115 protein-coding genes, 3 tRNA genes and 1 pseudogene (2 of these 119 cut by a window edge) are annotated in these 111,105 nt (G+C 64.7%); 35 read left to right on the forward strand and 84 right to left on the reverse strand.

Annotated elements, in window-relative coordinates:
* On the reverse strand, positions 1–1,156 hold the beginning of the coding sequence (locus CH283_RS16255) for an FAD-binding and (Fe-S)-binding domain-containing protein (protein WP_094640423.1). It extends 1,700 nt beyond the left edge of the window; only the first 1,156 of its 2,856 coding nucleotides appear in the window; the start codon lies at positions 1,154–1,156; its stop codon lies beyond the left edge, outside the window.
* A gap of 53 nt (positions 1,157–1,209) precedes the next feature.
* Entirely contained in the window at positions 1,210–2,475 is a 1,266-nt protein-coding gene (locus tag CH283_RS16260) for an aspartate aminotransferase family protein (RefSeq protein ID WP_068052448.1), read from the reverse strand.
* Between the two features lie 139 nt (positions 2,476–2,614).
* On the opposite strand from CH283_RS16260, the gene CH283_RS16265 reads away from it, so the two are divergent.
* From CH283_RS16265 to CH283_RS16275, 3 genes are read left to right on the forward strand one after another with little or no spacing between them, the layout of a single operon-like run.
* A complete protein-coding gene (locus CH283_RS16265) occupies positions 2,615–3,442 on the forward strand; it encodes a ribokinase (protein ID WP_373455150.1) in 828 nt (275 codons plus the stop codon).
* Complete coding sequence (locus CH283_RS16270; RefSeq protein ID WP_094640214.1) at positions 3,439–3,897, forward strand: helix-turn-helix transcriptional regulator; 459 nt, start codon at positions 3,439–3,441, stop codon at positions 3,895–3,897. Before CH283_RS16265 ends, CH283_RS16270 begins: the two co-directional genes overlap by 4 nt.
* A 9-nt stretch (positions 3,898–3,906) precedes the next feature.
* Positions 3,907–4,311: a VOC family protein gene (locus CH283_RS16275; RefSeq protein WP_068052456.1), complete on the forward strand. Its 405-nt coding sequence runs from the start codon at positions 3,907–3,909 to the stop codon at positions 4,309–4,311.
* 22 nt (positions 4,312–4,333) lie between these two features.
* Here CH283_RS16275 and crcB (CH283_RS16280) read toward each other — a convergent pair whose 3' ends face one another.
* Together crcB (CH283_RS16280) and crcB (CH283_RS16285) are read right to left on the reverse strand one after the other, a co-directional pair.
* Positions 4,334–4,708: a fluoride efflux transporter CrcB gene (gene crcB, locus CH283_RS16280; RefSeq protein ID WP_094640215.1), complete on the reverse strand. Its 375-nt coding sequence runs from the start codon at positions 4,706–4,708 to the stop codon at positions 4,334–4,336.
* Positions 4,705–5,124 carry a fluoride efflux transporter CrcB gene (gene crcB / locus CH283_RS16285; protein WP_082898928.1) on the reverse strand — a complete coding sequence of 140 codons (420 nt, stop codon included), beginning with the start codon at positions 5,122–5,124 and terminating at the stop codon, positions 4,705–4,707. The genes crcB (CH283_RS16280) and crcB (CH283_RS16285) overlap by 4 nt, the downstream gene beginning before the upstream one ends.
* Positions 5,125–5,231: 107 nt before the next feature.
* Here crcB (CH283_RS16285) and CH283_RS16290 point away from each other — a divergent pair, with 107 nt between their 5' ends.
* From CH283_RS16290 to CH283_RS16305, 5 genes and pseudogenes are all read left to right on the forward strand, one after another.
* Positions 5,232–7,349, forward strand: a complete 2,118-nt coding sequence (locus tag CH283_RS16290; protein ID WP_094640216.1) for a RecQ family ATP-dependent DNA helicase — start codon at positions 5,232–5,234, stop codon at positions 7,347–7,349.
* 176 nt (positions 7,350–7,525) lie between these two features.
* A pseudogene (gene ectA, locus CH283_RS28775) lies at positions 7,526–8,026 on the forward strand (diaminobutyrate acetyltransferase); the annotation flags it as partial.
* Positions 8,027–8,074: 48 nt separating this feature from the next.
* Positions 8,075–9,352: a diaminobutyrate--2-oxoglutarate transaminase gene (gene ectB / locus CH283_RS16295; protein ID WP_255183251.1), complete on the forward strand. Its 1,278-nt coding sequence runs from the start codon at positions 8,075–8,077 to the stop codon at positions 9,350–9,352.
* Positions 9,353–9,393: 41 nt separating this feature from the next.
* Positions 9,394–9,792: an ectoine synthase gene (locus CH283_RS16300; RefSeq protein ID WP_032379201.1), complete on the forward strand. Its 399-nt coding sequence runs from the start codon at positions 9,394–9,396 to the stop codon at positions 9,790–9,792.
* Positions 9,793–9,910: 118 nt separating this feature from the next.
* Positions 9,911–10,762: a Sir2 family NAD-dependent protein deacetylase gene (locus CH283_RS16305; RefSeq protein WP_094640217.1), complete on the forward strand. Its 852-nt coding sequence runs from the start codon at positions 9,911–9,913 to the stop codon at positions 10,760–10,762.
* Here the strand turns inward: CH283_RS16305 and proB are convergent.
* The 12 genes from proB to CH283_RS16365 form a co-directional block, all read right to left on the reverse strand.
* Positions 10,735–11,874 (reverse strand): glutamate 5-kinase, encoded by a 1,140-nt coding sequence (proB, locus tag CH283_RS16310; protein ID WP_176460583.1) that lies wholly within the window; start codon positions 11,872–11,874, stop codon positions 10,735–10,737. The two genes, CH283_RS16305 and proB, sit on opposite strands and share 28 nt — an antisense overlap.
* A gap of 2 nt (positions 11,875–11,876) precedes the next feature.
* A complete protein-coding gene (gene obgE / locus CH283_RS16315; protein WP_037193128.1) occupies positions 11,877–13,328 on the reverse strand; it encodes a GTPase ObgE in 1,452 nt (483 codons plus the stop codon).
* Between the two features lie 174 nt (positions 13,329–13,502).
* Complete coding sequence (rpmA, locus tag CH283_RS16320; protein ID WP_032379202.1) at positions 13,503–13,766, reverse strand: 50S ribosomal protein L27; 264 nt, start codon at positions 13,764–13,766, stop codon at positions 13,503–13,505.
* A 60-nt stretch (positions 13,767–13,826) separates the two neighbouring features.
* On the reverse strand, positions 13,827–14,138 hold the full coding sequence (rplU, locus tag CH283_RS16325) for a 50S ribosomal protein L21 (protein WP_032394581.1): 312 nt from the start codon (positions 14,136–14,138) through the stop codon (positions 13,827–13,829).
* A gap of 235 nt (positions 14,139–14,373) precedes the next feature.
* Positions 14,374–17,802, reverse strand: a complete 3,429-nt coding sequence (locus CH283_RS16330) for a translation initiation factor IF-2 N-terminal domain-containing protein (protein ID WP_094640426.1) — start codon at positions 17,800–17,802, stop codon at positions 14,374–14,376.
* Positions 17,803–18,307: 505 nt separating this feature from the next.
* A complete protein-coding gene (ndk, locus tag CH283_RS16335) occupies positions 18,308–18,721 on the reverse strand; it encodes a nucleoside-diphosphate kinase (protein ID WP_094640218.1) in 414 nt (137 codons plus the stop codon).
* 69 nt (positions 18,722–18,790) lie between these two features.
* Positions 18,791–19,180: a DUF4233 domain-containing protein gene (locus CH283_RS16340; protein WP_094640219.1), complete on the reverse strand. Its 390-nt coding sequence runs from the start codon at positions 19,178–19,180 to the stop codon at positions 18,791–18,793.
* The gene (gene folC / locus CH283_RS16345; protein WP_094640220.1) at positions 19,177–20,607 is read right to left on the reverse strand and encodes a bifunctional tetrahydrofolate synthase/dihydrofolate synthase; all 1,431 of its coding nucleotides are present in this window, start codon (positions 20,605–20,607) and stop codon (positions 19,177–19,179) included. Before folC ends, CH283_RS16340 begins: the two co-directional genes overlap by 4 nt.
* On the reverse strand, positions 20,608–23,283 hold the full coding sequence (locus CH283_RS16350) for a valine--tRNA ligase (RefSeq protein WP_068052481.1): 2,676 nt from the start codon (positions 23,281–23,283) through the stop codon (positions 20,608–20,610). It lies immediately after the preceding gene.
* A 9-nt stretch (positions 23,284–23,292) separates the two neighbouring features.
* A complete protein-coding gene (locus CH283_RS16355; RefSeq protein WP_094640221.1) occupies positions 23,293–25,284 on the reverse strand; it encodes a S9 family peptidase in 1,992 nt (663 codons plus the stop codon).
* A gap of 28 nt (positions 25,285–25,312) precedes the next feature.
* Positions 25,313–26,098: a SigB/SigF/SigG family RNA polymerase sigma factor gene (locus tag CH283_RS16360; protein WP_037193137.1), complete on the reverse strand. Its 786-nt coding sequence runs from the start codon at positions 26,096–26,098 to the stop codon at positions 25,313–25,315.
* The gene (locus CH283_RS16365) at positions 26,098–26,529 is read right to left on the reverse strand and encodes an ATP-binding protein (protein WP_068052491.1); all 432 of its coding nucleotides are present in this window, start codon (positions 26,527–26,529) and stop codon (positions 26,098–26,100) included. Before CH283_RS16365 ends, CH283_RS16360 begins: the two co-directional genes overlap by 1 nt.
* A 149-nt stretch (positions 26,530–26,678) precedes the next feature.
* Between CH283_RS16365 and malQ the strand changes: the two genes are divergently transcribed.
* Together malQ and fdhD are read left to right on the forward strand one after the other, a co-directional pair.
* Positions 26,679–28,886, forward strand: a complete 2,208-nt coding sequence (gene malQ, locus CH283_RS16370; RefSeq protein WP_094640427.1) for a 4-alpha-glucanotransferase — start codon at positions 26,679–26,681, stop codon at positions 28,884–28,886.
* A gap of 34 nt (positions 28,887–28,920) precedes the next feature.
* A complete protein-coding gene (fdhD, locus tag CH283_RS16375; RefSeq protein WP_094640222.1) occupies positions 28,921–29,760 on the forward strand; it encodes a formate dehydrogenase accessory sulfurtransferase FdhD in 840 nt (279 codons plus the stop codon).
* Here fdhD and CH283_RS16380 read toward each other — a convergent pair.
* Together CH283_RS16380 and CH283_RS16385 are read right to left on the reverse strand one after the other, a co-directional pair.
* Positions 29,743–30,426 (reverse strand): CoA transferase subunit B, encoded by a 684-nt coding sequence (locus CH283_RS16380; RefSeq protein ID WP_068052496.1) that lies wholly within the window; start codon positions 30,424–30,426, stop codon positions 29,743–29,745. The genes fdhD and CH283_RS16380 overlap by 18 nt on opposite strands.
* The gene (locus CH283_RS16385) at positions 30,423–31,172 is read right to left on the reverse strand and encodes a CoA transferase subunit A (protein ID WP_179272194.1); all 750 of its coding nucleotides are present in this window, start codon (positions 31,170–31,172) and stop codon (positions 30,423–30,425) included. The genes CH283_RS16380 and CH283_RS16385 overlap by 4 nt, the downstream gene beginning before the upstream one ends.
* 109 nt (positions 31,173–31,281) lie before the next feature.
* On the opposite strand from CH283_RS16385, the gene pcaH reads away from it, so the two are divergent.
* Genes pcaH through CH283_RS16415 form a run of 6 tightly spaced genes read left to right on the forward strand, consistent with a single transcriptional unit; the run spans position 31,282 to position 37,202 of the window.
* Positions 31,282–31,998 (forward strand): protocatechuate 3,4-dioxygenase subunit beta, encoded by a 717-nt coding sequence (gene pcaH, locus CH283_RS16390; protein WP_068052499.1) that lies wholly within the window; start codon positions 31,282–31,284, stop codon positions 31,996–31,998.
* Positions 31,991–32,629 (forward strand): protocatechuate 3,4-dioxygenase subunit alpha, encoded by a 639-nt coding sequence (gene pcaG / locus CH283_RS16395; protein ID WP_094640223.1) that lies wholly within the window; start codon positions 31,991–31,993, stop codon positions 32,627–32,629. The genes pcaH and pcaG overlap by 8 nt, the downstream gene beginning before the upstream one ends.
* A 23-nt stretch (positions 32,630–32,652) precedes the next feature.
* Positions 32,653–34,002, forward strand: coding sequence for a 3-carboxy-cis,cis-muconate cycloisomerase (gene pcaB, locus CH283_RS16400; RefSeq protein ID WP_094640224.1), 1,350 nt, complete (start codon positions 32,653–32,655; stop codon positions 34,000–34,002).
* The gene (gene pcaDC / locus CH283_RS16405; protein WP_094640225.1) at positions 33,999–35,180 is read left to right on the forward strand and encodes a bifunctional 3-oxoadipate enol-lactonase/4-carboxymuconolactone decarboxylase PcaDC; all 1,182 of its coding nucleotides are present in this window, start codon (positions 33,999–34,001) and stop codon (positions 35,178–35,180) included. Before pcaB ends, pcaDC begins: the two co-directional genes overlap by 4 nt.
* On the forward strand, positions 35,177–35,998 hold the full coding sequence (locus CH283_RS16410) for an IclR family transcriptional regulator (protein WP_094640226.1): 822 nt from the start codon (positions 35,177–35,179) through the stop codon (positions 35,996–35,998). Before pcaDC ends, CH283_RS16410 begins: the two co-directional genes overlap by 4 nt.
* Complete coding sequence (locus tag CH283_RS16415; protein ID WP_068052519.1) at positions 35,991–37,202, forward strand: acetyl-CoA C-acetyltransferase; 1,212 nt, start codon at positions 35,991–35,993, stop codon at positions 37,200–37,202. Before CH283_RS16410 ends, CH283_RS16415 begins: the two co-directional genes overlap by 8 nt.
* A gap of 7 nt (positions 37,203–37,209) precedes the next feature.
* On the opposite strand, the gene CH283_RS16420 is transcribed toward CH283_RS16415, so the two are convergent.
* Together CH283_RS16420 and CH283_RS16425 are read right to left on the reverse strand one after the other, a co-directional pair.
* The gene (locus CH283_RS16420) at positions 37,210–39,099 is read right to left on the reverse strand and encodes a sugar phosphate isomerase/epimerase and 4-hydroxyphenylpyruvate domain-containing protein (protein ID WP_094640227.1); all 1,890 of its coding nucleotides are present in this window, start codon (positions 39,097–39,099) and stop codon (positions 37,210–37,212) included.
* Positions 39,096–39,983, reverse strand: coding sequence for a shikimate dehydrogenase (locus CH283_RS16425; RefSeq protein ID WP_094640228.1), 888 nt, complete (start codon positions 39,981–39,983; stop codon positions 39,096–39,098). The genes CH283_RS16420 and CH283_RS16425 overlap by 4 nt, the downstream gene beginning before the upstream one ends.
* A 109-nt stretch (positions 39,984–40,092) precedes the next feature.
* Between CH283_RS16425 and CH283_RS16430 the strand changes: the two genes are divergently transcribed.
* The 3 genes from CH283_RS16430 to CH283_RS16440 all read left to right on the forward strand — a co-directional run bounded on the left by CH283_RS16430 (position 40,093) and on the right by CH283_RS16440 (position 43,128).
* Entirely contained in the window at positions 40,093–40,770 is a 678-nt protein-coding gene (locus tag CH283_RS16430; protein ID WP_068052526.1) for a TetR/AcrR family transcriptional regulator, read from the forward strand.
* 178 nt (positions 40,771–40,948) lie between these two features.
* A complete protein-coding gene (locus CH283_RS16435) occupies positions 40,949–42,307 on the forward strand; it encodes an MFS transporter (RefSeq protein ID WP_068052529.1) in 1,359 nt (452 codons plus the stop codon).
* An 8-nt stretch (positions 42,308–42,315) separates the two neighbouring features.
* Complete coding sequence (locus CH283_RS16440) at positions 42,316–43,128, forward strand: N-acyl homoserine lactonase family protein (protein ID WP_255183238.1); 813 nt, start codon at positions 42,316–42,318, stop codon at positions 43,126–43,128.
* Between the two features lie 79 nt (positions 43,129–43,207).
* Here CH283_RS16440 and clpX read toward each other — a convergent pair whose 3' ends face one another.
* The 5 genes from clpX to CH283_RS16465 all read right to left on the reverse strand — a co-directional run bounded on the left by clpX (position 43,208) and on the right by CH283_RS16465 (position 47,774).
* Positions 43,208–44,488 (reverse strand): ATP-dependent Clp protease ATP-binding subunit ClpX, encoded by a 1,281-nt coding sequence (gene clpX, locus CH283_RS16445; RefSeq protein ID WP_032394600.1) that lies wholly within the window; start codon positions 44,486–44,488, stop codon positions 43,208–43,210.
* 297 nt (positions 44,489–44,785) lie between these two features.
* The gene (locus tag CH283_RS16450) at positions 44,786–45,427 is read right to left on the reverse strand and encodes an ATP-dependent Clp protease proteolytic subunit (protein ID WP_008715342.1); all 642 of its coding nucleotides are present in this window, start codon (positions 45,425–45,427) and stop codon (positions 44,786–44,788) included.
* Positions 45,428–45,474: 47 nt separating this feature from the next.
* Positions 45,475–46,125 (reverse strand): ATP-dependent Clp protease proteolytic subunit, encoded by a 651-nt coding sequence (locus CH283_RS16455; RefSeq protein ID WP_082898933.1) that lies wholly within the window; start codon positions 46,123–46,125, stop codon positions 45,475–45,477.
* Positions 46,126–46,208: 83 nt separating this feature from the next.
* A complete protein-coding gene (gene tig / locus CH283_RS16460; protein WP_094640229.1) occupies positions 46,209–47,588 on the reverse strand; it encodes a trigger factor in 1,380 nt (459 codons plus the stop codon).
* 112 nt (positions 47,589–47,700) lie between these two features.
* Positions 47,701–47,774 (reverse strand) — tRNA-Pro (locus tag CH283_RS16465).
* A gap of 170 nt (positions 47,775–47,944) precedes the next feature.
* Between CH283_RS16465 and CH283_RS16470 the strand changes: the two genes are divergently transcribed.
* Positions 47,945–48,018: transfer RNA gene (locus CH283_RS16470), tRNA-Gly, on the forward strand.
* Between the two features lie 108 nt (positions 48,019–48,126).
* Complete coding sequence (locus CH283_RS16475) at positions 48,127–48,873, forward strand: hypothetical protein (RefSeq protein ID WP_094648545.1); 747 nt, start codon at positions 48,127–48,129, stop codon at positions 48,871–48,873.
* Between the two features lie 5 nt (positions 48,874–48,878).
* On the opposite strand, the gene CH283_RS16480 is transcribed toward CH283_RS16475, so the two are convergent.
* Together CH283_RS16480 and CH283_RS16485 are read right to left on the reverse strand one after the other, a co-directional pair.
* Entirely contained in the window at positions 48,879–49,673 is a 795-nt protein-coding gene (locus CH283_RS16480; protein WP_094640231.1) for an Fpg/Nei family DNA glycosylase, read from the reverse strand.
* On the reverse strand, positions 49,674–50,153 hold the full coding sequence (locus CH283_RS16485; RefSeq protein ID WP_068052539.1) for a ribose-5-phosphate isomerase: 480 nt from the start codon (positions 50,151–50,153) through the stop codon (positions 49,674–49,676).
* A 16-nt stretch (positions 50,154–50,169) separates the two neighbouring features.
* Here CH283_RS16485 and CH283_RS16490 point away from each other — a divergent pair, with 16 nt between their 5' ends.
* A complete protein-coding gene (locus CH283_RS16490; RefSeq protein ID WP_082898934.1) occupies positions 50,170–50,832 on the forward strand; it encodes a DUF429 domain-containing protein in 663 nt (220 codons plus the stop codon).
* Positions 50,833–50,895: 63 nt separating this feature from the next.
* On the opposite strand, the gene CH283_RS16495 is transcribed toward CH283_RS16490, so the two are convergent.
* On the reverse strand, positions 50,896–51,513 hold the full coding sequence (locus CH283_RS16495; RefSeq protein ID WP_094640232.1) for a mycothiol-dependent nitroreductase Rv2466c family protein: 618 nt from the start codon (positions 51,511–51,513) through the stop codon (positions 50,896–50,898).
* Positions 51,514–51,671: 158 nt separating this feature from the next.
* Here CH283_RS16495 and pepN point away from each other — a divergent pair, with 158 nt between their 5' ends.
* Positions 51,672–54,245 (forward strand): aminopeptidase N, encoded by a 2,574-nt coding sequence (gene pepN / locus CH283_RS16500; protein ID WP_094640233.1) that lies wholly within the window; start codon positions 51,672–51,674, stop codon positions 54,243–54,245.
* An 89-nt stretch (positions 54,246–54,334) separates the two neighbouring features.
* Here the strand turns inward: pepN and CH283_RS16505 are convergent, their stop codons facing one another.
* From CH283_RS16505 to CH283_RS16515, 3 genes are all read right to left on the reverse strand, one after another.
* On the reverse strand, positions 54,335–54,811 hold the full coding sequence (locus CH283_RS16505; protein WP_094640234.1) for a DUF5130 family protein: 477 nt from the start codon (positions 54,809–54,811) through the stop codon (positions 54,335–54,337).
* Positions 54,798–55,049 carry an aa3-type cytochrome oxidase subunit CtaJ gene (gene ctaJ, locus CH283_RS16510; protein WP_068052560.1) on the reverse strand — a complete coding sequence of 84 codons (252 nt, stop codon included), beginning with the start codon at positions 55,047–55,049 and terminating at the stop codon, positions 54,798–54,800. The genes CH283_RS16505 and ctaJ overlap by 14 nt, the downstream gene beginning before the upstream one ends.
* Before the next feature lie 81 nt (positions 55,050–55,130).
* Complete coding sequence (locus CH283_RS16515; protein WP_176460278.1) at positions 55,131–55,793, reverse strand: HNH endonuclease; 663 nt, start codon at positions 55,791–55,793, stop codon at positions 55,131–55,133.
* Positions 55,794–56,024: 231 nt separating this feature from the next.
* Between CH283_RS16515 and CH283_RS16520 the strand changes: the two genes are divergently transcribed.
* On the forward strand, positions 56,025–56,984 hold the full coding sequence (locus CH283_RS16520; protein WP_068052588.1) for a mechanosensitive ion channel family protein: 960 nt from the start codon (positions 56,025–56,027) through the stop codon (positions 56,982–56,984).
* A 50-nt stretch (positions 56,985–57,034) separates the two neighbouring features.
* Positions 57,035–57,430 carry a globin gene (locus tag CH283_RS16525; RefSeq protein WP_094640235.1) on the forward strand — a complete coding sequence of 132 codons (396 nt, stop codon included), beginning with the start codon at positions 57,035–57,037 and terminating at the stop codon, positions 57,428–57,430.
* 21 nt (positions 57,431–57,451) lie between these two features.
* On the opposite strand, the gene CH283_RS16530 is transcribed toward CH283_RS16525, so the two are convergent.
* A complete protein-coding gene (locus CH283_RS16530; protein ID WP_094640429.1) occupies positions 57,452–57,919 on the reverse strand; it encodes a cupin domain-containing protein in 468 nt (155 codons plus the stop codon).
* Between the two features lie 211 nt (positions 57,920–58,130).
* On the opposite strand from CH283_RS16530, the gene CH283_RS16535 reads away from it, so the two are divergent.
* Positions 58,131–59,714, forward strand: coding sequence for a glycoside hydrolase family 13 protein (locus CH283_RS16535; RefSeq protein ID WP_094640236.1), 1,584 nt, complete (start codon positions 58,131–58,133; stop codon positions 59,712–59,714).
* On the opposite strand, the gene CH283_RS16540 is transcribed toward CH283_RS16535, so the two are convergent.
* From CH283_RS16540 to CH283_RS16575, 8 genes are all read right to left on the reverse strand, one after another.
* Positions 59,711–60,400, reverse strand: a complete 690-nt coding sequence (locus tag CH283_RS16540; protein ID WP_068052569.1) for a hypothetical protein — start codon at positions 60,398–60,400, stop codon at positions 59,711–59,713. The genes CH283_RS16535 and CH283_RS16540 overlap by 4 nt on opposite strands.
* The gene (locus CH283_RS16545; protein WP_068052572.1) at positions 60,393–60,857 is read right to left on the reverse strand and encodes an acyl-CoA thioesterase; all 465 of its coding nucleotides are present in this window, start codon (positions 60,855–60,857) and stop codon (positions 60,393–60,395) included. The genes CH283_RS16540 and CH283_RS16545 overlap by 8 nt, the downstream gene beginning before the upstream one ends.
* A gap of 64 nt (positions 60,858–60,921) precedes the next feature.
* Positions 60,922–65,760, reverse strand: a complete 4,839-nt coding sequence (locus CH283_RS16550; RefSeq protein WP_094640237.1) for an NAD-glutamate dehydrogenase — start codon at positions 65,758–65,760, stop codon at positions 60,922–60,924.
* Between the two features lie 127 nt (positions 65,761–65,887).
* Positions 65,888–66,298, reverse strand: a complete 411-nt coding sequence (locus CH283_RS16555) for an acyl-CoA thioesterase (RefSeq protein WP_094640238.1) — start codon at positions 66,296–66,298, stop codon at positions 65,888–65,890.
* 1 nt (position 66,299) lies between these two features.
* Positions 66,300–67,979 carry an energy-dependent translational throttle protein EttA gene (gene ettA / locus CH283_RS16560; protein ID WP_094640239.1) on the reverse strand — a complete coding sequence of 560 codons (1,680 nt, stop codon included), beginning with the start codon at positions 67,977–67,979 and terminating at the stop codon, positions 66,300–66,302.
* Positions 67,980–68,094: 115 nt separating this feature from the next.
* Positions 68,095–68,568: a single-stranded DNA-binding protein gene (locus CH283_RS16565; protein ID WP_068050067.1), complete on the reverse strand. Its 474-nt coding sequence runs from the start codon at positions 68,566–68,568 to the stop codon at positions 68,095–68,097.
* 166 nt (positions 68,569–68,734) lie between these two features.
* On the reverse strand, positions 68,735–69,367 hold the full coding sequence (locus tag CH283_RS16570; protein ID WP_176460279.1) for an IMPACT family protein: 633 nt from the start codon (positions 69,365–69,367) through the stop codon (positions 68,735–68,737).
* A gap of 10 nt (positions 69,368–69,377) precedes the next feature.
* Positions 69,378–71,126 (reverse strand): ABC transporter ATP-binding protein, encoded by a 1,749-nt coding sequence (locus CH283_RS16575; protein ID WP_094640240.1) that lies wholly within the window; start codon positions 71,124–71,126, stop codon positions 69,378–69,380.
* A gap of 130 nt (positions 71,127–71,256) precedes the next feature.
* On the opposite strand from CH283_RS16575, the gene CH283_RS16580 reads away from it, so the two are divergent.
* Complete coding sequence (locus CH283_RS16580) at positions 71,257–71,682, forward strand: MarR family winged helix-turn-helix transcriptional regulator (protein ID WP_231893809.1); 426 nt, start codon at positions 71,257–71,259, stop codon at positions 71,680–71,682.
* An 11-nt stretch (positions 71,683–71,693) separates the two neighbouring features.
* On the opposite strand, the gene CH283_RS16585 is transcribed toward CH283_RS16580, so the two are convergent.
* Together CH283_RS16585 and CH283_RS16590 are read right to left on the reverse strand one after the other, a co-directional pair.
* Positions 71,694–73,607, reverse strand: a complete 1,914-nt coding sequence (locus CH283_RS16585; RefSeq protein ID WP_255183252.1) for a cytochrome c oxidase assembly protein — start codon at positions 73,605–73,607, stop codon at positions 71,694–71,696.
* Between the two features lie 209 nt (positions 73,608–73,816).
* Complete coding sequence (locus CH283_RS16590) at positions 73,817–74,974, reverse strand: XdhC family protein (RefSeq protein WP_094640242.1); 1,158 nt, start codon at positions 74,972–74,974, stop codon at positions 73,817–73,819.
* 146 nt (positions 74,975–75,120) lie between these two features.
* Here CH283_RS16590 and CH283_RS16595 point away from each other — a divergent pair.
* The 4 genes from CH283_RS16595 (at position 75,121) to CH283_RS16615 (ending at position 76,788) form a co-directional block, all read left to right on the forward strand.
* Positions 75,121–75,196, forward strand: a tRNA-Arg gene (locus tag CH283_RS16595).
* 227 nt (positions 75,197–75,423) lie between these two features.
* Positions 75,424–76,023, forward strand: a complete 600-nt coding sequence (locus CH283_RS16605) for a helix-turn-helix domain-containing protein (protein WP_094640244.1) — start codon at positions 75,424–75,426, stop codon at positions 76,021–76,023.
* A complete protein-coding gene (gene lpqV / locus CH283_RS16610; RefSeq protein WP_094640245.1) occupies positions 76,020–76,457 on the forward strand; it encodes a lipoprotein LpqV in 438 nt (145 codons plus the stop codon). The genes CH283_RS16605 and lpqV overlap by 4 nt, the downstream gene beginning before the upstream one ends.
* 106 nt (positions 76,458–76,563) lie before the next feature.
* Positions 76,564–76,788 (forward strand): hypothetical protein, encoded by a 225-nt coding sequence (locus CH283_RS16615; RefSeq protein ID WP_094640246.1) that lies wholly within the window; start codon positions 76,564–76,566, stop codon positions 76,786–76,788.
* Positions 76,789–76,878: 90 nt separating this feature from the next.
* Here the strand turns inward: CH283_RS16615 and CH283_RS16620 are convergent, their stop codons facing one another.
* Positions 76,879–77,109 carry a hypothetical protein gene (locus CH283_RS16620; RefSeq protein WP_094640247.1) on the reverse strand — a complete coding sequence of 77 codons (231 nt, stop codon included), beginning with the start codon at positions 77,107–77,109 and terminating at the stop codon, positions 76,879–76,881.
* A 107-nt stretch (positions 77,110–77,216) separates the two neighbouring features.
* Between CH283_RS16620 and CH283_RS16625 the strand changes: the two genes are divergently transcribed.
* Both CH283_RS16625 and CH283_RS16630 read left to right on the forward strand, forming a co-directional pair.
* On the forward strand, positions 77,217–77,465 hold the full coding sequence (locus tag CH283_RS16625; RefSeq protein WP_094640248.1) for a hypothetical protein: 249 nt from the start codon (positions 77,217–77,219) through the stop codon (positions 77,463–77,465).
* A 162-nt stretch (positions 77,466–77,627) separates the two neighbouring features.
* Positions 77,628–77,810 carry a hypothetical protein gene (locus CH283_RS16630; RefSeq protein WP_094640249.1) on the forward strand — a complete coding sequence of 61 codons (183 nt, stop codon included), beginning with the start codon at positions 77,628–77,630 and terminating at the stop codon, positions 77,808–77,810.
* A gap of 181 nt (positions 77,811–77,991) precedes the next feature.
* Here CH283_RS16630 and CH283_RS16635 read toward each other — a convergent pair whose 3' ends face one another.
* From CH283_RS16635 to CH283_RS27990, 3 genes are all read right to left on the reverse strand, one after another.
* Complete coding sequence (locus CH283_RS16635; RefSeq protein ID WP_094640250.1) at positions 77,992–78,333, reverse strand: hypothetical protein; 342 nt, start codon at positions 78,331–78,333, stop codon at positions 77,992–77,994.
* Between the two features lie 388 nt (positions 78,334–78,721).
* Positions 78,722–79,663: a tyrosine-type recombinase/integrase gene (locus CH283_RS16645; protein WP_094640252.1), complete on the reverse strand. Its 942-nt coding sequence runs from the start codon at positions 79,661–79,663 to the stop codon at positions 78,722–78,724.
* Between the two features lie 157 nt (positions 79,664–79,820).
* Positions 79,821–80,024, reverse strand: a complete 204-nt coding sequence (locus CH283_RS27990; protein WP_141215242.1) for a hypothetical protein — start codon at positions 80,022–80,024, stop codon at positions 79,821–79,823.
* A 266-nt stretch (positions 80,025–80,290) separates the two neighbouring features.
* On the opposite strand from CH283_RS27990, the gene CH283_RS16655 reads away from it, so the two are divergent.
* Both CH283_RS16655 and CH283_RS16660 read left to right on the forward strand, forming a co-directional pair.
* Positions 80,291–80,941: a class I SAM-dependent methyltransferase gene (locus tag CH283_RS16655; protein WP_141215243.1), complete on the forward strand. Its 651-nt coding sequence runs from the start codon at positions 80,291–80,293 to the stop codon at positions 80,939–80,941.
* 8 nt (positions 80,942–80,949) lie between these two features.
* On the forward strand, positions 80,950–81,153 hold the full coding sequence (locus tag CH283_RS16660; RefSeq protein ID WP_141215244.1) for a hypothetical protein: 204 nt from the start codon (positions 80,950–80,952) through the stop codon (positions 81,151–81,153).
* Here the strand turns inward: CH283_RS16660 and CH283_RS16665 are convergent, their stop codons facing one another.
* From CH283_RS16665 to CH283_RS28005, 38 genes are all read right to left on the reverse strand, one after another.
* On the reverse strand, positions 81,154–82,089 hold the full coding sequence (locus CH283_RS16665) for an alpha/beta fold hydrolase (protein WP_094640257.1): 936 nt from the start codon (positions 82,087–82,089) through the stop codon (positions 81,154–81,156). It abuts the gene before it with no gap.
* Positions 82,089–83,693, reverse strand: coding sequence for a hypothetical protein (locus CH283_RS16670; RefSeq protein ID WP_094640258.1), 1,605 nt, complete (start codon positions 83,691–83,693; stop codon positions 82,089–82,091). The genes CH283_RS16665 and CH283_RS16670 overlap by 1 nt, the downstream gene beginning before the upstream one ends.
* Before the next feature lie 3 nt (positions 83,694–83,696).
* A complete protein-coding gene (locus tag CH283_RS16675; protein WP_094640259.1) occupies positions 83,697–83,912 on the reverse strand; it encodes a hypothetical protein in 216 nt (71 codons plus the stop codon).
* A 10-nt stretch (positions 83,913–83,922) separates the two neighbouring features.
* The gene (locus tag CH283_RS16680) at positions 83,923–86,463 is read right to left on the reverse strand and encodes a hypothetical protein (protein WP_094640260.1); all 2,541 of its coding nucleotides are present in this window, start codon (positions 86,461–86,463) and stop codon (positions 83,923–83,925) included.
* Complete coding sequence (locus CH283_RS16685; RefSeq protein ID WP_094640261.1) at positions 86,463–87,521, reverse strand: hypothetical protein; 1,059 nt, start codon at positions 87,519–87,521, stop codon at positions 86,463–86,465. Before CH283_RS16685 ends, CH283_RS16680 begins: the two co-directional genes overlap by 1 nt.
* Positions 87,511–87,897: a hypothetical protein gene (locus CH283_RS16690; protein WP_094640262.1), complete on the reverse strand. Its 387-nt coding sequence runs from the start codon at positions 87,895–87,897 to the stop codon at positions 87,511–87,513. Before CH283_RS16690 ends, CH283_RS16685 begins: the two co-directional genes overlap by 11 nt.
* A gap of 30 nt (positions 87,898–87,927) precedes the next feature.
* Complete coding sequence (locus tag CH283_RS16695) at positions 87,928–88,263, reverse strand: hypothetical protein (protein WP_094640263.1); 336 nt, start codon at positions 88,261–88,263, stop codon at positions 87,928–87,930.
* Positions 88,260–88,736 carry a hypothetical protein gene (locus CH283_RS16700; protein ID WP_094640264.1) on the reverse strand — a complete coding sequence of 159 codons (477 nt, stop codon included), beginning with the start codon at positions 88,734–88,736 and terminating at the stop codon, positions 88,260–88,262. The genes CH283_RS16695 and CH283_RS16700 overlap by 4 nt, the downstream gene beginning before the upstream one ends.
* Positions 88,714–89,193 carry a hypothetical protein gene (locus CH283_RS16705; protein WP_094640265.1) on the reverse strand — a complete coding sequence of 160 codons (480 nt, stop codon included), beginning with the start codon at positions 89,191–89,193 and terminating at the stop codon, positions 88,714–88,716. The genes CH283_RS16700 and CH283_RS16705 overlap by 23 nt, the downstream gene beginning before the upstream one ends.
* The gene (locus CH283_RS16710) at positions 89,193–89,675 is read right to left on the reverse strand and encodes a hypothetical protein (protein ID WP_094640266.1); all 483 of its coding nucleotides are present in this window, start codon (positions 89,673–89,675) and stop codon (positions 89,193–89,195) included. The genes CH283_RS16705 and CH283_RS16710 overlap by 1 nt, the downstream gene beginning before the upstream one ends.
* Entirely contained in the window at positions 89,675–90,487 is an 813-nt protein-coding gene (locus tag CH283_RS16715) for a glycoside hydrolase family 19 protein (RefSeq protein WP_094640267.1), read from the reverse strand. Before CH283_RS16715 ends, CH283_RS16710 begins: the two co-directional genes overlap by 1 nt.
* On the reverse strand, positions 90,487–90,768 hold the full coding sequence (locus CH283_RS16720) for a hypothetical protein (RefSeq protein WP_094640268.1): 282 nt from the start codon (positions 90,766–90,768) through the stop codon (positions 90,487–90,489). The genes CH283_RS16715 and CH283_RS16720 overlap by 1 nt, the downstream gene beginning before the upstream one ends.
* On the reverse strand, positions 90,768–91,286 hold the full coding sequence (locus CH283_RS16725) for a M23 family metallopeptidase (protein WP_094640269.1): 519 nt from the start codon (positions 91,284–91,286) through the stop codon (positions 90,768–90,770). The genes CH283_RS16720 and CH283_RS16725 overlap by 1 nt, the downstream gene beginning before the upstream one ends.
* Before the next feature lie 35 nt (positions 91,287–91,321).
* Positions 91,322–92,908: a Gp37-like protein gene (locus tag CH283_RS16730; protein ID WP_094640270.1), complete on the reverse strand. Its 1,587-nt coding sequence runs from the start codon at positions 92,906–92,908 to the stop codon at positions 91,322–91,324.
* Positions 92,905–93,759, reverse strand: a complete 855-nt coding sequence (locus CH283_RS16735; protein ID WP_094640271.1) for a hypothetical protein — start codon at positions 93,757–93,759, stop codon at positions 92,905–92,907. Before CH283_RS16735 ends, CH283_RS16730 begins: the two co-directional genes overlap by 4 nt.
* A complete protein-coding gene (locus tag CH283_RS16740) occupies positions 93,756–97,316 on the reverse strand; it encodes a phage tail tape measure protein (RefSeq protein ID WP_141215245.1) in 3,561 nt (1,186 codons plus the stop codon). Before CH283_RS16740 ends, CH283_RS16735 begins: the two co-directional genes overlap by 4 nt.
* Positions 97,309–97,764, reverse strand: coding sequence for a hypothetical protein (locus CH283_RS16745; protein WP_094640273.1), 456 nt, complete (start codon positions 97,762–97,764; stop codon positions 97,309–97,311). Before CH283_RS16745 ends, CH283_RS16740 begins: the two co-directional genes overlap by 8 nt.
* Positions 97,677–98,030, reverse strand: a complete 354-nt coding sequence (locus CH283_RS28335) for a hypothetical protein (protein ID WP_094640274.1) — start codon at positions 98,028–98,030, stop codon at positions 97,677–97,679. The genes CH283_RS16745 and CH283_RS28335 overlap by 88 nt, the downstream gene beginning before the upstream one ends.
* A gap of 98 nt (positions 98,031–98,128) precedes the next feature.
* Complete coding sequence (locus CH283_RS16755; protein WP_094640275.1) at positions 98,129–98,701, reverse strand: phage tail tube protein; 573 nt, start codon at positions 98,699–98,701, stop codon at positions 98,129–98,131.
* A gap of 72 nt (positions 98,702–98,773) precedes the next feature.
* Complete coding sequence (locus CH283_RS16760) at positions 98,774–99,160, reverse strand: hypothetical protein (protein ID WP_094640276.1); 387 nt, start codon at positions 99,158–99,160, stop codon at positions 98,774–98,776.
* Positions 99,161–99,484 carry a hypothetical protein gene (locus tag CH283_RS16765; RefSeq protein ID WP_094640277.1) on the reverse strand — a complete coding sequence of 108 codons (324 nt, stop codon included), beginning with the start codon at positions 99,482–99,484 and terminating at the stop codon, positions 99,161–99,163.
* Between the two features lie 13 nt (positions 99,485–99,497).
* Positions 99,498–99,770, reverse strand: a complete 273-nt coding sequence (locus tag CH283_RS16770) for a hypothetical protein (protein WP_176460281.1) — start codon at positions 99,768–99,770, stop codon at positions 99,498–99,500.
* A complete protein-coding gene (locus tag CH283_RS16775; protein ID WP_176460282.1) occupies positions 99,770–100,102 on the reverse strand; it encodes a phage head completion protein in 333 nt (110 codons plus the stop codon). Before CH283_RS16775 ends, CH283_RS16770 begins: the two co-directional genes overlap by 1 nt.
* Before the next feature lie 20 nt (positions 100,103–100,122).
* Positions 100,123–100,500 carry a hypothetical protein gene (locus CH283_RS16780; protein WP_094640279.1) on the reverse strand — a complete coding sequence of 126 codons (378 nt, stop codon included), beginning with the start codon at positions 100,498–100,500 and terminating at the stop codon, positions 100,123–100,125.
* Between the two features lie 19 nt (positions 100,501–100,519).
* Entirely contained in the window at positions 100,520–101,002 is a 483-nt protein-coding gene (locus CH283_RS16785) for a hypothetical protein (RefSeq protein WP_094640280.1), read from the reverse strand.
* Between the two features lie 2 nt (positions 101,003–101,004).
* Entirely contained in the window at positions 101,005–101,913 is a 909-nt protein-coding gene (locus tag CH283_RS16790) for a major capsid protein (RefSeq protein WP_094640281.1), read from the reverse strand.
* Positions 101,914–102,032: 119 nt separating this feature from the next.
* On the reverse strand, positions 102,033–102,407 hold the full coding sequence (locus tag CH283_RS16795) for a capsid cement protein (RefSeq protein WP_094640282.1): 375 nt from the start codon (positions 102,405–102,407) through the stop codon (positions 102,033–102,035).
* A 2-nt stretch (positions 102,408–102,409) separates the two neighbouring features.
* Complete coding sequence (locus tag CH283_RS16800; protein WP_094640283.1) at positions 102,410–103,639, reverse strand: head maturation protease, ClpP-related; 1,230 nt, start codon at positions 103,637–103,639, stop codon at positions 102,410–102,412.
* 528 nt (positions 103,640–104,167) lie between these two features.
* On the reverse strand, positions 104,168–105,508 hold the full coding sequence (locus CH283_RS16810; RefSeq protein WP_141215247.1) for a phage portal protein family protein: 1,341 nt from the start codon (positions 105,506–105,508) through the stop codon (positions 104,168–104,170).
* Between the two features lie 17 nt (positions 105,509–105,525).
* On the reverse strand, positions 105,526–107,025 hold the full coding sequence (locus CH283_RS16815) for a terminase (protein ID WP_094640285.1): 1,500 nt from the start codon (positions 107,023–107,025) through the stop codon (positions 105,526–105,528).
* Positions 106,997–107,350: a hypothetical protein gene (locus tag CH283_RS16820; RefSeq protein ID WP_094640286.1), complete on the reverse strand. Its 354-nt coding sequence runs from the start codon at positions 107,348–107,350 to the stop codon at positions 106,997–106,999. The genes CH283_RS16815 and CH283_RS16820 overlap by 29 nt, the downstream gene beginning before the upstream one ends.
* A 156-nt stretch (positions 107,351–107,506) precedes the next feature.
* Positions 107,507–108,349 (reverse strand): HNH endonuclease, encoded by an 843-nt coding sequence (locus CH283_RS29035; RefSeq protein ID WP_094640287.1) that lies wholly within the window; start codon positions 108,347–108,349, stop codon positions 107,507–107,509.
* 76 nt (positions 108,350–108,425) lie between these two features.
* Positions 108,426–108,779: a hypothetical protein gene (locus CH283_RS16830; protein WP_255183239.1), complete on the reverse strand. Its 354-nt coding sequence runs from the start codon at positions 108,777–108,779 to the stop codon at positions 108,426–108,428.
* Positions 108,779–108,925, reverse strand: a complete 147-nt coding sequence (locus tag CH283_RS28340) for a hypothetical protein (protein ID WP_176460284.1) — start codon at positions 108,923–108,925, stop codon at positions 108,779–108,781. Before CH283_RS28340 ends, CH283_RS16830 begins: the two co-directional genes overlap by 1 nt.
* A gap of 1,063 nt (positions 108,926–109,988) precedes the next feature.
* Positions 109,989–110,315 (reverse strand): hypothetical protein, encoded by a 327-nt coding sequence (locus tag CH283_RS16840; RefSeq protein ID WP_094640289.1) that lies wholly within the window; start codon positions 110,313–110,315, stop codon positions 109,989–109,991.
* Positions 110,309–110,725, reverse strand: a complete 417-nt coding sequence (locus CH283_RS16845; RefSeq protein ID WP_094640290.1) for a DUF6221 family protein — start codon at positions 110,723–110,725, stop codon at positions 110,309–110,311. Before CH283_RS16845 ends, CH283_RS16840 begins: the two co-directional genes overlap by 7 nt.
* Positions 110,725–111,039, reverse strand: a complete 315-nt coding sequence (locus CH283_RS16850; protein WP_141215249.1) for a hypothetical protein — start codon at positions 111,037–111,039, stop codon at positions 110,725–110,727. The genes CH283_RS16845 and CH283_RS16850 overlap by 1 nt, the downstream gene beginning before the upstream one ends.
* A protein-coding gene (locus CH283_RS28005) for a hypothetical protein (protein ID WP_141215250.1) crosses the window boundary here: on the reverse strand, positions 111,036–111,105 show its final stretch. It continues 209 nt past the right edge of the window; the window shows 70 of its 279 coding nt (coding positions 210–279); the start codon falls outside the window, past its right edge; it ends in the stop codon at positions 111,036–111,038. Before CH283_RS28005 ends, CH283_RS16850 begins: the two co-directional genes overlap by 4 nt.

Genomic DNA, 111,105 nt, shown 5'->3' on the forward strand with positions numbered 1-111,105 from the left:
CCTCCCAGCCACCCCAGGACTCGACTCCGCTGGCGAGTCGAGTCGCCAGACCTGCGCCGTCCTCACGTACTCGCCACAGCGCTGTTCGATCGGCCGGGTCGGTGACGATGCGGCCTTCCTTCACGCGGCCGAGACGACCGAGCGCCTCGAGCAGACGGGCCGCTTTGTCCTCGACCTCGGCCGCATCGGCCCCGTCGAGATCGACGTAGAGCCACGCGTTTCCCGCAGGCAGACCGCGGATGGAATCCGGTCCGCGCCGGTACTCCATCGTCTGAGCGATGTTGTCGTCGATGCCCTCCACCGCGGCAGGCGAGAACTCGAGGATGGCCGTCACGTCGGCGGCAGCAGCCACCACGTTCTCGTATCCGAGGCAGAGCAACAACGCCGCCGGAGGCACGGGAACAACGGCGACGGTGACCGAAACGATCACCGCGCACGTGCCCTCGCTCCCGACGAGTGCACGAGCAACGTCGAATCCGTTCTCGGGCAGTAGATGCGAGAGGTGAAATCCGGACACCTGTCGCGGTATGCGGCCCAACTCGACTCTGAAGAGCGCGAGGTTGTCGGCCGCGAGCGACTGCAACTCGCGCGAGATACGTTCGGCTGCATCGGTTGCCGCCGCATCCTCCGAACGCACTGCCTCCACACCGCTACGGGTCACCCGAAGTAGGTGCCCGTCGGCGGTGACCACGTCCATGGCCACCGTGTGGTCGGCTGTTCGTCCGTAGCGCACCGAGTGATTGCCGCACGCGTCGTTGCCGACTGCCCCGCCCACCGTCGCGCGTGTCTTGCTGGACGGGTCGGGTGCGAAGGTGAACGTCCCCGAGGTGCGCGCCACCAGTTCACGCTGCAACTCCGAGATCACGATTCCCGGCTCCACCACCGCGGTCCGCGCGTCGGTGTCCACCGAGATCACGCGATTCATGTGGCGGGAGAAGTCGATCACGATTCCGCGGCCGATCGCGTTGCCAGCCATGGACGTTCCGCCGCCGCGGCCGATCACTGCGACACCCGCGGCCCCGCACAGCATCATCACGGAGGCAACCTCGTCGGCGCTACGGGGGAAGACCACAGCCGCAGGCGGAATTCGGTAGTTCGAGGCGTCGTAGGAGTACTCGGCGAGCCGTCGAGACGAATCGTCGATCTCGATACCCATCTCCAGCACTCGCTGCACGAGTGCCGGCACCGGGGACCGCACCGGAGCAGACGTCACAGTACGTTCTTCAGCGTGCGCGACAACGCGTCCAGGCCCTGCCGCATCTCGTCGTCGCTCACGATCAGCGCCGGGATGATCCGGACCACGTTGCCGAGCGCGCCGCAGGTCAGCAGCAACAACCCCTCGTCGATCGCACCCTGCTGCACGCGCAGGGCGGCCGCAGCATCGGGATTGCCTGCGCTGTCGACGAATTCGAGTGCCTGCATCAGGCCGAGTCCACGTGCATCACCGATGGCGGAGTGCTCGGACTTCAGTGCCAACAGGCCGTCGAGCAGAACTCGGCCCTGCGCGGCAGCGTTGTCGACCAGACCTTCCTCACGCACGACGTCGAGCGTGGCGACACCCGCGGCAGCGGCGACGGCATTGCCGCCGTACGTGCCGCCCTGCGACCCGGGCCACGCCTTGCCCATCAACTCCGTCGACGCCGCGATGGCCGAGATCGGGAATCCACTGGCCAGACCTTTCGCGGTGATGACGATGTCGGGCGTGATGGTCGAATGTTGGTGGCCCCAGAACTTTCCGGTGCGCCCGACTCCTGCTTGGACCTCGTCGACGATGAGGACGATCCCGTGGGTGTCCGCCCGTTCGCGAAGTCCCTCGAGAAACTCGGGAGGCGTGGGCAGGTAACCGCCGTCACCGAGTACCGGTTCGATGATGAACGCAGCGGTGTCTGCGGGGCTGGACATCGTCATCAGCAGGTAGTCGAGTTCCTTGAGCGCAAAGGCGACCGCGGTGTCCATGTCCCAGCCGTACCGGAAGGCGTAGGGGAACGGTGCTATGTGCACTCCGCCCATGATCGGTGAGAATCCGGAACGGAACTTGGTGCCCGCGGTGGTCAACGACGCGGCCGCTACCGTGCGTCCGTGGAACCCCCCGTGAAAGGCGATGATGTTGGGCCGTCCGGTTGCCATGCGCGCCAACCGAATCGATGCCTCGACGGCCTCGGACCCGGAGTTCGCGTAGAACACGCTGTCCAGCCCCGCGGGCAACACCTCGCCGAGCTTGTCGGTCAGCGCCAGAAGCGGCTGATGCATGACGGTCGTGTACTGCGCGTGGATGATCTTGCCCACCTGCTCGCGCGCGGCCTCGACCACGCGGGGATGGCAGTGCCCGGTACTGGTGACGCCGATACCGGTGGTGAAGTCGAGGTACTTGCGCCCGTCCGTGCCGATGATCCAGCTGCCCTTTCCGTGATCGACGACGATCGGGGTCGCCTGCTTGAGTGCCGGGCTGAGGTGGGTGCGAGTCGACGCTGTCATGGGTGCCATCGTCACTCACCGAATTCAGATTGTCAACAATCTGCAATTGGCAGTTCGGGGTCAGGGCCGACTACCGGAGCGATACAGTTCGTCGGTGTCCGCTTCGAACCCCCGCATCGTCGTTCTCGGCAGCATCAACATGGATCTGATCACCCGGACCCCCTCCCTGCCCGACCCCGGCGAAACAGTGCTGGGCACATCGTTCACCACCTCACCGGGCGGCAAAGGCTCCAACCAGGCCATCGCCGCCGCCAAGGCCGGCGTTCCGGTGTCGTTCATCGGAGCGGTCGGAGACGACGAATTCGGTGAGACACTGCGCCGAACACTGTCCAGCGCGGGCGTGGACGACCGAGCGCTGCGTACGGCACCGGGTTCGAGCGGAATTGCCGCCATTTCCGTCGATGATCACGCCGAGAACAGCATCGTCGTCGTCCCCGGGGCGAACGAACACGTTCGGGACCTCACCGACAACGACCTCGCCGTCATCTCCGACGCCGCTATCCTGTTGTGTCAGTTGGAAATTCCGCTCGATACCGTGGTGACTGCATTCGAGTACGCCCGCTCTCGCGGCGTGGTGACGATACTCAACCCGTCACCGGTTCAGGATCTGCCCGACGCCCTGGTGGCGGCCACCGACGTGCTCGTGGTCAACGAAGCCGAGGAAGCCCGTCTCGGAAACCGAGTGAACGAAGTGGCGCACGTGATCACCACACTCGGTGCCAGAGGCGCTCGATACCGCGGCTCGGAATCGTTCGAGGTCGCCGCTCCGCGCGTCGACGCCGTCGATACCACCGGGGCCGGGGACGCATTTGCCGGAGCACTGGCCGCGTCCTGGTTCGACGGCCCACGTAAGGCCGTCCAATGGGCCTGCGCTGCGGGATCTTTCGCCGCGACTAGACCGGGTGCGAGTACGTCCTCCGGTACTCGCGAGGACATCGACGCACTCCGAGATACGGCCGCAGGATGAATGCCCCCGACCTCGAGGAGCTCCAACTTCTACGTCGCGCGCGAGACCGGATGGATCGCGAATTCGCCGAGCCACTCGACGTCCCCACGCTGGCCCGCACGGCACTGATGTCCACCGCGCACTTCGGTCGCCGCTTCCGCGAGGCCTACGGCGAGACGCCCTACGCACATCTGATGACTCGACGGATCGAACGCGCCAAGGCCTTGCTGCGCCGCGGCGATGTGACCGTGACCGAGGCGTGCTTCGCGGTGGGCTGTACCAGTCTCGGATCGTTCAGTTCGCGGTTCACCGAGATCGTCGGCGAGACGCCGAGCGCATACCGCGCCCGCGACCACCGCGACAGCCGGGCGGTGCCGACGTGCACGGCCATGATTCTGGGTCGGCCGATGCGCGGCACCGTGGCTGCCACCAAATCGAGCAGAATCGAAGAAGCATCGAGGGTCGGGGCGTCCTAGCATTTCCCCATGTCACTTTCACTGAGCCACGTACACGTCTATACCGACGACCCCGATGCCTCGTTGGCGTTCTATCGCGACGCTCTGGGACTCGAGGTCAAGAGCGAGGTCGCCAACGACGGCTACCGCTGGATCACTCTGTCCACCGACGACCAACCCGAGATCGAGATCGTACTGTCGCAGCCCCACGCGGGCCGGTCGCAGGAACTCGGCGATCAGATCGCGGCCCTGCTCGCCAAGGGCGAGCTTCCGGGCCTGCTGTTTCGTGCCGACGACCTCGACGCGGCCTTCGAGAGAATTCGCGCGGCGGGCACCGCCGAGATTCTGCAGGAGCCGACGAGTCAGCCGTGGGGTGCGCGCGACGCGGCATTCCGTGACCCCGCCGGCAACATGGTGCGCGTCAGCCAGGCATGAATTCGTCCTCGCGTCGACCGTCCTACATCGACGACGCGAGCGCCAGGCCGCCTGCGCACGCGAGCACGGACGCGAGCACGGTGACTGTCACGTTGACGGCGGCATCGCGTCGACGCCCCTGCTGTAGCAACCGCACCGTCTCGACACTCGCCGTGCTGAACGTGGTGTACCCGCCGCAGAACCCGGTACCGATGACGGCTTGAACGTCGGTGGAGCCGGCTCGGAACATCACCCATCCGGCCAGCACACCCAGCAGAAACGATCCGGACACGTTGATGCCGACCGTCGCCCAGGGAAAGCTCGTCCGCGCCGCGAGAGAAGACTTCACTTCAGCGTCGACGACGAAGCGAAAGACTGCCCCCAACCCGCCGGCCGCCGCGATCCACAGCGCGATCATCGAATCACCCTGCCTGCCAACACGATTCCAGCCCAGGCTGCAAGTATTCCGAGAATCACGCTGACCACTGCGTACGCCAATGCCAGCCCGGTGAACCCACCTCGAATCCCGTCCACCGTCTCGAGGGCGAAGGTGCTGTACGTGGTGAACGCACCGCAGAAACCGGTACCGAGCAGCAGCCGTAACCTGCGCCGAACTCCTGCGTCGGGCCCGCCGCGAACCAGCGACTCGAGCAGAAGTCCGAGCACGAACGCACCGGCGATGTTGATCCCGAAGGTGGCCGTCGGCCATTGCGACGCCGAATGCGGAAGCTGCTCCTCGATCACGTAGCGGACAGCCGTGCCCGCCGCACCGCCGACGAACACCACGGCCAGTGCCCAGAGGTGACGGTGAACGGGGCCCTGGTCGGCCGGCATCGAATCGGAATCGGGATCGATCACCGCTGGTCCTCTCGGGCTGCACGGTCCGACCGTTTCCGACCGGCCCGCGTTGGATGTCGGTTGCTTGCTGCACGATGGAGCCTATGACAACGACCACGGAGCCCACGACCGGGAACTTGCGCGCGAGCGCAGAAGAGTTGTTGCGCGAACTCGCCGGCCCGGCTGCGGTGCTGCGGGAAGACCAGTGGACGGCCATCGAGGCCCTCGTCGTGCACCGGCGGCGGGCGCTGGTGGTGCAGCGGACCGGTTGGGGCAAGTCGGCGGTCTACTTCATCGCGGCGAAACTGCTTCGCGCACAGGGCCTCGGTCCGACGGTGATCGTCTCTCCACTGTTGGCGTTGATGCGCAACCAGGTTGCCTCCGCCGAGCGGGCGGGCGTCCGTGCTGCCACCATCAACTCCGGCAACATGACCGAGTGGGACGACATCCATCAGCAGGTCGCCTCGGGCGAGCTCGACGTGTTGCTGGTCAGTCCGGAGCGATTGAACAATCCGGATTTCCGCGATCAGGTGCTGCCGTCCCTGGCAGGTGATGCGGGCCTGGTCGTGGTCGACGAAGCACATTGCGTCTCCGACTGGGGCCACGATTTCCGGCCCGACTATCGACGTATCAGAACCCTGATCGCCGAGTTGCGCGACGGTATCCCCGTGCTCGCGACCACAGCGACGGCGAACGACCGCGTGGTGGACGACGTAGCGGCACAGCTGGGTGTCGGCGGCGGCGACACGCTCGTACTGCGCGGCGGACTCGCACGCGACTCTCTGCGCATGGCTGTGGTGAAGATCGCCAACGCCACCGAACGGGCGGCGTGGCTCGCCGATCACCTGAAAACCCTGCCGGGTTCGGGAATCATCTACACGCTGACGGTCTCGGCCGCGAAGGACCTCGCAGCGCTGCTCACCGATCAGGGCCACGTGGTGGCGTCCTACACCGGTCAGACGGATCCGACCGAGCGCGAATCGCTCGAAGGTGACCTGCTGGCCAACCGAGTCAAGGCCCTCGTCGCCACCTCCGCATTGGGGATGGGCTTCGACAAGCCCGATCTCGGCTTCGTCGTGCACATGGGGGCACCGTCGTCTCCGATCTCGTATTACCAGCAGGTAGGCCGAGCCGGTCGCGCCACCGAGCGCGCCGATGTGGTGCTGCTGCCCGGTCACGAGGATCGCCAGATCTGGAGCTACTTCGCCTCCGTCGCATTCCCCCGCGAGCATCTGGTGCGGCAGGTCATCGATGCCCTGAACACCGACAAGGCCCAGTCGACGCAGGCGCTGGAGCCCTTGGTCGAGCTCAATCGCAGCAGGCTGGAGATGGTGCTGAAGGTTCTCGACGTCGACGGCGCGGTCAGACGCGTTCGTGGCGGTTGGATGGCCACCGGGGAGCAGTGGACTTACGACGCGGGACGTTACGAGCGTCTCGAACAGGCCAGGGACCGCGAACAGCAGGCCATGATCGACTACCAGGGCACCGACGGCTGCCGGATGGAGTTCCTGCGGAGGCAACTCGACGACCCGGATCTGGGCGCACCCGGTAGCGAGTCCGACAGGTGCGGACGGTGCGACAACTGCACCGGTGAGCACTTGTCGGCGTCGGTGGATGCGGCTGCGGTCGACTCGGCACGGGCACGATTGGACCGGCCGGGCATCGACCTGCAGCCGAGAAAGCAGTGGCCCAGCGGCATGAAGAAGCTGGGTGTCTCGCTCTCGGGCAAGATCGCCGACCCACACGAACCCGGGCGCGTGCTGGGTCGACTCACCGACCTCGGCTGGGGCAGCCGGCTGCGTGCCCTGCTCGATGCACCCGATGCTCCGGCCACCGACGCATTGGAGAAGGCGTGCATCACCGTGCTCGCCAACTGGGACTGGAAGCAGCGCCCGACTGCCGTTCTGGCTCTCGACTCCCCCACCCATCCGGTGCTGGTGCGATCGATCGCCGAGCGATTGGCCGCCGTCGGAAAATTGGACGATCTCGGTGTCATGCAGGTCAGGGCTGGTCATCCGCCGGTCTCGGCGGCCAATTCGGCGTTCAGGGTCGCCGGGCTGGTGGACTCGTGGGACGTTCCGGACGTATCGTCCGTGACAGGGCCGATTCTGTTGATCGACCTGCTGACCGACACCGGGTGGACGTTCACCTGCGCCACGTCGGCTCTGCGAACTGCGGGTGCCGAAGCGGTGCTTCCGTTCGCTTTGGCGACACCGAAGTAGCGGTCCGTCGGAAGCGGGTGGTTTGAATTCCGTCGTTGCGGGTACAGCCAGCCGGGCGCCGGTGAAGTGACCAGCATCACATTGACGGGTTAACCTGGGGAAGCATGTCCGATTCCGGGGTCGATTTCCCGGCGCACTCGATATGCCTCGGCGACCTTGTTACGTTTGTATTTCCTATGAAGCCCGCATTGCTGAGAGGTACCCCGCTCACTGCGCCGGACGCAGTGAAGTTTCGTAAGCCACAGATCTCCGACGGAGTCCGGCTCTGGGAGATCGCAAGAGATTCGCGAGTTCTGGATCTAAATTCCAGCTACTCGTACGTGTTGTGGTGCCGTGATTTCGCGGCCACCACCGTCGTATCCGACATCGACGGCCGCGCAGTCGGTTTCGTCACCGGATACATCCGCCAGGACGCCCCGCGCACACTGTTCGTGTGGCAGGTCGCCGTGGATGCGGATCAGCGTGGCAAGGGACTTGCCGGTCGCATGCTGATGGAGCTGCTCGACCGCCTCGAGCCACAGGGCATCACGCATCTGGAAACGACGATCAGCCCGGACAACGAAGCGTCGATCGCAACCTTCACGAGCCTCGCACGTAAGCGAGGCACCGATATCGTCAGGTCGGATTTGTTCGCGCCCAACGATTTCCCTGATAGCCACGAAGCCGAGGAGCTCTACACAGTAGGCCCCGACGCGTCGCGGAATTACGAAAGGAACAAGCAGAACATGACCGAAAAGAACACCGTGACAACAGAGAAGCCCGATGTATTCGAGACCGTCGAGTCCGGCGTGCGTAGCTACAGCCGCCAGTGGCCCGCCGTGTTCACCACCGCGAAGAACTCGGTCATCACCGACGAGAACGGCAACGACTACCTCGACTTCTTCGGTGGCGCAGGCGCTCTCAACTACGGCCACAACAACGACTTGATCAAGAGCGCTTTGGTCGACTACATCACCAGCGATGGCATCACGCACGGACTCGACATGTCCACCGTCGCCAAGCGGGAGTTCCTCGAGTCGTTCAAGAGGAACATCCTCGATCCCCGCGGCCTGGACTACAAGGTTCAGTTCCCCGGGCCGACGGGCACCAACACCGTCGAGGCCGCACTCAAGCTCGCTCGCAAGGTCACCGGCCGCGAGGCGATCATCAACTTCACCAACGCATTCCACGGCATGACCCTCGGCGCGCTGTCGGTCACCGGCAACTCGATGAAGCGAGCGGGAGCCGGAATTCCGTTGGTGCACACCACTCCGATGCCGTACGACAACTACTTCGGCGGCGTCACCGAGGACTTCCAGTGGTTCGAGCGCGTGCTCGACGATTCCGGCAGCGGATTCACCCGCCCGGCCGCAGTGATCGTGGAGACCATCCAGGGTGAGGGCGGCATCAACGTCGCGCGCCCCGAGTGGCTGCGCGCCCTGGCCGAGCTGTGCTCGCGCCGTGAGATCCTGCTGATCGTCGACGACGTGCAGATGGGCTGCGGACGCACCGGCCAGTTCTTCTCGTTCGAGGAAGCAGGCATCACCCCGGACATCGTCACGCTGTCCAAGTCCATCGGTGGCTACGGCATGCCGCTGGCGCTGACTCTCTTCAAGCCCGAGCTGGACGTGTGGTCGCCGGGCGAGCACAACGGCACCTTCCGCGGCTTCAATCCCTCCTTCGTCACGGCGAAGGCCGCCATCGACCACTACTGGTCCGATGACAAGTTCGAGAAGGAAACCCTGGTCAAGGGCGAGCACATCCAGGACCGGTTCATGAAGCTGTGCGCCAAGTTCGACGGCATCTCCACCCGCGGCCGCGGCATGGTTCAGGCCCTGGTGTTCGACGACGCAGAACTCGCAGGCAAGGTGTCTCAGCTGTGCTACGACGAGCGTCTGCTCGTCGAGACCGCCGGCCCCAAGGACGAGGTCGTCAAGCTGCTTCCCCCGCTGACCACGACGATCGACGAGCTCGATCGCGGCCTGGACATCATCGAAAGTGCCGTCGCGAAGGTCCTCTCCTAGAGACCCGTTCGCACGCACCGAAATCGAAGGAGGACATCGACATGATCGTTCGTACCACGCAGGAAATCACCGGTACCGACCGCGATATCTCGAGCGAAGACGGCAACTGGCGCAGCAAGAGAATCATCCTCGGCGGCGACAAGGTCGGATTCTCGTTCCACGAGACGACGATCCAGGCCGGTACGGTGAACAACTTCCACTACGCCAACCACGTCGAGGCCGTCTGGCTCATCGAGGGCGAGGGAACGCTCACGGACCGCGAGACCGGCGAGACCTACGAGCTCGGTGCGGGATCGATGTACCTGCTCAACGGACACGAGCGCCATACTGTCGAGCCGCGTACCCAGATGCGCATGCTCTGCGTGTTCAATCCTCCCGTCGTCGGCAACGAGACGCACGACGAGAACGGTGTGTACCCCCTCGTCGAGGTACCCGCGTAACACCGGCACGTCCTCACGGCCCGCACCGACGCTATCCAGGTCGGTGCGGGCCGTTGGCGTATCCACGGTGCCCATCCGGCGAGGGATCGCTATCCTGGACGAAGTGAATGCAACCCCTGTGTCCGCGGCACCGTACGAGCAGCTGACTTCCCTGCTCGACGGGAAGACCGTCACCGTCGTCAGCGGCGCGGGCATGTCCACCGACTCCGGGATTCCCGATTACCGCGGTCCGCAGTCACCGCCTCGAAACCCGATGACGTTCCAGCAGTTCATCGGTGACGCCGAATTCCGCCGGCACTACTGGGCCCGCAACCATGTCGGGTGGCGACACATGGACGCCGCCGTGCCCAACGACGGCCACCGAGCGCTCGCCCGACTCGAACGGGCAGGCGTCGTCACCGGGATCATCACCCAGAACGTCGACATGTTGCACACCAAGGCGGGCAGCCGACGCGTCATCGACCTGCACGGCGTCTACGCCCGAGTTCGCTGCCTGAACTGCGAGCGGTTGATCTCGCGCTTCGAGTTGGCCCGCCGACTCGATCGTGCCAATCCCGGTTTCCTCGAGTCCGTTGCGCCAGCGGACGGCGTCGAGATCGCCCCCGATGCCGACGCCATCATTTCCTCGACCGCACACTTCCGCATGGTCGACTGCGAATCATGTTCGGGCATACTCAAACCCGACATCGTCTACTTCGGTGAGAGCGTACCGAAGCCGCGCGTGGCCGAGGCATACGATCTCGTCGACCGAAGCGACGCGCTGCTGGTGCTCGGATCCTCGCTGACCGTGATGTCGGGCCTGCGGTTCGTCAGACACGCGTCCAAGACGTCGAAGCCCATCGTCATCGTCAACCGCGGCACCACTCGGGGCGACGAATTCGCTTCTCTCACACTGCACGCCGGGTGTTCCGAGGTAGCGACCGCGTTGGCCGACGACGTCGATCAGGCAGGAACCAGATCGTCGGCATGAACCACCGGGCGCTGAAGCTCTGCGGCCAACTCCCCTGTCGACCTCCCGAGCATCCCGGCGAGTTCCCCCGAGTCGTACGCGACGACCCCGCGAGCCACCAGTACACCAGCGTGGTCGACCAACGAGACCACGTCTCCGCCGTGGAAAGCTCCCGTCACCGACGTGATACCAGCGGACAACAACGATCGTCGCCGCTCCACCACGGCACGCACGGCCCCGGCGTCGAGGTGCAGTTCTCCCGAAGCATCGGCAGCGTGACGGACCCAGAACTTGCGCGCCGACAATCGCGTCGGCCGGGCAGCGAAAGCGGTACCCACCGCGGACGTCGTCAGCGCATGGGCAGCATCGGATGCCGCGGCCAGTAGCACCGGAACGCCGGCGTCGGCCGCGAGACGCGCAGCGGACAGCTTGGAGGCCATTCCGCCGGTGCCGAGCGCTCCCCCCGAACCGGCGACGACACCGTCGAGATCCTCGGGGCTGGTCACTTCCGGGATCAGTGTCGCTCTGCCCTTGCGGGGATCACCGTCGTACAACCCGTCCACGTCCGAGAGCAGGAACAGTGCGTCCGCACCGACGAGGTGGGCGACCAGAGCAGCCAGGCGATCGTTGTCACCGAACCGGATCTCTGCGGTGGCGACCGTGTCGTTCTCGTTGACGATGGCCACGGCACCGAGTGAGCGCAACCGATCCAGGGTGCGCTGAGCGTTGCGGTGGTTGGTTCGCCGCGCGATGTCCTCGGCGGTCAGCAGAACCTGTCCGACCGTGCGCCCGTACCGGTGGAACGACGAGCTCCACGCATGAACCAGAGCGAGTTGACCGACGCTCGCAGCAGCCTGCTTGGTGGCCAGGTCCCGTGGACGCTTGGTCAGGCCCAACGGTGCCATCCCTGCGCCGATCGCACCGGAGGACACGACCACCACATCGGTGCCGCTGCGCATCCGAGACTCGATGGCGTCGGCGAGCAGATCGAGTCGAGTCAGATCCAGACCGGTGTCGAGGCTGGTGAGCGCCGAGGAACCGATCTTGACCACGATGCGCTTGGCATCGGCGATCGTGCGACGGGTATCGGTGAGAGCCTCTGCGAGCGAATCGGATTCACGCACCGCCGCCACGTCTACTCCTGTTCGGTATCGAGCCCGCGACGTACCTGGCGGGCATGCTTGCGTTCGGATGCGCCGATGCGCTCGACCTGATCGAGACGGGCATCGGTGCCACGGCCTGTCATCGTGATCTCGACACCGGCCGGAGTCTGCGGCTCCCAGTCGAACGACACGTCGCCGATGGTGACCGAAGCACCGGGCTGAGCGCCGGCCTTGATGAGTGCGTCCTCGACTCCGAGCCGCGCGAGGCGGTCGGCGAGGTAGCCGACGGCCTCGTCGTTGGTGAACTGCGTCTGACGCACCCAACGCTCGGGTCGGGTACCGCGAACGATGAAGCCGTCCGGGATGTCCGGATCCTTGACGACCTTGAAGCTGTCGTCGTTCCGAGCGACCGGGCGCAGCACCTGACGCCGCGGCTCGGGAGCCGGGTGCGCGGTTCGGTACTCCTCGACGAGCTTGGCCAACGCGAATGTCAGCGGCTTGAGACCGGCGCGCGTCACCGCAGAGATGGTGTACACGGGCCAGCCACGGGACTCGAACTCGGCGGTGACCATCTCGGCCAGCTCGGCACCCTCGGGAATGTCGGCCTTGTTCAACACCACGATGCGGGGCCGATCGGCCAGATCGCCGAGGCTGGCGTCCCCGGACAGCGCCGGCTTGTATGCGGCCAACTCGGCTTCGAGGGCGTCGACGTCGGAGATCGGGTCGCGGCCGGGATCCAGTGTGGCGCAGTCGACGACGTGCGCGAGAACGGCACACCGTTCGAGGTGACGCAGGAAGTCGAGACCGAGACCTCGACCCTGACTCGCGCCGGGGATCAGCCCGGGAACGTCTGCGACGGTGAAGGTGGTGTCTCCGCTGGAGACCACGCCGAGGTTCGGCACCAATGTGGTGAAGGGGTAATCGGCGATCTTCGGCTTCGCTGCGGACAGCACCGAGACCAGCGACGACTTACCGGCCGACGGAAAACCGACGAGGCCCACGTCTGCGACGGACTTGAGTTCGAGGACGAGCTCGCGTTCGATGCCCTCTTCGCCGAGCAGCGCGAATCCCGGTGCCCGCCGAGCCTTCGAGGCCAGAGCTGCGTTGCCCAGGCCGCCGCGGCCGCCGGGAGCAGCGTCGAAACGCGTTCCCTCGCCGATCATGTCGGCGAGCACGTTGCCCTTCTTGTCGAGCACGACGGTGCCGTCGGGAACCTTGAGAATCAGGTCCTCGCCGTTGGCACCCTCACGGTTGCCACCCATGCCCTGAGTTCCGTTGCCTGCCTTGGCATGGCTGGAGAAGTGGAAGTCGAGCAGAGTGTGGACGTTGCTGTCGACGACGAACACGACTCCGCCGCCCTGCCCTCCGTTACCGCCGTCCGGGCCGCCGAGAGGCTTGAACTTCTCGCGGTGAACCGAAGAGCAGCCGTTGCCACCTTTGCCGGCGCTGACGTGCAGCACCACGCGGTCGATGAATCGTGACATAGCTGTCTTCGATCCTTTCGTGAAAGAGAAAGCGGGAGAAAAAACGATAGGGGCGGACCGGTCTCATGACCCTGGTCCGCCCCTATCGGGAGCTGTGAACGTACGCCGTGGATGGTCGACACGAGCAGTTGCCCGGTCGCGTCGGCCATCGTGAGCGCCAGCGCTGCAGAAGGACTAGGCCTCCACAGCAACCGGAACGATGTTCACGGTCTTGCGACCGCGCTTGGCACCGAACTCGACTGCGCCGGGGGCGAGTGCGAACAGGGTGTCGTCGCCGCCACGGCCGACGTTGACGCCGGGGTGGAAATGCGTGCCGCGCTGACGAACCAGGATCTCGCCTGCGCCTACGGTCTGGCCACCGAAACGCTTGACGCCGAGGCGCTGAGCATTCGAGTCGCGACCGTTACGGGAGCTTGATGCGCCCTTCTTGTGTGCCATGTTGCATACCCTCCTCGGGGTGAATCAGCTTGGGAGAACTCAGGTCCTGCGGGGACCTGGTTACTTGATGCCGGTGACCTTGAGGACAGTGAGCTTCTGCCTGTGTCCCTGACGCTTGTGGTATCCGGTCTTGTTCTTGAACTTGTGGATGCGGATCTTCGGGCCCTTGGTGTGCTCGACGATCTCACCGGCGACCGAGATCTTCGCCAGCTTGTCTGCATCTGTGGTCAGGTCGGATCCGTCTACGACGAGGACCGGAGCAAGCGAGACAGCAGTGCCGGGCGCTCCCTCGATCTTCTCGACCTTGACGAGGTCACCAACAGCGACCTTGTACTGCTTTCCGCCGGTCTTGACGATCGCGTACGTTGCCATCGGAGGGCTACCCCTTGCTTCTTCGAACTTGCTCGCGTTGCGCATGGCAACACGACTGGTCTGGTAAAACGTGTTTGCTTGCTCCCTATCGGCCGGCCACGGCGATGTTCACCTAGGCCCGCTCGAGAACCGTTGCTTCCTGCAAGGCCACTACGGCACAGCAGAACGGTGTCACCGGGAGCGACTTATCAAGGTTACGGCAGAGAGACGGCCAGGGTCAAACTGCCCCGCGATGCTAGGCATCGATGTCCACCGGAGGCCCTGCAGGCCGCGCTGCTGCGCGCCGTCTGCGAGGACGTGCCGCCGGCACCTCCACCGGCTCCACGGACTGTTCGGCCGCCGCCGTGAGCGGAGCCGCCACCTCGTCGGGTGCCGTCCCTGCCTGGTCGGAGGTCGTGGCGTCCGCGGAGTCGTCCGCGGCAGGAACGACGATCACCATGCCCGCGTCGGGCGCTGTGCCGGTCGGCGCGGCTGCCTTGCGCGCCACCCTCCGTCCGCGTCGAGCCTTCGGTGCCACCGGCTCGGCGGAAGGCCGGTCGGCCTCGGTCTCGGTGGCCGCATCGGCTGCCGTGACGTTCGTCTCCGCGTCGGCCACCGCAGCAGCCGCAACCTCCACATCGTCGGCGGAGACCACGGTCACCTCGGCGTCGCCGCCGGGAGATTCGGGGGCAGGTGTCTCGACATCGGCGGGGCTGACGTCGGCCACCACGTCGTCGTGGTGCGCCGCCATGGCCAGCGCCACCGGGTGCGCCCGCTTGATCGACGGATCGACCACGGGGTGGTCCTGACCGTCTGCCGCACCGGCCCGATCGTTCGAGGAGGCCCGCTCGTTGCCGTCGGACCGATCGCTGCCCTCGGCCTTGTTGTCCTTGCCACGACGACGCCTGCTGCTCGTTCCCGAGTTGCCCGATTCCGAACGCGACGAGTTCGACCGACCGCCGTCGTTGTCCGGCTTGGCGTCGATGGGGAACGGGTGCACGACGATGCCACGACCCTGGCAGTGCTCACACGTGGTGGAGAACGCCTCGACGAGCCCCGTGCCGAGCTTCTTGCGGGTCATCTGCACCAGACCGAGCGAGGTCACCTCGGAGACCTGGTGGCGAGTCCGGTCGCGTCCGAGGGACTCGGTGAGTCGTCGGAGTACGAGATCGCGGTTGGACTCGAGCACCATGTCGATGAAGTCGACGACGATCATGCCGCCGATGTCTCGCAACCGCATCTGGCGCACGACTTCCTCGGCGGCCTCGATGTTGTTGCGAGTGACCGTCTCTTCTAGATTGCCACCCGAGCCGGTGAACTTGCCGGTGTTGACGTCGACGACGGTCATCGCCTCGGTGCGATCGATCACCAGGGTGCCGCCGGACGGCAGCCAGACCTTGCGATCGAGGGCCTTGGCCAGCTGCTCGTCGATGCGGTGCGCGGCGAAGACGTCGACGGAACTGCCGTCGGCCTCGTATCGGTGCAGCCGCTCCATCATGTCCGGGGCCACGGTCTCGACGTAGTTCGACGTCGTCGTCCACGCCTTGTCGCCCTCGATGACGAGCTTGGAGAAGTCCTCGTTGAACAGGTCACGGATGACCTTGACGAGCATGTCGGGCTCTTCGTACAGCGTCTGTGGTTGCACGCCCTTGCCGGTTTCGGCGTTGGCCGAGCGTTCTTCGATGCTGGCCCACTGCGCCTGCAGGCGAGTCACGTCGCGTGCGAGCTCTTCTTCGCTGACGCCCTCCGCTGCGGTACGGATGATGACGCCGGCCTCGGGAGGCACGATGTCGCGGAGGATCTCCTTCAGACGCTTGCGCTCGGTGTCGGGCAGCTTGCGGCTGATGCCGGTGGAACTTCCACCGGGCACGTAGACGAGGAAACGACCCGCGAGCGACAGCTGCGTGGTCAGGCGAGCACCCTTGTGCCCCACCGGGTCCTTGCTGACCTGGACCAGAACCTGATCGCCTGGCTTGAGAGCCTGCTCGATCTTCCGTGAGTTTCCGCCCAAGCCCGCAGCGTCCCAGTTGACCTCGCCCGCGTACAGCACGCCGTTGCGGCCACGCCCGATGTCGATGAAGGCTGCTTCCATGCTGGGCAGCACGTTCTGTACGCGGCCCAGGTAGACGTTGCCGACCATGGACGCAGTGGCACTGCTGGTGACGAAGTGCTCGACGAGCACACCGTCTTCGAGCACGGCAACCTGAGTGGTCAGCGGGTGATCCGGAGTCGCTTTCTCACGCACGACCATGACGCGGTCGACGGATTCGCGGCGAGCCAGGAACTCGGACTCGGTGAGGATCGGCGGCCGACGACGACCGGCATCGCGCCCGTCGCGGCGGCGCTGACGCTTGGCCTCGAGACGCGTCGAGCCCGTGATTCCCTGGACCTCGTCCCGGGGTGCCCGGCTCTTGTTGCGCGGCTCGCGCTCGTGCACGACGGTGTTGGGCGGATCGTCCTCGGACGACGCGCCCTCGGCAGCGGCCTCTGCTCCGGTCTTGCGCCGGCGACGGCGTCGACGACGACGGCTCGAGCCGTCTCCGTCCGAACCGCCGTTGTCGGAGTCGTCGTAATTGTCCTGGGCACCCGAATCGGACTCGTCGTCGCCGTCCTCGGCCGAAGAGTCCGCGGTGCGCGTGTCGTCGGAGGAATCGGTCGAATCGGAGTTCTGCCGGTCCGAGGTACGGCTGCGAGTGCGCGATCGACGCGAGCGTCGTCCCGAGTTCGACTGCTGCTCGTCACTCGACGAGGACTCGTCCGAGTCGGAATCGGTCGATTCTGCGTCGGCCGAATCAGTGGTCTCCGAGTCGCCGTCGGAATTGTCGTCGTTCGACTCGTCCGAAGACTGCTCGCCGCGACCACGGCCGCGTCCACGACGACCACGGCGGCGGCGTCGAGGCTGAGATTGATCGTCGTCCCCGTCACCGTCGGTCGATCCCTCGGCGGCGGTCGACTCGTCGGCCTCGGAAGAGGACCGGTCGGTCGAGACTGCAGACGTCTCGAGTGCAGCAGTCTCGGGTGCAGCGGTCTCCGGCGTCACCGCGGACTCACTGCCGTCGGTGTCCGTGCTGCTGCCGGTGCTGGCGACCTCGTCCTTGGGCGCTGCCTTGCGGCTGCGGCGACGGCGCACCGGGGGCTCCGCCGGTGACTCCGCCGATTCCGTCGCTGGGGCGTCCACGGCTGCGGGCTGCAGAAACAGCGGGGTGGTGAACGTCGTCGCGGTGGGCTGGTCGGTCGTTGCCGCGGACCGATCGGTCTCCGGCTCCGGAGCGGGCGCGCTGGTGAACAGCTGCGGCTCGGACCACGGGGCCTCGACGGCGGGTGCCTCGACAGGTTCCTCCGCAACCGGCTCCGGCTGCGCGGCAGTCGACGACTCGACTGTCTGCCCGGTGGGCGCTGTGGGCGCGTTGACCGAGTCACGAACGGACTCCGCGACGTCACGGCTCAGGCTCGACTGTGCACTGCGCGCTTCGATGCCGAGCTCACCGAGGGTGACGAGCAACTGCTTGCTGGTGACGCCCAGAATCTTTGCCAGAGCGTGCACGCGCAGCCTGGTCGGCAGCTCGATCGTGTCGGGTTGCGCCGACGACGCCGCGTCGGTTTCCACAGACGACACCGCGCCGGGAGGCTCCGTACGACCTGCGTTTGCGTTCTGTACATCTTCGGGCGGGCTTTGATCGGCCACGTAGTCTCCTCGGGCCCCCGGGCGCGTCCATCCGACTTCGGGTGTGACGCGGCCACGCGAGGGCAATCCTTGTGTACTCACGTCGGGTTGGACGTCAGCTGTTCGGTCTCGCTCCGCACCCGAGCCGATGACCACTTCGTAGTTCTCGGTGGTCGACGACAGCGTGTGCGGTGCCTGGCTGGATGGTGGTGTACCGGCGATCCGAGCGCCTGATCATCAAGCAAGAACGCGAACGAGCCTGTCTCTCGTTCGAGCATCTGCGATGACGGGCAGCGGATAGACGACAGTCATCCGATCGAATACACCACACCGGTCTAGCGAACTTCGGTGAAGCCTGGGCTTCGGGTGGAGCGTGAAACCTGTACGTACTGGTGCAGTGAAGTCGATCTGTCGTCGAGTATCCCACACGCTGTGATGCGTACTCGCCACGCCGCACCGTTCGGGTTCCGAGCGGATGCGGCGTGGCCGGAAGGAGGCGGTGCTTTTCGTGTCGAAGGCGGAACGGTCAGGCGAGGCCGGGGAACCAGAGTGCGATCTCGCGCTCGGCCGATTCCACGGAATCCGATCCGTGCACCAGATTCTGCTGACCGTCGAGGGCGAGGTCACCACGGATGGTGCCGGGAACCGCCTTGGCCACGGGGTCGGTGCCGCCTGCGATCTGACGGAACGCAGCGATGGCGCGCGGGCCTTCGAGAACTACGGCCACCACCGGTCCGGACGTGATGAACTCGAGCAGCTCGGGGAAGAACGGCTTGCTCTCGTGCTCCGCGTAGTGAGCCGAGGCCAGTTCGCGGGAGACGGTCTTGAGCTCGAGTGCGACGATGCTCAGACCCTTCTTCTCCACGCGGCCGAGGATCTCTCCTACGTAACGCCGGGCAACTCCGTCGGGCTTGATCAGTACAAGGGTGCGGTCGGTCACGTCGAGAACAGTAATGGAACACAGCGATGCGGCGCGCGCCGCATCGCCGAAACCGACAGGTTTCCCCTGTCAGTCGCGCTGCCCCGGCAGCATCCCCCGTCGGATTCGCTCGGTGATGTCACGGCGCAGGTACAGCAGATACAGCCACACGGCGATGAAGATCAGGCCGACGATGCCGATGGACAGATGGAACACCGTTCCGAACAGAACGAACACTTGCAGAATCAGATTGAACTTCATCGCCCAGGGCTCACCCTGCTTGCCGGCGCCTGCGATCATCGTGACCGCGAGGAGAACGATGTACGTGGTCGAAAACCACGTTGCACCGCCGCCCACGACGGCGACCACAGGCAGCGAGAGCAGAACGACGATGGCTTCGAGTACCAACGTTCCTGCACAGACACCGCGGAACCCCTTCCACGGATCGTTCGTGGGTGGTCTGAACTCTGTCTCGCTCACGCGGGGTCCTTTCCGAACAGAGTGCGAGCTGCACCGACGGTCACCACGGATCCGGTCACCACGACTCCGGCACCGGACACGGCCTCACCCGGCTCGGCGACTTCCTCGGCCAACCCGATCGCCGTTTCCAGCGCATCGGGCAGCGTCGACGCCACCACGACGCGTTCGTCGCCGAATTTGGCCACCGCGATGTCGGCCAACGCGTCCACGTCCATCGCCCGCGCGGACCCGTTGTGGGTGACGACGATGTCGTCGAACACCGGCTCGAGCGCGTCGAGGATTGCTCCGACATCCTTGTCCGCCATGACACTGACGACGCCGACGAGTTTGCGGAAATCGAATTCGTCGGTGAGGGCAGCGGCGAGCGCTGCTGCCCCATGTGGGTTGTGCGCGGCGTCGAGAAACACTGTCGGGGCGTTGCGCACCCGCTCGAGCCGACCCGGATTGACGATCGTGGCGAACGCGCCGCGCACGGTGTCCTGATCGAGTTGACGATCCGGACCCGCACCGAAGAAAGCCTCGACCGCCGCGAGTGCGAGCGAGGCATTGTGCGCCTGATGCTCGCCGTGCAAGGGAAGAAAGACGTCGGTGTACACCCCGCCGAGCCCCTGCAGTTCCAGTTGCTGGCCTCCCACGGCGATCTGCCTGCCGAGGACGGTGAATTCCGACCCGGCTCGGGCCACCGCCGCGTCCGCCTGCACCGCCGCCCGCAGCAGGACCTCGGACACCTCGGGCTGCTGCTTCGCCAGAATCGCGACGGTATCGCGCGGCACCAGCGATTCCGGTGCCTTCTTGATGATCCCCGCCTTCTCTCCCGCGATCGTCGCGAGATCGTCGCCGAGGAACTCGACGTGATCGAGGCCGATCGGGGTGATGACGGCAACGTCGCCGTCGACGACGTTGGTGGCGTCCCAACGCCCGCCGAGTCCGACCTCGATGACGGCAACCTCGACCGGGGCCTCGGCGAACGCCGCGAACGCCATGGCCGTGACCACCTCGAACTTGCTCATGCGGGGTCCGCCCGCTGCCTCGGACTGCGCGTCGATCATGTCCACGAACGGAGCGATCTCGTTGTAGGTGTCGACGTAGAGCCGCGGCGAGATGGGCCTGCCGTCGATGCTGATCCGCTCGGTCGCCATCTGCAGGTGCGGACTGGTGGTGCGGCCTGTGCGCCGGTGGAACGCGGTGAGGAGCGCATCGATCATGCGGGTCACCGAGGTCTTGCCGTTCGTGCCCGCGACGTGAATCGACGGATACGCCTTCTGCGGCGAGCCGAGCAGGTCCATCAGCGCCGAGATCCGAGCCGTCGACGGCTCGATCTTCGTTTCGGGCCAACGCTTGTCGAGCTCGGCCTCCACGAGTGCGAGCTCGGCCAGATCGACCGGGCTCGGCGGAGGCAGGGGCAGGGCCTCGTCGGATTCGGTCACTTAGGTTCCCATCGATTCGAGCCGCGCCGTGATGCGTGCGATCTCTTCGCCGGCGATCGTCTGGCGTGTTCTGATCTTGTCCACCACCGCATCCGGTGCCTTCGCGAGAAACGCTTCGTTGCCGAGCTTGCCGGTGGTCTGCGCGAGTTCCTTCTCCGCAGCCGCGAGATCCTTCACCAGTCGGGCCCGCTCGGCGACCAGGTCGACGGTGCCCGAGGTGTCGAGTTCGACGACCACGGTGGCCTTGCTCAGACGCACCTCGACCGACGCCGTCGCCGCGAAGTCCTCGGCGGGCTCGGTCAGTCGAGCCAGTGCGGTGACCGCCGAAATCTGCCCGTCCAGATCCGATTCGGAGACTCCGACGATGCGGGCCGCCACCTTCTGGGACGGCTTGAGTCCCTGATCGCTGCGGAACCGACGGATTTCGGTGATGAGTCGCTGCATGTCTTCGATGCGCTGTGCCGCAACAGAATCCAGCGAATCGGTGGAGGCGGTGGGCCACGCGGCGATGACCAGCGACTCGCCGCCGGTGAGCACCTTCCACAGCGTTTCGGTGACGAACGGAATCACCGGATGCAGCAGTCGCAGCAGGGCGTCGAGAACGTTGCCGAGAACCCCGCGCGTGGTGACGGCGATGGCGTCGTCGGCGAACTGCACCTTGGCGATCTCGAGGTACCAGTCGCAGACCTCGTCCCAGGCGAAGTGATAGAGCGCCTCGCAGGCCTTGCTGAACTCGTAACGGTCGAACGCCGAATCCACCTCTGCCCGAACCTGTTCGAGCCTGTCGAGGATCCATCGGTCGGCGTCGGTCAGCTCGGACCGCGACGGGAGATCGGCCGGTGCCGCGCCGTTCATCAACGCGAACTTCGTTGCGTTGAACAGCTTGTTGGCGAAGTTGCGCGAGGACTGCGCGTGATCCTCGCCGACGGACATGTCGGCACCGGGGTTCGCGCCGCGGGCGAGCGTGAAGCGCAGCGCGTCGGCACCGAAACGATCGACCCAGTCGAGAGGATCGATGCCGTTACCGCGCGACTTCGACATCTTCTTGCCGAACTGGTCTCGAATCAGGCCGTGCAGAAACACATCTCGGAACGGAACCTGCGACCCCTGCTTGCCCGCGGTGATCGCGTCGTCCGCTCCGACGTAGGTGCCGAACATCATCATGCGGGCGACCCAGAAGAACAGGATGTCGTATCCGGTGACGAGAACGCCGGTGGGATAGAACTTCTCGAGATCGGCGGTGGCGTCGGGCCACCCCATCGTCGAGAAGGGCCACAGCCCGGACGAGAACCAAGTGTCGAGGACGTCGGGATCCTGCTCCCAGCCCTCGGGCGGCGTCTCCCCCGGTCCGAGGCAGACGGTCTCGCCGTCGGGTCCGTACCAGATCGGAATCCGATGACCCCACCACAGCTGACGCGAGATGCACCAGTCGTGCATGTTGTCGACCCAGGCGAACCAGCGCGGTTCCTGACTCTTGGGATGAATGACGGTGTCGCCGTTACGCACTGCGTCACCGGCCGCCTTCGCCAAGGTGTCGACCTTGACCCACCACTGCAGCGACAGACGTGGCTCGATCGGCTCACCGCTACGCTCGGAGTGGCCGACGCTGTGCAGGTAGGGGCGCTTCTCGGCGACGACGCGGCCCTGCTCGGCGAGTGCTTCACGAACCTTCACGCGCGCCTCGAAGCGATCCATACCGTCGAATTGCGTTCCGGTATCGGCGATCCGGCCTGCCTTGTCCATGATCGAGGGCATCGGCAACGAGTGCCGCACGCCCATCTCGAAGTCGTTGGGGTCGTGTGCCGGGGTGATCTTCACTGCGCCGGTGCCGAATTCGGGGTCCACGTAGTCGTCGGCGATGATCGGGATCTGTCGTCCGGTGAACGGGTGCTCGAGGGTGGTGCCGACGAGAGCCTTGTACCGTTCGTCGTCGGGGTGGACCGCGACTGCGGTGTCGCCGAGCATCGTTTCGACTCGGGTGGTCGCGACGATGACATGTGGCTCGGAATCGTCGAGCGAGCCGTATCGCAGCGACACCAGTTCGCCGTCGACGTCCTCGAACTTGACCTCGATGTCGGAGATGGCGGTCTGCAGCACCGGCGACCAGTTGACCAGTCGCTCGGCGCGGTAGATCAAACCGTCGTCGAACATCCGCTTGAACATGGTCTGGACGGCCTCGGACAGGCCGTCGTCCATGGTGAAACGCTCTCGACTCCAGTCGACACCGTCGCCGATGCGTCGCATCTGCCCACCGATGGTTCCGCCGGATTCACGCTTCCAGTCCCAGACCTTGTCGATGAACGCCTCGCGGCCGAACTCTTCCTTGGTCTTTCCGTCGGCGGCGAGCTGCTTCTCCACGACGGTCTGCGTGGCGATGCCCGCATGGTCCATGCCCGGCAACCACAGCACCTCGTACCCGAGCATCCGCTTGCGACGGCTGAGCGCGTCCATCAGCGTGTGGTCGAGAGCGTGGCCCATGTGCAGGCTGCCGGTGACGTTGGGCGGGGGCAACACTATGGAATAGGGCGGCTTGCCGCTGGTCGCGTCGGCTTCGAAGTACCCGGCGTCGACCCAGGACCGGTACAGCTCCGCCTCGACCGCACTGGGATCCCAGCTCTTGGGCAGGTCGATCGAATCGGCGGGGTTCTCTGAGTGCTCTGGCGCTGAACTGGTCACCGGTCGATTCTAGTGGCCGAGGATTCGGGGCATCGACACCCTCTCGCCCAGCACGTGCTGGGCCAGGAACGCCAGCACCACCTCGTACCAGACCTTGGCGTGTTGCGGACTCAGAATCCAATGGTTCTCGGCCGGGAAGTAGAGAAAACGGTGCGAGGTGTTGCCCTCGTCGTCGGCGGGCAGGCCGGATTCGCTGAGCAGTTCGTACCACAGCCGTAGGCCCTCGCCGATGGGCACGCGATAGTCCCTGTCGCCGTGGATCACCAGCATCGGCGTCGAGATGTCCGCGACGAACAGGTGCGGGGAGTTCTCGACCGCCATCTCCGGAGACATTTCCCGCGCCCAGTACCACGGTGCATCCGTCGTCGGGCCGAATTGATCGAGCGCCCACAGGCTCGCATGGGTGACGATGGCGTCGAACCGATCGGTGTGTCCGGCGATCCAGTTGGCCATGTAACCGCCGAAAGATCCGCCCATCGCCGCGGTGCGGGTCTCGTCGATCTCGGGTAGCGCGACCGCGACGTCGGTCAAGGCCATCAGATCGGTGAACGGAGCCTTGCCCCACGCTCCCCAGCCTCGCTCTACGAACTCTTGGCCGTACCCGGTGGACAGCGCCGGATCCGGCAGCAGCACGGCGTACCCGCGGGCGACCATCAGCCATGGATTCCACCGCCACGACCAGGTGTTCCACGAGCCGAGCGGGCCACCGTGCACCCACAGCAGCAGCGGTGCGGGTGTCGCGTCCGAGGCACCCTCGGGCAGCGCCAGCCAGCCGCGCACCCGGGCACCGTCGTCGACGACGGTGTCGATCTCGGTGAGAGTTCCGGGCACCGGGCAGCGGTCGACGGAGGTGTCGAGGTCGCCGACGGTGCCGTCGGACAGGTCGATCGAGACCGGATGCGGGGCGGCGAGATAGGACGCGGCGAGGGCCAGCACCCTGGTTCCGTCCGAGGACACGTGGACGTGGGTGTACGCGTCGTTCGTGTTCGTCAGCCGACGCGGCTCCGCGCCCTCACGCACGACGAAGATCGGGGACCGGCCGTCGTCGTCCGCGGTGACCAATACTCCCGACCCGTCCGGCAGCCACACCGGGTCGATCGGCCACCGATCCCAGCCGGGAGCGAGATCGACGACCGAAGCCGACTCGAAATCGTAGCGCTGCAGCGTCATTCGAGGCGCGTCCTCGGGAGTGGAGAGCGATTCACGCACGAACACCACGGACGTGCCGTCCGGCGAGATCGCAGGCGCGCCCAGGTCGGCATCGACGTCGTCGACGATCGTCGTGCGCTCCCCCGTCGCGGTGTCGATACGCACCAGCACCGTCCGCACGGTCGCCAGAGCGCCGGGGACGGACCAGGTGGACACGACGAACGAGCCGTCGGCACCGACATCGAAGGCCGCTTCGTGCAACGCGCCGGCCGCATCCGGCGTCAGATCGCGCAGTCCGGTCGAACCGTCCGACGATCCCGCGAACAGGTGCGGCGTCGCAGGCCCCAGATCGTGATCCCAGAAACGCACCGGGACTCCGGTGTGCAGAATTGCATCCACCTTGTTCGCCTTGCGCTCGGTGCGCAGGGCGTCGTCGTCCTCATCGGTGCTCGACGATCCGAACACCGGCGAGAGCCCGACGAGCCCGAATCCGGAACGCGCAGTTCGGACCTCGCTCAGACCGGCGGCCCTGGTCTCGAGAACGCGCGCCTCACCGCCCGAGGCAGGCAGAATCCACAGCCGAGCCGGATCGTCCTTGCTCGATGTGCGAGAGAACAACAGATCGCCCGCCGAGGTGAACACCGGAGCACCCTCACCCCACTCGCCGTGGGTGATGCGCCGGGCGGGCGAACCGCCGTCGACATCGATCTCCCACAACGACGTTCGGTACTCGGTCCGCGAATCGTCCAGTGCGGCAACCACGACCACCGCCCGTGAGAAATCTTGCGATGCAGCCAGGCCCGTGACCCTGCGGGCTCCGATGTACTCGTCGACGTCGTCGTACATACTCATCCCGCGAGCCTAGCTTTGCCGGTCGAGTTCAGTCCTCGCCGAGGTCCTCGCGCAGCTGAGCGAGCGTGCGAGCCAGGATTCGCGAGACGTGCATCTGCGAAATCCCCACCTTCTCCGCGATCTGAGTCTGGGTCATCGACCCGAAGAATCGGAGCACGACGATTCGACGCTCACGCTCGGGCAACTTCTCGAGTGCAGGCCGCACCGCGAGGTAGCTCTCCATCTTCTCGAGTTCGGGATCGTCGGCACCGAGGGTGTCCATCAGCGGCAACCGATCCTCGCTGACCACCGAGTCGACCGAAACGGTCTGATACGCGCTGCGCGCAAGCAAAGCCTGCGAAGCTTCCTTGACGTCGATCCCCAGTTCGGCCGCGATCTCGCTCGCGGTCGGAGCTCGGCCGAGCTTCTGCGAGAGCGATCCCACCGCCTGGGAGATCATCGAGTTCAGTTCCTTCATGCGCCGCGGCACTCGAACCGACCATCCGGCGTCGCGGAAGTAGCGGCGAGCTTCGCCCATGATCGTGGGCACGGCGAACGACACGAAGTCCGAACCGCGTTCGATGTCGAATCGGTCGACCGCGTTCACCAGACCGAGACGTGAGACCTGCAGCAGGTCCTCGTGTGCTTCGCCGCGGCCGCCGAAGCGGCGTGCGATGTGTTCTGCGAGAGGCAGGCAGCGGGTGATGATGCGATCGCGCAGCACTCGGCGCTGCGGTGAATTCTCGTCGAGCGCCTGCATCTGCTGGATCAGCGCGACAACGTCGCTGTAATCGTCGGACTCTCGCCGTGTGCTTCGTTCGTGCGGCACAGGCACTAGACCTTGCTCCTCCGCTTGACCACGTCGATCGCGACCGTGTGACCGGCATCGCCCTCGACGGGGTCGTCGGAGCGCAGCTCGATGGCGTCGGTCAGCGTCTGCAGCACGTGCCAGCCGAAGCTGTCCTTCTTCGGCACGGATGTGGGTGCCAACGTGGAGGTGACGACGATCCGGATTCCGGAGTCGCTCACCGCAAACGTGCACGAGAGCTCTGCATCGGTGACCGAGCCCTTGATCAACTGCGAACACACCTCGTCCACGACCAACTTCACGTCGGCGATGTCGTCGAGCGTGAAGTCGCTGAGCACTGCGAGGGTTTCGGCGACCGCGCGGACCACCGGAAGCTGGTCGGCCTCGGCGCGCACCCTCAGCTCGACCGGTGCACCGGAACCTCGCTCCAGTTCTTCGATCTTGCTGACCCCAGCCATCCGCACTTCCTATCGTCGCCGAGCAGTCGTTTTACCGTTCGCCGACCCAGACTACCCAGCTCGGCATGTTTCAATCCTGGCAGTCGAGCAACCGGGCCCGCACATCGTTCGAATCGCAGCGGTGGCCGGTGAACGAAGCCCCGGCCGGCATGACGCGGGCGCGGCGAACTGGCACGATCATCGGTGTGGACTACTCGCAGGCACTTCGCTCTCTCGCCCGACGCCTCGGCACATCGACCTCGTACCGAGGCTGGGACGACACCGAACACGAAGTGAGTGACGACACCCTGCGTCAGGTGCTCGCCGCGCGCGGCTACGCAACCGAATCGACCGAGGACGTCGACCGAGCTCTGGCCGACATCGAGAACGCGCCGTGGCGGCGCCTGCTTCCGCCGGTGGTGGTGGCCACGCAGGGCACCGATGCCGTGGTGTGGGTCCATGTGCCACACGGCAATCCGGTCGAGGTCTCGATGGTCTCCGAGGACGGCGAGACCATCGAGGTGACCCAGGCCGACGTCTGGGTCGATCCCCGTGAGGTCGACGGCCGCCTCATCGGTCGTGCCACGTTCGTCGTTCCGAGCAGTGCACCGCTCGGTTGGCACAGCCTGACCGCGACGACGATCAGCGAGGACAACACGGTCCGGACGTCGGACACGGTTGTGGTGGTCACTCCGAAGTCGTTGTCACCCAACGCAGAACTGGCAGATCGGCAGCGGACGGGCTTGCTCACCCAGCTGTATTCGGTGCGATCGAGACGATCTTGGGGAATCGGCGATCTCGGTGATCTCGAGGACATGGCCGACATCGTCGGCCGCGAGCACGGCTTCGACTATCTCCTCGTCAATCCGCTGCACGCCGACCGACCCACCACACCGGTCGAGGCGTCGCCCTATCTGCCGACCACCCGCCGGTTCTTCAACTCGCTCTACATCCGAGTGGAGAACATTCGTGAAACCGCGCTGCTGTCACCGGAACAGTTCGGCAAGGTCCGGAAAGCGGCGAAGCGGTTCGACAAGGCCAACAAGCGAACCGGAAAGCTGAACAGAGACTCGACCTTCACGGCGAAACTGCGTGCCCTGGAACGTGTTCACAAGGTGGAACGGAGCCCGGCGCGCGAATCCGCATTCCGCGCGTTCGTCGAACGCGAGGGTTCCGGACTGCGCGATTTCGCGGTGTGGAGCGCCCTGGCGGAGAAGTTCGGACCCGAGAATTCGGCCTGGACCGACAAGGCAGCACACCCGCGGACCGACTTCGTGCTCGAACAGCGCACCAAGCTCGCCGAGCGCATCGACTTCCACATGTGGCTGCAGTGGATCTGCGACGAGCAGTTGGCCGCCGCGCAACGCTCGGCACTCGATGCTGGGATGGACATCGGCATCATGCACGACCTCGCCGTGGGCGTGGCGCGCGGCGGAGCCGATGCCTGGGCGCTCGGTGACGTATTGACGTCGGGAGTCACGGTGGGCGCGCCGCCGGACAACTTCAACCAGCAGGGCCAGAACTGGAACCAACCCCCGTGGGATCCGGACCGACTACGCGAACTGGCGTACGTCCCCTACCGCGACATGCTGCGCACGATCCTTCGTCATGCCGGCGGTATCCGCGTCGACCACATCCTGGGTCTGTTCCGCCTGTGGTGGATTCCGCAGGAGGCCGAGAATGCCGGCGGCGGAACGTATGTCGAGTACGACCACGAGGCGCTGATCGGCATCCTGGCCCTCGAGGCCGAGCGGGCAGGCGCGGTGGTGGTCGGCGAGGATCTCGGTGTCTTCGAGCCGATGGTGCAGGAGTACCTCACCGAGCGCGGCATCTTCGGCACCTCGATCCTGTGGTTCGAAGCGGACGAATCCGGGCCCATTGCACCCGAGGACTACCGCACCCTGTGCCTGACGTCGGTGACCACACACGATCTGCCCCCGACGGCCGGATACCTCGAGGGTGAACACATCGACCTGCGGTCCCGTCTCGGCCTGCTCGAACGAGACATCGAGGCCGAGAAGGACATCGACGCAGCCAAGCGCGAGGCCGTTCTCGACCTGGCGCGCGAGCGCGGATTGCTCGGCGCCGACGCCGACAACCACGAGACGGTGGAAGCTCTGCATCGCCTCGTCCAGCGCAGCCCGTCCCTGCTGATCGGTGTCGCTCTCGTCGACGCCGTCGGCGAACACCGAATTCAGAACCAGCCCGGTACCGACGAAACCCAGTACGAGAACTGGAAGATCCCGTTGGCCGACGCGAAAGGCAAGCGTGTGCTCGTCGACGACCTCGTCGATCACCCGCGCCTGGTCTCGTTGGTGAGCGCAATGGCCGACCGAGTCGACGGCCCGACGACACCGGGGTCCACAATCGAAGAATGAGTCACCCACGTCACCGCGAATCCGGCCGATACTGATGGGCCGCATCACCACCCGCCGGCCCGTTGTCCGACTCCGAGGTGAGCACCGCGTCGAACGTCCGGACACCCTCGTGGTGGAGGAGCCGCTCGAGTTGCGGGTGAACGGCGCAGCGCTGGCCGTCACCATGCGCACTCCCGGCCACGACGTCGAGCTCGCTCACGGGTTCCTGCTGACCGAGGGTGTGATCGCCTCGGGTGCCGACATCGCAGCGGCTCGCTACTGCGACGGGGTCGACGACGACGGTGCGAATACCTACAACGTCCTCGATGTCACCCTGGCCGCGGGTGTCGCTCCGCCGGAGACCGGCGTCGAACGCAACTTCTACACGACGTCCTCGTGTGGGGTGTGCGGAAAGGGATCGTTGGACGCAATTCGCCTGCGCACCAAGCATTCCCCCGTGGCCGATTCCGTCGTCGTGAACTCGGACACTCTCACCGGGCTACCCGACACGTTGAGGGCTGCGCAGAAGGTCTTCGATACGACCGGCGGCCTGCACGCCGCCGCCCTGTTCACTGCGGACGGCGAGATGCTCGTCCTGCGTGAGGATGTCGGTCGCCACAATGCCGTCGACAAGGTCGTCGGCTGGGCGGTGACCAACGATCGAATTCCCCTGCAGGGCACGGTGCTGATGGTCAGCGGCCGCGCCTCGTTCGAGTTGGCCCAGAAGGCGGTGATGTCCGGAATACCGATTCTCGCGGCGGTCTCGGCCCCGTCCTCGCTGGCGGTCGACCTCGCGACCGAATCCGGTCTGACGGTCGTCGGCTTCCTCCGCGGCCGGTCGATGAACATCTACTCCCACGCCGACCGCGTTCTCGTCTCAGACGGTAGTGCCTGAGTCGTTCCGCAGGCTCCACTCCTGACCGGCGTCGACCAGTAGTTCGGCCGCGGTCGCGTTCCTGACCTCGTCCACGGACACGCCCGGTGCGGTCTCGACGAGACGGAGACCGTTCTCGGTGACGTCGAGAACGGCCATGTCCGAGATGATCCTGTGTACGCAGCCCTTACCGGTCAGCGGCAGGGTGCACTGCTCCAGAATCTTCGGCTCGCCCTTGCGGGAGACGTGCTCCATCATCACGATGACGCGTCTCGCTCCGTGCACCAGATCCATCGCGCCACCCATGCCCTTGACCATGTGCCCGGGAATCATCCAGTTCGCCAGATCACCGGTGGCGCTGACCTGCATCGCCCCCAGTACGGCGACGTCGACCTGGCCGCCGCGGATCATTCCGAACGACTGCGCGGAATCGAAGTAGGACGCACCGGGAAGGACCGTGATGGTCTCCTTGCCCGCGTTGATGATCTCCGCATCGAGTTCGTCCTCGGTGGGATACGGTCCGACGCCGAGCACCCCGTTCTCCGAATGCAGGATCACCGAGACGTCGTTGGGGATGTAGTTGGGCACGAGGGTCGGCATGCCGATGCCGAGATTGACGTACTGACCGTCGCTGAGCTCCTGTGCCACCCGTGCCGCCATCTGTTCGCGGGTCATCTTCTCGCTCATGCTCGTACCGTCCTCTGCTCGATGCCGACCTCGACCGGTCCGACGTGGACCACCCGCTGTACGTGGATACCCGAGGTGTGCACCTCGTCGGGTCCGATCTCACCCGGCTCGACGAGATGCTCGACCTGCGCGATGGTGATGCGTCCCGACTCCGCGGCGGGCGGATTGAAGTTTCGCGCACTGGCGTGGAACACCAGGTTCCCGTGACGGTCCCCCTTCCACGCGTGCACGAGCGCATAATCTGCGACGATCCCGCGCTCCATCACGTAGGTGACGCCGTCGAACTCGCGTGTCTCCTTCGGCGGACTGGCCAGTGCGATTCCGCCGCTACCGTCGTAGCGCAGCGGCAATCCCCCGTCGGCGACCTGGGTGCCGACGCCTGCGGGGGTGAAGAACGCGGGGATCCCGGCACCGCCTGCGCGCAGCCGCTCGGCGAGCGTGCCCTGCGGAGTGAGCTCGACTTCGAGTTCTCCGGACAGGTACTGCCGTGCGAATTCCTTGTTCGAGCCCACGTAGGAGCTGATGGTTCTCCGAATGCGGTGCTGCATCAACAGAACGCCGAGACCGAAGCCATCGGTTCCGCAGTTGTTGCTGATGGTCTCCAGATCTGTCGCACCCTGCGCGAGCACGGCGTCGATCAGTATTTCCGGCACTCCGACCAATCCGAATCCCCCGACGGCGATCGAGGACCCATCAGGGATGTCCGCTACGGCTTCGGTGGCGCTGGCCACGACTTTGTCCAACATGAGATGCACGCTACAGCATTCTGTGCGGAATATGAACAGTTTGCCACAATGCGAACACTTCGCTATTCTGGCTGTTGCGTAGATCACCCACGATCGTGAGGAACCGTCGATGCTTCATCTCCCGCCCGAGTACCGGGACCAATCGGGTGTCCATGCCCCACGCGACTTCCCCGAGTACCGGACCACCGCCCTTCGGCATCCGGCACAGCCACTGACCCTGCTCCCCCAGCGACTCACCGAGATCACCGGACCGGTACTGGGCGAGGGACGAGTCACCGCCGCCGACGCAGACCTCACCCTGGCGAACGACGGTGAGGCGCAGGGGCAGCGGATCATCGTGCACGGCCGGGTGCTCGACAGCGACGGCAAGGCGATTCCGAACACCCTCGTCGAGGTGTGGCAGGCCAACGCAGGCGGTCGATACCGGCACACCGGTGACCGGTGGCCCGCACCACTGGATCCGCACTTCAACGGCACCGGTCGCGTTCTCACCGATGCCCAGGGCAGGTATCGCTTCACCACGATCAAGCCGGGCGCGTATCCGTGGGGCAATCACCACAACGCATGGCGGCCCGCTCACATTCACTTCTCCCTGTTCGGCCAGGCGTTCACCCAGCGCCTCGTGACACAGATGTACTTCCCGGACGACCCCATGTTCTTCCAGGATCCGATCTTCAACGCCGCCCCCGAGGACTCGCGGGCCCGAATGATCGGCGCGTTCGATTACGAGGCGACACAGGACAACTGGGCCCTCGGATTTCGATTCGACATCGTGCTCCGCGGCCGAAACGCCACCCCCTTCGAGGAAGACGACCACGATGACTGATCCCGAGTTCGCCCCGCGCTACCCCGTGGTCGCCGGAGCCGATTTCACCACCGCCTCCTTCGGGCAGACACCGTCGCAGACCGTGGGCCCATACGTGCACATCGGATTGTTGTGGCCCGACGGCGAAAACGTGGTGCCGCCGGGCACCGAAGGCGAGATCACCGTGTCGTTCACACTGATCGACGGAGCCCGAAACCCCATGTCCGACGCCATGATCGAGACCTGGCAGGCCGACGGCGACGGCCGGTTCGATCACCCCGACGATCCGCGTGGCGCGGTGCCGTCTCGCATCGCAGGCTTTCGCGGCTTCGGGCGAGCGTTCGCCGACGAGACCGGAACGATGACGATCACGACGATCAAGCCGGGACCGCTTCCCGCCGAGAACGGTGCTGTGGAGGCACCGCACATCGACGTCGGGATCTTCGCCCGCGGGATGCTCGAGCGGGTCGTGACGCGGGTGTACTTTCCCGACGAGGCCGAGGCCAACGAGCTCGATCCGGTGTTGTCCGCCGTGCCGGAGCACAAGCGTGCCAGACTCGTCGCAGCACCGGTGCACGGTGGGTACCACCTCGACATCGTGCTGCAGAACACCGATCCGGACGGCGACGAGACTCCGTTCTTCGCGCTGTGACACACCGATGGCGAGAGGGGACGATGGAATCCGAGCGAGGGGCACTGTTCGATCCGACGTTCGGTAGCGACGCGCTCGCACCGCTCGTGGGCGACCGGGCGTGGGTGACAGCGATGTTCGCCGTCGAGGCGGCGCTCTCGAGGGCCGCAGCAACGGTCGGTCTCGTGGAGGCCGGTCACGCCGAGATCGTCACCACCACCGCGACCGAACTCGGGGCGAACCTGGACATCGCGCGGCTCGGAGCAGATGCCGCGGCCGGGGGTAATCCGGTGATCCCGCTGGTGAAGATTCTTCGGAACGTGGTGGCCGAGGCCGAGGTTCCTGCCACGGCAGTGCATCCCGGTGCCACCAGCCAGGACATCATGGACACCGCGCTGATGCTCCTCTCCCGCGACGCGCTCGGTGTGATCGAGGCCTCGCTCGACGCTGCGAGTGCGGCCGCGAGAAGTCTGGCCCTGACCCATCGCACCACCCCGATGGCGGCCCGCACTCTCGGCCAGCAGGCCTTGCCCACCACCTTCGGCCTGGTGGCTGCGAACTGGTTCTCGGGGCTGCGTCGCGCGCGGACCGGAGTCGCAGCCGTTCGACGCGCATGCACCGTCCAGTACGGCGGCGCTGCAGGCACTCTCGCCGCCGTGCATCCACACGGACCGGCCATCGCCGCCGCGCTCGCCGTCGAACTGGGGTTGGCTCGACAGACCGTGCCCTGGCACACCGACCGCACCGCGATTGCCGATATTGCGTGCTCGTTGGGTGTCGCAGCAGGAACGATCGGCAAGATCGCCGGGGACATCGTGTCGATGTCCGCCACCGAGCTGGGCGAGGTCTCGGAGGACGCGCCCGGCGGATCGTCGGCGATGCCGCACAAGCGCAATCCCGTTGCCGCCGTCACGGCTCGCGCTGCGGCCCGGCGCGTCCCGGGTGCGGTGGCCACCGTGCTCTCCAACATGGACCACGAACACCAGCGCGCCGCTGGAGCGTGGCATGCCGAGTGGGAGACGATCACCGATCTGCTCCGCCTCACCGGTGGTGCCGCCCACCGAATCACGCAGAGCCTGAGCGGGTTGCACGTTCATCCCGAGGAAATGGCCCGCAATCTCGACGCGACGGGCGGAGCGCTGCTCGCCGAACGTGTCACCGCGGCATTGGCAGCGCACACCGAGCAGGCCCGCGAAATCGTCACTGCGCGATGCGCGACGGGAGCGCCGCTGGACAGTGACCCTGCCATCACGGCATTCCTGCCACCGTCGACGGTGCGCGAACTACTCGACCCGGCCGCGTATCTCGGCCACGCACCCGAGCTGGTCGACGCGATCCTCGCCGAGCACGACCTCGACACCGAACACACCACAGATTCGAAGGATTCACGATGACTGTCGCACTTGCTCACGAACGCATCGAAGGACCGAGCGCCGACGCGGAGACCGTCGTGCTGATCGGTTCGCTCGGCTCCGACCGATCGATGTGGAACCCGCAGATCGGAACTCTGTCCGCCGCCGTTCACGTTCTCGCCGTCGACCTTCGCGGGCACGGACGATCACCGGTGCCACCCGGTCCCTACTCGGTGGCCGAACTCGCCGAGGACGTGGTGGCGCTGCTGGATTCACTCGAGGTGGAGCGTGTGCACCTCGTCGGTCTGTCCCTCGGCGGTGCGGTCTCGCAGTGGCTCGCCATCCATCGCCCGGAGCGAGTACGGACTCTGACGCTGCTGTGCACCTCGGCGAAGTTCGGTGAGCCGGCGCAATGGCTCGACCGTGCCGCGGCGGTCCGAGCGGCGGGCACGGCGTCGCTGGCCGATGCCGTACTCGAGCGTTGGTTCACCCCCGAACTGGCCGCGCGCGACGCCGATCTCGTCGAGCGGCATCGCCGCATGATCGCCGACACGTCCGACGAGGGCTACGCAGCATGCTGTGAGGCGTTGTCCCGGTGGGATTCTCGTTCGGATCTGAACCGGATCACCGCCCCGACCCTGGTGATCGCGGGCCGACAGGATCCCTCGACCACCCCCGAGGACCTGAAGATCATCGCCGACGGCGTCGCCGGATCGACGTTCCGGGTTCTCGACCCGGCCGCTCATCTGGCCAATGTGGAGCAAGCCGGGCCCGTCACCGCGGCCGTTGCCGCACACATCGGGTCGGATGCGTATGCCGTCGGACGCGCAGCGGCCCACGATGCCGGTATGACGGTGCGGCGCAGCGTCCTCGGCGATGCGCATGTCGACCGCAGCATCGCCGGCCGCACCGAGTTCACCGCACCGTTCCAGGATTTCATCACCCGCACCGCATGGGGTGACATCTGGAACCGACCGGGACTCGATCACCACACCCGCAGACTGCTGACCCTGGCGATCCTGACCGCGGTGGGCAACCAGCACGAACTCGACATGCACATTCGCGCAGCGCTGCGCGCCGGACTGGAACCGGACGAACTGGCCGAAGTCTTCCTGCACACCGCGGTCTACGCGGGAGTTCCGAACAGCAACAGCGCATTCGCTCTGGCGAACGCAGCCATCGCCGAGTCCTCCGCCGAGACAGAATCGGGTACCTCGTGAACCCCGCGGAATCACCGCCGCCGTCCTCGGACTACGTCCAGTCGCTCGGCCGGGGCCTCGCGGTGATCCGAGCCTTCGACGCCGAGCATCCGCGTCGAACACTCTCCGATGTCGCCCGAGCAACCGACCTCACCCGCGCCACTGCCCGACGGTTCCTGCTCACACTCGTCGAACTCGGCTACGTCCGTACCGACGGCTCCATGTTCTGGCTCACCCCGCGGGTGCTCGAACTGGGCTACAGCTACCTGTCGAGCCTGTCCCTCCCGGAAGTGTCGGGGCCGCATCTGGAAGCTCTCGCCGAACGGGTCCGAGAATCGTCCTCGGTCTCGATTCTCGACGGTGACGACGTCGTGTACGTCGCCCGAGTTCCGGTCAGCCGCATCATGACCGTCGGCATCAACATCGGCACCCGATTCCCTGCATTCGCGACATCGATGGGACGAGTGCTGCTCGCCGGTCTACCGCCCGACGAACTCGCCGCCTACCTCGATAGAGTCCGGCTGACTCCGCTCACCGGGAAGACGATCACCACTGCCGACGCACTCGGACACGAACTCGAACGCGTACGGACCGACGGCTTCTGTCTGGTGGATCAGGAACTCGAAGAGGGCCTGCGATCGATCGCGGCTCCCATCCACGACAGCAACGGGGCGGTCGTCGCTGCGGCGAACGTCTCCACCCAGGCTGCGCGTCATACCGCCGACGCAGTCCGCACCGAACTACTCCCGGCCTTGCTCGACGCCACCCGAGCCATCGAGACCGACCTGCTCCGGGTGAGTACCGGACCCAACGACAGACGAGGAACCACCCATGCCTGACGCCGTCATCTGCGAACCCCTTCGGACCCCGGTCGGCCGCTTCGGCGGTCAGTTCCGCGATATCTCCGCCCAGGCCCTGGCCGCCACCGTCATCGCCGAACTCGTTGCCCGAACCGGCATCTCCGGTGCCGACATCGACGACGTCATCCTGGGCCAGGCATCCCCCAACGGCGACGCACCGGCGATCGGACGCATCGCCGCGCTCGATGCAGATCTGGGTATCGACGTCCCCGGGATGCAGGTCGACCGACGCTGCGGCTCCGGTCTGCAAGCAGTACTGCAGGCGTGCATGCAGGTCCAATCCGGCGGTAACGATCTGGTTCTGGCGGGCGGCGTCGAGAGTATGAGTCAGACGGAGTTCTACGCCACCGGCATGCGCTGGGGCGTCAAGGCCGAGGCCGTGGCCCTGTCCGACCGACTCGCCCGAGCGCGAGTGACCGCGGGCGGCAAGAACTTTCCGGTTCCCGGCGGCATGATCGAAACCGCGGAGAATCTGCGCGCGGAGTTCTCGATCGCCCGCGCCGATCAGGACGCACTCGCAGTGCAGTCTCACCAGCGCGCAGTCGCTGCGCAGAACAGCGGCGTGTTCGCCGAGGAGATCGTGGGAGTGTCGGTCCCCCAACGTAAATCGGATCCGATACTCGTCACCACCGACGAGCATCCCCGTGCCGACACCACCCTCGAGTCGTTGGCGAAGTTGAAGGCGATTCGTGCGTCGATCGACCCCGAGTCGACGGTCACGGCCGGAAATGCCAGCGGACAGAACGACGGTGCCGCCATCGCGATCGTCACCACCCCGGAAAAGGCTGCAGCACTGGGTCTTCGGCCGCTGGCCAGACTGGCCGGCTGGGGTGTCGCCGGCGTCGCTCCGCGCACCATGGGTATCGGACCGGTACCGGCCAGCGAGAAGGCGCTCGGACGCCTCGGATTGAGCCTGGACGACATGGGCATCATCGAACTCAACGAAGCGTTCGCCGCTCAGGCTCTCGCCGTCACCCGGTCGTGGGGCATCGAGTCCGACGATCCTCGGCTGAACCCACACGGTTCCGGCATCTCGCTCGGCCATCCCGTCGGTGCCACCGGAGCCCGCATCCTGGCGACGCTGTTGCGCGAGATGGACCGACGGGAAGTCCGCTACGGACTCGAGACCATGTGCATCGGCGGCGGACAGGGACTTGCGGCGGTGTTCGAGCGAATCGGCTGATCACCGATCAGTACTGCAGTTGCGCCGCCAGTCGTACAGCCGAATTGGTCTCCCCGTAGCCCTCATAGCCACCCACTCGCTGGACCACCTCGAAGAACAGGTCGTCACCCACGGTTTCGGTGAAGAAGTGGAAGAACTCACCGCCGGTCCCGTCCGCGTCGTACAGGATCCCGAGGCGCTGCATCGCGTCCAACGTCTCGGAGCCGAGTCCGAATCGCGCGTCGAGATCGCGATAGTAGTTGGGCGAGATCCGCAGCGGGGTGAGGCCGCGTTCGGTCATCGCACTCGCAGCAGCGTAGATGTCCTCGCACCCGAACGCCACATGTCCGACGCCTCCGCGCCGGGCCGCGGGCAGAGGGTCCGAGTCCGACGGGCGGCCGGGAACCATGTTGAGCGAGAGTCGAATAGTGCCGTTGGCCGTGGCGAGGGTGAGTGCTCGGCTACGAACCAGGCCGATCGCGTCGACGACGTCCTGGCCCTCGTGCGGCACCATGCCGAATACCGAGCGCAGCAGCAACATCACGCCGTCCCAGCTCTCGGCAGGCACGGCGAGGGCGATGTGATCCACGTGCGAGACGCACGCCCGGTTCTCCTGCACCACCTTGGGTGCCAGGTCGAATGCCGATTGCCAGGCACCCGCACTGTGGCGGGTACGGAGGTCCAGCGACGTCGCACCGGTCACGGCCAGACGTACCACTGCGTCGGTGGCGTCGGCCACGCCGGGCATGGAGACGGTGGACGCGGTGACTCCCAGCGCACGAGCTCGAGTCAGCCACAGATCCGGCCGCTCGCTGCGAATCCCGATCTGGGCCAACGCCGGTAGGTGAGCCGGAACGCCGGGCGCGGTCCACAGCGTGTCCACCGTGGTGTCGACGGCGACCGCCAGCGGCCCCTGGGTGAACAGGCTGAGTCCGTGTTCGCTGTGTGCTGCGGTCAGATCGAAGCCGAGGTGTCGCAGTGTCGTACCCAGTTGCGCTGCCTTCGCAGGCCCTGCCGCGATTCGCAGGGAGACGACGTTCTCGATCGGACCGGGCGGTGGCGGCGCGAAGAGATCGTTACCGGCAGAGGGTGTTTCGACGTCGCGCACCTGCTCCTGGAGGTACAGCAGCGACCGATGCGCGTCGGATGCCGTGCGGCCGGTGTCGGAGTGACGGAAGACGTCGTTGAAGATTTCGAGCGACCACGGGCCGGAGTACCCGGAGGCAGCGACATCGGCACCGAACCGCGCCAGATCGAAGCTGCCCTGCCCGGGAAAGCACCGGTGGTGCCTGCTCCACTGCAGTACGTCCATCACCAGGTGCGGCGCGTCGGCCAGCTGGAGGAAGAAGATCTTCTCGCCGGGGATCTCTCGAATGCCTGCGGAATCGTCTCCGCGGGACAGGATGTGGAAGCTGTCGAGGCACGTTCCCAGTGCAGGATGATCGACCTGCCGGACGATGTCCCAGGCATGGCGGTAGGTGTTCACGTGGGCACCCCACGCCAACGCCTCGTACGCCAGTCGCATTCCGCGCCGATGCGCACGCTCGGCGAGGGTTGCCATCTGTTCGACCAGCAGGGCGTCGTCGCGGACGGCGCCGGCCAGCGGCGAGGAGCAGACCAACAGCAGATCGCACCCCAACTGTTCCATGACGTCGAATTTGTGCTCGGCGCGAACGAGGTTGCGGGCGAACTGTTCCGGATCGGCCGAGTCGGCGTCGCGAAAGGGCTGATAGAGGTCGAGGGTCAGACCGAGGTCGGCTGCCTTCTTCGCGATGTCCGCGGGAAGATCCGGAGAGCTGATCAAGTCCGGCTCGAACACCTCGAAGCCGTCGAACCCCGCATCGGCGATGGCACGCATCTTCTCGTCCAGCGAACCACTGAGCGATACCGTTGCCACCGATGTGGCGATGTGCGTCATGCGAGAACACCTGCGGCGGCGCGATCCTCCAGCGCGATCAACGCGCTCATGTGCGCGATCATTCGATCGGCGTCGGCGATGCGTCCGGTGAATATCTCGAATGCGTCGGCGGCCTGGAACACTGCCATTCCGGTTCCGCTGAGCGTTCGGCACCCGACTCGGGATGCGGCAGCGAGCAACTCGGTCTCGGCCGGTCGATACACGACCTCGGCAACCCACATCCGCGGATGCAGGAGTGCCTCGGGCACAGCAGATCCGGGGTGTTCGACCATTCCGATCGGGGTGGCGTGCACCAGGCCGGTTGCGGTGTCGAGGACGGCGGCGAGCCGGTCGAGGCCTGCCGAGACAATGTCGACGTCCGGGAACATCACCGACAGGGAATCTCGGAGTTTTCGAGCCCGAAACGGATCGGCATCGACGAGAGTGAGCCTGCCTGCGCCGCGTCGGGCCATCGCGTAGGCAACGGCCGCCCCTGCTCCCCCGGCACCGAGTTGCACCACGTCACCGATGTCGGCACCGGGCAATCCGCGGCCGAAGTTGCGGTCGAATCCGGACCAGTCGGTGTTGTGGCCGACGGCACGGCCGTCGGCGAACAAGACGGTATTGACGGCTCCGAGTCGGGCGGCGTCCTCGGAGAGCCCGTCGAGAGTGGAGATGACGCGCTGCTTGCACGGGTGCGTGATGTTGAGTCCTCGAAATCCGAGGTCCGCGGCGGTCGAGACGAGACGGGGCAGATCTTCGACGGTCAGTCCACGGCTGTCCAGATCGATGATCCGGTACTGGTAGGTCAGCCCGTGCTCGGCACCCTCCCGTTCGTGCATCGCGGGAGTGAGCGACTTGCCGATGCCCGTCCCGATCAGTCCGCAGAGCAGGGATTCCGGCATGTCGATCTCCTCGGGCCTAATGTACGAATTGGTGAATTAGCTCGACGGTACTACGCCTCCGCCTCGCGCCCAACCCTTTTGCCGCAATCGGTGCCGATAGAGTTGATCCATGGCTCCGCGCGCAACCGACACGTCCGACGACAGCAGTGGACCCACCGTCAAGCGTCGACGCAACAGCGACCTGACCCGGCACAACATCCTCGAGGTGGCCACCGAGGAGTTCGCGGACAAGGGCTTCGCCGGGGCGCGCATCGACGAGATCGCCGAGCGCACGCATACGACGAAGCGGATGCTGTACTACTACTTCACCGACAAGGAAGGCCTGTACAAGGCCGTACTCGAACGGTCGTACCTGCGCATTCGCGAGCGTGAACGAGACGTCGACGTCGAGGGCCTGGGGCCGGTCGAAGCCATTCGGGCCATCGCCTCTCTGACGTTCGACCATCACGAGGAGAATCCCGACTTCATCCGTCTGGTCTCCACCGAGAACATCCTCCGCGGCGAACACATCTCCAGATCCGAGGCCTTGAGCAACCTCGGCAATCCCGCTGCGGAACTGCTGTCGAGCATCCTCGAGCGTGGACAGGCCGACGGGGTCTTCCGCACGGACGTCGATGCCCTCGACGTGCACATGACGATCAGCAGCTTCTGTGTGTTCCGTCTGTCGAACCGGTACACCTTCGAGGCCCTCTTCGGCCGCGACCTCACCGATCCCCGGCATCGAGAGCGCCTGCGCGCAATGCTCGGCGACATGATCATCGCGTTCCTGACCTCGCCTTCTCGCTGATTTTCGCGTTTGCGCGGTAGGTCTCGTCACTTCGGGGGTTGACACGTGGCATGGATCACGTTCAGTATTCAGGGGCACCCGGTGTTAACCATTTAGTACATTAGCGGTCCGATCGCCGAGAATGCGTCGTCGACCAGCGCCCGAGCTCCCCCGCCTCACGAAGAGAGACACGAGAACGATGGATTCGCACACCCCTGGCTCCCACCCGACGCCGCTTCGCCCCGGGGCGAACCCGCGCAAAGCGGCGACCGCCGCATGGGTCGGCAGCGCCCTCGAGTACTACGACTTCTTCATCTACGGCACCGCAGCCGCTCTCGTCTTCGGCCGCGTGTTCTTCCCGGGCTCCAACCCGGCGACCGGAACCCTGCTGGCCCTGGCCACCTTCGGCGTCGGATACCTCGCACGTCCGCTCGGCGCACTGGTCCTCGGCCACATCGGTGATCGCTACGGACGCAAGAAGGTCATGGTCGCCACCGTCCTGCTGATGGGTATCGCGACCCTCGGCGTCGGCGTCCTGCCCTCGTACGAATCCATCGGCATCGCCGCGCCCATCATCCTGGTGCTGCTTCGCCTGTGCCAGGGATTCTCGGCCGGCGGTGAGCAAGCCGGAGCCAACTCGATGACGCTCGAACACGCCCCGGACGACAGGCGCGCGTTCTTCACCAGCTTCACCCTCAGCGGCACCCAGGGCGGACAGATTCTCGCCACCGCAGTGTTCCTGCCCGTCGCCATGCTCCCCGAGGAAGCACTGCTCAGCTGGGGTTGGCGGATCCCGTTCTTCCTCAGCGCTTTCGTCGTCGTCGCCGCCTTCGTCATCCGCCGCTCGCTCGACGAGACCCCGGTCTTCGAGGAAGAAGTGGCGTCCACCGAACCGCAGCGCCTGCCCGTCGCCGAATTGCTCAGCAACCATCGCTCGGCCGTTCTTCGCGTGATGCTCGCCGCGGTCATCGCCTCCGTCAGCACCATCTTCACCGTCTACGCGCTGTCGTACGCCGTCAACACCGTCGGCCTCGAGCGCACCCCGATGCTGTGGGTGGGCGTTCTCGCCAACGTCGTCGCCCTCTTCGCATTGCCATTCTTCGGTGCCCTGTCGGATCGCATCGGCCGCAAGCCGGTGTTCCTGTTCGGCTCCATCGGCTGCGCGATCCTGATGTTCGGCTACCTGTGGTCGATCTCGAGCGGCAACTACGTCCTGATCTTCGTCTTCGGCATCGTGATGTTCGGCTTCGTGCACAGCGCCACCGGCGGCGTCTGGCCCTCGTTCTACGGTGAGATGTTTCCGGCCCGGGTTCGCCTGACCGGAACCGCACTGGGAACCCAGATCGGCTTCGCCATCGCAGGATTCGCGCCGACCATCGCAGGAGCGATCGCCGGAGCCGAGGTGGGCGCGTGGCTACCCGTCGCGATCGTCACCGCGGTCTTCTGCACCATCAACGTCGTCATCGTCGCCACGTCGAAGGAGACCTTCCGTACCCCCACCGACGAGCTCGGTCTTCGGACTCGCACCACCGACAGCGCACGCGCCGCGTCGGTCTGATCGAGATCGTGATCGACGCACTTCGACCTGCAGCGGCGGGCACCTGGACGGTGCTCGCCCTGCAGTATGCCACTCGAACGGCATTGCGCAGCACTCTCTTTCACCAACGCGACGAGCGCAGCACCGAAAGCCAGACGGTGGCCTACTACGTGTGGCTCGCTGTCTCGAAGACCCGCACGGTGTTGATCGACGCCGGAATGTCCCGGTCCACAGCCGAATCGAAGGACGGGCTCGACTATCACGGGTCACCCATCGAACTGCTCGGCGAACTGGGGCTGACACCGGATCACATCGACACCTGCATCCTGACCCACCTGCACTACGACCACACCGGGGTCGTCGCGGAACTCCCGTCTGCGCGATACGTGGTGCAGCGCAAAGAACTCGAATACTGGACCGGGCCGTGGGCCGCCCGCATCACCCGAGAACGGTGGCTGCACTCGCAGGCCGACACCGAACACATCCGAACCGCCGATCGCGGCACCCGGCTCGACCTCGTCGACGGCGATATCGACCTGTTCCCAGGGCTGTCGGTACACGCCGTCGGCGGACACACCGCAGGCATGCAAGTGGTCAGAGTGCACACCGACCGCGGCCCGGTGGTGTTGGCCTCGGACGCCAGTCATTTCTACGAGAACATCGAGGACGACAGCCCGTTCGCGATCCTGCACGCGCTGCCGGACATGTACGGGGCCTTCGATCGAATCCGTGAGCTCGCCGCCGGCACCGGCATTTTCGTACCCGGCCACGACCCGCTGGTATCGAGCCGATTTCCCGCCGTGACCGCCGCCCCCGGTGCGCACGCCGTGATCATCGGCTGACCACGACGAGAACGAAAAATCCCCGACCTCGCGGATGAGGTCGGGGATTCGTCGTTGTCCAGCAAATCGATCGGCCGTATCAGGCGGACTTGTCGCGGCGCTCCGGACGCTCGGGCTTGCGCGGCACGATGGTCGGCAGCACGTTGTCGTTCACCGTCTCGGCAGTCACGACGACCTTCTCGACGTCGTCGCGGCTCGGGATGTCGTACATCACCGGCAGCAGAACTTCCTCCATGATGGCGCGCAGTCCACGGGCACCGGTTCCACGGAGAATCGCCTGGTCGGCAATTGCTTCGAGGGCCTCGGTGGTGAACTCGAGCTCGACGCCGTCCATGTCGAACAGGCGTCGGTACTGCTTGACCAGCGCGTTCTTCGGCTCCGACAGAATCGTCACGAGCGATTCCTTGTCCAGATTCGTCACCGACGCGATCATCGGCAGTCGACCGATGAACTCGGGGATCAGACCGAACTTGATCAGATCCTCGGGCATGACCTCGGCGAAGTGATCCTGGGTGTCGATCTCGGCCTTGGAGCGAACCTCGGCTCCGAAGCCGAGCCCGCGCTTGCCGACCCGATCGGACACGATCTTCTCCAGTCCGGCGAACGCACCGGCCACGATGAAGAGCACGTTGGTGGTGTCGATCTGGATGAACTCCTGATGCGGATGCTTGCGACCGCCCTGCGGCGGCACGCTGGCCTGTGTTCCTTCCAGGATCTTGAGCAGCGCCTGCTGCACGCCTTCGCCGGACACGTCGCGCGTGATCGACGGGTTCTCGCTCTTGCGAGCGATCTTGTCGACCTCGTCGATGTAGATGATGCCGGTCTCGGCGCGCTTGACGTCGTAGTCCGCGGCCTGGATCAATTTGAGCAGGATGTTCTCGACATCCTCGCCCACGTATCCGGCCTCGGTGAGGGCGGTGGCGTCGGCGATGGCGAACGGCACGTTGAGCATCTTCGCCAGGGTCTGCGCGAGGTACGTCTTTCCGCACCCCGTCGGTCCGAGCATCAGGATGTTCGACTTCGCCAGTTCGACCGATTCACCGCGCACGTCGCGCGCCTTGTCACCGGCCTGGATGCGCTTGTAGTGGTTGTAGACCGCAACGGCCAACGTGCGCTTGGCAGCGTCCTGACCGATCACGTAGTTCTCGAGAAAGTCCTTGATCTCGGAGGGCTTGGGGAGGTCGTCGAGCTTGACTTCGCTCGACTCGGCCAACTCCTCTTCGATGATCTCGTTGCACAGGTCGATGCACTCGTCGCAGATGTACACCCCTGGTCCAGCGATGAGCTTCTTGACCTGCTTCTGGCTCTTGCCGCAGAAGGAGCACTTCAGCAGATCGCCACCGTCACCGATGCGTGCCATTCGGAGGTTCCTACTTCCTTGTCCGCGTACGACCCACGCCGACCGGGTGTGGCCGAAACCTTCGTGGGCTACTTCTCGGTCTGTCGTCATGCCGACTTCGGTCGACCGAGTTCTTGGATGCGACGGTACCCGTGTTCGCCGAACATGGGCGGGTTGTTTCCGGTGATTCGCCACCCGATTTCACCGATTGCGCCATTCGGGTCGCCGATCGCGACCGCCGGGTGGAGTTCTGCACTCACACCCGGCGTCGGATTCTTCTGCCGGACCTACACGGTCCGACCGGTGGTAGTCGCTCTGCTACTTCTGGGCAGAGAGCTTGCGGTACTCGAACACGGTGTCGATGATCCCGTAGTCCTTGGCCTGTTCCGCGGTGAGGATCTTGTCGCGATCGGTGTCCTTGCGGATGACGTCGGGATCCTTGCCGGTGTGGCGGCCGAGGGTGGTCTCCATGAGTCGACGCATGCGCTCGATCTCGGCGGCCTGGATCTCCAGGTCGGACACCTGGCCCTGAATTCCACCGCTCGACGGCTGATGAATCAGCACGCGTGCGTTGGGCAGTGCTGCACGCTTACCGGGAGTGCCGGCGGCGAGCAGGACGGCCGCGGCAGACGCAGCCTGGCCGAGGCAGACGGTCGCGACATCGGCACGGACGTACTGCATCGTGTCGTAGATCGCCATCAGCGAAGTGAACGATCCACCGGGCGAGTTGATGTACATCGTGATGTCTCGATCGGGATCGAGGCCCTCGAGCACCAGCAGCTGCGCCATGACGTCGTTGGCGGACGCGTCGTCGACCTGGACGCCGAGGAAGATGATGCGCTCCTCGAACAGCTTGTTGTACGGGTTCGATTCCTTCACGCCGTAGCTGGAGTGCTCGACGAAGGAGGGCAGGATGTATCGGGAGGACGGCAGCTGATTGGGGTCGAACAGGTTTGTCATCGTTTCTCCAAGATGTAAGTGATCGAGGGTCGCCGGGAGCGGCCGAATTACTCGCCGATTCCGCCGGCCTGCCGCGCACGGCTGACGACGTGATCCACGAACCCGTATTCCTTGGCGGCCTGCGCCGTGAACCAGCGGTCACGATCGGAGTCTTCGGTGATCTGCTCGACGGTCTGACCCGTGTGCAGGGCGATCAGCTCTGCCATCTCGCGCTTGGTGTGCGCGAACTGCTCGGCCATGATGGCGATGTCGGAGGCGCTGCCGCCGATACCGGCCGAGGGCTGGTGCATCATGATGCGCGCGTGCGGCAGGGCGTAGCGCTTGCCCTTGGCACCGGCCGAGAGCAGGAACTGACCCATCGAGGCCGCCAGACCCATTCCGTAGGTCGCGATGTCGCACTCGGCGAATTCCATCGTGTCGAAAATGGCCATACCCGCGGTGACCGAGCCACCGGGCGAGTTGATGTACAGCGCGATGTCGCGAGTGGGGTCCTCGGCCGAAAGCAGCAGGATCTGAGCGCACAACTTGTTGGCGATGTCGTCGTCGACCTGGGTACCGAGGAAAATGATGCGGTTTTGAAGCAGACGCTCGTACACGGAGTCGCTGAGATTCAGCCCTGCTGCAGCCGAAGTCATGACGGGACTCTGCTGGTGCGAAGCCGCCGGATTCTGAACAGTCACGGTACCTGCCTTTTCCATAACAAATCGTTGGTTCCTGACACAGACACTAACGAAAGACGGCGGCTCCGGAGTCCCGGAACCGCCGTCGTTCGCTGTGAGCGTTACTTCTCTTGTTCGCCCTCGGAAGAATCTGCTGCTTCGACCTCGTCGGGAGCATCGGCGGGGCTGCCGAACAGCTCTGCGGTGTCGACGGTCGCGCCGGTGGTGTCGGTCACGTTGACGCGCTCGACGACCGAAGCCAGCGCCTTACCGCGCTTGACATCGGCGAACACGGCACCGAGCTGGTTGGCCTGCTGCACCTGCTGAATGAACTGCTCGGGCGGCATACCGTAGCGCTGCGCCTGGAAGATGATCCGCTCGGTGAGCTCTTCCTGCCCGACCTGCGTGTTCTCGGCCTCGGCGATCGCATCGAGAAGGAGCTGGGTACGCACCGACTTCTCGGCACCTTCCTTGACGTCCTTGTCGAATTCCTCGCGACTCGAACCCTGCGACTCGAGCAGCTCGGCCAATGCTTCCTCGTTGTGGTCGAGGCCGTGGATGGCCTCGTGCACCTGGGAATCGACCTCGGCCTTGACGACGGCCTCAGGAGCCGGAATCTCGAGCGTGTCGAGCAGGGTCTCGAGCACCTTGTCGCGGATCTGACCGGCCTGCTCGACCTTCGCGACTCGCTCGACGCGCGTCTTCAGGTCGGCGAGCAGTTCGTCGAACGTGTCGAACTCGCTGGCCAGCTGGGCGAACTCGTCGTCGGCCTCGGGCAGCTCGCGTTCCTTGACGGACACGACCTTGACCGTGACGACGGCTTCCTTGCCTGCGTACTCACCGGCGACCAGGGTCGAGGTGAACTCCTTCGACTCGTCTGCCGAGACGCCGATGATCGCGTCATCGAGTCCGTCGATGAGCTGGCCGGAGCCGACCTCGTGGGACAGTCCGCTCGCGGTTGCCTCTTCGACGTTCTCGCCGTCGACGGTGGCCGAGAGATCGATCGAGACGAAGTCGCCCGACTGGACGGGACGATCGACACCGGTCAGGGTGCCGAAACGCTGGCGCAGCGACTGCAGCTGCTCGTCGACGGCCTCGTCCTTGATCTCGAGCGGATCGACGACGACGCTGATGGTCGAGTAGTCGGGCAGATCGATCTCGGGACGAACGTCGACCTCGGCGGTGAACGTGAGCTCGGTGCCGTCCTCGATCTTGGTGATCTCGATCTCGGGCTGGCCGATGACCTTGACCTTCTCGTTGGTCACGGCCTCGGAGTAACGGGCGGGAAGAGCGTCGTTGACGACCTGCTCGAGAACTGCCCCGCGGCCGACGCGCGCTTCGAGCAACTTGGCCGGAGCCTTGCCGGGACGGAAGCCGGGGAGGCGGATCTGCTGAGCCAAAGCCTTGTACGCGCGGTCGAAATCAGGCTTGAGCTCCTCGAAGGGCACCTCAACGTTGATACGGACTCGCGTCGGGCTCAGCTGCTCGACGGTGCTCTTCACGGAACATGCTCCTTTGGGTAATTCTTGCTTGCTGGTGGTGCTTACGGTGCTGGCTTGCGGTCTTACCTCGCTCGCCGCGAACACGGCGAACCGTGCCTGCGGCCCTCATTTGTCGGGGTGACAGGAATTGAACCTGCGACCCTCCGCTCCCAAAGCGGATGCGCTACCAAGCTGCGCCACACCCCGTCGTACCCACACCATTGAACAGCAACCGATAGTAGCCCCCTATGGGCGCCCCACCGATGACGTTCGGCGGAACCGGTCGCGGCGGGCCGGTTTGGAATCCTGCGTCGGCGTTGGGTACAGTCTTGAAACGCAGGCGACGGAACTGGCGATCCCACGACTGTTGTTTGCACGCCGATGTAGCTCAATGGTAGAGCCCCTGTCTTCCAAACAGGCTACGCGAGTTCGATTCTCGTCATCGGCTCCATCGAGAAGCCCCGCACTGTCAGTGCGGGGCTTTTTCGTGTCCGCGTACTCTGGACGGTGTCCGAATTGTCCGTAGAACCGGGCATGCACCGTCGGCGGAAGGCCCGCAGTGGAAATAATCCTGATCGTCATCGTCGTCGCCGCAGTGGCCCTGTTGGTCCTGCGCAGCAAGAAGAACTCGGCTGCGGCCGCCGAAACCGCGCTGGCCGACGCCAAGGCCGACGCCCGCCAGTCGATCGAACGCCTCGGCGGTCAGGTCTACAACCTGATCGGCACCGACACACCGTCCAAGCAGGCCCTGGCCGATGCATCCGAACGCAACATCGCTGCCGGTTCGCAGATCGACCAGGCCACCACCCCCGAACAAGCCAGACTGGCCAAGCAGACCGCGCTCGAGGGCCTCTATTACATCCGCGCCGCACGACTGGCCATGGGCATGGATCCCGGCCCGGAGGTGCAGGGCATCGACGGCCAACAGCAGGCAGGTCGCGTCACCGAAGAACGCAAGGTCGACTTCGAGGGCCGTGAGATCGCAGCATCACCGGATCCGTCCGATCGCACCCCCAACTACTACCCGGGTGGCCGTGTCGCGGGCCGTCCGGTGCCCGCGGGCTGGTACTCCGAGCCGTGGTGGCGTCCCGCCCTGGTCGCCGGTGCGTGGGGAATGGGATCGATGTTCCTGTTCTCGGCGATGTTCTCCGGCATGGCCGGCGTTCCGGCCGAGACCGCGGCCGGCGGCGAGACGGGAGCCGACGGTTCGGACGGCGGTAGCGGCGACGATTACAGCGGGGGCGGGGACGACTACAGCGGGGGCGGGGACGACATCGGCGGCGGCTTGGGCGATTTCGGCTTCTGAATCGCTCAGGTCGCCTGACAGACCGGGCACCAGAACAGATTTCGCGCCTGCATCACCGAGTGCAGGATGTCGGCACCGCACACCCGGCAGGGATATCCCTGCCTGCGGTAGACGTACGAGCGCGGTCGCCGCGCACCGTAGGTGTCGCCGTGATCGTCCTCGGGCCGGATGGTGATGATGCGACCGCGTCGAACACCGATCTTCATCAGTTCCACGAGGTCGAGCCAGATCGCGTCCCATTCTGCTCGATCGAGGTCCTTGCCCGGTCGCATCGGGTTGATCTCGTGCCGGAACAGAATTTCGGCGCGGTAGACGTTTCCGACGCCGGCGAGCACCTTCTGATCCATCAGCAAGGTTCCGATTGCCGTGCGCGACTTGGAGATTCGCGCCCAAGCCCCGTCCGGGTCCGCGTCCTTACGCAGGGGGTCCGGGCCCAAGCGCGCCACCAGGGCGTCGACCTGCTCCTCGGTGTAGATCTCGCAGGCCGTGGGTCCGCGCAGGTCGGTTCCGTACTTCTCCCCCACCATGCGCAACCGCACGGCACCCACCGGATCGTTCAGCGGCACGGACTGTTCGGTGAACTTCCCGTACAGGCCGAGGTGGATGTGCACGATCAGATCCGACTCGTATCGGTGCAGCAGATGCTTGCCCCAGGCCTCGGCCTTCTCCAGTACGAGACCGTCGATCAGCGCGGCACCTGAGGTGAAGCGCCCCTGCGGACTGCTCGCCTCGACCGGTGCCCCGCCGAACCGACGTTGATGCAACCGAGCCAGTCGGTGCAGAGTGTGCCCCTCGGGCACCTACTCGGGCTTTCCCGGCACGACGGGTGCCTCGCCGCTGCGTTCGTACTCGGACAGGATGTCGACGCGGCGCTGGTGGCGCTCCTCGCCCGAGAACGGAGTGCCGAGGAAGGCGTCGACGATGGCGAGGGCCTCGGGAAGGGTGTGCATGCGGCCACCGATGCCGATGAGCTGAGCGTCGTTGTGCTCGCGGGCCAGCTTGGCGGTCTCGACGCTCCACGCCAGCGCGCAGCGAGCGCCCGGCACCTTGTTGGCAGCGATCTGCTCACCGTTTCCGGAACCGCCGAGCACCAGGCCGCGGCTACCCGGGTCGGCGACGACGCGACGTGCTGCGTCGATGCAGAATGCCGGGTAGTCGTCGACGGGGTCGTAGTCGAAGGCACCGCAGTCGACGGGCTCGTGCCCGGTCGCCGTCAGGTGTTCGATGATCTGATTCTTGAACTCGAGGCCGGCGTGGTCGGCACCCAGGTATACGCGCATGCCTAGAGTCTGACAGGTGAACTCCGAAGCCGAGAAATTCGCCGGTGTGGACGGCGCGAAAGGCGCGTGGGTGGTCGCGGTTCTGGCCGAGACGACGTTGACGTGGACCGCGTGCGCGTCGGTGACGGAGGTGCTCGAGGTGACACGGGACTGCGCTCGGGTGGGCGTCGACATGCCGCTGTCGTTGCCCGAGCACGGCTATCGCGTCAGCGAACTGGAGGCGAAGACGTTTCTCGGTACGGCGCGCAGCTCCATCTTCCACACGCCGGTCGCAGGCGTGCTCGACGCCGAGTCGTATCCCGAAGCGTGTGCGGTTTCTCGGCAGCTCACCGGCAAAGCGATCAGCAAGCAGACGTGGCACATCCTGCCGTCCGTGAAGGCGTGGCGGGATGCGGACGTCGATCGGGACAGGTACATCGAGGTACATCCCGAATGCTCGTTCCGGGCCATGTCCCCGGCGACGGTCTTCTCGTCGAAGAAGACCGGCCGCGGTGTCGGACAACGACTGGCCTCGATGATGCGATGGAGCGAACACGTCGATCTGGCGGATCTACCGCCCGGACCCGCCGTCGACGACTTCCTCGACGCGGCCGCAGCGGCGTGGTCGGCGCGACGCTTCCACCTGGGCGAGCACCTGACGTTCGGTACCGAGGACGGCTCGGATCGAATCGTGGCCTAGCACCCCCTCGTGCGTGAAAGCTCTACTCCTGCTACGAGCTTCCACGCACGAGGGGAAGCGCGATCAGTCGAACTGCGGGTCCTCGTTGCGGCTGCGCTTGAGCTCGAAGAAGTGCGGGTACGACGCGAAGATCACCGATGCGTCCCACAGTTTGCCTGCCTTTTCGCCACGTGGGATTCGGGAGAGCACAGGGCCGAAGAAGGCCACGCCGTTGACGTGGATGGTCGGGGTGCCGACATCGGGTCCGACCTTGTCCATGCCTGCGTGATGGCTGGTCCGCAGGTCCTCGTCGTGGTCGGTGTTCTCGGCTGCCTTCGCCAGGTCACCGGGCAGGTCCAGTTCCGCCAACGACTCCGCGATGACGACGTCGAAATCCTTGTTGCCCTCGTTGTGAATTCGCGTTCCCATGGCCGCGTACAGCGGGTCGAGGATCTCGTCACCCTTCAGCTTGGCTGCGGCGATCGCAACGCGGACCGGCCCCCAGGCCTTCTTCATCATCGCGGCGTACTCCTCGGGCAGATCGCGGCCCTCGTTGAGCACTGCCAGGCTCATGACGTGGAAGTTCACATCGATGTCTCGCACCTGCTGCACTTCGAGAATCCACCGCGAGGTGATCCAACACCACGGGCACAGCGGGTCGAACCAAAAATCCGCAGTGTCTTTCTGTCCTGAACCGGCCACTGTCCTACTCCTTGGAAGTCGAGGTCATCGTGTCTTCATTGCGTAACAACCGCACACCGCGCAGACATTCCGCACGGCCCGTCGGCCAGCGCGCGGTACGCGTGACGTGATGGGATGGACGGCACTACCCATAACTACACGAAGAGGTGTCGACTGAAGTGGTTGCTCCCAACCTGACGCGTGACCAAGCCTCCGAGCGTTCGGCGATCATCGGGGAAACGAAGTACGCGATCGTTCTCGATCTCACCGACGGCGAGGGCAATCCGGGCGAGAAGACCTTCCGCTCGCTCACCACCATCACGTTCGCGGCAACCGCCGGGGCGTCGACTTTCGTGGACATCATCGCGAGCAAAATCCGCTCCGCGACGCTCAACGGCACCGGTATCGATACCGCGAACTACGACGAGTCGACGGGCCTCGCGCTCGAGAATCTGGCCGAGCACAACGAGCTCGTCATCGACGCCGATTGCCTCTATTCGCACACCGGAGAGGGCCTGCACCGCTTCGTCGACCCGTCCGACGATTCGGTCTACCTGTACTCGCAGTTCGAGACCGCCGATGCCAAGCGCATGTTCGCCTGCTTCGATCAGCCCGATCTCAAGGCCACCTTCGATGTGAAGGTCACCGCGCCGGAGAGCTGGGCCGTCATCTCCAATGCCGCGCACGCCGCCGAGCCTGCAGCGGGCGAGCACGTGTTCGACACGACCCCGTCGATGAGCACCTACCTCGTCGCGCTGATCGCCGGGCCGTACGCGGAGTGGACCGACTCGTACACCGACGACCACGGCACCATTCCCCTCGGAATCTATTGCCGCGCATCACTTGCCGAGCACATGGACGCGGAACGCCTGTTCACCGAGACCAAGCAGGGCTTCGGTTTCTACCACGAGAACTTCGGCACTCCCTATGCCTTCGGAAAGTACGACCAGCTGTTCGTGCCCGAGTTCAATGCCGGCGCGATGGAGAATGCCGGTGCCGTCACGTACCTCGAGGACTACGTCTTCCGGTCCAAGGTGACACGCGCCTCGTACGAGCGTCGCGCCGAGACCGTGCTGCACGAGATGGCACACATGTGGTTCGGCGACCTGGTGACCATGACGTGGTGGGACGATCTGTGGCTCAACGAGTCGTTCGCGACGTTCGCTTCGGTGCTGTGCCAATCCGAGGCAACCGAGTACACCAACGCGTGGACCACCTTCGCCAACGTCGAGAAGGCCTGGGCGTACCGCCAGGACCAGCTGCCGTCGACGCATCCCATCGCCGCCGACATTCCCGATCTCGCGGCCGTGGAGGTCAACTTCGACGGCATCACCTACGCCAAGGGCGCGAGTGTGCTCAAGCAACTGGTGGCGTACGTCGGTAAGGAGGACTTCCTCGCCGGCTTGCGTGCGTACTTCGTCGATCACGCCTTCGGCAACGCCACGTTCTCGGATCTTCTTGCAGCACTGGAGAAGTCGTCGGGACGCGATCTGTCCGATTGGGGCGCCCAGTGGCTGCGCACCACCGGCCTGAACACCCTGAGTCCGGACTTCGACGTCGACGCCGACGGCAAGTTCACCCGCTTCTCGGTGCTGCAGACCGGTGCGGCCCCGGGTGCAGGCGAGCATCGCGTACACCGCATCGCGGTCGGCATCTACGACGACGTCGACGGCAAGCTGGTGCGCACCGACCGCGTCGAACTCGACCTCGATGCTGCCGAGTCGACGACTGTCGACGCGCTGGTGGGTGTCTCGCGTGGCAAGCTCGTTCTGGTCAACGACGACGACCTGACGTACTGCGCGGTGCGTCTCGACCCGGATTCACTCGATGTCCTGCTTTCCCGAATCGGCGACATCGCCGAACCACTCCCCCGCACCCTTGCGTGGTCGGCGGCCTGGGAAATGACTCGGTCCGCCGAGATGAAGGCGCGAGACTTCGTTGCCCTCGTCCAGCGCGGAATCGACGGTGAAACGGAAGTGGGTGTGGTGCAACGTCTTCTGCTTCAAGCGCAGACCGCCATCACCAGCTACGCCGATCCTGCGTGGGCAGCCGAACACGGTACCCCCGAGTTCGCCGATGCTCTGCTCGAGCTGGCGCGTGGCGCCGAAGCAGGCTCGGATCACCAGCTGGCCTTCGTCAACGCCCTCACCGGCATCGAACTCGGCGATCGCCACATCGAGGTGCTGCGCGCATTGCTCGACGGTGACGTCGACGGTCAGTCCCTGTCCGGTCTGGGAGTCGACACCGATCTGCGGTGGCGCATCGTCACGGCCCTGGCCGGTGCCGGGGCCATCGACGCGGATGGACTGGAATCGCCGGTCATCGACGCCGAGGCGGGCAAGGACAACACCGCTGCCGGGGCTCGATCGGCTGCGGCGGCACGTGCTGCACGCCCGAGCGCGGAGGTCAAGGAACAGGCGTGGACCACGGTGGTCGACGACGACGCGGTGCCGAACATCACCGCTCGCTCGATCATCGGCGGCTTCGCCGGCCCCGGTCAGGGCGAGCTGCTCGAACCGTACGTCGCTCGCTACTTCGACGCCATCGAAGGTGTGTGGTCTCGTCGATCCAGCGAGGTCGCGCAGACCGTGGTGATCGGGCTCTATCCGTCCTGGTCGATCAGTGAGCAGTCACTGGCGGCCGCGGACGAGTTCCTGGACGGTGATCTGCCGCCCGCCCTTCGGCGATTGGTGATCGAGGGACGGGCCGGCGTCGTCCGGGCTCTCGCTGCGCGGGAGTTCGACGCGAGCTGATCTGGACGGCACAGACGACGAGGGCCGGTTGCCCACCGCGAGGTGGACAACCGGCCCTCGTCGTGGAAGCGCGGTCTGGAGGTGGAGAGTTACGGGCTGAGGATGGACGCGGTCATCACCCGGACGGCAGTGACCAGACCGTCGATGAGATTGCCGTCGCGGAACGGACCGAGCGCGGCGGTGACACCCAACTGTGCAACCCGGTCGGTCGCACGGTTGGACACTCGCCTGCCGGTGCGGATCTCGAGAGCATGCCGATTGGGGTCGACGGCGACCAGGACCGAACGGATGGCATCGGGTGTGCCGGGGAACACCGAATCCGCACCCGCAGCGGGATCTACGCCGAGATCACCGATGTAGACGTTGAACCGGATCTTGGTCTGTCGAATCGCCTGCGTGAGTGCATCGTCGAGTGCAACCAGGTCCTGCGTCGCGAACGGCAGGTGCTCGGGGTTGGTCGTCCCGAATTCGTGAGCAGCCGAGATGCGGCCGCTCGCGGTGAGGGCTGCACCGACGGGCAGGTCTTCTTCTCTGACGTCACTGCGGACGAGTTCACCACTTGCCACTTGCGGAACCTCCGATCGAGTCGGCTGTGTCGGCACCGTGCGAACCGTGACCTCCGAAAGGAGTCACCTCGTCCGTAGCAGTCCACAGCAATGGCTCGCGCGTCCACTCGTCCGTCAGTCGGTAGGGCGGAACGTCCATACCGGGCTGCTTGTCGGTCAAGTAGGACAACGCGCCGAGGAGTCCGATCACCGCAACCGGAATCACCCCGAATATCAGCGTGGTCTCAAAAATGCTCACAGGGTGTGACGTTAGTCGACAATTGCGCGTCGGACCACGTCGGGGCCGGTGTTGTGACCGAAAAGTGCAGGCGTACCCGCGTCAGGCAGCGCCCTCACCGAGGTACGCGAGCCAACTGGGATCCAGCTCCTTCGTCGTCGCCAACAGTCGCCAGTGCGGACCCTTCGGCGGCACCAACTGGGCGCGCAACGTCCAGCCGATCTCACTGAGCAGTTTGTCCGCCTTGCGATGGTTGCACGAGGCGCAGCAGGCGACACAGTTCTCCCACGAGTGGCCACCTCCGCGGCTACGCGGAACCACGTGGTCGACGGTCTCGGCCTTGCTTCCGCAGTATGCGCACCGGAACCGATCGCGGTGCATCAGCGCCTGTCGGGTCATGGGTACCCGGGCTCGATACGGAACACGGACGAACGTCCGCAGTCTGATCACCGACGGCACCTGCACCGAGCGGTCGGCCGACCGGATGAACGGCCCCTCCGGATCGTCGTGCACCACGTCGGCCTTCCCACAAACGAGAAGAACCACCGCCCGGCGCATCGGAAGCGCGGTCAGTGGTTCGAAGGTGGCGTTGAGGAGCAGCACACGGCGCTTGACCCACGCCGGTACGGCGTCGTCGCCTGTAGCACTGTGGGCCGTCGGCACCACACGCAGCGGAGAAGCCCCCGAGGCCGTCTCACGCTGGTCGTGCGTGGTGCGGCCCTCAGTGGGCGGGAGTTGTCGATGGCGGTGTTGCGAGTTCTTCATGCGTTGCTCCAGAAACAGTCGGCGCCCGCGCATGGCTTGCGTGGAACACGAGTCACAGTGGAACACGAATGCACCCTCCTCGCACAGCCTTTTTCCCGGCATTTTCTGTTGCCGATCGGTGAACATCTCGCATCCTCGCGTTCACGAACGACGAACGACGGCTCCATGCGCTGCGTGACTGGCAAGATTTCTGCGTCTCCGTAGACTTTTCGGGTGTCTGTATCAACCTTCCTGTCCGCATCGTCCCTCTCCGAACCGTCGCTGTTGCGAGATCTCGACACCCGAGCGTTCGAGCTGACGGAGACCGGACGCGACTGGTTGGTCGATCGTCCGCTGCAGGCTCTCGGCTATCTGGCCCTCGCCATCGTGCTGCGCCTCGTCCTGCACAAACTGATCGACCGATTCACCCGCAACAACGTCGGGAAGTCTCCGACGCTGCTGCGTCCGCTGCGCGAGCGTTCGTCGAGCACCGTCAAGGGCGCGATTCTCAACGAGCGGCGCAAACAGCGTGCCAACACGATCGGCTCGGTGCTCAAGTCCGCCGTCTCGGTCATGATTCTCACGTGGTTCGTGCTGTCGGTGCTCGACGTCGTGGGGGTCAACGTCGCTCCGTTCATCGCCTCGGCCGGGATCGTCGGCGTCGCCCTCGGCTTCGGTGCGCAGAACCTGGTCCGAGACTTTCTCTCGGGTATCTTCATGCTCCTCGAGGACCAGTACGGAGTGGGCGACGTCGTCGACCTCGGTGAAGCGACCGGCACGGTCGAGAGCGTCGGGCTACGCGTCACGACGATCAGGGACGTCAACGGCACCGTGTGGTACTGCCGCAACGGCGAGGTGCTGCGCGTGGGCAACATGAGTCAGGGCTTCGCGGTCGCCGTGTTGGATCTGCCCGTGTCCCACACGGCCAACATCGACGAGGCCCGCGCAGTCGCCGAACGCACCACGCTGGCGGTGGTGGAATCGAAGGACTTCGCCGATGACATCCTCGAACCGCCCGAGATGCTCGGTGTCAACGCGGTCAGCGCCGACACCGTCACCATCCGCATCACGATCAAGACCCGCCCCGGACGCCAGTGGGCCGTACAGCGCAGACTGCACCAGGAGATCCTCCAGGCGTTCGACGATGCCGACATCAAGGCACCGTACGCACTGGGTCGCCCGGGTGGGGTCGTGGCCGAGCGAGGCAGCTGAGGGACAATGGACGTGACCGACGCCGACCAGGAACGAACAGAGAGAGTGTGATGACCGAACCGCAGCAGACGTTCTACGACGCGGTAGGCGGTGCCGAGACGTTCCGGTCACTCACGGCGAAGTTCTACGAGGAAGTCGCCAAGGACGAGATAGTGCGGCCGTTGTACCCCGAGGAGGATCTGGCACCGGCCGAACGGCGGATGCGGATGTTTCTCGAGCAGTACTGGGGCGGTCCGCGAACCTACTCCGACGAGCGTGGCCATCCTCGACTTCGTATGCGCCACAACCCGTTTCGGATCGGACCGATGGAGCGAGACGCGTGGCTGCGCTGCATGCACATCGCGATCGCGTCGATCGCCCCCGAGGTCATGGACTCCGCGCACCGAGCCCAGTTGATCGACTACATGGAGATGGCCGCCAATTCGATGATGAACTCGGCGATCTGACGGCCCCGACAGCGCAGCGGGCTACAGCGATCCGACGCGCTGCGGGCTCTTCCCGCCGACGGCGACCTTGAGCTTGCCCACCCGCGCGCGAACGGAGCCGGCCACCTTGAGCGCGAAGCTCATGGGAGCGGGTAGGTGCTGGCGCAGGATGGCGTGCTTGCGTACGTAGTTCTCCACGTGCCACTCCGACCAGGTGCCCGCACGGAACAGTGCGGCATCGCCGGGAAGCAGGGTGCGCGGTGCGTGGTCGTCACTCGAGACGGTCACCGAACCGTCCATGATGTGCACGATCTCGTCGACGGCGAAGTACCACCGGAAGCGTCCTGCCGTGCAGTCCCACACGTTGGTGGTGGTGGTTCCGTCGATGCTCTTCGACCACTCGGCGAGGCGAGCCTGCGGGTTTCCTTCGAGAATCCAGGTCGGCTCGATGGGGCTGTCGTTCAGCGCGATGTCGCCGAGTCGTACGGCTTCGATGGTCGAAGTGATCATGGTTTCCGTCGCGTCCTCACCGTCGGGCGCGGCTTCCGCCGCTACTTGTTCCAGGAGCAGAACATACAACACTTTCCCAACGAACCGGCAGGAGTCGGTCATGTGAATGAGCACAAAGCTTTACTGTTCGTTGACCTACGAGGCTGCCTCCTGTCGTGCCCGAACGCCCCTGAATCGTTCTGCGGCCGATCGTTTGGCACTATTGCCCCTTGTGACCGATCCGATCGAAAGCTCCGAGCTGTTGTGGTGGCAGGACGCCGTCTTCTACCAGATCTATCCCCGCTCGTTCGCGGACTCCAACGGTGACGGCATCGGCGACCTCGACGGAATTCGTGACAAGCTCGGCTACCTGGAGCTGCTGGGAATAGACGCAGTCTGGATCGGACCCATCACCCGGTCGCCCATGGCCGATCACGGGTACGACGTGTCGGATCCGCGTGACATCGACCCCCTGTTCGGCAACCTGGAGATTTTCGACGCGTTGGTCGACGAAGCTCATGCGCGCGACATCAAGGTCACGATGGACCTGGTGCCCAATCACACCAGCAGCGAGCACCCGTGGTTCCGATCGGCCCTGACGGCGGCGCGCGGTAGTGCCGAGCGTGCTCGCTACATCTTTCGAGACGGACGTGGTGACGACGGTGCGCAGCCGCCGAACAACTGGCCGAGCATCTTCGGTGGCCCGGCCTGGACTCGGATCACCGAGCCCGACGGATCCCCCGGTCAGTGGTACCTACACATCTTCGCGCCCGAGCAACCGGATCTGAACTGGAACAACCCGGAGGTGTTCGACGACTTCGCGCGCACCTTGAGATTCTGGCTTTCCCGCGGCGTCGACGGCTTCCGGCTCGATGTGGCGCACGGTATGGCCAAACCCGTCGACCTGGCCGACATGAGTCTCGAACTCAACGCGTTGATGAAGAACGACGACGACGATCCCCGGTTCAACAATCCTCGGGTCCACGACCTGCATCGACGCATCAGAGCCGTCATGGACGAATTCCCCGAAGCGGTGACCGTCGGTGAGATCTGGGTGCAGGACAACGTGCGCTTCTCCGAGTACATCAGGCCCGACGAGTTGCACCTGGGTTTCAACTTCCGGCTGGCCAGTGTCGATTTCGACGCCGCAACCATCCGCGACGCCATCTCCAATTCCCTTGCCGCAGTAGAACTGGTCGACGGAACTCCGACGTGGACGCTGTCGAATCACGACGTCGAGCGTGAGGTCACCCGATACGGCGGTGGGGACCTCGGTCGGGCGCGCTCGCGCGCCATGATCCTCGTCGAATTGGCGCTTCCCGGAACGATTTTCGTGTACAACGGTGCCGAACTGGGGCTGCCGAACGTACAACTGCCCGACAGTGCGTTGCAGGATCCGGTGTGGGAGCGATCCGGGCACGCAGAGCGCGGCCGCGACGGCTGCCGAGTGCCGATGCCGTGGGAGGGGCACACACCACCGTTCGGGTTCTCCTCCACCGATCGAACATGGTTGCCGATGCCGGCCGAATGGGACGGGTACACCGCCGAGGCGCAACTCGAAGACGTCGATTCGATGCTGAGCCTCTATCGGACGGCGTTCGAGCTGCGGGCTCTACGTCCGGAATTCACCGGTAGCGGAGTCGATTGGTACGGATCTCCTTCCGGCTGCCTGGCATTTCGTCGACGCGGTGGCCTGATCTGCGCCTTGAACGCGTCGGAGGAGTCGATCCCGCTGCCTCCCGGCGAGTTGCTGCTGGCCAGTGCGCCGTTGGTGGACGGCAGGCTTCCGGCGAACGCCGCTGCGTGGCTCGTCTAACGCTCGACGGTGAGCGACAACTGTTGTCCCGCGCGACGAGCGAAGACGGAGCCGTAGCGGGCATCGAGACGTAGCCAGACCTTCGACACCCGCACCCGAACCACCTCGTCGGGCGCGATCCGATCCGGGTCGACGTCGACGGTCAACGGGTCGCTGCCACTGTGTGGCACGAAACCCATTGCGGTCAAGGCGAATACCGTTCGCATCGAGATCGAGACGTCGTCGTTCTCGCCCGCGACGTGCAGAACCTCCTGTTCGAGCAACGAACTCGGCGGACCGTGACTGCTGCCGTGCTCCTTGGCCAGTGCGACGCCGCGTTGCGCGAGCCCCACGAGCACCCGGGCCGGCACATCGTCGAGATGGCCGAAGCCGCCGTCCGGTGGCAGGGCTCCGCGCCAGGCGGAATCCATCGAAAATCCCGGGTCGATCACACCGTCGGTCGCCTGCTGCACCGCCGCGACCAACACGTCGGCACCGGCACTCGTGTCGTCGGGCACCACGGTCCCGGTGATGACCCGAGCCGCGAGAGCATCGAAACCCGTTGCCGCCCAGCAGGACACACCGCCGCCCGCTCGGGTCCGCATACGGATCACCGCAGCTTCGTCCAGACGCAGCGCCCTGGTGCAGAACGTCGCCAGGTTCTCCCGCTCGACCGCATCGGGAACGGTCAGTACGCGCTCATACACGCTGCCAGCTCACGAGAAACTCACGCTCTTCGGGAGTGAGCCGGCGCAGCCGCTGCGCATCGATGTCGAACGCCGCAATCTGTGTCGAGGCCACCACGGCCGCGGGAGTGTCCAACGACGCTCCCCGGGCTCGTACCTCGTATCCGACGACGAAGTCCACCGCCCGCACCGCGTCGATCCACATGAACACATCGAGGGGCCCGTCCTCGTGCCGGAGCTGGCCTCGATACTTCACGTGCAGATCCGCGATCACCGCGCCGTGGCGCAGGTTCGCCGTCGGCCTCCCGTCCACCAACAGCCAGGGAATGCGTGCCTCTTCGAGGAGAGTGACCATCCGGGCATGGTTGATGTGTTGATACACATCCATATCCGACCACCGCACGTCCACGGTGGCATGAAAGCCCACTCGCTCGGTTTCAGGTCGCTTGTCGGACAGATGGGCGTCGGGCACACTCACGTGGTCGTTTCCTCTTCTCGGTCGAGTATCGGCGGTCTCGCCCGTGGCGATGTGGTGCTGAAGGTCAGGGCACCATGTTGCGGACCTGTCGGGCAGCGACCGACAGGGTGGCCAGGTCGAGGGTTCCCGACTCGGCGATTTCGGTCAACGCCGCACGAGACCTCGCCAGACGAGACGAGTTGGTCGACTCCCATTCGGCGATCTTCTCCGCAACCGACTCGTCCGGCTCGCCGCCCGCCAATACGGCCTGCGTGATTCCCCGCAACGAGGAATACAGATCGTCGCGAAGAGCCAAGCGCGCCAACGAATGCCAGCGGTCTCCGCGGGCCAGCTTGGACACCGCGGTGAGCAACCAGTCGATACCGATGTGCGCATCGAGGGCGAAGTAGAGCTCGGCGACCTCGGCTCCGTCCCGGTCGACGATGTCGGCGATATCGATGATGTCGAGTAGGCAGTACACATCGAGCAAGCCGTAGATCCGGCGCGCCAGCTCGGCCGGCGCGCCGCGTTCGATCGCCGCAGCCGATCGGGAGTCCAGGTCGCTGGCTTGATGCCCGGAGATCCACCTGGACACCGACGGTTGCAGTGCCCGCACCTGACCGGCGTACCGACTGATCTCGGCGCCGACGGCCAGCGGCTGCGGACGGTTGGCCAGCAGCCAGCGCGAGACACGGTCGAGCATGCGACGCGACTCGAGCAACAGTTCGGCCGAGACCGCAGTCGGCACGTCCGCGGCCCTGATCGAGTTCCACACCTCGTCGAGTCCGAATATCTCGGTGGCGGCGGCGAAGGCACGGATGGCGTCGGTGCCTGCCGCACCCGAATCCTCGGTCAATCGGTAGGGGAACGTGATGCCACCGCAGTCGATGGCCTCGTTGGCCAGCGTCGTGGCCACCAGCTGCCGCCGGAGAGGATGCGTGGTGATCGCGGCGGCGTACGGCTCTCGCAGCGGCGCGGGGAAATACTTGGGCAGCCGCGGAGCGAAGACGTCACTGTCGGGCAGTTCGCTGTCGAGCAGTTCGGCTTCCAACGCCAGCTTCACGTGAGCCATCAGAGTCGCGAGTTCCGGCGAGGTCAGCCCGCGGCCGTCCTGTTTGCGACGCCGTAGATCCGCCTCGGTCGGTAGCGCCTCCAGTTCGCGATCGAGACCTCGGCGCACTTCCAGATCCTCGATCACTCGACTGTGCACGGTGACCAGGCTCGGTGCGTCGAACCTGGAGGTGCCGAGCAGTTCGTTCTGCATGATGTTGTCCCACAACACCAGCCGGCCCACCTCGTCGGTCATGGACGCGAGCAGCTCGTCCCGATCCTCGCGCGCGAGGTTGCCGTTGGTGATGGCCGTCTCCAACAGGATCTTGATGTTGACCTCGTGATCGGAGCAGTCGACACCCGCGGAGTTGTCGACGGCGTCGGTGTTGATCTTGCCTCCGGCAGCGGCGTATTCGATGCGGCCCAGTGCGGTGGCTCCGAGGTTGCCGCCCTCCCCCACCACGGCGGCGCGCACGTCGATTCCGTCGACCCTCACCGTGTCGTTGGCCTTGTCACCGACCTCGGCATTGGTTTCGGTGGACGCCTTGATGTACGTACCGATTCCGCCGTTCCACAGCAGATCGGCCGGGGCCCGAAGGATCGCGTTCACCAGCTCCGGGGGTGACAGCGCGACCACGGAATCCCCCAACCCGAGGGCAGCGCGCGCCGCCGCACTGATCGGGACCGACTTGCGCGTCCGCTCCCACACGCCGCCGCCCGCACTGATGAGCGAGGTGTCGTAGTCCGCCCACGACGACCGCGGCAGTGCGAACAACCGCTCCCGTTCGGCGAACGAGGACTCACGCTCGGGGTCGGGATCGAGAAAGATGTGCCGGTGATCGAACGCGGCGAGCAGGCGAATGTGCCGGCTGAGCAACATGCCGTTGCCGAACACGTCCCCGCTCATGTCTCCGACGCCGACGACTGTGAAGTCCTGGCTCTGCGTGTCGATTCCGAGCTCACGGAAGTGGCGTTTGACGCTCTCCCACGCACCCTTGGCGGTGATGCCCATGGCTTTGTGGTCGTAGCCCGCCGAACCACCGGACGCGAAGGCGTCGCCGAGCCAGAAACCGTACTTCGCGGCAACGTCGTTGGCCATGTCCGAGAAGGTCGCGGTGCCCTTGTCCGCGGCAACGACGAGATAGGTGTCGTCTCCGTCGCGGCGCACGACTCCGGTGGGAACCGTCACCGTTCCGGTAGCGCGGTCGAGATTGTCGGTGATGTCGAGCAGCCCGGCGATGAAGAGGCGGTAACAGGCCTTGCCTTCCTCGGCGTGGGCCTGGCGATCTCGATCGGCGTCACCGGTCACGACAGGGGGCCGCTTGACGACGAATCCGCCTTTCGCTCCGACCGGCACGATGACGGCGTTCTTGACCATCTGGGCTTTGGCGAGTCCGAGAATTTCGGTCCGGAAGTCCTCACGTCGATCCGACCAGCGCAGTCCGCCGCGGGCAACGGCTCCGAATCGCAGGTGCACACCTTCGACGCGGGGCGAGTACACGAAGATCTCGAACTTGGGCTTCGGCTTGGGCAATTCGGCGATCGATTGCGGATCGAACTTGAGCGAGAGGTACTCGCGATGGTCGCCGTCGACCCCCACCACGAAGTAGTTGGTGCGCAGGGTGGCACGGATCAGCTCGAACATGCTGCGCAGAATTCGGTCGGCGTCGAGACTGACGACCTCGTCGATCAGTTCACCCAGCTGAGTGCCGATCGACTGCGCGTTCTCCTCCGAACTCGCCTCGGGATCGAACTGCGCCTCGAACAACCCGACGAGCAGCCGCGCGGTGCGCGGGTGTGTCAGCAGCACACCCTCGATGTTGAACTGGCTGTAGGGAAAACCGGCCTGGCGCAAGTACTTCGCGTACGCGCGCAACACCACTGCCTGCCGCCAGTGCAGGCCGGCGCGCATGACCAGCTCGTTGAACCGGTCGGCCTCCGCCTCGCCGCTCCACACTGCCGCGAACGCATCGGTGAATCGGTGCTGCACTCGACTCTCGCGATCGGCGGTGCCCGCCTCGGACAACTCCGCGTCGATGTCACCGTCGATTGCCGAACGCAGCATCTCGCGTGAGGCCGAGAGCCCGAAATCGTAGATCCAGCAGGACATTCCGTCCGGCCGCACCACCGGGTACGGCCGTTCGTCGTCGACCTCGACGCCGAGACTCTGCAGGATAGGCAGCACCTGCGACAGCGAGACACCCGCGCCGCCGATGTACAGCGAGAAGCGCCAGCTACCCACGGCCGACTGCTCGTTGCGGTAGAGCTGCATGTCGATCGACTCGTCGCCGAGCCCTTCGAGGCGAGCGATGTCGGTCACGGCCCGAGCCGGACTGAAGTCCTGCTTGTAGGCCTCGGGGAACGCCTCTGTGTAGCGCTGGATCCGCAGCGGGTCCACGGTGCGGTCCAGCGAGACCGCGTCGCCGAGGGAGTCCTCCCAGGTTCTGGTGGTCTCGGTGAGAGCCGCCTCGATCCGGGTGATGTCCTCGGCGGCCAGCTCCGTCGATGCCGTTCCCGGCGTGCGGCGGACGGTCACGTGCAGCAGCGCCAGGTCCGATTCCGTCACGCGCGCCGTGTAGTCGAGAGAAGTGCCGCCGAGCTCACGGAGCAGCCGATCCTGAATGGCCAGCCGAACACGGGTGGTGTAGCGATCTCGCGGCAGGTACACCAGGGCGGAGACGAAGGACCCGCCGGCATCGGGCCGCACGAACAGCTTGACCTTGCGCCGACGGCCCAGTGCGAGAACAGCACTCGCGGTCTCGAACAGCCAGGCCGCCGAGGTGGCGAACAGTTCCGAGCGCGGCATCGACTGCAGCACTTCGAGCATCGCCTGACCCGAGAACGACCCGAGATCATGACCGGCCCTGGCGATCACCGAGCGCACCCGACGCTCGATCACCGGAATGTCGAGCACGTTCTCGTGGAGCGCGGTCACTGTGAAGACGCCGACGAAACGGTGTTCGGCGGAGTTCTCGGCGTCCAGAACACTGACGAAGTAGGGGTAGACGGCGCGGTGCACCGTCGCCGGACTCGCTCCCTGCGTCAGGGCGACCAGGTCGCGCTGACCGAGCGGCTCCGAACCGTGCACGTCGTGGGCCGCGTCGCGCAACACCCCGAGGCTGCTCGACTCCTCCCCGGTGGCCGTCCGTGCACCGTCGACGCCGCCGAGCCGGTACCGGCGGTAGCCGAGGAGCGTGTAGTGACCGTCGCCGAGCCAGCGCAGCAACGCGGCTGCGTCGCGATGTTCGACGGCGATGGCGGACTCCGCATCACCGGCCCGCTCGGCCGCACCGTCGAGGAGATCGGCGACCTCGGCCTGCACCCGACGCATGCGATCGGTGTCGCCGACGACCTGACGCACGTCGGCCAACACCCGGCTCGCCTCCGACTCCACGCGGTCGAGGGCCTCCGCGGGCGTGGACGGATGCAGCTGGACGTGAATCCAGGATTCGTGTCGACCGTCGGCGCTCGGACCCGTCAGCTCGCCGTCCGCGTCGCGGGCGACCGACAGAATGGGATGGACCACGTCGGTGTACTCGATGCCGAGTCGGGACAGCAGCGAGATGACCGACTCGACGAGAAGCGGCATGTCGTCGGTGACGATCTGCAGATAGCTGCCCGCGGCCTGATGGGCGGCCGAACTCGACTCGCTGGGTCGGTACACCGCTACGTTCGCGGTCTCGGGCAGCCGCTGAGCGGCCAACCGGACGTGCCGGTGAAAGGACGTGGTGTCGGGAGTGTGCGCGGACGCTCCGACGGCCGTCGTATCCACGTGCTCGAAATACTCGGCTTGCAATGTCGCCAGCCCGGCCAGGAGTCGGTCGTCGAGGCCGTCGGCCCAGTCGTTGTCGGGCAGGTCCAGCGAGCGTGGCATGGTGTTCGAGTACTCCCTCGTGAGGATTTTCCCGACGCCCGCCGATCGCCGGTCGTCGATGACTCCTCGACCTTAGTGTCGAACACCCTGTTACCGCAGTGACCTCGCTGAGCCGGCGCGTGGCGAACTACTCCGAGCCGAGATACTCCGCGAGAAGGTTCCTCTCGTCCTCCGACAAAGGACGAGAGGAAGACGTCGCGAGATCGAAGGCAACCATCAACGCTTCGGCATCCGCGCAGACTTTTCCGTCCCGGTCGGTCACCACGTGCCGGACGCCGTACGAGGTGGTCCCGATGCGGCTGATCCACAGCTCGATCGTCAGCGGACCCGAGTCGTCGAGGATCGGATGCAGAAAATCGGTGGTGAGTTTCCGCACCACCGCTGCGCCGCGCACACCCGGACCCCCGAAGACCGCGTTCAGGAACTGAACGCGGCCCTCCTGGAGGTATTCGACGAACCGGGTGTTGTTGACGTGGCCGAGACGGTCGGAATCACCCCACCGCACCTGAAGTGTGCAGGTGAAGGTTTTCGCCGGCATGTCAGTCTCTGGTCAGCTTTCGGTGCGTGACGCGATGCGGGCGAGCCGCGTCGGGTCCGAGGCGTTCGACCTTGTTGGCCTCGTAGCCCTCGAAGTTGCCCTCGTACCAGTACCACGCGGCCTCGTTGTCGCCGAAGCCACCTTCCCACGCCAGGATGTGCGTGCAGGTGCGGTCCAGGAACCACCGGTCGTGGGAGATGACCACGGCGCAGCCCGGGAATTCCTCGAGAGCGTTCTCGAGAGATCCGAGCGTTTCGACGTCGAGGTCGTTGGTCGGTTCGTCGAGCAGGATCAGGTTGCCGCCCTGCTTGAGCGTCATCGCCAGGTTCAGACGGTTCCGCTCACCACCGGAGAGCACTCCGGCAGGCTTCTGCTGGTCGTGGCCCTTGAACCCGAACGAGCTGATGTACGCACGCGACGGGAACTCCGAGCTGCCGACGGTGATGAAGTCCAGACCGTCGGAGACCGTCTCCCACACCGTCCTCTTCGAGTCGATGCCCGAGCGGTTCTGGTCGACGTAGCTCAGCTTGACGGTCTGACCGATCTTGACCTCGCCGCCGTCCGGCTCCTCGAGCCCGACGATGGTCTTGAACAGCGTCGTCTTACCGACGCCGTTGGGGCCGATGACGCCGACGATGCCGTTGCGGGGCAACGTGAACGAGAGATCCTTGATCAGCACGCGGCCGTCGAAGCCCTTGTCCAGGCTCTTGACCTCCACCACGACGTCGCCGAGGCGCGGCGGGTTGGGGATCTGGATCTCGTCGAAGTCGAGCTTCCTGGTCTTCTCGGCCTCGGCCACCATCTCGTCGTAGCGAGCCAGACGAGACTTGCTCTTGGCCTGACGTGCCTTGGCACCGGAACGAACCCAGGCGAGCTCGTCCTTGAGGCGCTTCTGCAGCTTCTGGTCCTTCTTGCCCGAGACCTCGAGACGCTCGGCCTTCTTCTCCAGGTACGTGGAGTAGTTGCCCTCGTACGGGTACAGGTGTCCGCGGTCGACCTCGGCGATCCACTGCGCGACGTGGTCGAGGAAGTACCGGTCGTGAGTGACGGCGAGAATAGCGCCTGCGTATGCGGCCAGGTGCTGCTCGAGCCACAGCACACTCTCGGCGTCGAGGTGGTTGGTGGGCTCGTCGAGCAACAGCAGGTCGGGCTTGCTCAGCAGCAGCTTGCACAGCGCCACGCGGCGCTTCTCACCACCGGAGAGGTTGGTGACGGGCGACTCGGGCGGCGGGCAGCGCAGCGCGTCCATGGCCTGTTCGAGCTGGGAGTCGATCTCCCAGGCATCGGCGTGGTCGAGCTTTTCCTGCAGCTCGCCCATCTCTTCCATCAGCTCGTCCGAGTAGTCGGTTGCCATCAACTCGGCGATCTCGTTGTACCGCTTGAGCTGGACCATCGTCTCGCCGAGACCGTCCTCGACGTTCTCGCGAACGGTCTTGGTGTCGTCGAGGACCGGTTCCTGCATGAGGATGCCGACCGAGGCACCGGGAGCGAGGAACGCCTCACCGTTTCCGGGCTGATCGATTCCCGCCATGATCTTGAGGATGCTGGACTTACCGGCGCCGTTGGGGCCGACGACGCCGATCTTCGCTCCCGGATAGAAGCTCATCGTCACGTCGTCGAGGATGACTTTGTCGCCGTGCGCCTTGCGCACCTTCTTCATGGTGTAAATGAATTCAGCCATGACACCCAGCTTATCGGTGCGAGTGGGTCTCCGGCACCACCGCCCGAGCGCGCAGCCGCCGCCCGCACTCGATCGAGGTTCCGATGCAGCGCGGACGGCGGATGCCGGGAGACCGTCAAGCCGGAACGGACTCGCGCACGTCGTCCTCGATGCGATCGTGGTCCCGATCCTCGTCCACAGGTTCGGTAGCTCCAGGATCGCCGTCCGGCGCAGCCTCGGGTGCCACCGCTTTGGTCCGATGGATCGAGACGTTGCAGCGCGCGAGATCCGGTCCGACGGCGCTGGCCCGCATCTCCAGATCGGCGCGTTCGACCCCGTCGCGGTTGGTGTACTCGTTGGTCCGCAGCTGCCCGTAGGCGATGATCGGGTCGCCCTTCATCAGCGATGCTCCGACGCCGCGCACGAGGCGCCGCCAGCACGTGACCGTCAGGTAGAGGGTTCCGCCGTCGGTCCACTCGCCGGTGTTGCGGTCCTGACGTCGGGCGTTGCTGGCCATCCGGAAGCTGAGGACCTCGTCGCCGGTGGGTGTGGAGCGCTTGACGGGATTGGTGATGACCGTTCCGACAACTGCGCACTGTGCTTCGTACATGATGTGTTCCCCCTCGATCGATGTCGCGTGGTTGCGATCGAGATCGACACTGCTACGCGGAAGGCGTCCGTGGTGAACGAGTCGGCGAAATGTGGACAACCGGCCGGCCTGTGGATGAAGCACCCGAATCGAGGCCCGCGCGACCCGAGAATGTCGGGACCGTGTGCTAGTCGGGAATCTCGGCGTACATGTGGCCGTCGAGCTCGGGGATCACTCGCCCCGCAGTGAGCGAAGCAACCAGTGCCGCAGTCGAATCGGCGTCCGGAACCGCGACGGTCAGTACCGCGGACGCGCCGTAGGAGGTGCCGACGACGACAACCCCGTGCCCGCGTAATTCCGATTCCACGCGACCGACCTCGGCGTGGTCGAGTTCGAGAGTCATGATCTCGCGTCGCTCCCGGGTCAGGAACATCGCTCCGGACAACGCCTCGGCCACCGCTCCGCCGTAGGCACGGGCCAGTCCTCCGGTGCCCAGCTTGGTTCCGCCGAAATATCTGCTGACGACCGCGACGACGTTGGTCAGGTGATGCCCGCGCAGCACGTCGAGCATCGGTGTACCTGCCGTCCCGCTCGGTTCACCGTCGTCGTTGGACCGCTCGATGCGCGGATCCGGCGGCGACAGATCGACGATGAACGCCGAACAGTGGTGGCCGGCAGCAGGATCGGCCTTGCGGGCCGCCTCGATCACCGCTCGCGCCTCGGCTTCCGTGGCCGCGCGATCGACGACCGCGAGAAACCTCGACTTCTTGATCTCGGTCTCGCACTCGACGCGACCGGCGATGGTACGCAGTGGGATCACCCGATCTCACTCATGCGGCAACACTGTCCACCACATCGTCTGCGGCTCGGACCAACTGGGCGTACATGCCGTCGTTCTCCAACAGGGACTCGTGGCTTCCGACCTCGCGAACGACGCCGTGATCGAGTACTGCGATGCTGTCCGCGCCGCGCACCGTGGACAACCGGTGCGCGATGAGGATGGTCGTTCGCCCGTTCATCAGTCCGTCGAGCGCGGTCTGCACTGCACGTTCGGTGCGATTGTCGAGGGCGCTGGTCGCTTCGTCGAGCACCAGGATCGGTGGATTGCGCAACACCGTTCGGGCAATGGCGATGCGTTGCTTCTCACCGCCCGAGAAGCGGTACCCGCGTTCGCCGACCATGGTGTCGTACCCGTCGTCGAGGCCGTCGATGAAGTCGTGGATCTGTGCCGTTCGGGCCGCCGCGAAAATCTCCTCGTCGGTGGCGTCGGGTTTGGCGAATCGCAAGTTCTCTCGAATGGTGGCGTGGAACAGGTACGTCTCCTGAGAGACGACGCCGACCAGGTCGGCGATGGTCTCCGAAGCCATCTCCCGCAGGTCGATGCCGTCGATCGTCACCGATCCGGCTGTCGGATCATGCAGCCGCGCAACGAGATAGCCCAGAGTCGTCTTGCCGGACCCGGTTGCGCCGACGAGAGCGAGTGTGCTGCCTGCCGGGACTTCGAGGTCGATGCCGCTCAATGTCGGAACTGTTGCCGAGGTGTAGGTGAAGTCCACGGCGCGGAAGGCGACGTCTCCGCGGACGGACTCGCGCGGCAGCGCCACCGGATGGGCGGGCTCGGCCACCTCGATCGGCAGATCGAGGTACTCGAACACTCGCCCGAACAGTGCGAGCGAGGCCTGCACCTCGACGCCGGTGTTGAGCAATTGCATGGTGGGCCGGAACAATTGGGTCTGCAGAGCGGTGAACGCGACGAGAGTTCCGATCGTCAGTGCGCTCCCCTGCCCGATGGTGATGCCGGCGAACCAGTACACCAGGGCAGGCATGACGGCGAAGCTGATCTGAATGGTGGCCATGCGCCACTTTCCCGCCATCATCGCTGCAAGTTCGACCCCGGCCACTTCGTGGGATCGGTCGGCGAACTTCTCGGTCAACACCTGCGCAGAGCCGGTGGTCTTGCCCAGCAGAATGCCGCTGACCGAGAGTGATTCCTCGATCTGCACCGATAGGTCGCTGAGCAACTTCTGTCGCTTGGTGGAGATCTTGCGCCGCTCGTCGCCGATGCGGCGAGCGACACGGACGAAGACCGGCAGGATGATCAACGAGAACGTGGCGAGCTTCCAGTCGAGCAGGAACAGGGCGACCACCGTCGCGGCAACGGTCGTCGCGTTCTGCGCGATGGACGTTGCGGTATTGGTGACCACCGATTGCATGCCGCCGATGTCGTTGGCGATGCGTGATTGCACCTCGCCGGTGCGGGTGCGTGCGAAGAATCCGAGGGATTGGCGTTGCAGGTGCGAGTAGACCTGGACGCGTAGATCGTGCATGAGTCGCTGACCGACGCCGTTGGACATCCAGGTCTGCACGACGCCGAGAGTGTTGGTGGCGACTGCAACTGCGATCATGCCGAGTGCGATCAGGCTGACGAGCGTGACATCGCGGTCGGGTATCGCATGATCGAGGAGTTCGCGGAGAAGCAAGGGGGACGCGAGCGCGATGATCGCGCTGACGACGATGATCGCACTGACGACGGCGATCTTGCGGCGGTAGGGCGTGAACAGAGCCAGGACTCGGCGCACGGGTGCTGGATCGGACGCGAGGAGAGAACGTTCGGGTCGGCTTTCCAAGTAGACCTCCGTGGTAGCTGAAGTAATATGCAGAGGCTACCTCACTATGAGGTAGTGAGCAACCGTCGCTATGATCCCGTACATGGAAACCGGACACTCGCCCAACCTGAGCGAGCAGTTCATGGCCGTCGCGCGGCAGATCCGGCGCAGCCACATGACTGCGTTGGAACCGTTCGGCCTCAATCCCTCACAGAGTCGGGCCCTGCACGTGTTGGCGCGCGAGCCCGAGTCCGTGCGACTACGCGATCTCGCCGAGCACCTGCGCATCGTCGCGCGATCGGCCACCGACATCGTCGACTCCCTCGAGGCGGCGCACCTGGTGATCCGGCAACAGGATCCGAGCGATCGGCGAGCCGTCCTGGTCGAGCTGACCGACACCGGCCGCGCGCTGTTGGACAGAATCGACGACGCGCGCCGTCAGGTGTCGTCGGAAATGTTCGACGGCCTCGAGCCCGCGGAACGCGACGAGCTGAACCGACTGTTGAGCAAGATCGCCGAGACCGGCTGAACCGACCGAGACTACTGCTCGCCGGTCCGTTCGCGTCGTGCGAGCTCGGCGAACATCGCGTTGTGCGCGGCCAGGTCGGCATCGTGATCGCGCTCGGCGGCGCGGTCACTGCGCCTGGCATCTCGATCGTCGCTGCGGGTCCATTGGATCAGCAGCGCCAGCATGACGAGCACCAGCGGAACCTCGCCTGTGGCCCAGGCGATACCGCCGCCGAGCTTCTGATCTCCGAGCAGGTCGGAGTTCCAGTCCAGCCCGAGCGTCCGGTAGAACCAGCCACCCATCACGGTGTTCATGCTCATCAGAGCCACTCCGAAGAAGGCATGGAACGGTAGCGATCCGAACACGACGGCGAGTTTGGTGACCGGAGCGATCTTGCGCGGAGACGGATCGACTCCGATGACGGTCCAGTAGAACAGGTAACCGCTGAGCACGAAGTGCAGGTTCATCAGCAGGTGCGCGCCGTGACTGTCCAGTACCGCCCCGAAGATTCCGCCGAGGTAGAGCACGTAGAAGCCGCCCACGAAGATCAGCGCCGCGACGAGCGGATGGGTGACGAACTGCGAAAGTCGACTGTGCAGGCCCATCAGCAACCACTCGCGCATCCCGGGGACGCCGTCCTTGCCTGCCGCAGGCAGTACCCGCAATGCCAGCGTCAGCGCGCCACCGAGCGCGAGGAGGACGGGGGCCAGCATCGAGAGCATCATGTGCCCGGTCATGTGCACGCTGAACACGGCCGTGGAATATCGACCGATTCCCGAGGACGTGCTGATCAGCAGCGTGAGGCAGCCCAGCACCCAGGCGACCGTACGGCCGACGGGCCACGCGTCTCCGCGCAGCCGCAGCCGGCGGACTCCGATCAGGTACACCACGGCCATGACGATCGCCGCGGTGCCGAAGATCAGATCGAAGCGCCAGTCCAGAGCCATGCGCGCGAACGTCGGCGGGCCACTGAGGTTGTACCCGAGTGCCGCTTCCGTGGTCGTGAGATTGGGGTCGATCTCGGCCGGCGGAGGTGTGCGGCCGAGCCCGACGGCCAGGCCGATGGTCGCAGCGAGGACCAGCACCTCGGCACCGGCGAATCGGAGCAGCGGCCCGCGGGCCGTGGGATCGGCGATCAGGGCCGGTAGGGCGCGACGGCGCTGCATCCAGCCGAAGCCACCCAGCACGATCAGGGCGACGATCTTGCCCACGATCAGCAGGCCGTAGGTAGTGGTGAACAGGTCGGCGAGCGAAACCCGGACCAGGGCGTTGATGACGCCGCTGATGCCCATGACCACGAAACAGACTCCGGCGATCGTGGAGAATCGGCGAGCCGCGACATCGGCGTGTGCACCGCGCCTGCGAACGTGCGCCAGCAGCGCGAACAGTCCGCCCGCCCAGAGCGACGCGGCCCCGAGGTGCAGGATCAAACTGTTGGTGGCGATGTCGTGCGAGCCGCCTGCCGAGGAGTGTCCGCTCAGCGCGATCGGCAGCAGCGTCGCGAGGGAGAACCCGAGCAGTGCGGGCGTCCAGGCCCACCGCAATACCGTGCGCGACGCGATGGCGAGCACAACGGCCATGATGGCGGTCCAGCGCCAGGCACTGGCGATCTCCACCTGGTCGAGCGCAATCCACAGGTTCGCCGGTTTGATGGCCTCGGCGAACGGCTGCCCCGAGGTGTCGGACAACGTCAAGGGCACCAGAAGCAGGGCGCAGACGGCCCAGATGATCGACGCCACCGAACCGGTCCGGACCGCGCGGTACCCGTCGACGTCGAGAATCCCGTTCTTCTGCGGCGGTACGAGGAACGCGGCCAGCAGAAAGGATCCGATGGCGATGACGGCGGCGATCTCGCCGATGGCCCTCAGCGCAGGCAGACCGTACGTGGTGGCCGGGCCCGGATCCGGGATTCCGAGCAATACCAGCGCATCGGAGGCGGAGAGCATCACGATGAGTGCGGCGACCACACCGGCGATGACGCCTGCGGTGGCGAACACCGTCGTGGTGGTCGACCGTGGATCGTCGTTCGTCGAACCGTCGTTCGCCCGGACATCGTCCGCCGGGAGTTCAGCGGTCGAGGGTTCGGGCTTCTCGAGATCCGGTGTTGCCATACCACCAGAGTAAGAGGTGATCGGAAGTACTCGAAACGCGAGTCCTACACAGCGTCGTACTTGTCCGTACTCACGGCGTCGCTCGCGTCGTGATGGATGCGGCCGTGTCGGGCGCGCAGCGGTTCACCGGTACCGCCCCAGCGGTGGGCGATGATCTCCGCTGCGATCGACACGGCCGTCTCCTGCGGGGTGCGCGCACCGAGATCGAGACCGATCGGGCTGGCCAGACGAGTGAGTTCCGTCTCCGTCAAACCCGAAGCCCGCAACCGAGCCATGCGGTCGTCATGGGTTCGGCGCGATCCCATCGCGCCGACGAACGCCAGCGATGGAATGCGCAACGCCACCTCGAGCAGTGGCACGTCGAATTTGGGGTCGTGGGTCAACACACAGACGACGGTGCGTTCGTCCACCTCCCCCGCCGCGAACTGCGCGGACAGATAGTCGTGCGGCCACGCGACCACGACCTGCTCGGCTGCGGGAAACCGCTGCGCAGTCGCGAAGACTGCCCGTGCGTCGCAGACCGTGACTCGGTACCCGAGGAATGCGCCCTGTTGCGCCACCGCGGCAGCGAAATCGATGGCTCCGAACACCAGCATCCGAGGCGGCGGAGCGTGGCTCGAGACGAACACCTCCATCCCCTCGCCCCGTCGCTGGCCGTCGGGGCCGTAGGTCAGGACAGCCGAACGGCCAGCGGCGAGAAGCCCTTTCGCATCGTCGGCCACGGCAGCGTCGGCACGCTCACTGCCGAGCGAGCCTCGGGTGCCCGATTCTCCGACGACGATCCTGCGGCCGAGCCGTTCCGGATCGCCGTGCGCGACAACTGTCGCCATCGCCACGGGCACATTGGCGCGAACGTCCGCGACGAGGGCCTCGAATTCGGGAAACGTCTGTCGGGTGAGCACTTCGACGAACACGTCGAGCGTTCCGCCGCAGGTGAGCCCGACGGCGAACGCATCGTCGTCCGATACCCCGTATCGGGTGAGCACCGGAGCACCGGTACGCATGACGTCCTGCGCGAGTTCGTAGACCGCGCCTTCGACGCAGCCGCCCGAGACCGAACCGGCTACCGCACCGTCGGAACCGACGACCATGGACGCTCCGACCGGACGCGGCGCGGAATCGAAGGTGCGGACCACCGTCGCGACCGCTGCCACGTCGCCGGACTGCCAGGTGCGCAACGCGTCGTCGAGGATGTCGTGCACAGCACCTCCTTCGACCTGGGGTCGGAACGCTTCCGAAACCACCGCTTTCCCGCTGCGACCATCGCCCAACCCATGCCGGCGCGATCGGCGTATACGGAAAGGTACACTCGTCAACCGTGCTCGAGCGGGTCCGCCCGCACGTGCCAGCCTCCGTAGCTCAGGGGATAGAGCAAGGGCCTTCTAATCCCTTGGTCGCAGGTTCGAATCCTGCCGGGGGCACCAGGTCAGAGGGCATATTTCGGTAAGTCACCAACTTCACGTACAGCATTCGTACAGCACAGCCGCCGATTCCGATCTCCGAGACGCCGCAGATCAGCGCGCACCCGCAGCATCGCCTCCACCACCGCCGGGTCGTCCGGGTCGAATCCCTCGTCGACGATCGCGGCTCGCTCTTCTGCATCCATACCCACTTCGACGTCGCTGGCCGACGTCCGGTTCCGGGAGAACCCATGCCCATATCCACAGCTCTGACGACGGCACGCCGCGGCACCGTCTTCCTGTCACTCGTCTGCTTCGCGATCTCGTACATCGCACTCGCAGATCTCGCACGTGTCGCCGGCCTCGGCCCCGAGGCGTACCTGTGGCCGGTCATGATCGACGGCACCGTGGTCATCGGAACCGTCTCCGTCGTCGCCCTCAGCCAGTCACGCGCCTCATGGTCACTACTCATCGCCGGAGCGTTCGTCTCCATCACCGGCAACGCAGTCCACGCCTGGATCACCCACCACTCGTGGATCTCGGTCGGGGTGGCGCTCACTCCCCCGATCTTCCTGCTGTGGACCACCTCGGTGACAGTCGAGCTCGGCCGGCGCGCGGAAGATACCGACCAAAAAGCCGACCAGCACGAACACCCCGAAATCACGGAAACGCCGGATACATCCCAAGTAGAAGTTGACCCTCGCTCCCGGGCGCTTGAGCTGATCGCCGAGGGCGGCGTGCCGTTCCGCGAGATCGCGCGCCGGGTCGGTGTCGACGACCGCACTGTCCGACGATGGCGGGACGACGCCAAAGAGACCGGAGCCGACAGTCTGGTAGGAGTAGCACCATGAAACGGACCCTCATTGCTGTCACCGCCTTCGTAGCCCTGACCGCGTGCACCACTGACAACACTTCACAGGAAGACTCTGCAGTGGCATCGACGACCACCACGGTTGCAGAGACCCCGCCGACGACCGCGACGGCAGAACCCACGCCCGCAGACGACCTGTACGGGGTCACACCCGACGGCCTGACCACAGCAGTGAACGTGCCGACCACCCTCACCGACGACGAGTTCGCGGCCGGATGCGCAGAGGCGAAGGCCGCGCTGGAAACGTTCGGCAGCAACGACCCCCAGGTTCTGCTGGCGATGATGCAGGCCGGCCCCGAGAATGCATCGGGGAACGTGTCGGTCGACGACTCCGGGAGCTGGTCCAGTGAGACGCCAGAGGATCAGGCGAACCTGATCGCGACAGTGAACGCCGCGGCGGCCGGCGATTGTTGAGTCGACACCAGGGATAGTTAGTTAGGTGAACGACCGAGTTTGACCTCTGTGGAACAATTCCGATTTCGGTGTTACATTGCGTCCATCTGGATGCTATACTTGTTTTATGGCAAAGACAGAGATCACCGCAAAGACGCTCACCGACATCATCACCGCAGCAGGCCACAGCCCCCGCCACTTCGACATCAAGGCCACCCTCGCAGCCATCACCGCCCACAACGAGGACGAGGACACCGCCGCCCCGGTCGACATCGAGACCGCCACCGAGTGGCTGGACGAGACAGGAACCACGGGCACCACCTACCAGCTCTGCCCCTGGCTCGCAGCCTGAGGGGCGGGCCAGTGCCCCGGGGCCACCCTGCCCATATCGTTTGTTTGCGTAACGAAAGTTATACGGGTAAGGCCGAGAGTGTTTCGCTCCCTAATGGTTTCGTGCGTCGGCCGTCCGTGATCCTTCGGGCCGGTAGCCACGCTCCCACTCGTCGACGGTCTCAACCGTCCAGCCCAGCGCCGAGGCCTGCCCCTCGCCGCTACCCACGCGGGCGTCTGCCTCCGGGAACTTGCCACCACGCCGCACCCAGGCTTTGAGCGTCCCCAGTGGGACGTCGTACCGGTCGGAGATCTCGCGCATGGAGAGGAACGTCTGAGTCATGCCACGACGGTACATCCATCTGGATGTTAAAACAATTCCCGGTTATGGCCTGCATTGCGTCCAGCTGGATGCTATGCTTTAGGTACACCACAACGAGGGAGAAGAAAATGAGCACCAACCACCAGATCATCACCAACCACCTCGAAACCGCACTCGAGATGCACCGGAACATCCAGCTCGGAGCCTGGGATCACGCAATCACCGCGCTAGCCCTCGCATCCGCCGCCGAACTCCCCCTCCTGATCGAAGAGGCCGAGGGCATCATGGGCCGCATCGAGCACGACTACAACTGCAAGTGGTGCGGCGGCGACCTGGACGCCGGCACCCCGCCCCAGAGCTTCTACTGCACCAACTGACCCGAGAGGGGCCGGGGGATACCCGGCCCCAGGCCGTCACTCTCGTTCCTTCGCATAACGAACCATTCGCTTTGCCTGGCCTCGTTCGCGCAACTGCCGAATTCTTATGACTCATTGCTTCGCCGATCGAAACATCCGCTCTCCGACCCGAAAGGCCCGACCATGACCGACACCCTCATCGCCCGCACACTCCACATCAGCTCCGATCACTACGACCTCGACGCACTCCTCCAAGACGCAGAGATCACCTTCACCCCACGCGGTCGGCACGCCATCTTCGACGACGACGAGATCGACCTTCTGACCGAGCTCGCGCAACACCACCGCCTCAGGGAAGTCGGCTGACCGCACCCGAAGTCAGTACTGTCCGTAACGAACTATCTTGACCTTCGGTCGAAACCAGCTCGAACGACGAATGCTCCCCACCACCCGCGAAGGTGATGGGGAGCATCTCTAACAAAGAGGCTGTGGCCTTGACGGCTGAGCTACCCCACCCATGCGGGTGGATCGTCCAGCACAGTTCGGTCTAGGCGGTGGGCTCTTCGGCGACCGGCTCGGTGACGGTCTCGTCGGCCGGTGCCGGCGTTCCCGACAGTGCCTGCTCGAGAGCATCCGCGACACCACCGATCTTGTCGGCCGTCGCCTGATCGAGGGTGGCCGCCTGGGCCGCATCCTCGCTGGCGTCGTTGTCGATGACAGCCTGAGCTTCGGCCTTCGCCTCACGGAGCTGCGAGACTGCCGAGCCGATGACACCTTCGAGGCGTGCCAGTGCGTCGTCTACTGCGGTCATGAATTCCTCCTGCTGTTGAGCGAGCTCGGCGACTCCGGGTGGTGTGCCGAGTTGCCGCCATATCCATTCGCGGATCATGGCGTGCCCCCTTTCGGTTGGGGATCTGTGAGCCCGGTTTCGGGCATGGGAAACGCCCGCACTGTTCGCACGGGTGTTCGAGTTCTGTTAGCGTGATGTCAGCGGGACGCGGTCAGGAAGGGAAGCCTGGATCGTGTCCCGCGACTACGTTCGGGAGGCGTCGTGGAGCTGTACCGGATCGGCGACCGATGGGCCGAACCAGCCCCGAAGCGTTGCGCCGCAGGGCACGTGCTCGGGCCGCGGCAGGTACTCGTCGGGTCGCAAGTATGCGGCGCGGAACACGGTCACCACCGCGCCCACACCTGCATCCAGTGCGGCTCTGTCGTGTACACGCCGCCCATGACCGCCGAATGCAGTGATAGTAGCTTCGACGGCCGCGCTCGGTAGATCAGGCGACCGAGCCGAGATACGCAGCGAGACCATGCGACGCATGGGTATCGAGGTTCAGCCGGCCTCTGTCGTAAATTCGGATCGTTGTCGAGATGTCCCGGTGCCGGGCGGCGAGCTGCACTTCCCGCAACGGGATACCCGCGTCGATGGCATTGGCGATCGCGCCGTGCCGCAGCGTATGCGGCGACACCACCATGTCGTTGATCGCAGCCTTGTTGGCGATGCGCTTCACGACCCGGTCCGCGGAACGACGAGTCATCCGCGTGCCGTCTCGACGGATGAACAACGCACCCTGCTTGTCCTCGAGCGATTCGATCACGGCATCGAGTGCACGCATGATCACCGGAGGCTGTGGCAGGGCGGCTGGATCGCCGCCCTTGCCGATGAACGTGACGAGTCGATGCCCCTTCGAGTGATGCAGGACATCAGGAACGTTCAGCTCGCAGACTTCGCTAACGCGCATGCCGAGGTACGCCATCAGCCCGCACATCGCGTAGTCCGATACCGACGACTCGTACGCGGCCCGCAGGAACCGTTGCGTTTCCTCGCGGTTGAGGTGCACCTTCTGTGACAGGTCCAGCCTTGGCTTCGCCATGCGCACATTCCGGCACGGATTCTTGAAGATGTAGTCATCGTCGAGGGCGTACTCGTAGAACTGCCGCAGCGAGATGACGCGCCGGTTCACGCTGCGAGCGTTGTTCCCGCGGACGTCGGTCATGTAGCGGACGTACGCCTCGATCGTCATCCGGCGAGCGTGGAATGGGTGTAGGCCGTTGGCGTGCTCGGCGCACCATTCTCGGAACAGTCGGATATCCCGTCCGTACTCGACCCGGCTGGCGTCTCGGTAGCGGGACAGGAAGGCATCGATCAGCATCTCGAACTCGGCGTCATCCGGGATGGTGACGTTCGCGGGCAGACGGGTACCGTAATCGGCAGTCATAATCCAGGTCCATTCTGGTTGTGGCGAGGCCCCAGCTTTCGGTGTTCGCAGCACCTAGCTGGGGTCGACTTATTTCCAAGTCTCGCAACATCATACCGCGCGGCACCGACAAATAAGTGCCCATCCGATTGGTGTTATGCCCCGCGATTGGGGAGTGTTAGGTGCGAGGCCCGTGCACAGCTTCGATCGCGTCTTCCAGGTTCGAGCGTTGTTGCGGAGTCGAGTTGTTCGCCAGTAGCTGCTTCATGAATGCGACGTGGTCGGCGTCTGCGTCGGACGGCGTCACGCCATCGAATAGCAACCACACGTGCTTCGTAGGGATTTCACTGTCGCGGATCATCTGTTCTGCCATCTCAGCCATGAGGAGCACCGTAGCGCGCCAGACCGGGCGGTACGGCATGATGTCGCGGATGGAGACAGAGTCGGTCGTCGGTCGTTTCGCACGCTGGTGCCGCAAGGTCGTAGACGAAGACTCGGCACGGGTCGCGACACTGGGATGCGCCACGGGTTGCGGATCGATCTCGCGCGCCGTCGATGGTTGCTACTGCTCCGAGAAATGCAGGACCATCGACGCCTCGATGTGGTGATCTCGAGTAGCGCGGCCCTTAGTACGGCATGATGCGACCGATGGGACTACCGGCAAACCAGATCTACAGCGTCAAGAGTCTCGCGGCCTTCTACGGGCTTCGACCACACCGGCTCAGCGAGGTCGCGCGGTGGGCGCAGCACCGCCACAAGAGCACGACCGAACTACGTTTGCCCTGGTGGAACTACGCCGCGATCGAAGCCGTCAGAACGGCCCTGCCATCGCACGCGAAAGTGTTCGAGTACGGCGGGGACGGATCAACCCTCTGGCTTCATGATCTCGGCGCGGATCTGACGTCCGTCGAGCACGACCCCAGCTGGTACGACGTCCTGCGAGGTACCTTGCCAGCCGAATGCACGCTCATCCACGAGGCAGCAGCACGCACCGGCACGATCTGTTCGCAGTCCACACCGGGACTGTTCTACGACGACTACGTCCACGCAATCGACGGCATCGAGGACGGAACTCTCGACCTCGTGATCGTCGACGGCCGCGCGCGAGTCGAGTGCGTGAAGGCGGCGAGAAGCAAGCTCGCAGCCGGTGGACTCATACTTCTCGATGACTCGGACCGATCCCAGTACAGCCGAGCTGCCACTCTGCTCGCCGACTGGTCTCGATCCGACTACAGGGGCGCGAAGCCTGGTGGTGGTGGTGTCGTACAGACCACGGTCTGGCGACGGGATAGGGCATGATGTCGCGCATGGGCATTCGGGCCGACGCGCGTGCATGGTGGCAGTTCATGGCCGCTACATGGGACCGCAGCCTCGCGAAACGTGAACGGCAGATCGAGGATGCCCAGTATCTGTGCCCGTACTGCCGCAGTCCCCGCTCCGAGTACGGTGCGGAGACCTGCGGCGAGACGGATTGCGTCCAGATCGCCAGGCTGGCGGACGACCCGATGTGACTACAGGACCGCTCTGATCGTGGAGAGTGGCACCTGTTTCCTGATTCCGTTGTCCATGACGTACACGCCGATGACCGGGGTGAGTACACCGTCGCGAAGGATTTTGACGGCCGATACGACGCGGCGTGACGCATCGACGGCCGGGTCCCATATCGCGTCGAGGAATGCGATCGTCGCGGCCGACTGCGCAGCGTCCTGTCCGGTCGAGCTGTTGTGGTCACCACCGTCGGTTATCTGCACCGAGTTGACCGTGAGTTGAGCACCGTACTTGTCGCGCCAGACGATCGCGTTGGTGTTCGGCGGCACGGTGCCGTCTCCGGTCGCGTACTGCTGGATAGCCTTGCGCCCCGACCAGACTGAAGTGGCGACCTTCATGGGGTCGTATTCGTCGCTGATGGCAGCGAATTCGGTCGAGTTGGTGACTCCGTAAGCGGCGTTCAAGTTCGCGAGGTCAGTGCCGGTCGCAATGGCGTACCTGTTGGCGAGATCGAGTGTGCCGGACAGGCACACGAACCCGATGCACTTCGGTGCGATGGCCGGCTCCCGCGAAGCCAGGTACGCTCCGACGAGCCCGCCCATCGACCGGCCTACCACCACGACCGGTCCGACCGACATCAGCGCGGACACGTCATCGAACAGTGCTCGGTACGCTGCGCGACCGGCTGCGTTGCCCCAGTTCGCTCCCGCGCCTCGGCATTCAGCGAACGCCCATCCGTTGTCGATCAGCCAGTTTCGGAGTGCCGCGTAGCCGCTGCCGTTGGAGAACTGACCGTCCGCTGATGCGGGGTCGGATCCAGGGTTGCCGTGGCAGACGAGGGCGAGAGGGACAGATGCAGCCAGTTTCGCTGCGTTTCCCACGACGTAGATGCCTGGCTCGCCAGCACTGGTCGTGTACGACGTGCTCGTGTACACGGTGCCGTTCGGTGTAGTCGGCATCAGGCCAGACCCCACCGAGAACGCAGGAACGTCTTGAGGTTGGCCTTCTCGGTGGTTGTGAGCAGGCGGTTGAAGACCAGGAGCGTTCCGATCGTGCCCTTGAGGAACGCGTCGACGCCCCCGCGGTTTCGTGCACCGACAAGCATGGTGCTGAGAGTCGAGGCGGACGACAGCGCGGAACCGTTGTGGGGAACGGCGGTGTCGACTTCGAGCTTTCCGGTGTTCGCTGCCGTGAACTCGGCGCAGAAGAGGTGCGGCGCTCCATTGTTGAGCTGATCGGAGGCGGAGGTCAACTGTTGGCCCGCGCGCGACATGATCCAGTTCTCGGACCCGCTCTTGCCGATCTCGAAACGGTTCGAGGTTCCGTCCGGGCCACCGACGAAGACCTGCGTCGTGGTGAGCGGGATGTGTCCGACGACGAAGACTGTGACGTCTGTGCCGCTGAGGCTCGGTAGGGCTGGTGTCGTGTAGTGCGTTGCGCCGCCAAACAGGGCTGCGCGTCTCGTGCCGATCGCGTTGTCGGTGGCGACGGCCCCAGCTCCCGATGCGAGCGCCAGGTTCCGTCCGTTGCCGGAAAGGTCCGCCCATGTCGTCATCGCGCCCGCCGCGACTTCGAGGGAGTCGAACCACATCATCGGCGAAAGGCTGGCGGGGGTGAACGCGGAAGGCTCGACAACGAACAGAACCTGTCCCGCCGTGATGGCCTGGTTCGGATTCTCGCTCACGACGATCGACGCGGCTGCTGGCGTACCCCATGCGACACCGTCAGCAGTCTTCACGGGCACCTGTCCCGTGGTGCCACCAGAGGGCAAACCGGACGCGACAGTCCACAGCGCCAGCTCGGTCGCATCGAACTGTGCACGCGAGGTTCCCGCCGCGGTGCGCTTGCCGGTGGAGCCGTTCGGAAGTAGCACCGGGGCGTTGATCGCATACGCCGTCGACGGCTGCCAGAGCGGGGCATAACTGTTTGCAAGTACCTCTCCGAGTGGTGTCTCGGTGTCCCCTGCTGCATCTGCGATCTGCTCGACAGTCAGCCCGCCGCCAGTAGGAAGCAGAGCGCGCCCCGCTTCGAGCCACGCCTCCGGGTCGTCCTGCGGTCCGGCGAAGAACACCAACTCGTCGGCCTCGGTCTGGACGTCGACGACACCGAAACCCCTCGGGCCTCGGGTGATCTGCACCGCCGTCGACGACGGCGCAGTGTTCACCTGATCGGCGAGATCGATGTCCACGCCTGCGACGGCCCAGAAGTAGATGTCGTTGATCTGAACGATCTTGTTGCCGTACTTCGGGTTGACGAACACCGCCTGCCACTGGAGCGATGCGACGTTGGTGTTCGATGCGTCAGGTGCCGGGACCGTGACGAAGTCGGTCGCGCCGTTGACGATGTCGCCCATCGGGCCGATCTCGATGTTGTCGAGTGTCGTCAGGACTTTGAGCTTCTTCCGGCCGGCGTCGTCGTACTGGAGTGGGGTGCCAGGCTTGACCATCGGCACCAACTTCAGCTGACCCGACAGTGCCTGATCATCGGGCGCGATGTCGGAGTCGTTCCCGTCCTTGACGAGCGCGGTGATGTTCACCCGCACCTTGCAATATCCCAGCGGCATAGCTCAGACCTCACTTTCGATGTAGCCAGCAGGTTCGGGACCGATGCCGGCGTAGGCCTCCGGCTCGGGTACGACGAAGACCGGTTCGTAGGCGGGCAGCGGAACAGCTCGGCCGGTGAACGAGACGTCGGGACGATCGGTTCGGGTGATCACGAGCATGTCGCCGTCGCGATGCGCGGTGTACTCGAACCCTTCCTCGTCGGTGAATGCAGCTGACATGGGAACGCTCCTATTCAGGGTCGGGGAGATCTTGGGCCAGGATGTATTCCCAGCCGCCGGAGTTGCCGAAGTCAGCTCGACTCAAGCCCAGCTCGGTGTATCGGTACGCCGAACCACGCGGTATTGCGTTCGCCGTGTCGGGGTACGTGAGCACCGACGTCCACGTGTCGGTACCGGTCAGCTTGAACACCGTGAAGACGTTGCTCTCGGCGCGGAGCTTGAAGACGTCACCGGAATTGACAGTGAAGTCCTGCGACGCGAGAACGCCGCCGCCCAGCCACGGCCGATATGCCAACGTCACACCGGTCGAGCGGACCTCGGCATCGACGTAGCTGCGGACACGGAGGTACGCGGGCCTGGTCGTCGGCGTCCGGATCTGGCCGGACACCTCGTGATCGTCGCGGGCCATCTTCGCCGTCACCCGGTACCGGCGGCGTCCGTTGTCGATGAGTCCGCCGGGCAACATGATCGCGCCCGACACGACCACTGCAGCCGCGCCTTCCTGGCGGGAGAGCGTCGGTGGGATCGCGCCCGAGGAGAAGTCCTCGAAATAGATCACTGGTTCGGGCAGCGGCAGATTCGTGGGCTGTCCGATCCCGATCCACAACAGCGCCGACGCGGGGGTGAATGTCAGCGACGTTGCGGCGATCGTCGACTGCTCAGCGACGACCGACGACGAGATGATGCGGCTGGCGATCTGCGGTGGATACAGCAGACCCTCACGTGGGACGGACGCGTTGTTGATCTTGCCGACCAGCTGGCGCTGCGAGTTCGTCGGACCCGGCTGGTGAATGGCCAGCCACACCGATTCGTTCGCCTCGAATACCAGCTCGTTCGGCAGGTTGTAGATCTGCTCCCCCGGCCCGCTGATCGCTGCCGTCTGGTCGGGTGAGACGTGTTCGATCAGCACCGCACCATCATCGGGATTCATCCGACCGACCAGGATGTAGATCGGATTCGGCGACGAGCTGGGAATGGTGCCCAGCGCGTAAACCACCGACCCACGGCCACCGGTCCACTGCACCCGAACGAACCCTGCCTCTATCGAGTTCTGCGGTGGCAGGTACGTCGGATCCGATCGCGACACAGAGAAGCTGTCATTGTGGCTGTGCGGGTCCAGTGTTCGGTCGCCGGTGGTGGAACCTGTAGTTCCGCGCACGTGATCGTGTGTGCTCCACCCACTGCCCGATGTACTCGACACGCCACCCGTCAGACCCGTCACATCTCGATCACGGGAGATTTGGTGGAACGTGCATTCGTGGTTGGTCATGCAATGGTGGTAGGGAACCACCGGCAGACCCTTCTGCACACCGACGATCGCGGCCTGCACCGCGTTCACCTGTTGCTGCTGAGCCGCCCCGATCGCCGCTGCGGCCGCTTCGGCTGCGGACGTCGCCGCCACCGTGGCTGCCGCGGTCGCATCTTCGACGACCGTGACTACAGCGTCCTGCGCTTCCTGCGCCGCCGTCGCCGCACCGTTCGCCGTTTGCACCGCCTGCGCGATCGCGGACTGGTTGGCGTTGCTGACCGCGAACGCGGCGAGTCCGCCGGACCACTGCGGCACGGCGAGAATCGCAGTCCAGCACTGCACCGAGAAACCGGACGTCACGTGCGCCATGTCGATCGGGTATCCCGAGGTATCGGTGTGCTCGAGCACGACCACGTCGTCGATCACGACCTGATACTTCGTGCCGACCATCCGGAGCTTCGGTGTCGAGGAGTTCGAGTACGAGCGGGAATTGTTGATGTTCCACTGCGTCCGGGTCATCGACAGACCCGATCGCGTGAACCGACCGATGCGGCAACGGTTCCCGAAGAAGTCAACGTAGACACCCTCGGTCATGTCCGCGTTGCACCGGCCGTACAGACTGGTGGCCGGCTGAGTAGGTGTGCCCTTCGGATGGATGACCACGCCGACGGTGTAATCGCTCGACGTCGCCAGGAATGGGCACCGCGCGTAGCGGATGCCGTCGTCCGGGAATGCCGATCGGGTCATCTGCGCGGCCTGGTCGTGGATGCCGAGTGCTTCGCCGTCGCCGAACTGCACCCACGCCGGAATCGTTCCTGGTTCAGGGGAACCCAGGACCGAGTCGTTGTCGCCGCGCTTGAAGTTGTCGTAGTACTCCGACCCCGCGGCGAGCTTGTTCTCGATCGCCTGCACCCGCGACGCCAACGATGCATCACGCCCGAACAGCAGCGACACCCACGACCCGAGGTCGGTGTAGTCACCGTCCTCGACACCGGTGATCGCCTCGACGAAATCACCGACGATCGGGACGCCCTCGACGAACTGCGTCAGCCCGTCCATCGTTCCGCCGCCGAGGATGTCGAGGATGCCCTGCGGCTTCGACACCGAACCGGCGGTACCCTCGAAGATCGCTGCGAACACGAGGTCAGCGGCTTCCTGTGTGGACTTGATGTCGCCGCGGTTACCGTATGCGTCGAGGGCTTCACCGGAGGAGTAGAACGTCGGAAGGTTCTGCTCGTACCGGTCTGACGGGTACTGCTCGTAGCTTTCGTGATCACCCCACGGATCGACGTCGAGCGACATTACGTCACCCGAGTCAGACGAATCCGCAGCTGCGCGAGATCCGGTCGGACACCCCAGCCGAGCAAGTTACCGACCTTCTTCACTGCGGTCACGAATAGCACAGTTTCGGTGTTCGCAGGAACCACCCCTTCGGTCGAACCAGGCTGAATCGCGACATTGGAGTGCGCGCGCAGAGCTACCTCACGCCAGCCCTCACCGTCCTGGCCCTTGCCGTAGCCGACGATCGCACCAGTGGTGGCGTTGTCTCTGCGGATCTCGATGTCGATCTGATGACCGGACTTCGCCTGCACATCGACACCACCGGCAAAGTCGAACCGATACGCATACGTTTTCGCAGGGATGGTGATCGAGATCAGCTGCGCGCGAGTGTCAGTCGACGCCTTCGTGAACGCGGCAGGGAAACCATTCGGCGGAACCACGTACTCTTCGATCGCCGTCGGCGGGTTGTACCAGTGCAGCTTGTTGTCCGCAGTCTCGTGACGCAGCGACTGCCCCTCTGCCGGCGTACCGACGACATCGACCGAGGTGTAGATCGGGCCCGACGGACCCGGAATTCCCGGCTCGCCCTGCGGCGGTTCGGGCAGATCGAGATGGATCGCGTATGGACCACCGACGGGCCCGGCGATCTCCATCACCGCGTCACCCTCGACGACACCGTCGTAGCTCACCGAACCCGGCTGCAGAACCGGTGCCGGTCCCGGCACGCCCTGCGCCCCGTACGCGTTCTGGTAGACCACAAATGTCGACCCGTCCCACACATACTGAGAGTTGTTGTCCACGTTGCGGTACGACCAGTTCAGCTGGTCCTCACCAAGCGACGACTGCAACGAGACCAGTTGCGAGGTAGACCTGTCGCCCTTGTGGATAGCGCCAGGGATTCCTGCCGGACCGGGCCCACCCTGATACGCGGGCAGACCGAGCTTCGCCTGCTGCGCGGAACCGTCCTGACGGCGACGGACATGGAGATAGGTGTCCGTCATCGGGGGCATACCTGCGGCCTGCGGGATGCCGATGATCTCAAGATCGACGTTGATAGTCTCGATCGGGTCAGTCGCCATCGGAGTCCCCCTTCACACGCGCGTGAGCGCGAACCTTTTCTTTCAGCGACCGCCACGCCATGTCGCGGGTTTCCTCGAGCGCGACGATGCCGGTCGCGCGGTGCATCAGCCGGAACGCCTCGTCAGCGCCGATGGTGCGGATCTCGACCTCACCGAAGTCGGGTGTGTTCTCGACGTCCTGCCGCGAGACCCACTCCCCCTGGTCGTAGACCACATTTGCCTGCCAGTTCAGGATGGACTGGGCCAGAACGTTCGTGACACCGTTCTGCCCGCCGGGCAAATTGGCTACGGTCCCGTTCGACAGCGGGGCCGCCTCGAGGAACTTCCCGAGATCGATGACGGCGGGATCGGTCACCTTGTACTTCGGTTCCGGCATGCCATTTCCTTACGTGTGATCGGGTGGAGGTCAGAACCGTGGTCGAATCGGCGGCGGCGGCAAAATTGGGCCGCCGGCATCTCGACATGTCTGGACCACGACAAGTTCCCAATCGACCTGTAGGTCGATGAACTCTTCCATCCGCTTGACCGTGGCAACGAGGTCGTTGACCTGATCCTTGTACGGGGATATCAAAGTTAGGGCGGCGGCGGAAAGCGTTGCCGCTCCGGATGCTTCACTGTTGCCCGCGTCCGCGTTGACCTTCCTCTTCTGCGAGGAGATCATCCACAACTGCGCAGCGAGTACCGCCACTGCGAGTGGGGTGATGACCGAGAAGACTTTCAGGACAGTGTCGAGCCATGTCATCGATCGCCCTCACCCTCTGCCAATGCCGGCGGATCAGCGGGACGCGGAATCATCAAAGCCCGGGTCATACGTCGCCGATCTTGCACAATGTTCCAAATTCGCAGACCGGACGCGGCAGTGACCGCCACTCCGACGCTTCCCGCGGTCATCGCCCGCGTTCCCAACGCAAACGCCGCGATTCCATAGCCGAACCACAAGACCCCGATGATTGCCAGAGATGTGATCTCCGCTGAGGTTTCTTGGCGGATCTGCTCTGGTGTCCGTGATCGGCTCGAGTTCCATGTAGCAATCAACCCGCCGAGCCCACCGACTCCCATGATGGCGAAGTAGAAGTTCGATCCGGTGGGCCATGCGGTGTCGAGCGCAGACGAGATCTCGAACGGTGTTGCGACCGCAAGGATCCCGATCCAAGTGGAGAGCGCGAAGGCAACCTTCTCGAAGGAGCCTGCTCTACGAACGACGAGTGGTTGCATCTGCTCCCCTTCGGTCGCGGAGATGAAGCAGTGCTGACGCCCGGTTGTGAAGTGCAAGCAGTGCGAACGCGAGACGGCCACGGCTGTTCGCCGCGGCGGCCAGGATATGAATCCAGGACACCCAGGTGTAGACGACGATGCCGGTCAGGCCCGCTGTTTCGAGTTGCCGAGCAGCATCGAGGACGGCGATCGCGAACAGGGCATACCCCGTTGCCGCCGCCATGTAGGCGTGAAACAAAACGCGAGCCGAAAACTTCGACGCTGCAAGCAATACGACGGCGACCATCAGGAAACCAATGCCCCAGATGACTTCGCCACCGAACTGGCGGAGTGTCGCGTACGACGGACCCGCGATGCGATCAGGCCCTCCGATGATGAACGCGGCTCCGAGGAAGAATGCGAGAACGGCGGCGCGGAACGGTGGCAGATACACGTCCGCTTCGCCCTGCCCCGGCACTACTGCACCTTCGGTGGCTTGATGCCGAACGAGTTCTGGACGTACGACACAAGACCCGTCAGCACAGCGGTGCCGGCGAGCGCCCCGACGACCTTCCAGTCGTCCCAAGAGAATGCGTTGAAGTCAGGGTTGGCGATCGACTGGGTCACGACGTTGCCAGCTGCCACCAGGACGACAGCGAACAGCCCTTGGAGGAGTGTTCGCCAGGCGCGCGACTTGGCCTGGGACTTGATCCACCCGATCGGATCGAAATCGCCGTCCTCGGTGATGACTGCCGCAACCGGGATGTTTGCGAATAGCTCGTTCATCCTGCGCTGCCCCTCGGCTTCGAGCCGATTGAACAGTTCATCGGCACGCGTCTGGGCGGACACCACCTCCGCGTTGAACTGGGAGACAGCACCTTCGAATCGAGCAGTGAGATCGGCGGTCACCTTGCTGGTAATCTCTCGGGTGAGGATGCCAATGGCTGTGTTGTCGGCCATCACTTGTCCTCCGGCTTGGTCCCGATCTTGGCTTCGATACGGGCAAGGGACTTCTCGATGCGGTCGTTCTGTGCGATCGCGAAGTTCTCCTGCTGGATGATCCGCCCGAGCGCATTCACGATCGAGCGCTTATCGATTCCGGTGATCTCAGCGTCGCCGAGCTGGGGCCATCCCCGCTTACCGTCTGGGCCAACCGGGCCCATCAGCTGGTCGAAAACCTCTGCTGCATTGGACATGTCATCCTCCTGCGGTAGTAGCGCGTCGCCGAGTGCGAGTGCGCGGTAGTAGAACTTGCGACGGTCGTCGATGCCGTTCTGGCCGCCGTTGACGGCGTAGGTGGCACCGACCAGGTCTTGCCGATCGGCGAAGTCATTCATGCGGCGAGAGACCGTCCAGTAGAACGCCGCTGCGAGGAATCCCCAGTGCGGCTCTGCGACCTTGAGCGGGTTCTTTACGAAGTACTCGGGGTCGTCGACCAGACCTTTACTTGCGGCCCACCGCGAGAACGACCGGTAGTTGTTCTTCCCAGTGAGCTGAATTGGTCCACGGCCCTTGTACAGTCGCCCGTCGCCGTCGACCTGCGGGGTGTTGCCGAGGTCGGTACGGGTGTCGTAGGCATCACCCGATGCAATTTCTTCCATCCACTTCAGGCCACCGGACTCGTGCCCGATCTGGCTGCACCACATCGTCACTCGCAGAACCGTGGTGCAATCAGCCGCGATCAGAGCGTTGTTCCATGCAGGACAGAGTTCCTCGTATCGATCCATCGAGACCCGGTTGTCCATCGCCTTCGCGAGTGTCTGCGCGTCCATCAGCACGACCTCCAGATGCCGTCGGTGACGAACCCGTGCATGCCGCAGTCGTCGCACATGATCGATGGATTCACCGTGAGCGGTTCCACCCGAACGATGCTGTGACCGTTGTCGAGCTGCAGGGCAGGTGCGATTATCAGTGTGTTGCCGTCTCGCGGCCGGGTGCACACGTGACGAACACGCCACGCGCCGTTCGGGTAATGCAGCATTGTGATGCCGCTTCCCACCTCGACCTCCGTGTCCCACCCCGACTCGACCAGGACGGCCCGAACCGCACTCATCAGCGCGGACCGGTGAACTGTTCGAGGATCTCGGCCCACTGGGCGTCGTCGTCCTGTTCCGATGTTTGCTCGCCGGGCCAGAGCGCACCCGCGAGCCACGGCAATGGATCGATCTGCGAGCCGGGTCGCCAGACCGTCGGGTGCACTTCGAGATGCAAGTGCGGGCCTGTTGCCTGCCCGTTCGCACCGACGAACCCAATGTGCTGGCCCGCGTCCACCCACTGGCCTTGCTTCAAGCCGGTGGCGAACGCGTTCCACATGTGGCCGTAGACCGTGGTTCCGCTGCCCGCTTCAGCCGGATGGTCGATGACGATCCACTGCCCGAATCCACCGGCGGCACCGATGTGCTGGATGACGCCGGCCTGGCAGGCATAGATCTTCCGGCCGTCACTGCCGCCGGGGTAGCCGAAGTCTTGGCCCATGTGCCCTTCGCGACGGCCCGTCACGGGGTTGACGCGTACGCCGAAAGGTGACTCGTAGGTGACACCTCGTTCGAGCGGATTGAACCTCGCGGCCATAGCGACTCCTTCGATGACGATTTGATAAGTGAGTTCTATGCGCCGAGCGCGACGCGGGTCAGCCAACTGCCGATCTTGCGGATTTTTCCGAGGGCCAACTGGCCCGGTTCGCGTTCTGCCTCACCGGATCCGATCTGTAACGTGAAGCGACCACGCACAGTTCTCGAGTACTCGTAGCTGATCTCGGTGAGCTTCTCGACGCGGATTTTCCCTGAAGGTGTTTCGTACCCGCAGGGCTTGCCCTTCTTCAGGTCGCGGCCGACGTAATACGGTGCGCCGTTGGACACTTCGACCGACTGCGACACGTAGCCGCGGTGATCGAACAGGGTCGTCTTCATCGACGCGTACGCGTTCAGCGACAGGCCGGTGACCGACGATTCTCCGAATGCCTCCCGGAATCGCCATGGTCCAGCCTCACGGGCCAGACGGAGGTCCTCCTGGGAATGGAACGCCATGACGACGTCCTTGACCTGATCCTCGAAGATTCCGAGCTGCAAAACCGGGAACCCAGGGATGACACTTCCTGCGGCAGAGGAGATTACGCCCAACAAAAGGTTAGCGCCGGTAACAATCGCTTGATTTAGCCAGTCAGGAGATTTTCCACCTACAGTCGCCCTCGTGGCGAGGGGAATGTGGGTGACCTCTTCGCCGTGATCGATCGTCGAATGCTGACCGTTCCGATAGACCGGGATTCCCTCGAGCTCAGGATCGGGATCGTTCGGGTTCAGGATCGGGTACGTGATCCACTCGATTGCGTCCTTCGCCATCGCAATGCCGGTGCGGATCAAACCGCCGACAGCGTTGCCCTCGAACGCAAGTGGATCACCCATCGGCTCGAAGTCGACGACCATCGTCGGACGAGTCAGAGTGACGAACTCGGGGAACGGTTGCGGATGCTCGCCCGGGTTGAACCACGTCATCGTCATTTCGAGGTTCTCGGTCTTGCACACGTCCTGCGCGAAGTCCATGAACTTGTCCATTCGCGCGACACCCGCGGTCCACGGTGTGCCGTCGAACAGTCCCTTCTTGCGAGGGTTGACCATCAGTGGCCACATCGCGTTGCGGAACAGGTTGTACGTCTGCGGGTCGAGAAGATCACCCGAAGGGATCGACCAGAGGGGTGCCTGTAGCCGAATCAGGTTCGGCGTCAGGGCCATCGACAACAGGGTTGCCGCCGGTGCGAAACCGCTCCACTCCTTCGGCCACTGGAACTCCGGGGGGAACCAAGCGTTGGGAAAAATCCGTACCCAGTTCAAAAATTCCAGTGGTGATACGGCGACGATCTGGATGAACTTCTTGCGGGTACGGCGGTCCTGGACCCGCGCGAAAGTAGTTGTGAACCAGACTGTCTGATAGCCGGGCAGGTCGACGACGATCGGGCGGACCGCATACTGCGACTGCCCGTAGAAATACTCCTCCCAGACCTCGTTGTCCGGCACCGTCATCGTCAGCGATCCCGGGACGTTCGATTTGTCGTTGAACTTGATCTCGCGGAAGTCGCCACATCGCGCGAACAGCTCCATGTACTTGGACATGAATCGGATTCCTGGCTTCGGGTTTCCGTATAACTCTTTGTCCTCGTCGGCCTCGGATTGGAACTGTGCGTAAGCCTCGCGGCTCACAGCAATCCCTCATGACGCTGCGGGACCGTCGCCCACAATTTCGTATGAGTCGATGCACCCGTGACCTGGAATCGGATACGTGAGACCACGCCTCTCGGAATGGGATTCGGGAAGTGTTGTGCCTTCATCAGCCCCCACAGATTCCGCCCACGATCGGCTGACATGGATGCACGTTCACGGATCGTTTGGACGCGCTCGTCGGTGTCGATGAAGATTTCGCGGCCGGCGGCCAGGGTCACGGGAATGGTGACGTCCATGCCCTCGTACATCAGGCGGAGGCGACCGGGCCCGGTGAACACGAACTTCGGCCAACCCGGCGCTTCAGGACCTGGATAGAGGTAGAGCACCCCGGATCCTGCACCGGTCTTGTTCTGCCATTCGTCCTCGTCGTCCTTGGTTCGCGAGTGCGGCTTGTCGGCGATGAACACCGTGTCGTATGTTGCTCCTCGCGCCAACGCCGGATCGGAACCGAACGCGGGCTTGAACGACCCCCGCCGGGTGGCGAGCATCCGCCACCCGGTCGACTCCGTGAACGCGCACAGCCAGCCCTGACGGTCACGCGGAATCAGCGCCTTGAGGAACTCCTTTCGGCGCTGGAAGTCCGCGTTCGACTCCCCGAGGATGTGAATTGGGATGTCGAGTTCGGCATGATCCACGACACCACCGACATAGTCCTCACCCTCATCAAGGGCACCCGAATCGAACAATGAGTCGACATCGATGTGGCCGAGACCGTCCGGGCCGTTGCCGATCCAGAATCCCGGCTCGCCGATGACACCGTGACCCGACAGCGGGATCACGATGCCACCGGGCGAGACGTAATGGATGATCGACTTGCTCGGGCCGATCATCCTCCCCACCCTGAGGTCGAGACAGCGTCGGAACGGACCAGCCGATTCGCCTCTGTACGAAGCAAGTTCAACAGCTCGTTGAGATCGAACGTCGTGACATCACCGAGCTGAATCAACGGTCCTCCCTCATTACCTGCGGGCAGCGGCTGATCTCCCCCGCCGCTTGCCACAGCGGCCGGCTGCGAAGCCAAATCCGGTGATGGCTGCGAGGTAGGGATGATCGGGAGATCGGCGAACTTGCCGAACCCGAAGAAATCGAGCGTGTCCTTGACGGTGCCGCTGGCGAAGTCCGACGCCGTCTGACCGGCGTAGTCCGACAACGACATCGACGACGCACCCGAACCTGAGGACGTCGACGCTGACGCTGACGGAACAGATGCTGCAGCCGACGCGGCTCCGGACGATGGCGATCCCGCTGCTTCGAGTCCGGCATCGGCCGGGCCCGAGGCGCTGGCTGGGAGTTCCTCCGGAGCAGGGTTCCCGCCCGTGAATGCCGACGCCGGCAGATGCCAGAAGTCGGTGAACTGCGAATCGTTACCGCCCACGGTGCCGCCGAACTTGCCGCCGCCGTACGCGCCACCCATCTCGAAGTTCTCGCCCGTCGGCAGAGTGGCCGCGGTGTGGCCGCCGCCGGGTCCGCCGTTCTTGAACCCGACGAGCAGATCCCCGGCGGTGCCCTTGCCCTGGACGAACCCTCGAGCGGCGAGCTCGTCAGCCTCGTTGCCAGTGGCGAAGCGGGAGCCGAACGGGTCTCGGCCGGTCGCGAAGTTCGCGATCGCCGACACGGCACCGGAGCAGTCGCCCCAGTTGACGCCGCCCCACTCGTACGGCTTCCCGTCGACGCCTCGAGCGAAGTCCCGGAGAGCGTCGGTGGAGATCAGACCGCCGTCGGCGAACCCGAGGAGCTTGCGGCCCCGCAGGATTACATCGACGAGAGCCGAGTCCTCTTCCTGACCGAGCACGTTGCCGGTGTAGTCACCGGAGCCGAGCAACGATCCGAAGCCGCCGACCATCGAATGCAGGAAGTCGGCCGAGGGAACCCAGCCATCGTTGATTGCCTCGAGGATCGGCAAGGTCTCCGGAGTGACCGAGCTTGCGCGGGTCATGAACTCGCCGTTCGACGCCCGGATGAGCATCGAATCCGAACGGGGCCCGCCCGGTCCGCTGAGCTTGCCGCCGTCCCTGAACATCGGGATGTTCGGGGTGTCGAGGGTGATCTTCGGGATGTCGACACCCAGGACAGTTCCGCCACCGATCACCAGCTGGAAGTCGTTCCACTTGCGGATGATCCAGTTGATAGCAGCCTTGAAACTTTCGGTGATTCCGTCCCACATCCCCGACACTGCGGATGTGATCCGGCCCGGAAGTTCGGTCACGAATCCGACGAGCTCGCCGAACTTGCCGACTACCCAATCCTTTGCCTGGCCGGCCTTTTCGCCGATCCACCCGAGAGCATTTCCGAACGCGGTGATGCCGGCCGAGACGAGATTCCACATGTAGTCCCACCCGGCACGGATGGCATCCCACGCCGCGGAGACGATCTTTTGTCCGATCTCGGTTTGGGTGAAGAACCAGATCAGACCGGCGACGAGTGCCGTGACACCGATGATGATCAGCGAGATCGGGTTTGCATTCAGTGCGATGTTGAGCAGCCACTGCGCTGCGGTCGCGGCCGCGGTCGCGATGGTGCCCGCCACGAGTGCAACCTTCTGCGCGACGTACGAGACACCGGCGCGCGCCGCCGCTGCACCGTTCGCAGCCCACGCCGCGGTGTTCGAGGCGAGGGCTGCGGTACCGGACGCCACCGCGGTGGCAGCAGTCCTTGCCGACGTCGCGGCCGTCGACACAGCTGTCTTGGCCGCCCCGAATCCGTCCTTGATGGCCGAGGCTCCGGACTTCACCGAATCGATTGCCCCGGAGACTGTTTCCTTCGCGGACATGAATCCGTCCTTGACGGAGGTGATGCCTTCACCGACGGAATCGAATACGCCCTTGGCGGTCTCGAATCCGGCGACTGCGCCACCGAGTCCGGTCATTCCTGCGACTGCGCCGAGCAGTGAGCCCTCGTTCTCGTCGAGTGCACCGGTGAAGTCGCCTACTAGTGGCAGGACGTTGTCGCCGAGCATGTTGACGAACGTCGACTCGATTCCGCGCTTGAAGGTTTCGAGCTTGGACGAAGCGTTGTCGTTGAGGGTTGCGCCCATCGCGTCGGCCGAGCCTTCGAATCCGGCCATCGCGTTCTCGGCCCCGGTGAGCCCGGAAAGAAATGCGGGGATCTGGTCGATCGACAGGTCCTCGAGCGGGGTGCCGAACAGTGCGATCGCGGCGTTCGCCCGTGCTGACGGATCCTCGATCGCTAGCAGTCCGTTGGCGGTCTGGGTCAGCGCGTCCTTGGCGACGGCTCCACCGGTGGCGATTGCGTTTGACATGGTCTGCGCGTCGAGACCGATAGCGCCGTAGGCCTCGGCGGATGTCTTGGACATGTCCGAGCCGCGGATGGTGAATTCCTTGAGTGCGTCACCGGTCTTGTCGAGCGCGAACTTTCCGTTGCCCGCAGCGGAAACGAGCATGTTGAAGGCGTCCGGGCCCTCGATGCCGAGTGCCCGGAAGTTGGTGCCGTACTCCTGCAGGATTTCGGGGAGTTCTTCGCGCATCGCTTTCGGGACGCGCTGGAAGCTGGTCGTCATCAGGTCGAACGCCTGCGTCGAGTCGACAGCGAGCCCGTTCTGGACGAGCTGGGCGGCGGTCTGGATCGCCGAGTCGACATCGGTGTCGAAGGTCTTGCCGAAGTTCACTGCCCGTGTGGTGACCTGCTCGAGGCTGGCTTCGCCCTCGTACCCGAGAGTGGCGAACGAGGACTGCGCCGAGTCGATTGCAGAGGTGACATCGGCCATGGAGTCTCCGAGACCGGAGGCGTACAGCTTGCCGGCGCGGACGCCGTATTCCTTCGCCAGTTCGGGCGATGCGCCCTGAGCGGCCGCCAGCTTGGAGTAATCCGCTTGGTTGGCCATTGCCTTGCCGACACCGGCCATTGCCCCGGAGACACCGGCTGCGCCGGCCGCGAGACCGGCCAGCTGCTTGATGCCGCCGCCGAGACCGCCGAACATGTTCTTGAGTCCGCCGCCGGTCCGCTCGACGCTGGCACCAAGATCATCGGTCGCCGACTCCGCAGCGGTCTCGGCCGCCGTGAGCTGGTCGGTCGCCGTACGTGCAGCGCGGGCAGCGGCTTCTGCACCACGGTTTGCTCGGGCGACAGCTTCGAGAGCTGCCGCGTACCGACCACCGCGGGTGATGCCGCGTTCCTGCATCTCGACGAGCTTCGCCTGCGCCACAGTCTGTTTGCCGGTGGCGTCAGCTACTCGGTCCTGCGCTTTCGCGACCAGAGCCGACGCCTTCTCCACCGCCGCGCGCGAGGACGCGATGCCGCCTGCGATGCCCTCGCCGACGGCACGGCCGGCGCGCTCCCCCGCGCCGGCCGTGCCCCGGGTTAACGCTCCCGCGAAATCGCGGAAGCTGGGAAGGATGGGGAGCCAGACCGTATCGCCGTCATCAGCCATGCGGACCACCACCCTTCGGTTTCTTCGGAGGAGCGATCGATTCGAGATACCGAATCGCTGCTTCGTTCGATGCGCTGCCGCGGTCGCCGATCACCGCGCCGGACTTGGCCCACGGGAACGCCTTGAACTTCGGCCACTTCGGCTTCATGCGTTTGGTCCACACGAGCCGCTGATCGAGCCAGTCGAGCTTGTGCCACAGGCCCCAGAGCAGGGCTTCGTTGTTCGTCCAGTACTGACCGTCGAGGCCTGCCCTATGGACGGCACTGCCGTCGGGCAGATGCTCTTTCAGGACGCGAACCTGACGAATCGAGATCTTGCCCTGCCAGAACGCGGCGACGACGTCGAAGTGGTACTCGGCGATCAGCGCCGCTTCGAGCGCCTCTGCATGCGGTTGGAGGACGGTGTACGTCGTGTAGGCCCCGACTCGTCGGTGTTGTGCTCGACCCACAGACGCTGTGCGTTCGCGACCTGCGCCGATCCGCCGCCCATTTCCCAGAACTTCTGGGCCTGCTCGTCACCGAGGAAGAACAGGACGTACCCCTCGAGGTCGTCGTTGTCGAGTTCTTGCAGCTCGGACTTCTGATCGTCGTCGAGGATCAGCGGGTCGAGGCACTGCCAGGTCTCACCCTTGAAGACGAACGGGAATTTGTCACGAGAGCCAATCTCCTCTTCGCGCTTGGCGGCGATTGCATCGAGATCGATTTCGAAAGCCATGGTGGGCCTTTCTGTTTCAGCGAGTTGGTGGGTCTGCTACAGATGGAGAGACGGCGGCGCGGGTGAAGACCCACCACGGAAACCCGCGCCGCCGTCGACTACGCGGGAAGTTCCCAGTTCTCCTTGAAGAGGCGCTTGACCGACCAGCCCTCGGCACCGGGGTACGCGGTGATGGTGACCGGGTAGCCGATCAGCTCGCCCTTGGTGTACGTCTGCGATCCGCGCTCGGTGACCTCGCCGAGGGGCACGAGGAATCGGCGTGCGTAAACGCCGTCGATAATGTCGATACCGAAGGCGCGCAGGTCCTGGTCCTTGATGTCGCCGTCCACGAAGGAGACGACACCGTCGGTCTCGACCATGTCCTCGGCCTTAACCTTGTAGAACAAGCTGATCGTGTCGAAACTCGTTGTCCAGATGACGGTTTCCCACGAGATAGTCTCGGAGGTAGTCGCCACACGGATCGGCGAGTTGGACTGCCACGGCACGAACGGCGTGGTGTCGGCATCACGGTTCTCGGTGATGCCTTCGTCCGAGATCCAGCCGGCGTCGGCGAATGTGCTCGTCCACGCCGACATGAGGGTCGGGAAGACGGCACCCTTCGCGCCGAAACGCAGTGCACCGGTAACACCGATACGGGCAACGTCGCTGCCGTACGGAGAGGGAGATGTCATTACAAGCCCCTTTCATGGGCATGACGAGGTTGCCCTGAACCTGTTGGTGCAGAGCTGTTTACGTGGTGGAGGTCAGAGTGGCTTGCAGAGGAAGTCGACGACTCCGCCGTACCTCAGGACTTTCGGGTTGTAGTCCGGACGACGAACAGGCCGCGTCCTCTCGTCGACGACGATCCCGTCGGCTCGCCAGTTGTTCAGCCAGTCACTGCCGCGCTCGGCGAGGGCACGGAGATCGGCCAACGGATCCGGCCCCGACTTCAGACCGAAGTACAGGACGTCAACGGAGACGGTCGTGCGAAGGTGCCTTCCGTTGAACGGCTTGTCCCGCGGAATGTCGTCGATGGTGACGACCTGGATGATCGGCGGAGTGAAGTCGGGGGGCAGGTCGGTGACGGTGCGTACCCCGAGTTCGGCAGTCATGCTCTCGCACAGCAATGCCAGTACGTCGGGGAACGTCATCTAACTGCCCGACAGTTTCGGCTTCGCCCCTGCTGCCGGTTTCGTGTCTGCTCCCTGGCCGGGCTTGGACAGTGAGTTCGGGCCGTCCGGTACTGGCGCGCTGGCGTCAGTGTCCGCGGCCTTGACGTCGGCCTTCGCGTCTGGAAGATCGGCATCGGTGGAGTCGGTCGAGGGGGCGTCCGGTTCGGCCACTGGCTTCGGGTCGTCGACGTAGGTCGCCATGCCGGTGTCGACGTAACGCGCTGCGGCGTGCTCGTCCTCGAAGTCCTCGGTCTTGTCGATCTTCGAGTCGTCGCGATGCAGCGACCATCGGATTGTCTTCATGCTGTGTGCCTTCCTATTTCGTCGCCCGCGACGCGCGGCCGATCGCCCGGATCCGGGGAGTGGTTTCGGTTCCGTACTCTTCGTCTCGGCTGGACGAGACGACCTGTGCGAACGCACGTCCGCCGGGCCTGATGCCTGACACAACGGTGATGCGGGCAGACCCGCCTTCCGAGTTGGTGATCGCCTGAGCTGTGGCCGCGATGCGGCGAGCTTTCGCGATACCACGCTGCTGCAAGGCGGGCATGCGGTTGATCTGCTTGTACATCTTCGGGGTCATTCGCACCATCAGCCGGTCACCTTCTCCAGTTGGATCTCGATGTGGTGCACTGCATTCAGAATCATGGGATGCGGCCACCTACCGATCTGTGTGACGTCGTACGACTGTCCAGCCCACCGAACTCGGTCGGTGTCGAGCACATCGATATCGACACCCGCTTGGGAGATCACCCGGTACCCGGTGGTGACCGTCTGCCGGAATTCGTTCTCGCCGGACTCAGTCTGGGACAGAGGCTGCATTGACACCGGCAGCGGAACGGGTGTCAGTTCGGCGTCGTCCCAATCGATCACGTCGTTGCCGTACGAATCCCGCGTGATCACGGGACGTTCAATTTCGATCATGCTGGTGTAGCCGGCGACCATCAGCAATCACCGAAGAACCAGGCGGGGGCCGTTGCAGGCCCGATCCCGAACAGTGCCTTATGGGCATCAGTGAAGTACAACGTCGCTGACGGATTCAGCAACGTAGCCGAATCCGCGATACTCCCCACCGTCGTCGCATACGACGACTTACCGAACTGATCATCGGTGACCGACAGCGCCGACTTCACCATGTCGATCGACACAGCGCGGGCGATGAGCTCGCGGTCGTCATTCATGTCGAGATCGGACATGTCGACGTTCCGACGAATCAGGATCGCAGCGAGCTCGAGCGCTGATGTCGCGCGCACTCTCTGCTGATCAGTGAGGGGACGCCACTGCTCGACCAGCTGATCTACGGTCGCGTAAACGACTGCCATGAACGTCCCCTCCCCTGCATCAGCTCAATGCCGCGATGAGGTCGGTCTTCGACATCTTCTCGGCTTCCTTACGGTCGAAGCCCTTCTCGACGGCGTAGTCCTCCCACACCTTCACCAGGTCGGTCGGCTTCGGCTTGGCCGGATCCGACTTCGGGGCAGGTGCAGGCTCGACCGTGGTCGCGACCGGCTGGGTCTCCGAGACAGGCTCCGGAACAACCGGTTCCGCAGCAGGATCGACGGCGAGGGCATCGTCGAGTGCAGCCAGGATCGAAGCCTGGTCGGCGTCCGCCGGGAGACCGAGACGTTCGGCCAACGCACCCGACAGCACTACATCCTCGGGCTCCACGACATCATCGACGTCGGGCGCGAACGCACCGTGGCGCTCGAACTTCTCGACAACAGCATCGGGAAAGTCGACGACGTCACCGAACAAGGACTCACGGCGAACACCGTCTATATCTGTCCAGCGGATGACGCTGTGCGCAACTGTTCGGATCGGCATGATCAGCCCGCCAATCCGGTGACCTTGCGGATGGCGTAGGGATTGGTGACACCCATGACCGGCTGCACGTACGACTGAACCCAGTTCTTGCGGGTCTTCTGTTCACGCCACGTCTCCGTGGTGAGGCCCACCTCGTAGTCGAGGAAGCCGACCTGTCCGGTAGCTACCGCATAAGCGACACCGGCAGGGATCTCGTTGGAGGCGAACAGTGTGATGCCGTTCGTGGCGAGGATCTGAGCGAGTGCCGCGCCGTACGCGATCTCGATGTTCGTCTTCTCGACCGGGTTCAGCAGCCACAGGTCGTACTTGACGCCGAGCTCTTCCTGTGTCGCGAACCTCTGCGCGAATGCGAGGTCAGCGTGCGGCAGGTCCTGGTTCGGAGTCGGGTTCGTTCCGCCGAGCTGAGCTGTGGCCCAGTTGTTTCCGACGAACGTTGTCGCTCCACCGAGCGCCGCGATTGCGGAATCGAGCGTTGCGACAGCGCGGGTGTTCACCTTCTTGACGATGGTGTTCGACAGCTGCGTGGTCTGGATGTCGAAGTACGCAGCATCGTTGCGCTTCACCGCGTTGTCCGAGACCCAGAACTTGCCGCCCCAGTCCTCGACCAGCGCGACCTTCTCGTCCAGACGTTCGGACCCAACGATCGGGTACTCGTCGGAGTCACCGCGCTGTTCCACGTCATTGGCGAGGTACAGCTCGTTCTTGATGGCCTGCTGGTAGCGCATCGCGCCGCCGACCACTGGGACACCCGACGTCGCGAAGATCTTGTCGACGATGAACGAGTGCAGGGTGATGTCCGCGATACGGCGGCTGATGCGGTTGGGCTGCTTCAGTGCGGTATCGACGGTCAGCTGGTTGTTGACGATGGCGGGCGCGCCGAGCGGAAACGCCACCGGTGCCTGAGTCGGCATGGGTACCCCTTTCAGAGGTGGTTATGAGCGAGGTTCGCTCGACACGCGCCCGGGTTCGGGCATGAAAAAACCACCGGACCAAGGGGTCTCGGTGGTTGCGCGTTCGGAGTGGAGGTGGGTCAGTACAGGCTGATCTGAGCGTCGCTACCGGACGTGGCTGCGGTGACGGCGTAACCGACTGCAACTCCGGAAGTCTTGGTGACTGCCTGACCGGCAGCGCCTACCTCGACCTCGGCGAATGCAGCGATCGCGCCGGCCGCAGTCACGTACGTGACCCGGTCCTTTCCGCGGGCGATGCCGACGACGGCACCGGAGGCCGCGTCATACTTCGAGACTCCGCAGACGCGTCCGGCCGCGGTGGCATGCGCGACGGCGATGTTGCCGTTGCTGCGGTTGCCCGAGATCGCGAGGAAACGCTTGCCGGTGACCGCCGCGGTCGCGCGTCCGGTCAGATCCGTACCCGGGTAGTAGACGTCGATGTTTTCGTTCGCCATGATCAGGCCTCCTTCGAGCGAGTGTTGAACCAGCCGAGGTCTTCCTCGACGGCGTTGGCAGGAGACTGGCCATGACCAGATTCTTCGACCGGAACGAGGTTCTTCGGAAGCTGATCGATCAGCTTCCGTGTGCCCTCAGGGTTGTCGGTGAGCAGATTCAGGAACTGCTCGCGACTCGCGGGTGCGATACGACCTTCCCTGATAGCGGTGTCGATGACCGCGTTGTTGGCTTCCTGCATCTGCTGTGCACGGGCCTGGTCGCCGCGCTCAGCCTTGGCGATCAACTCGGTGAGTGCCGCATTCTCGACCACTCCGAGTCCGTTCTTCTGGATGACCGCGAGTGCGCTCTCCAGGGTTGGTTCGGCGGCCTCAACCACCGGCGGGGTCTCGACCGGCTCGACCGTCTGCTCTTCGAGCGCCTCGTCGATTGCCTTCAGTACGGTCTCGTCGTCAGCATCGGCACCGAAGCCGAACCGCTCAGCGAGGCCTTCCTTCAGAGTGTCCATTACGGACTCCTTATCTTCTGGGTCCCCAGCCTCGTTGGCAGAGGAGTTTGTGGGTCGGTGGCCGTTGCGTGCCAGTGCCGACAGGTCAAATCTGTTCTTCGCCTTCTGAACCGGCGTCTCGTCAACCGCATCCGACGTGAACACTGAGTCAGCGAGCCCTGCGGCGACGGCCTCTTCGGCCGAGTACCACGACTCGTTCTTCATCGCCTCAAGCCAGGTATCGACGTCTCCGCCTGTCTTGCGCGCGTAGATCGACGCGATGTTGCGATCCTCGTGTTCGAGGTCGGCGGACATCTTCGTCATGTCGGCTGCGTTGCCGACACACATGCCCCAGGCGTTGTGGATGAAGAACTCCGCGTTCTCCATAATGCGAAGCTCGTCGACACCCGCCGCGATGAACGAAGCCGACGAAGCAGCGATGCCCTCGACGATTGCCACTACCCGCGCGTCGTGACGACGCAGGGCGTTCAGGATCGCGAGGCCTTCCCAGACCTCTCCGCCCGGGGAGTTGATGAGTAGTTGAATCTCAGTGGTCTTCTCAGGGAGCTCGTCAATCGCGGCGACGAACTCCTTCGCAGACACACCCCAGAACTCGCCCCACGAATCAATCGGGTCGTACAGCCTGAGCACGGCAGTAGTCCCATTGTCGGATGATCTGGTCTGTGGAATCTCTGCCTTGACAGGCGTTCGCTTGAACGCCTGACGGTTTCGCAGGAATGGGTTCATGCTGTCTCCAATGATTCGATCTCCGCGGAGCGTGACCGGCGGAAGGTCCGTTCGGCGTGGCAGTTCGCGCACACGACCTCGCATTTCGCGATTTCAGCTACCAGACGTGCCCGCCCTGAGGTCGGCCCCATCTGCCCGATGTTGAAATGCTTGTCGCCGAGGTGGTCGAACTGCATGACGTAATACGGGTACTGCACGGCACAATCGGCGCAGGGCCGCTCTTTCAGAGACCGAATCAGTTGCCTGTTCGTCATTCGATAACGGAGCTTCGCAGCCTCCCAGGTTTCTGGGCTATTGACTCGATACTTCGCTGCCGCCTCACGGTTCCGGCCACGCGTACCGTGCCGCGTCTCTTCATCAAGCCCTTTCCAGTGGGCATGACACTTGTCGACGTGGGCTTTTTCACACGCTACGCAGGGATCTTCTCGCGCTTTTCGGTGTGCTTGGTAGCCCGCATCGTGTCCTGTCCGGCCCTCTGGGTAAGCGCGCGTCCGAATTTCGCAGACACCACTCACGGTTCTCCTTCGGTCAGAACAGCGTCAGTGCGCCGTCGGGTTCGATGCGTGCCCTCGGTGGCCGCTTGTTCGAGTGGTTCTCGGTAGCCGGTGGCGGCGGGAAGTCCTTCGCAGGCAGTCCGCTGGATTCGCGGACATACTCCTCGAGGCCACGGTCCGGGAACAGGATCTTCGCGTCGACGAGAGTCTTCAACGCCGCCGCGGTTGCGTCCTGCCGAGATCCGATCTCGTCGAACACAATCCGCGGTGCCGGTGCGTCCTCGCCGAAGTTGATGTCGACGAGGTCCTCGACGATGTGAGCATTCGCCGTGTCAGCGATCTGCTCCGCCAGGGACTGCACCGACTGCGCGAAAGTGTCGTTCAGAACTGAAGCGAGCGAGTAGCTTCCACCGCGGTCCAGGTTCAGGAAGTGCGCGAGGCCGGCGAGGGCGATCTGCTTGTCGTGGTATTCGATCGCCAACTGCATGTCCGGCAGGTTGCCCTGCACGCCGAGCAGTTTCAGATCAGCACCGAACGGCAAACCAACACCGGAATTCGCGCCGCCCTTGTACGCCGATGCCATCTTCTGCAGCTTGATGATGTCTTCTTCGCTGGCACCCTCGGCACCAGTAGCGACCGGGACACCCATGCCGTTACGGCGGGCCGTACCGGCTTGGATCTTCATCAGCTCGTCCTTCAGCAGCCAATGCTTGTAGGCGGGCCGGAGAAGCGAATTACCGGACCACTGACCAGGTTCCGGGTCGCGAACGTATGCCACCAGCCGGGACACCCCGATCTCGATGCCGCCCGCCAGCATTCGTTCCAAAGTCAATGCACCTTGGGGTGCGCGCTGCACGATCGAGTCGAGGCCGCCATCGAGCGCCACGTTGATCTTGCTGATCGTCTTCTGGGGACGCGGTGCCAACTTGCGGAGGTGGGCACGGATGTTCGTGCCTTCACCCTCGATTCGATAGACCTGCTCGAAGAACGAGTGACCGTAAGTCAGCATCAGCAGAGCAGTCTGCAGATGCTGGTTCCACGAAAACCGCCCCTTCGTCCGCGGCAAGGACAGGGCAGTTTCCGCGCCCTTGATCTTCAAACCCAAGTTGCGGGCAACGAACTCGGCCACCTCATCCGAGGCACCGTTCTGGTCGATACGCCACGCGGTCTGCCGGATCGGGAGACCGATAGCCGAAATGACAGAGGACACTCGGCCGTCCTCACGCAGCATCCGCGAGTACACGTCGATGCACTGCGGCCACTGCAGTTCCGGCAGCCGCTCGCTCTCATCCCATTGCTGGTAGTTCAACCCGTCTGGGTTGACGTATCCGGACTCCTCGAATGCGGGAGGAGGCGGCGGTTTCGTATCGACCATCAGCTACTCCTCCTCTCTCAAAATGCGCCCATGATGTCGAGTTCGTCGACATCCATAAGGTCGGTGTCCATCGCCGGTGACGCCGGCGGCACCACGACTCGGCTACCAAAAGTCAGCAACCCGTAATGCGCCAGAGACGCAGCGACAAGCGGCGAAATCTGCGCCTGCCCTTTGCGGTTCCACGCCCGACCACCCGCGAGATCACGCCACTGCGCGGCCTCGATCGCGCCGTACAACAACGGGTCACCCGTATGCGACAGCTTCGCGTTGACAGCATCGTCGTAGAAGTTTCCGCAGGCCTGCACGAACTCGGTGGTATTCGTCGTCTCGGCCTCGATACCGGCCTGCAGCAACGGATTCACCAACGTCATCGCGGGCGACTGCTTATCGATCACCAGTGCGCACGGTTCCCACCGTTCGATCAGCCGGATGATGAACGGCACTACCTCGTCGGACGGTGCCTGATGGAACCCGACCTCGACATGCACACCGCCACCGGACACGCGTTGCGCCGCAGCGATCGAGCACCACTTGCGGTCAGGGGTCATGTCCACGGCCAGTGCAATCGAACCCGTCAACGTCGGTGCCGCGTTCGCCATGTCGGACCACTGCTCCAAGTCGATGACATGCTCGACGTCGTCCGTGTCCGTGTCCGGCGGCCAGATCCCCATCGCCTCGCGACGCCATGAATCTTCGTCCGGGATGTTCTCCCGCATCCGCAGCATCGCGTCGAGCGGAGTGCGGTGCGGATACGACGGATTGAACGTGTGGAACTTGGACTGATCGTCCGGGTCTGTGTCGGGGTCAGCCGAGATCTCGCAGTAGACCTGATGGAGGGTGAGCCCGGCGAGCGCCTTCTTGCGCTTCGAGGTGAACGCATCACCGTCATCGGTCGGCCGCGGCGGCGTGCCGATGAAGAACACGAGACCACCGTGCTCATGCCGAGCGGCGTTCGTCGCCGGCACCATATCCTCAAGCGCCTTCACGCCCAGAATCTGCGCCTCATCGAACACCTCGACATCGATCGCATCCATACCGCGACCAAAACCCTGCTCGCGTGCACCGAACATGATGATCGATCCGTTGACGAATCGAATCTCCTGCTCGCCGTTCGCAGTACGGATACCGTTCGGGGCGATGTGCGGCCACAGCTTCTCGCGTCGCACCATCGACTGCATCGAACGGAACGTGTTCGTAGTCGTACGGTTATGGTGCGAAGTCCAGATCGCTCGCAGGTTCGGGAACTCCAAGCACAACCCGATGATGAGATTGCCTACCGTGTAAGTCTTGCCGACCTGCCTCGGAATTGACGCGACGACTCCACCGATGGACGCCGCATACTTCCCCGACTCACGGCACCCCAACGCGACAGACCCGAAACCCTGCTGCCACTGGTCGAACGACACTCCGACGTCGAGCAGCCTGCGGTAGACCCGCGGAAACTGGGAGGTGACAATCCCTTCGGGGATGACCAAGTGGCGCGCGACATCAGAGAGCCGACGCGTCGAACCGGTCATTGATCATTCCCATCAGCAGCTCGTGCTCCGGGGCCACCTCACGAAGAGCGGACTCCAGAGCACGCACACGACCGGGAGCATCGTCTTCCCTCGCATCGATCGCCTCGATCTCGTTCGCGATGTCCTGCAACCGCTTCGTCAAAGAAGCGAGATCACGCGGTGGACAATTGGGATTCGAGACCGCCCCAGCGATCCGATCCCGCATAGCCACCAGCAACGCCCGATGAGAGCCGCTCATAGCTGCCACATCCACCGACTGCGCCTCTGTGAGGGCAGGAGCCATCTCGTCAGCGGACACAGCACGCAGAGGCTTCGCAGCGGTCATCAGGGACACCTCCTAGAGAGCAGCCGTGTGGAAAAGCAGTAGAGAGAGATGGTGACTAGCCGAAGCGTTGGGAGTCGTTTGACCCCTCCCCTCAACAATCTGAGGCTCTGACCAGCGGAAATGCAGTCCGCGGGGTGTTAGGCCTCTGACCAGGCGTTATACCGCTATGGGCTCGTCCACACGGTCAGCCTTGGCTATGTTGCATCCGAGGTGGGCTGCTTGGACGTTGGTGTAGCGGTGTGGTCCGCCCCGTGAGATCGGGATGATGTGGTCGAGGCTTGCGCTATCCATGCTGGGGTAGGCGCAGTCCGGGTCGATAGGTTCGGCGCAGATGCCGCAGGTCCATTGGTCTCGCTCGTACACTTTGGTGCGGTTGATGTGCTCGTAGTCGACGCCAAAGTGGAGTGCCCTCTTGCGGTCGCTGTTTCGATGTGGCTGCCGTGTGGTGGTTGTGTCGTGCAGTCCGTTCGCTATGCGCCTCTGCGTCAGGGTTTCTATCCGCTTCACTGCTGCGACTGCACGCTGGCATGGCTTGCATCGGGTGGTCTCGTACCCGTGGGTGGTGGTCTTCGTGAACGGGATCGAGCAGTCGATGCAGTTGCCGCTCACGTATCGGGTTGACCGAGCACGGGTCGCGCATGTCTTCGTGCAGTAGAGGTTCCGGGAGCCGGTCGGCTGGAACGCAGAGGCGCACTGTGCACAGGGCCGGATGGGTTGCGGTGCCTTGCCGGCTTTCGCGGCAGCGCGGCGTTTAGCGGCGGCAGCCCGGTTGCCTGCTCGTTTGCCATCCGGGGTTGTGCTGCGTCCATCGTTCGGCCCATTGGGTCCGCGCACAGTAGCGCCCGGGTTCTTCGCGCGGTAACGCTCGTTTGCTACTCGCTTCGAGCATTCCTGGCACATGCTCGATCGGCCATTGGCACGGCTGCGGTCGATGTAGAACTTGTCCAGTTCCATCTCTGTATGGCAGGCGCGGCATGTCGCGGTGGGTGTTACGTTCATCGGGTCGACCTCTCACTCAGGTTGGCCAATCCCCGGGAGTGTTGACGCACTCGCCGGGGTTCTTACGTTGTTGCGGTCACCAGGCCATGGCGCACCATTGGCTTCGGTCATCGACCTCGGTGTCGAGTGGTGCATCCGGTGGGTCGCCCGTGACCGCTGGGCGTAGGTGGTCCTTCAGTCCAGCGCCGCGGCGTTTGTTGCAGATGCCATGCAAGAGGCGGTCTGCCTTTGTGCCGGTATGCAATGCGCGGGAACGGGAATGGTCACCGGCGAGTGTCTGCCCATCCCAGTTGAGTGCGTCGTCGAGCCACATCGGGAGTCCGCACCACCAGCACGGTGAGCCGTCAGTGTGCTTGGCCTTGAGGGACTTGACCTGTTGGCGGTGAGCATGGCCGAGGCCGCGTTGGGTGGTGGTCTTCTTGGCGGCCATCAGAACTGGGTGGGTCTGGGCACGCGTTCGAGGAGTGCGTCGACTCGGTCGCGGTAGATCTGGGCGGTGACCTCGTCGCCTCGTTCTTCAGCGCCGCGGGCGAGGAGGCGGGCGTCGACGATCTGCTCATTCAGGGTGGGGAGCATGACGGCACCTCGTTTACCCGCCGGTGGCGATAGTTGCCTTTGCACTGGTCAGCGAGTTGGCCTACTCATCACCCAACGGACGATGCAGGCGATGATCTCGGCCCACAGTTCGCCGATCATGGGCAGTGCCGAGTCAGTACGACGCATCCACTCTTGCCATGGACCCGGCAGTGCGGCACACACAGGAGCCGGACCAACCCCGCGCGCCAGTGCATCAGAACAGGGACAGCAACGGGATGATCAGGCCAGCGATGCCGATGATCGCTTTGCCGACAGCAAGGTACGTCGAGAACGGGTATCCGAACAGCATGACGAGTGCCCTTCTGTCAGTGGGAAGTTGAGCCCTCGATGTGGGGCTGCAGCGTTGACCTAGCGCGGGAACGCATCACAGGGCGCTTTACCGGTGAGAAGTCGCGAAGAGCCGGCGTTCACAGCGGCATCGAGGGAGTTGGTTGGCCGCGCTCCGTGTTGACACGGACACCGCCCGGATTCCGGGTGATGCTGGGGAAGTCGCGGCCAAGAATGTGGGCGCTATTCGACGGATGTTTCCGGAAACGCGTACACGTCTGTTACCTGCGGATCAGTGTGACATAGCGTTGTTAGCTATGCAAACCTTTGCGGTGGCGTGTCGCCTGAGCGATCCGTTCGACGTCGTAGAGGTTGACGAGATGGCCCCAAGGCTGGCGGGTTACAACCGGTTTGAGCAGGCCCCTGCTGATCCACTTGCGGAGTACTACCTCTGTGCGTCCCACATGTGCGGCGGCCAGTTTCAGTGTGAGCAGTTCCGGTTCCTCGAAGTCGATCGACGGCGGATTGAGTACATATCCGGATGACTGCCTGATTGGTGCCTCTACGTTCACGGAACCCTCTTCCACCACCGCAAGGAATGAGACCCGATCATCTTAGCAACGCTAATCTTCTCCGTTCTCGTTCTACGGCCTGCGCTGGGAGTAGCCAGCCTCGTTGGATCTGGCGTAGCCAGGGTTGATGCGACCAGAAGCGGTACATGTCATTTACTTTGGGCGGCTTCGGCCGTTCCAGTTCGACCCACCGGCCGCCCTCACTACCTGTCTTGGCCATCGATATCCGGCCATTCGTATTCGACGTCCGGGTATGGCGGTTGTGCCCTGGTGGCGTAATGCTTGCCGTCGTGATGGGCGGGCAACTTGCAGTGAACGGTCAGGTCGCCCGCGAGGATCATGTTGGTGGCAGTGGCGGTGCACCGTTCCCACACAGATCGGGCGTGCCACTGTTCGTGATGACCGCGGTTTACAGACCAGACGAGGGCTGAGCATTCCGGGCACTGGTCGAACGAGACGTCCTCCGGCTCGGTACTGCTGGGCGGGATTACCTGCATCGTCGCCACGGTCGTCCAGTTGTTGCTCACCATGCCCAGTTCTCCTGATAGTCGGGGTGATTCGAGTACACCGATGCCAGGTGCCACAATGCTTCCTCGGCGATGCCATCCCATCCTGGCTCAGTGCAACCGTTGGCGATCTGCTGTAGACACTCGACGGCTTTCCGTTTGGCTGCGACGTCGCGCAGTACCCGCGCCGGATCGTGCCGGGCGATGTGCTGCACGTCCGGTTCGTCACTGATCCACTCCGACGATGCCGGGAACTGGTCCTGATCGAAGGCGCACACAGCGATCTCCTCGTGCGGCCCGCCACGGACAGTCAGGGAGTGGCCCCGGTCTACCAGTGCCCACGGTCCCGGTGTGGCCTTCCGTGCCTCAGCTTCGTCCTCGTCCAGTCGGCGGATGATGAACTCGAATCCCGTACTTCTTCTCTGCTCGTTCACTACTCGTCCTCGATGTCGTTGAGGCTGAACACGGTGGTGTCGGCCTTCGGTGGGTCCACGACGTAGATGGCATCGGCGGGCACCAGGGTCGACACGGTGACGGTCACATCGGCGACCATGTCGATGGACTCGAGCATGCTACGCACCTTCGGTTCCATGCTCTGTAAGCAGATGATCATTTTCGGTGTGGTGGTGAGTGCTCGCCGCCACCGTTCTGTCGAGCAGTTCACGATGAACGCCGACATCGCGGCGGCACCGTCGTTGAGCATGTCTACTGTCGCCTGCGGCACCTGACCGGGTGTGGTTCCTGTCATTGCACTGCCCGCCGTGTCTTTGGCCAATACCAGGTGCCGTGCTCGTCTCGGCGGAGACCGACTCGA

Origin of the sequence: Rhodococcus sp. 05-2254-2, assembly GCF_002259095.1 — a bacterium.
Lineage (GTDB): Bacteria > Actinomycetota > Actinomycetes > Mycobacteriales > Mycobacteriaceae > Rhodococcoides.

What these genes read in the sequence shown, in the direction of transcription:
- CH283_RS16415 (WP_068052519.1), top strand. Translation starts at nt 35,991, where the DNA reads ATGCCTGACGCCGTCATCTGCGAACCCCTTCGGACCCCGGTCGGCCGC.
- CH283_RS16775 (WP_176460282.1), bottom strand. Translation starts at nt 100,102, where the DNA reads ATGATCGAAATTGAACGTCCCGTGATCACGCGGGATTCGTACGGCAAC.
- CH283_RS16260 (WP_068052448.1), bottom strand. Translation starts at nt 2,475, where the DNA reads ATGACAGCGTCGACTCGCACCCACCTCAGCCCGGCACTCAAGCAGGCG.
- CH283_RS16615 (WP_094640246.1), top strand. Translation starts at nt 76,564, where the DNA reads ATGGCAAAGACAGAGATCACCGCAAAGACGCTCACCGACATCATCACC.
- CH283_RS16275 (WP_068052456.1), top strand. Translation starts at nt 3,907, where the DNA reads ATGTCACTTTCACTGAGCCACGTACACGTCTATACCGACGACCCCGAT.
- CH283_RS16450 (WP_008715342.1), bottom strand. Translation starts at nt 45,427, where the DNA reads ATGACAAACCTGTTCGACCCCAATCAGCTGCCGTCCTCCCGATACATC.
- CH283_RS16715 (WP_094640267.1), bottom strand. Translation starts at nt 90,487, where the DNA reads ATGGACGCGCAGACACTCGCGAAGGCGATGGACAACCGGGTCTCGATG.
- CH283_RS16725 (WP_094640269.1), bottom strand. Translation starts at nt 91,286, where the DNA reads ATGGCCGCGAGGTTCAATCCGCTCGAACGAGGTGTCACCTACGAGTCA.
- CH283_RS16290 (WP_094640216.1), top strand. Translation starts at nt 5,232, where the DNA reads ATGACAACGACCACGGAGCCCACGACCGGGAACTTGCGCGCGAGCGCA.
- CH283_RS27990 (WP_141215242.1), bottom strand. Translation starts at nt 80,024, where the DNA reads ATGGCTGAGATGGCAGAACAGATGATCCGCGACAGTGAAATCCCTACG.
- CH283_RS16550 (WP_094640237.1), bottom strand. Translation starts at nt 65,760, where the DNA reads ATGCCACGCTCGCTGGACCTGCCCGACAACGACTGGGCCGACGGCCTC.
- CH283_RS16850 (WP_141215249.1), bottom strand. Translation starts at nt 111,039, where the DNA reads ATGACAGGAACCACACCCGGTCAGGTGCCGCAGGCGACAGTAGACATG.
- pcaB (WP_094640224.1), top strand. Translation starts at nt 32,653, where the DNA reads ATGGAATCCGAGCGAGGGGCACTGTTCGATCCGACGTTCGGTAGCGAC.
- CH283_RS16770 (WP_176460281.1), bottom strand. Translation starts at nt 99,770, where the DNA reads ATGGTGCGAATGACCCCGAAGATGTACAAGCAGATCAACCGCATGCCC.
- rpmA (WP_032379202.1), bottom strand. Translation starts at nt 13,766, where the DNA reads ATGGCACACAAGAAGGGCGCATCAAGCTCCCGTAACGGTCGCGACTCG.
- CH283_RS16740 (WP_141215245.1), bottom strand. Translation starts at nt 97,316, where the DNA reads ATGGCTGATGACGGCGATACGGTCTGGCTCCCCATCCTTCCCAGCTTC.
- CH283_RS16385 (WP_179272194.1), bottom strand. Translation starts at nt 31,172, where the DNA reads ATGTTGGACAAAGTCGTGGCCAGCGCCACCGAAGCCGTAGCGGACATC.
- CH283_RS16680 (WP_094640260.1), bottom strand. Translation starts at nt 86,463, where the DNA reads ATGTCGCTCGACGTCGATCCGTGGGGTGATCACGAAAGCTACGAGCAG.
- crcB (WP_094640215.1), bottom strand. Translation starts at nt 4,708, where the DNA reads ATGATCGCGCTGTGGATCGCGGCGGCCGGCGGGTTGGGGGCAGTCTTT.
- CH283_RS16840 (WP_094640289.1), bottom strand. Translation starts at nt 110,315, where the DNA reads ATGGTGAGCAACAACTGGACGACCGTGGCGACGATGCAGGTAATCCCG.
- lpqV (WP_094640245.1), top strand. Translation starts at nt 76,020, where the DNA reads ATGAAACGGACCCTCATTGCTGTCACCGCCTTCGTAGCCCTGACCGCG.
- CH283_RS16565 (WP_068050067.1), bottom strand. Translation starts at nt 68,568, where the DNA reads ATGTACGAAGCACAGTGCGCAGTTGTCGGAACGGTCATCACCAATCCC.
- CH283_RS16630 (WP_094640249.1), top strand. Translation starts at nt 77,628, where the DNA reads ATGACCGACACCCTCATCGCCCGCACACTCCACATCAGCTCCGATCAC.
- CH283_RS16620 (WP_094640247.1), bottom strand. Translation starts at nt 77,109, where the DNA reads ATGACTCAGACGTTCCTCTCCATGCGCGAGATCTCCGACCGGTACGAC.
- CH283_RS16735 (WP_094640271.1), bottom strand. Translation starts at nt 93,759, where the DNA reads ATGATCGGCCCGAGCAAGTCGATCATCCATTACGTCTCGCCCGGTGGC.
- fdhD (WP_094640222.1), top strand. Translation starts at nt 28,921, where the DNA reads ATGGGCCGCATCACCACCCGCCGGCCCGTTGTCCGACTCCGAGGTGAG.
- CH283_RS16270 (WP_094640214.1), top strand. Translation starts at nt 3,439, where the DNA reads ATGAATGCCCCCGACCTCGAGGAGCTCCAACTTCTACGTCGCGCGCGA.
- crcB (WP_082898928.1), bottom strand. Translation starts at nt 5,124, where the DNA reads ATGCCGGCCGACCAGGGCCCCGTTCACCGTCACCTCTGGGCACTGGCC.
- CH283_RS16515 (WP_176460278.1), bottom strand. Translation starts at nt 55,793, where the DNA reads ATGAAGAACTCGCAACACCGCCATCGACAACTCCCGCCCACTGAGGGC.
- pcaG (WP_094640223.1), top strand. Translation starts at nt 31,991, where the DNA reads ATGACTGATCCCGAGTTCGCCCCGCGCTACCCCGTGGTCGCCGGAGCC.
- CH283_RS16700 (WP_094640264.1), bottom strand. Translation starts at nt 88,736, where the DNA reads ATGCAACCACTCGTCGTTCGTAGAGCAGGCTCCTTCGAGAAGGTTGCC.
- CH283_RS16455 (WP_082898933.1), bottom strand. Translation starts at nt 46,125, where the DNA reads ATGGAAAAGGCAGGTACCGTGACTGTTCAGAATCCGGCGGCTTCGCAC.
- rplU (WP_032394581.1), bottom strand. Translation starts at nt 14,138, where the DNA reads ATGGCAACGTACGCGATCGTCAAGACCGGCGGAAAGCAGTACAAGGTC.
- CH283_RS16605 (WP_094640244.1), top strand. Translation starts at nt 75,424, where the DNA reads ATGCCCATATCCACAGCTCTGACGACGGCACGCCGCGGCACCGTCTTC.
- malQ (WP_094640427.1), top strand. Translation starts at nt 26,679, where the DNA reads ATGACGCGGGCGCGGCGAACTGGCACGATCATCGGTGTGGACTACTCG.
- CH283_RS16625 (WP_094640248.1), top strand. Translation starts at nt 77,217, where the DNA reads ATGAGCACCAACCACCAGATCATCACCAACCACCTCGAAACCGCACTC.
- clpX (WP_032394600.1), bottom strand. Translation starts at nt 44,488, where the DNA reads ATGGCACGCATCGGTGACGGTGGCGATCTGCTGAAGTGCTCCTTCTGC.
- CH283_RS16425 (WP_094640228.1), bottom strand. Translation starts at nt 39,983, where the DNA reads ATGCCGGAATCCCTGCTCTGCGGACTGATCGGGACGGGCATCGGCAAG.
- CH283_RS16435 (WP_068052529.1), top strand. Translation starts at nt 40,949, where the DNA reads ATGGATTCGCACACCCCTGGCTCCCACCCGACGCCGCTTCGCCCCGGG.
- CH283_RS16720 (WP_094640268.1), bottom strand. Translation starts at nt 90,768, where the DNA reads ATGAGTGCGGTTCGGGCCGTCCTGGTCGAGTCGGGGTGGGACACGGAG.
- CH283_RS16830 (WP_255183239.1), bottom strand. Translation starts at nt 108,779, where the DNA reads ATGGCCGCCAAGAAGACCACCACCCAACGCGGCCTCGGCCATGCTCAC.
- CH283_RS16685 (WP_094640261.1), bottom strand. Translation starts at nt 87,521, where the DNA reads ATGGCGACTGACCCGATCGAGACTATCAACGTCGATCTTGAGATCATC.
- CH283_RS16555 (WP_094640238.1), bottom strand. Translation starts at nt 66,298, where the DNA reads ATGCCGGCGAAAACCTTCACCTGCACACTTCAGGTGCGGTGGGGTGAT.
- CH283_RS16765 (WP_094640277.1), bottom strand. Translation starts at nt 99,484, where the DNA reads ATGAAGACAATCCGATGGTCGCTGCATCGCGACGACTCGAAGATCGAC.
- CH283_RS16695 (WP_094640263.1), bottom strand. Translation starts at nt 88,263, where the DNA reads ATGACATGGCTCGACACTGTCCTGAAAGTCTTCTCGGTCATCACCCCA.
- CH283_RS16665 (WP_094640257.1), bottom strand. Translation starts at nt 82,089, where the DNA reads ATGCCGACTACACCGAACGGCACCGTGTACACGAGCACGTCGTACACG.
- CH283_RS16660 (WP_141215244.1), top strand. Translation starts at nt 80,950, where the DNA reads ATGGGCATTCGGGCCGACGCGCGTGCATGGTGGCAGTTCATGGCCGCT.
- obgE (WP_037193128.1), bottom strand. Translation starts at nt 13,328, where the DNA reads ATGTCACGATTCATCGACCGCGTGGTGCTGCACGTCAGCGCCGGCAAA.
- CH283_RS16755 (WP_094640275.1), bottom strand. Translation starts at nt 98,701, where the DNA reads ATGACATCTCCCTCTCCGTACGGCAGCGACGTTGCCCGTATCGGTGTT.
- CH283_RS28340 (WP_176460284.1), bottom strand. Translation starts at nt 108,925, where the DNA reads ATGCTCCCCACCCTGAATGAGCAGATCGTCGACGCCCGCCTCCTCGCC.
- CH283_RS16355 (WP_094640221.1), bottom strand. Translation starts at nt 25,284, where the DNA reads ATGAGTATGTACGACGACGTCGACGAGTACATCGGAGCCCGCAGGGTC.
- CH283_RS16530 (WP_094640429.1), bottom strand. Translation starts at nt 57,919, where the DNA reads ATGATCACTTCGACCATCGAAGCCGTACGACTCGGCGACATCGCGCTG.
- CH283_RS29035 (WP_094640287.1), bottom strand. Translation starts at nt 108,349, where the DNA reads ATGAACGTAACACCCACCGCGACATGCCGCGCCTGCCATACAGAGATG.
- CH283_RS16795 (WP_094640282.1), bottom strand. Translation starts at nt 102,407, where the DNA reads ATGGCGAACGAAAACATCGACGTCTACTACCCGGGTACGGATCTGACC.
- CH283_RS16760 (WP_094640276.1), bottom strand. Translation starts at nt 99,160, where the DNA reads ATGACGTTCCCCGACGTACTGGCATTGCTGTGCGAGAGCATGACTGCC.
- CH283_RS16580 (WP_231893809.1), top strand. Translation starts at nt 71,257, where the DNA reads ATGGAAACCGGACACTCGCCCAACCTGAGCGAGCAGTTCATGGCCGTC.
- CH283_RS16585 (WP_255183252.1), bottom strand. Translation starts at nt 73,607, where the DNA reads ATGCTCTCCGCCTCCGATGCGCTGGTATTGCTCGGAATCCCGGATCCG.
- CH283_RS16785 (WP_094640280.1), bottom strand. Translation starts at nt 101,002, where the DNA reads ATGCCGATCCGAACAGTTGCGCACAGCGTCATCCGCTGGACAGATATA.
- CH283_RS16690 (WP_094640262.1), bottom strand. Translation starts at nt 87,897, where the DNA reads ATGCCGGAACCGAAGTACAAGGTGACCGATCCCGCCGTCATCGATCTC.
- CH283_RS16265 (WP_373455150.1), top strand. Translation starts at nt 2,615, where the DNA reads ATGGATCTGATCACCCGGACCCCCTCCCTGCCCGACCCCGGCGAAACA.
- pcaH (WP_068052499.1), top strand. Translation starts at nt 31,282, where the DNA reads ATGCTTCATCTCCCGCCCGAGTACCGGGACCAATCGGGTGTCCATGCC.
- CH283_RS16525 (WP_094640235.1), top strand. Translation starts at nt 57,035, where the DNA reads ATGACCGAACCGCAGCAGACGTTCTACGACGCGGTAGGCGGTGCCGAG.
- CH283_RS16430 (WP_068052526.1), top strand. Translation starts at nt 40,093, where the DNA reads ATGGCTCCGCGCGCAACCGACACGTCCGACGACAGCAGTGGACCCACC.
- CH283_RS28335 (WP_094640274.1), bottom strand. Translation starts at nt 98,030, where the DNA reads ATGGCTTTCGAAATCGATCTCGATGCAATCGCCGCCAAGCGCGAAGAG.
- CH283_RS16800 (WP_094640283.1), bottom strand. Translation starts at nt 103,639, where the DNA reads ATGAACCCATTCCTGCGAAACCGTCAGGCGTTCAAGCGAACGCCTGTC.
- CH283_RS16635 (WP_094640250.1), bottom strand. Translation starts at nt 78,333, where the DNA reads ATGATCCGCGAATGGATATGGCGGCAACTCGGCACACCACCCGGAGTC.
- CH283_RS16815 (WP_094640285.1), bottom strand. Translation starts at nt 107,025, where the DNA reads ATGACCGGTTCGACGCGTCGGCTCTCTGATGTCGCGCGCCACTTGGTC.
- CH283_RS16485 (WP_068052539.1), bottom strand. Translation starts at nt 50,153, where the DNA reads ATGCGCGTATACCTGGGTGCCGACCACGCCGGCCTCGAGTTCAAGAAT.
- CH283_RS16780 (WP_094640279.1), bottom strand. Translation starts at nt 100,500, where the DNA reads ATGGCAGTCGTTTACGCGACCGTAGATCAGCTGGTCGAGCAGTGGCGT.
- CH283_RS16670 (WP_094640258.1), bottom strand. Translation starts at nt 83,693, where the DNA reads ATGCCGCTGGGATATTGCAAGGTGCGGGTGAACATCACCGCGCTCGTC.
- CH283_RS16810 (WP_141215247.1), bottom strand. Translation starts at nt 105,508, where the DNA reads ATGGTCGATACGAAACCGCCGCCTCCTCCCGCATTCGAGGAGTCCGGA.
- CH283_RS16710 (WP_094640266.1), bottom strand. Translation starts at nt 89,675, where the DNA reads ATGGCCGACAACACAGCCATTGGCATCCTCACCCGAGAGATTACCAGC.
- pcaDC (WP_094640225.1), top strand. Translation starts at nt 33,999, where the DNA reads ATGACTGTCGCACTTGCTCACGAACGCATCGAAGGACCGAGCGCCGAC.
- CH283_RS16790 (WP_094640281.1), bottom strand. Translation starts at nt 101,913, where the DNA reads ATGCCGACTCAGGCACCGGTGGCGTTTCCGCTCGGCGCGCCCGCCATC.
- CH283_RS16300 (WP_032379201.1), top strand. Translation starts at nt 9,394, where the DNA reads ATGATCGTTCGTACCACGCAGGAAATCACCGGTACCGACCGCGATATC.
- CH283_RS16820 (WP_094640286.1), bottom strand. Translation starts at nt 107,350, where the DNA reads ATGACCGCTGCGAAGCCTCTGCGTGCTGTGTCCGCTGACGAGATGGCT.
- ectB (WP_255183251.1), top strand. Translation starts at nt 8,075, where the DNA reads ATGACCGAAAAGAACACCGTGACAACAGAGAAGCCCGATGTATTCGAG.
- CH283_RS16420 (WP_094640227.1), bottom strand. Translation starts at nt 39,099, where the DNA reads ATGACGCACATCGCCACATCGGTGGCAACGGTATCGCTCAGTGGTTCG.
- CH283_RS16645 (WP_094640252.1), bottom strand. Translation starts at nt 79,663, where the DNA reads ATGACTGCCGATTACGGTACCCGTCTGCCCGCGAACGTCACCATCCCG.
- CH283_RS16675 (WP_094640259.1), bottom strand. Translation starts at nt 83,912, where the DNA reads ATGTCAGCTGCATTCACCGACGAGGAAGGGTTCGAGTACACCGCGCAT.
- CH283_RS16655 (WP_141215243.1), top strand. Translation starts at nt 80,291, where the DNA reads ATGGGACTACCGGCAAACCAGATCTACAGCGTCAAGAGTCTCGCGGCC.
- CH283_RS16380 (WP_068052496.1), bottom strand. Translation starts at nt 30,426, where the DNA reads ATGAGCGAGAAGATGACCCGCGAACAGATGGCGGCACGGGTGGCACAG.
- ettA (WP_094640239.1), bottom strand. Translation starts at nt 67,979, where the DNA reads ATGGCTGAATTCATTTACACCATGAAGAAGGTGCGCAAGGCGCACGGC.
- CH283_RS16365 (WP_068052491.1), bottom strand. Translation starts at nt 26,529, where the DNA reads ATGGCTGGGGTCAGCAAGATCGAAGAACTGGAGCGAGGTTCCGGTGCA.